The organism is Paenibacillus sp. PastF-3 (assembly GCF_029893135.1).
Taxonomy (GTDB): Bacteria; Bacillota; Bacilli; order Paenibacillales; family Paenibacillaceae; genus Paenibacillus_AQ; species Paenibacillus_AQ nitricinens.
In genome coordinates this window covers 115,344-219,995 of sequence record NZ_JARXWM010000010.1, presented here as the reverse complement: position 1 = coordinate 219,995, position 104,652 = coordinate 115,344, and the positions used below count along the sequence as shown (strand labels likewise).

Here is a 104,652-nt window from a genome sequence, read left to right as displayed (position 1 = left end):
GCGCCAAGCACGCTAGTAATGGTGCCGTTAAGAATGTTTGTGACTGTACCTGCTGAGGACAAAGTACCCGCAGTGATTGTAGCGCCAAGCACGCTAGTAATGGTGCCGTTAAGAATGTTGGTGACTGTACCTGCTGAGGACAAAGTACCCGCAGTGATCGTAGCGCCAAGCACGCTGGTAATAGTGCCGTTAAGAATGTTGGTGACTGTACCTGCTGAGGACAAAGTACCCGCAGTGATCGTAGCGCCAAGCACGCTGGAAATCGTACCATCTAGGATAATCGTCGTTAGATTTCCGCTGGGATCTGTAGTGAGCGGATGATCAACCAGGGTAGCATCCCGGCCAAATATAAGTGTTCGTAGATTATCAGGATTCGCTTGAAAAGAGCTATAGTTAGGCAAAGTTCCTCGTCCCTTCCTTATAAAATGATCAAGTGATACTTAAATACTGGGCTTGGACGTATACACAATCTTGCCTACACCCGTTGAATGTAGCGTGGAGGCGGTGGTTCGAGTCCACTAGCATTCTCATTTCTTTTAAAGCAACAATCTCTTCTGAATCTATAAAACAATCAAATCGATTCTGGCTGATCTTCAAGCGGAGACTAACAGAGTGAGCTCCCTCATTCTTAACTGAATAAGAGAGAATCGTTTTAGTTCCGCTTTTTTATGTTTTCTCTTGCTGCGCTTTTTAAGCTCCAGGCCAATACGGATTTCATTCACTTCCTACGGAATTTCTGGTGCTCAATCCATGAAAAGGCCCAAACCGTCGTTTGAGCCCTGAGCCTAAATAAACCGCAGTCCAATAAGCCGCAAACCGATAGGGACAATCCTTAGCCATTCGAATGGTGTGATATTAATATATGGTGGGAAAAAGGGGGTGACTGGGCAGGAAAAGCAAAATTACGCACATTCCCACAACCTGTTACTGAGATCGGCATAAAATGAGAAGAAGCATAAGTACGGGGAGGATATCTCATGCCTAACGACTCAGTATTCAATCAGAGCAGCCAGCCACTTTTTACAGAGCAAGTTAACACGTATGTTGCACCTGGTATAGATTCAGCTCCTGAGGGGGGAGCAGCCAAGGCGGGGCTATTGTTTGGAATCCCCTTTACTTCTACGGTAACGACGACTGCCCCCTTAGTAATTCAGATTAGTAATCCGGCAGGAAGCGGACGTACCTTGTATGTATCCCGTGTGACTGCCAGCTCAGCGACGGCGGCTGTTACTTTATCATTACTTCGGAACGCTACGGTCGCCGGGACTACCGTCACACCGATTAATTATAATTTTGGAAGTGCGTTAACTAGTGTTATGACGGCTAGAACCTCAACTGCAGCCCCTACTGGAAGTCCAGCCACGCTAGTATCTCTATTGTTGGCGGTCGGTCCGATCATTGTTGATTTTACAGGGCAAATTGTAGTTCCCCCCGGAAATTCCATTACTACCTCCATTACGATTGCATCGGGGTCCTCGGCGGCAACAACGTCTATCAGCTGGTGGGAATATTAGAAGCAGGAGGGATAAATATGCCTAATCAATTTGTATTTAATGACAACGATCAGCCTCTTTATGTGGATATGGTGAATACCTTCCAAGCGCCAGATATTAGCGCACCGCCTGAAATAAGCGCTTCGCAGGCTGCAGTCTTATATTCAACTAACACATCTGCGTCTAGTTTGGTCGTACTTAGTCTAATCTCCGCAATCGCTTCTATTCGGATTAGTAATGCTTCAGGCAGTGGAAAAACTGTGTATATCTCACGTATAAGCGGCAGTATTGGCGGTTCTTCCCTACTATCAGCAATGTCGGGTAGCTTTACAATTGTAAAAGGAGGGACGGTAACTTCACCTACAACATTAACCCCAACGAATAATAATTTGGGCAGCTCGGCGACGAGTGCGATGACCGTTCAGTCTTCCACAGCAGCCATTAGCGGGGGAACGACGCTTTTCAATTATCAATTGGCACCGGGGGCATTCTCACAGAACTTTACGGGCAGCATCATTGTCCCGCCGGGGACTGCTATTTGTGCTAACGTAACCTCATCCAGCTCCGCCGTAGGTTTAACGATTACCTCAGCGTTGGGTCTTCTTTGGTGGGAGCAATAGCGTTCTTGCTGCGAACCATTCACAGAGCTGAACCTTAACATCACTTGGGTTGAGGTTTTACATAAAAGTATGGAATGTATAGAAAATAAAGGGGATTGGCATTATACAATAAAGTTGTATATCAGATTGGTATGTGAAAAGAGGGACAATTATGGAAAGTTGTTTATTTATTCATGGCTTTACCGGAGGTGAGCATGAGATCTCTCCCTTGTCCCAGTTTATGGAGCAGCATAATTACCGTTCCAGAACGTTTACCCTGAAAGGGCATGGGGGGAGCAGGAATGATTTATTGCATTCGGATCGACATGATTGGCAACAGAGTGCTGAAGATGAATTGACAGAGCTGTTAAAGACGGATGAAGGTGTTCATCTGATTGGCTTTTCTACCGGTGCCCTTATTGCTTCACATCTTTCTGTACGGTATAAACCCTGGATCAAATCCCTTACTTTATTGTCCACTCCCGTATTTCCGCTGAATCCTGTGGAGATTCTTAAGACTCTTGGGAGCTTTTCCATGCTAAAAACGTATATTAATAAATTCACTTCAACGCCCCCAAGGGCGACGAGAGAGTTTCAACGATTGGTCCGGGAGAGTTTTTCAATCTATCCTCATATTGAGACTCCAACCTTGATCGTGCAGGGGAAGCGAGATCATCTGGTGAAGACTCGAAGCGCTGACTTCCTGCAACATACGATTCCTACAGCCCAAAAACAAGTGATAATGGTGGATAACAGTGGTCATATGGTTTGTCATTGTGAAGATAAGGACCGGATAATGAATGAAGTATTGCATTTTATTCAGAGTGTAGGAAGCTAAGCATATAAGGTGAATAATGAACTCCAAAGAGCCCCTAATAAGGAGGCTCTTTTTCTTGGGGATTTTATTTTTTATAGCTTGACAACGTATTCATAATCATGGTAATTTTTAGTAGGGAAACCGGTTTCCCTAAAATTATTTGTTTTTTGTGTTAAAGATATTAAAAACATTAGAGACATCACTGGGCGGGCTTGGTTTTTAATCAAAGAAGTAGGTTTTAGAATGTTTTGAATACGCTTTAATAAGAGAGGGAGATGCACGCAATGAAACGTAGGTTATGGTATGTACCCGTTCTAATTACATCTATTCTTCTTTCTACCATGATTAATTTGTTTGTCTTAACACCGCAAAAAGCTGAAGCGGCAAGCATCGGCACGATTAATGAGAACGACACTATTTATCAGATTATGGTTGACCGATTTAATGATGGAGATACTTCCAACAATGCTACGGGTGCGGCAATTCGCTATGGAGAAAACTCTGAGGAAGATTTCCGTTATATGAAAGGCGGAGACTGGCAGGGGATTATCGATAAGCTATCATATATTAAAAATATGGGCTATACCGCGATTTGGATTTCCCCAGTGGCTGAGCCACAAATGACTAACCGGGAAAACAACGGTTCCGGAAAAAATACAGCCTATCACGGATACAACGTTAAGAACCCTAACGCTGCCAATCCATACTTCGGAACGAAGGAGAAGCTGAAGGAGCTTGTGGACTCCGCACATGCACTTGGCATCAAAGTAGTGATTGACGTTGTGCCAAACCACGTCGGTGATTATATGCTAGGTTCCCAAGCCTATTATGATATCCCATCATTGCAGCCAGTGGCTCCGTTCAATAATCCAGCATGGTATCACCATAATGGAGATATTAACTGGTCTCTGGCGGATGGAAGATATGATCAGTGGGCGCAGGATTACTTAGAGAATCATGATTTGGGCGGGCTAGATGACATTGATTTCGATGTTCCTGCGGCTAAGCAGGCGATATTCGATTCCATCAAAGGCTGGTTTGATTATACAGGCGCTGACGGTGCGCGTGTGGATGCTGCCAAGCTGATGAAGCCAACAGATATCGGTGAACTACAAAATTATCTGGGCGTTAATACATTTGGCGAGAATTTCGACGGAAATGTTGAATTTGTCTCACGTTGGGTCGGAAACAACAAGGAATGGGGCATGCTCGATTTCCCAATGTTCTTCTCCGTACTTAACAGCTTTGCTTATGGGCAGTCTTTTGAGTCCAATATCAAAAGCACCTTGGCACAGGATTCCTACTACAATGGGAATGCCAATCACATGGTTACCTTTATCGACAATCATGACCGCAACCGTTTTCTAACGGAAGCCGGGGGAAGCGTTGATAAGCTGCAGAATGCTTTAACCTTTATTTTTACAGTTCGTGGAACACCAGTGGTCTTCCAAGGAACAGAGCAGAACAAAGGCAACGGCAACAGTCAGATCATGACAGGCGGTATTGCTGATACTTGGAACCGTTGGTCTATGGTGAAACGGGATGCAAGCGGAAACGTAATTGAGAACTATTTTAATGAAAATGCCAGCACCTACAAGCACGTAGCCAAACTTAATGAGATTCGTAAAAATAACCCAGCACTACGTACAGGTACTCAACGTGAAATGTGGGCTGCGCAGAACTTATATGCCTTCTCACGTCGTATCGACACTGGAACTAATCAAGGTCAAGAAGCTATTTCTGTATTTAGTAATCAATCTAGTGGTTCGCAAACGGTAACCATCCCGCTGCGCGCCGAGAGTAGTTTGACCGCAGGGACAGTTTTATATAATCAGCTGAATACTGCAGATACAGTGACTGTACAATCAGGCGGAGTAACTGGAAAGCAAATTACTGTAACTGTAGGTGCAAATTCAGCCAAAATCTATGCAAAACAACAACAACCTTCAGAAACAGTTCCTCCAACTACTCCGACCAATGTAACGGCAACTGTTCAGAATGCATCTAGCGCTTTGATCAGCTGGACGGCATCTACCGACAACGTAGGTGTAACTGGTTATGAAGTTTATCGTAATGGTGTTAAGGTAGGCACAACGGCGACTACTTCCTATACGGACAATGGTTTATCCGCTAGTACTACCTATAACTACACGGTAAAAGCATTTGATGCCGCAGGCAATCTATCTCTTCTTAGTGCGATTGCGTCTATTACAACACCAGCAGGGAACAGTGTCACGATTTACTATAAGCAAGGTTATACCTCGCCTTATATTCATTATCGCCCAGTAGGAGGTACATGGACGACATCTCCGGGTGTGGCTATACCTGTATCTGATGTAGCCGGATACAACAAAATAACGATTAATATCGGCTCCGCCAGCCAGCTTGAAGCATGCTTTAACAACGGCAGTGGCACATGGGACAGTAACGGGGGGAGCAACTATCTATTCGGTACTGGAACCTGGACTTATACGCCAACAGGAAGTATTACATCGGGTGGGCCAGTGACACCAACACCAACACCAACACCAACAGTAACACCGACACCAACGCCAACAGTAACACCAATACCAACAGTAACACCAACACCAACACCAACACCAACACCAACACCAACACCAACACCAACACCAACACCAACACCAACGCCAACGCCAACGCCAACGCCAACAGTAACACCGACAACGATACCGACACCAACAGTAACCCCAACACCGACGACTACACCGACTGGCAACACTGCAACGATCTATTATAAGAATACGGCTTACAGTAGCTCTTATATTCATTACAAGCTGGATGGGGCGACAGTCTGGACGACGGCTCCTGGTGAACAGCTTCAAGCTTCTTCTTTCCCAGGATATAAGTCGATTACAATTCAGCTGGGCACTGCTGCCGGACTGACCGCAGCCTTTAATAATGGCAGTGGTACATGGGATAACAACGGCAGCAGTAATTACCATTTTGATGCTGGAACCTGGAGTCTGGTGAACGGAAGTATTAGAGCAGGGGAACCTCAAGCAGACAGTGTGACGTTTCGTGTAAATGTTCCAGCGTCTACTCCGGCGAGCGGACCTCTGTATCTCACCGGTACCTTCAACAGCTGGAATGCAGCGGATCCAGTCTATCAACTGACTAAAGGTAGTGATGGGGTATATTCCATCACACTGAGCTTACCAGCAGGAACAGCGGTGCAATATAAAGTTACGCGGGGCGCTTGGACTAATGTGGAGGTAAACTCGAACGGATCGGATATTTCCAATCGAACGCTTACACCAGCAGGCGGCGCACAAACAGTGAATCTGACCGTTCAGCGTTGGAAAGATCTATGAGTTGCTACTCAAGTGGATCATAATACCTTTCACATGACAAGGAGCGGCCCCCGTGTGGGGCCGCTCCTTGGTAAGTAGTATGAAGCATTTTCATTGCAGAAGATACAGAGTAGTCCAATTACGAAGTTACTCCAGAGAATTTAGTTCTCATCGTAGATTCACGAGGAATTAGTTCTGGCTCTAGTAGCAAATGTTTGTGGGGCGCATCATTGCCACGAATGCGTTCCATCAGTAGCTGCCCTGAAGATACACCCAGCTTGAACGTATCGATATTAAGCGAAGTTAAAGGAGGTGTTGTGTAACGAGACAACGGATATTCATCAAAAGCGGCGATGCCGAGTTCTGATGGAACATCAATTCCGAGTGCTTTTGCGGCTTGAAGTACCCCAAAGGCTACATAACTGTTCATACACACTACAGAGTCTGGACGTTCTTCACGCTGCAGAAGCTCAAGTGCTGCATGATAGCTATCATGTTCATCAGCCTTGCAGTTAATGATCCATTGCTGAGGAACGATAAGGTCAGCCTGCTGTAATGCGCTTAAGTATCCACTTAGGCGATGTGTATAAATTTTTTCCTGCTGCTGCCCGCCTATGAAGGCTATCTTTGAATAACCTTGTTCGATGAGATGCTCGGTTAGCATGCTGCCGCCTGCTTCATTATCGAAATCAACCCAACTTCCGGGGGCCATAATCTCTCCAATGGAGATGTAAGGAAACTCCAGTTGATTTAGTTCTTCAGAAAGTTCTTCAGTCAGCACGGAGTTGTTGGCAATAATACCGTCGACACGTTTGCTAAACACAAGCCTATTTAGAAAATGGCCTTCTGGACTGCTATGTTGCACATTGGAAATGGTCAGCTCGTATTTTAAAGGTGCAATTACGCTCTCGATTCCACCAATAATGTTGTAAAAGAATTGGTTCAGAAACTCACTTTCTTTAGACATATCGACCAGTAAGCCAATATTGCAGCTGCTTTGTCTAGCTAACCCAGTAGCGATACTGCTTGGCGTGTAATTCATTTGCTTCATAATCTCTCGAACCTTTTGTTTCGTTTCCTGTGATATTTTTGGGGAATCATTTAGTACTTTAGATACAGTGGATTTAGCCACATTGGCTGCTTTAGCAATATCAGAAATTGTTACTTTCATCTTCGTCCCTCATAACTTGAAAACGGTATTTGTAACCATAATAACACAAATTTAGCAGTCTCTCTAATGATGTATGAACAGATAGATAGAACGATAAAAGTATAGAAGGAGTCCATAAGTTATGCCTCAATCATGGTTTGTCTATCATACAAGTGAAGATCCATTTGCCTATCCTGTAGGTACAGGGACCCTGAAGCTAAGATTATTTACACAAGCTGGACAGCAATTATCCTGTACCGTAATCCACTCGGATCGTTATGATTCTCCGGGGCAAGAAGTTCCTTTGCAGATGGAGCGGATCGGGTCGGCCGGTATTTATGAGATTCACGAAGCAATTATTCAGACCAGCACTAGAAGGAGCAGGTATCTATTCCATGTAGCGAATGCTGCGGGGCAATATGTCTGGTATGGAGAGAGGGGCGCGTCGGAGAATCGGGAACGTGCAGGTTCTTTTCAATATGCATACATTCACCATTCTGAGGCTATGAAGTTACCTTTATGGAGCCAGGATGCGGTGACCTATCAAATTTATCCTAGCAGCTACAATGGTGGAACTCTAAAAGGCATTACGGACAAAATACCTTATCTACAGCAGCTTGGTGTGAACACTATTTACATGACGCCTGTATTTGAGTCTCCTTCTGAGCATAAATATAACACCTCCGATTATTATAAGATCGATCCTGCGTTTGGCGATGTAGATGGGTTGAAGACGCTAGTCAGTGAGGCACATCGTCATGGAATTAAGGTCATTTTGGATGCCGTGTTTAATCATTCGGGAGATCAATTCTTTGCGTTTAAAGATGTAATGGAAAAGGGCGAACAGTCTCCATATAAAGATTGGTTTTTTATTCGTTCTTTTCCCATTACACAGACGCCTGCCCCGAATTATGAAACATTCGCTAAAGCTGAAGCGCATATGCCTAAGCTGAATATGGATCATCCTGACACGGCTAAATATATGATAGAGGTTGCGAAGTATTGGATTCGTGAAACTGCGATCGATGGCTGGCGTCTTGATGTAGCGAATGAGGTCAACCCGGATTTTTGGTCCCGGTTTCGGCAAGAGCTCAAGTCTGAATTTCCTGAAATTCTACTTATTGGAGAGATAATGCACGCTTCTGGGCCTTGGCTTAGAGGGGATCAATTCGATGGTGGCATGAATTATGTGCTTCGGGATGCTGTGCTGGAATTCTTTGCAGAGCAGTCAACAGGGCCAGATCGCTTTATGGAGCAAGTACTCCATCAGGAGGCGTTGTATAATGACCAGGCCAATTCGGCGATGTTTCAATTGATTGGCAGTCATGATACGCTGCGTTTTCTTACAGCATGTAAGGAAGGGGGACGTGGCTGGGACCGTGAGAGTACGGCAATACTGCGCATGAGGTTGGCCGTTTTTTTTCAGATGACTTATATCGGTATTCCGATGATCTATTATGGGGATGAGGTTGGGATGGAAGGAGCTACGGACCCTCACTGTAGAAAAGCTATGGTATGGCAAGAGCAAGCTCAAAATACTGCGCTGCTGAAGTGGTATCAAGAGCTGATTTTCCTGAGAAAAAGCTGTGATATTCTACGAAAAGGTAAGTTACGTCCTTGGTTCACGGATGAAGTCCGTAATGTCTTCGGTTATATACGGGGGACGGGTCAAGAGAAAATAGGTTTAATTATCAATAATTCTCCGAACGCGTACGAGCTTGAGCTTAATGCATATCGTTCAGATAAGAATTTGCTAACCGATTTAATGTCAGGAGCTACTTTTAAAAATAATAACAAGCTTATATTGAGCATTGAACCGTTTGGTTGCTTGATGTTGTACTAAAAGGGTATAAGGCCTCTCTCTGAAGAAAGGGGCCTTATTGTTGTTCTTAATTCGTAGCACTTTTTTTATTTTTGTTCTTTCTGTCTCTATACTCCTGATTCTCCCATTGTTTTAGTAGTGGGAAGGGGTCAAAAGCCCATTCCGTAATCCCTCGGTCACGATAGATGCCAAAATGTAGATGTGGCGGGAATTTCCCTTGTGTTCCTGGATTACCGTAACCGGAGCTGCCGACCCAGCCAATGATCTCACCTGGTGAGACGATATCTCCACGTGAAATGGATTTGTTATACCCGGATAAGTGGGCGTAATAATGGTAACGGTTCTCGATATCGCGAATTCCAATTCTCCAGCCCCCATAGCGGTTCCAGCCTTTAGTTTCCACTAAGCCAATGCAGGTACTGCGTACCGGCATACCTTGCGGTGCAAAGAGGTCAGTTCCTTCGTGGATACGTGCCCCACCCCAGCTTCTGCCGGTTCCCCAGGTGCTACGATAAGAATAAGAATTACTTAAGGGAAGTGGAAAAGCATTACCTGATAGGTCAAGCCGCCCAAAATGTTCATATAGCTTGGCGAACTGAGCTATGCGCTGAGAGGCACGACCATTGTGATAATACTCCCAAATGCCAATGCTAAAATCATTAGCTGAATCACCATATTTCTGCAAGTGTCTAGCCATACTATATAGAACATCAGCATCATTCTCTGGATCGGCGATTCCATCTCCTGAGCCATCACGGCCGAAGCCGTTAAAGAAGGTGATGGATTCAGGAGAAGTATCCTTTTGATCCGGGTTGAGTGGACCGGACCATACGGGTGCTGGAATCATGATTCCAGTAAGACGGTTAGTGGCTGGTTTGTCTGAGGCCCCTTTTTTGGCGATGGTGCGTTCATATTGATCAATGGCTGCGAATCTAAACCAAGGGATTCCAGTGGCTGCGCTCAGTTGATCATAAATTCCCCTACGGGCAGACCATAAGGATTCTTTGCTAGCATTAACAGGATTGCCGCTGCTTTCCACCGGTTGGACTGTAGCCTGTACTGCAGCTGCTGGAACGGGAAGGCCTAAACCACCCCAAAGGATAGCGGCCGCGGACAGACATAACATAGTTCTCCGGTGATTAGTATTCTTAAATAGGGCCAGCAAGATAACAGCCTCCTTTTGTCCGGGCGTAGAATTGAATGTAGGCACTTCGGATGAAGCTTTTATTATAGATTGAAGCAAAAGGCTACTTTTTATCCGTTCTTGTCTAAAGGTACCAGTAAATTCTTCGCCGGAATCGAAGATGGCAGACCCTGCATATTTCACAAAAACAGGCAATTGTAAAGCGCACATGTTATAATATGAGGCAGCATCTTTCATCTGCAGCATCACATTCAGGAGGAAGCGGGGTTTATTATTTTGACGAATAAAACAGCAAAGCAGCCTAAGCCGGATTGGATTAGAATCAAGCTAACTACCGGTGATAACTATCAGGAAATCAAGAGCATGATGCGTTCTAAAACTTTACATACCGTATGTGAAGAAGCTAGGTGTCCGAATATTTATGAATGCTGGGCCAATCGAACGGCTACCTTTATGATTCTTGGAGATATATGTACTCGCGCATGCCGTTTCTGCGCTGTAAATACAGGACTGCCAACAGAGCTGGACCTGCAGGAGCCTGAACGTGTAGCAGAAGCTGCAGAGGGAATGAACCTTCGCCATTGCGTGGTGACCAGTGTGGCCCGTGATGATCTTGCGGATGGTGGCGCCCAGATTTTTGCTGAGACGGTAGCGGCAATTCGTAAACGCCTTCCGTTATGTAGTGTTGAAGTATTGATTCCAGATTTCCTGGGAGAACGGAATAGTCTGGAGATTGTCATGAACAGTAATCCGGACATTCTTAACCATAATATCGAGACGGTGGAACGTATGTCAGACCGTGTACGGGCTAAAGCGAAGTATCGCCGTTCAATGGAACTTCTGCGTAGAGCCAAGGAAATGAAACCGGATATTCCTACCAAATCAAGCATTATGCTTGGGGTCGGTGAAGAGTGGGATGAGATTTTACAAGCAATGGATGATTTACGAGCCGTAAATTGTGATATATTGACTTTAGGACAATACTTGCAGCCTTCTCCAAAGCATTTAAATGTGGAGAAATATTATCCACCAGAGGAATTTGCGCTGCTTAAGGAAGAGGGATTGAAGCGCGGCTTTAGCCATGTGGAATCAGCCCCGCTTGTTCGCAGCTCTTATCGTGCGCATGAGCAGGTGAAATCCGCCGCTCAAGCTCGTGAGGAGCGCGTGGTTTCTTCTAGTTAATTTTTTTATTTTTCAAGGTAGCAGGGGGCTGAAGGAGCGAAGCGATCTGAGTCTCCCACCCCTAGGTTACACATAAAAAATCGTTGATTTGAGTCATTGGAGAGAAATGTTGGAGCTGTAGGAGCGGTAGCGTTCGCCTGAAAGCTTTCCGAAGGAAAGCTAGCATAGTAAGCATACACTGTTGATTGATTTCAACCGCTGATGCGGTTCAAATAAAAGAAATTAATCAACAACAGCGACCGAAAGCCCAATATTTCTCGGAAATGACGGTATAATCAACGCACCCTCCCCACAGAAAGGCAGGCGACAAAAGGTTTGATCGTTATAGGCGGAAAAGGCTACGAACTAATGTTAGATCATAAGGATGGTTGGAATCCGGAGGCGTTTCGCGGAAGATATAGCGAGGTGCTGGAAAGATACGACTACATTATTGGTGACTGGGGTTACAGTCAGCTGCGTTTGAAAGGCTTTTATCGGGACAACCACCCAAAGGTGAATCGGGATACAGCGATTTCTGGTATGGTCGATTATATTAATGAATATTGCAATTTTGGCTGCGCATATTTTGTGTTGCATAAGTTAAAAGAGGTACCACAAGAAGGTTTGTTCAAGGATATTCTGATCAAAGAAATACCAGAGCCGAGTGAGGAAGAAGATTCGGAGCTAGAAGCTGAAGATAATGATGGAGCGGCTATAGATAAGGAGCTTTCCTCTAAAGAACCATCATCTAAGCAAGGCTCGAATTCATCTGCTGCATTTAAAGAAATGACTTCTGCTAAGGAACGACCTTTGAGAGAACATCAAAGCCGAAATCACCGGGGGAAAGATTCGCAAGGGAAGAAATCCAAAAAGGAATTTCAAAGCAGACCACCCCAAGGTCAATCCCAAAAGCCCCAACATACACAAAAGCCTCAAAATAATCAAAACACACAGAACACAGAAAACACACAAAACACACAAAACACACAAAACATAGAAAATCCACAATCTTAATGATTAAAGCTGACCATAAGTAGAGTCCTTCTACGAATGAGACAGCTTTTTTCTTTTGAATAGACAGGTACAAAAAAGGCAGCAAACCTCCATCTCCGGAGAATTGTTGCCTTTTCTTATGGATTATTTTATAGATAATTTCAATTGCTTCTGTGTAGCATTGTAACTCCATACGAGGGCCGGAAACTTCTTCTTAAAGGCATTTAATTCAATGTAGGTCTCACCATTCTGAGATAGCGCCTCTTTGGAGGAAAGCGTAAAGCCGGTGGACGCGCCTGTTCCGCTCTTTACGATGACCTTCTTGTTCTTGGCATCCCAGGTGATTTCGCCCTCGACAAGTGCAGCCAGCACAAGCGATGAAGCATAAGTTTTATCACCCTGTTTCACAAGACCAACATTACCAGCAAAAGGAACGCCATTGATATTTAAGATATGATGATCTCCGGTGACTTCTAAAGTCTTCATTCCAGCAATCTGCAGGGCGGTAATCAGCTGTGCAGTTTTTCCCTTTACCTCAATATCCGGTGCGAGACCGATGTGATTAAAGTCTTCTTTTTTAGGTGTTAGATATTTCTGCGTGGTCAATTTCAGCATGTCGCCATTAGACACTGGAAGTAGGCTTTGAATACGCGCTTTGCCGTAAGAACGAGTGCCTACAACAGTAGCCAGCTTGTTGTCGCGCAGGGCCCCCGTAAGAGCTTCCGACGCACTTGCAGTGTATTCGTTGGTTATAATTACGACGGGCACACCAATTTTGCTGCCACTAGTAATCGTAACAGGAGTTAACGCGCCACTTTGATCAGAGGTATACATCATGATGCCTTTATCCATAAAACTAGAGGCAATGTTGTATGCCGAATCCATGTAGCCACCCAAGTTATCACGTAAATCAAGCACCATGGATTTCATTCCCGCTGCACGCATCTTCTTCAGCATAGCGGCGAATTCTTCATCAGAATTCTGTGTGAAACCACTTAGTGAAATATAGGCAATCTTCGGACCAATGAGGGTTCCAAAAACGGAAGTCGAGTTCAATTCATTTCGGGTGACAATATAAGATTTTGTGACCCCATTTCTGAGGATCAGCAGGGTGACCTTAGTGCCCGCGGCTCCACTCAGTTCCGAATCATCCGTTTCGTCAACAGGTATTCCGTTGATTTTGAGAATCGTATCGCCGCGTTTCAAGCCTGCCTTTTCAGCAGGAGAACCTGGAGAGATTTCTTCGATGTAGAGCTCTATCGGCGTATATTGAAGTTTAACACCGATTCCAACGTATTCGAGATCAACCGCATGCTCAAATTGCGCCGCTTCCTCGGAATTGAAGTATTGGCTGTATGGATCATCCAATGTGTTCACCATGCCGTCAATTGCTCCGCGAATCAAAATATCTTTATCTACATCTGAAAGGTTATAGTTCTCCAATAGCTTCATTACTTCATTAATAAGATCACTGTTGTCTGTGGAAGCTTTAGCGGCATCTGCGGCGGAAGCCAGTGGAGCAAATGTAATAGATAAAGCTAGACAGCTCGTTAACAGTGCACTTATTATTTTTTTTGATTTCATGGAATCAAACACCCTTTTTATTAGGATTTCACAAGTTTATTGTAGACGTTATATGTGTCATCGATTGTCCATATACCGGCATCCGACTTGGATAGAATATAGATAAGGCCTTGCTCATAAGTCTCTTCTTCACTAGCTTCCTTGTCTTTGCTTTCTACATATATAGCAGCTTCTTTGGCACTGTAATAATAAATATTTGAAATGCCTGGAGTATAGGTAATATCATACGAAGCAAAGAAATCATCCAAATCTGCCTTAAGAGAGGAATCATATTCTTCTCCATAGGAAGTCATCGTGGAAAGAACTGCTGTAGGATTCTGTTCGTTCATTGCTTGATAATACTTGTTAACAGTACCTTTGATGGCATCCGCATCGTTTTGAGGGATGTTGGCTGCTGGTTTTATACCTTGTTCATGCGTAAGGAGAATGGTCGAACTTTGGGATTCCACGGATGAGATCTTCCAGCTTCCGTTCTTGCGGACCAGGGTATATACGTATTCATTCTCTGTATCAGGAGTATAAGCCCCACCTATTCTGCGAGAACTTTCAAGTGTATACACAGTGGCTTCGTCAGCCTTTATGTCGAGGATTTCCAAGCTATCAATCGTATTCTTTATGTCGAAAGCTTTAAAAGATTCCTTGAGCTCGGCCACTGATGCTGCGTCAGAGGATTCCTCCATAAGGGAATAGAAGCTAGTCGCATTTTCTTCATTGAAATATTTATTAGCCAAACGAACTAATGCTGTAATGGCTGCTTCGTCCTTATCTTTGGAGACAGGAGTAGTAATCTGTACACTTCTATTGGTGGAATTCCAGACGGCCGTACCCCCGGTTGCCTCAGCAATAAAACGCAAAGGGATGTATGTAGTGCCAGCAGAGGAAACTGGTGCAGTGGTTAGTTTTTTAACGGTTCCATTAACAGTAGCACGATTACTGCCAATTTTGAGGGTAATCGCAAGATTTGAGCCTTTACCTGTTACTGTTCCAGTCTTAGCATCCCAGAGCACTTGAAGTCCAAGCTTCTCAAAGACAACCCGGAAAGGTACAAGTACAGAATTGTTCGCTAAGTATGGGGATCCAGCGGTGAAGGAAACCTTACTTCCGTTAATATAAACATCAATGGGTTTCGAAGCTGCAAAAGCCGGGACTGCAAGTATAAGGGCCAGTAGACTTATGCTAATGAGGGATAAAAATTTTTTCAACAGTACTCTCTCCTTTTATGTAACTCTTTGTAAAATAGCCTCATTATACCATTTGGCTTCTCTCTCAGTCTATCAGTTGGTGTTAGTTTTGTCACACAAAAAAGCCGGAGAAATGGATATCTCCAGCCACTGAAAATCGTTGGATCGAAGGTTAATCTTAAACCAAAAAAGCTTCACGTACACGGTTCCAGAACGGAAAAGGACGGTACCGGGCGAAACTGACCTTCTTGTCCGATACTTGGCAGCGTACTGAAATCAGATCATCTACCGGGATATTATTATGATCTATCGTGAGTAGTAAGCGCTGATCCTTACATGAAAGAATATCGCAATGGTGATGCTTCGGCAGTAGTAATGGCGACCCCATTGTTCGAAATACACGGTTGTTAATGGAGGCGATTTCGGCAATCTGCAGCGCTTCTATAGATGGGTGAACCATGGCTCCCCCAAGGCTTTTGTTATAGGCCGTGCTACCAGAAGGAGTAGAAATACAAAGTCCATCACCCCGGAACATTTCGAAGGTAACATCATTGATGTCAACTTGAATCATTATAGTTCCATCTACCCCTTTAAGGGTGAATTCATTTAGGGCAATGTGGGACGAAGAACCGGATTTCTTGTGAATTTCCAGCTCAAGTAACGGATATTTCACGATACGAGGTTTCTGAGGCTCAGAATCTTCGGTTCCGCACATGTAGTCGATTAACGTGGGAAGCTCTTCGGCTTGCCAGTCCGCATAGAAGCCTAAGTGTCCTGTGTGCACACCTACGAAGGCTAGATTGGGAATTTGATCGATAAAGGTATGAAAAGCGTGCAGCATTGTGCCGTCTCCGCCAATAGAGATGACGATTTCGGGAGACTCGGCATCCAGTTGCAGGTCCCGCTCCGCCGCCAGCTTGTGAAACTGCTCGGCAAGTTTGATTGATAGTTCATCACCGCGGTCCAGAACATAATATCTCAAGATGTACAGGCTCCTTTTGTATAATTCAGTCATACACCGATCATAATCAATCTTGACCCGGAACACAATATGTTAATCAACTTCGCCGTATCCATCGAATCATTGTAATGAATACAGGGATAAGCAGTGAGACTAGAATTGCAGCTGTTAATAATAGGCTCACCAGGGCGAGGCTTGCCGTGATCCCTGAGGCAGAAGGAGTAAAGGCCGTAGAGGCTGGTAATGATATCCATGCGGTAGACAGTCCTGAGTTCATCACAGGCTTCCAGAGCAGCAAGACCAATCCTGATGCGAGTATGGCGTGAATTAGCCGTGCAGTCAAAAATGGCAGATACCGAAGTCCCGTACCGTTCAGAATACTTGCCACCTGGGCATGTACAGATAATCCGCCCCAGGAGAGGATGAAGGCAGCAGCAGCTACCTTAAACTGAAGCGGGATGGAAGCTGCGGCTTCACCTGCTGAACGGGCACCGATCGTCACCTCAAAGAATCCGCTAATGAGAGCCTGAGCTAGTTCTGGAGGACCACCTACAAGGGACACAAGATGTCCTGTCATGTTAAAGAGGGAGGATAGGATACCGGCACGGGCCAGCAGTTCCATTAGCACATTGAAGAATACAACCAAACCGCCTACGACAATAATAAGCTTTAGCGAGGACTGGATTGCTCCCTTTAAGAGCTCCCCAAAGCTCCGTCCATCTTTACGCCGAGCCTCCTCCATGGCAAGAAGTGCTGCATGGATTCTTCCAAAACCTTTTTTGGCTGGAACAGAGGGGGCAGTAGAACTAGTTATGGATGGGTCTTGGGAGGGGGATCTCTGTTCTTTGCGTCCATGGAACGACATTAGCAAGCCAACAATCAAACCGCTCCCATAGTGAGCAAGGGCTAGGATGAGCCCCAACGATGCGTCTCGAAAAAAGCCTACAGACACTGCGCCTAACAGAAAGATTGGATCAGAGGAGGTTGTGAAAGCGACTAATCGTTCTCCCTCTACTCTGCTAATCAGATTCTGTTCCCGCAGCTTAGCGGTTAATTTAGCGCCAACAGGATATCCTGATACATATCCCATCGCAGCGACAAACCCGCCGCTTCCCGGTATACCAAAAAGAGGGCGCATCAATGGATCTAGCAGTGCACCAAAGAGATGAACGATCCCTAGGCCTAGCATGATTTCGGATATGACGAAGAATGGAAATAGGGAGGGGAATAACACATCCCACCAGATGGCCAGGCCTCGTAAGGCTGCGCCAAGGGATGCCTCCGGATGAAGCAACATCAGCAGCATACAGCCCGCCAATATTAATCCCAGCAGTGGGCCGCCAATCTTTTTAAAAGTCATAATTAACGCCTCCTGATCTATGGTTAGATGTATGCGAAAAGAAGGACAAACAGCACAAAAAAAATAAAGGAAGCGGTTACATAAATCGGTGCTTTTTCGCTCGGAATATGATATTATGTAAATAAGAAATGCACCCTCTGTTACAAGAATAAATGGGATGGAGTGATGGCGATGAGCGTGGTAGCCGGAGTTCTCGTTTGTGCTTTTGTATATGTGATCCGGGTCTCTCTCGTCCCTGCAGGTGATGAAGAATTTCGGACCTACTGACAATAACCTCCAGGCGCTAAACTATAGTTTAGCGTCTTTTTTCTGCCGTTTAGGGGCACTTTCGACGGATATCCGAGCCGTGCTTTTTTTTGGTATAATAAAATAAGAAACGTTTCATTAATATGGAAGAGAGCTGGTTACCTCAATGAATCCAAATGAGAGTATATATGAGAACTTAGGAGGAGCTGAAGCGCTACATCGATTGGTGGAAGTGTTCTATGCCAAAGTGCAGCTTCATCCGCAGCTGGGTCCGTTATTTCCTGAAGACATTTCTCCTGTTCTGGAGAAGCAGTATCAATTCCTGACACAGTTTTTTGGCGGTGGCCCATTGTATTCAGAACTGCATGGACATCCCATGATGAGAGCAAGGCATATTCATATTCCCATTACTCCAGAACGTGCTGAAGAATGGTTGCAGTGTATGAAAGAGGCGCTTGTGGAGACCGGCGTAGAAGAGCCGCTGCGTTCCTTCGTGCTTAGCCGCCTTGCAGGTCCCGCACATCATTTTGTTAACATGCCCCAGGAATAATAAGGGACAGGTTGATCCTGAAAGGAATGAGAGTACTTGCCAGACTTAATACCCCTATATTCTATTAAGGTCAAATGTTGCAATTGTGAACATGAATTTTCAACCTCTCGCGTACGCCCTAGTCTAAAAAAGGCTATTCGCCGCGATGCTGATTTTTGTGCATATTACAAAAACGAGAATCCGGATTATTATGTTGTACGTGTCTGCCCAAGTTGTGGGTTTGCCTCTACAGAAAATTCAGCGGACAAGCTGACGGATCTGCAGCGAAAAGCATTTAATGAACAGGTAGGAAAACGATGGAAGAGCCGTGACTTTGGGGATAAACGAAGCTGGGAAACTGCACTCGAGACCTATAAACTGGCGCTTTTATGTGCTCAAAGTATTAACGATAAGGATCGAATTATTGCAAGTCTGCTTCATCACATTGCCTGGTTGTACCGGTATCAAGGGAATACGGAACAGGAACAACGCTTTTTGCGCTATTCATTAGCTGAATATGTGAAGGTATACGAAAAAGACGGAATAGCTGGCAATGATGCCCGGCTCATGTATCTTATCGGCGAACTTAACCGGCGCATTGGAGAGTTCTCTGTGGCTGTAATGTGGTTCTCCCGCCTGATTAATGATCAGAAGATTATGGATGCTGCGATGATTCGAGCTGCCAGGGAGCAGTGGGTTGTGCTAAGAGAGCAAATGCGCGGCGAAGCTGTAGATATGGATGCCGATGGATTGCCTTCAGGTTCTTAAAGCTTTACAAACAACAAAAAGCGCAGAAGAGAGTAATGCTCTCGTCTGCGCTTTATAAAAATGGTAAGATTGGGATTTAGATGAACTTCTCTTTATCGAACTGCCCGATCGAATAGGAGGTAATCTCCGTCGTTATCTACAACTGTAGGGCTGGCGCTGCAACATGGGAAGACAAGTAGTTTTTTCTTGCCGTCACGAACGATTTGCAATTCTTTTGGCTTCATAGGGAGAAGAACATTCTCCGAGTTGCAGAAAGGGCAATACTGCACATACATATCGCCTAAAATAATGTCATAAGGCCAGGTATGACTAAAAGGAATCATTGTGAATCCTTTCCAGAAGGAGACTCTTCATTTCCATCCTCAGCTTGCGGTGAATTCTGCTTTTTGGATAGCTCAGCTATTTTTTGCAGTAAAATATGTTGGGGCATATGCATCAAGTGTTCCAGTGGAACGCCTAGTTGCTTGGATAACGTTATGGCTGTTTCCGGTGAAATTTGTAGTGGCTTCATATGGATGCCCTCCTAAAGTTTATCGGCTATGAATGTTCCGGTATCGTTATTCACTTTACCATGGTGTTAAGTCAATTACAAAGAAAACCAAATGAGAGCAAAGGAATGGTGAGAAGACATGAAACAACCATTATCACTGACTTGGGAACTTGATTCCATATTTGCTGGAGGATCGTCCTCTACTGAGTTAGAAAGCTTTTTAAAGAATCTTGAACAAGATATTGCAGCCTTACAGGGTCTGGTGAAGAATGCCGTAGCTCCAACGGATGTTGAGTCTACAAAGGCGCTGGACAAGGTTATAGAACTGCTTCAGAGCTGTTCAGGAAGACTTGTGGAGGTCTCTTCCTTCGCAGACTGTCTGGGCGCTCAGAATCAAATGGACAAAGGTGCGGTAAGACTGGCGGCTCGAGTGACAAGTATGCGTGCCGGATTCGAAGGCATTAACTCACAATTCAGTAACGTGCTTCGTCAGACTACGGACAAGGTATGGGCAGAGTGGATGTCACGTCCTGAGATTGCTCCATTAACGTTCGTGCTGAGCGAGAGCCGTGACTTGGCCCGTGAGAAGATGAGTCCAGAGTTAGAAAGCTTAGCGCTTGAACTAGCCGTTGACGGATATCATGGATGGAGCGGGCACTATGATACGATTGTAAGCTCGATTAAGATCCCATTTGAGGATGAAGAAGGAACAAAGCTGCTCTCCGCAGGTCAAGCTTTTAACAAGCTGGATGATCCAGATCCGAAAGTACGTCAATCCATGTTCCATAAATGGGAAGAAGCATGGACCGAAGCAGCAGATAACTGTGCGGATACCTTGAATCACTTAGCCGGCTTCCGTCTGAAGCTCTATAAAGGAAGAGGTTGGGAAGATATTCTGAAAGATCCGCTGAGCATCAATCGTATGTCACAAGATACTTTGAACGCGATGTGGGACGTGATTACGAATAGCAAGCCTGCACTCGTGACCTATCTTCAACGTAAAGCTAAGCTGCTTGGACTGGATGCTCTTTCCTGGGTAGATGTCGAAGCGCCAGTGGGTAAATCTTCAGGTAAAATCCCATATGATCAGGCTGCTAAAGATATCGTTACCCAGTTCCGCAAATTTAGTCCAAAGATGGCAGAGTTTGCAGAGCGTGCTTTTGATCATAACTGGATTGAGGTGGAGGATCGTCCGGGGAAACGTCCTGGAGGATTCTGTACTTCCTTCCCTGAGAGTAAGGAATCGCGGATTTTCATGACTTATAGCGGTACAACTTCCAATGTTTCAACCTTGGCGCATGAGCTGGGACATGCTTATCATTCTTATTTACTGGATGATCAACCTGTATTTAATCAGAACTACGCTATGAATGTTGCAGAGACTGCTTCAACCTTCGCAGAGGTCATTGTGTCTGACGCTCAGGTTAAAGCGGCTAGCAACGCTGAAGAGAAACTGGCGCTGCTTGAAACGAAAATTCAAAACAGCGTAGCCTTCTTTATGAACATTCACGCCCGATTCTTATTCGAGACTCGTTTTTATGAAAAACGTAAGGAAGGCCTTGTAAATGCTGAAGAGCTGTCTGAATTGATGGTGGAAGCACAGAAGGAAGCCTTCTGTGGGGTGCTTTCGGAATACCATCCCCATTTCTGGGCTTCTAAACTGCATTTTTATATCACCGATGTGCCGTTCTATAACTTCCCTTACACCGTTGGCTACATGTTCAGCACAGGCTTGTATCGACTGGCTCTGCAAGAAGGAGCGTCCTTTGCAGACAAATACGATAGCTTGTTGCAAGATACTGGTGTGATGACTTTAGAGGATTTGGTACTTAAGCATCTGGGTGTGGATCTTACGAAGCCGGACTTCTGGCAAGGTGCTACAGATCTGATTGTAGCTGACATTAATGAGTTCTTGGAGATGACGGAGCAATTAGTTTGAAAAAGTCTAAACTAAGACAAATTTAACGGTAGAAAAAACAATAATTTTTCAGCATGAACACGCAAAAGCCCCTGAAACAGGGGCTTTTTTTAATGATAAAATGTCGAAAAATCACGATTTATAAAAAGAAATATGCGATTAATCTATGGATTTTGCGCATACATAGGGATAATAACCCAATTTTGCCGAATAATGTTGTTTGCCATTTGTCAGTAACCTATAATGAGTCTTAAGACTTATATAAGGCGCGCTAGAATACCACTTGGCTAAGCTCACAAAACTAAGCAAGCGCTTACGAAGTCAGTTCTGCGAAGTGAATTTGAATGAAGCTATGCTCACAAAACGAAGTAAATGCTTTCGAAGCAAGTTTTGTACGAAGTGAATTCGAATGAAGCTATGCTCACAAAACTTTTAGGAGGAAAAGTAATGCTTAAGACGGAACAACTATCATTAGCGAGACAGATGGACATGGTGTTTAAGGAGCTACAGGAAGAATTATCGGGATTAACTTCTGGTACGGTTTTTGTGCAAATACGAAATAACATGATCGGAAAATTCGGGATACGACATAATCCTCTTTCTGGGCGAAGTGGGGGATTCACTGATGCAAAAGAAGGGATGACAGATGGACAGCAGTCTTCTTTTCGACTAATGGCGCTGGAAAGCCTGAAATACAAGCGGCGTTGGACGCATGGCGAGATATCTTATGAATTCGCCATTAGACAGGGAATGGTGATTGTAGATGCTACATTGGAGTCCAATTATAATATGGCAAATCTAATGATTCGATCGCCTCGTAATGCCTATGCTGAAAGCTCTGAACAATTTTTCGGTTAAGCGTTGTTTACATAAAATTTCAATATATTGTGAAAATCAAAAACCCTCCCACAGCTTCAGAAAGAAGTGTGAGAGGGCTCAAAAGCTACTCGGCTTTAGGCTTTATACCTAGCCGGATAAAACACTTAAGATAACGTTGTTACTGACGACCAGACAGTTGTTGTTCTGCCAGTTGTACTAGACGTTTAGTGATGTAACCGCCCAGAGAACCAGTTTCGCGAGAAGTGTAGTTCCCGTAATAACCGTCAGCTGGGATCGTTACTCCAAGCTCCTGTGCTGCTTCATATTTCAACTGTTGCAATGCTGCAGTTGCTTGAGGAACGACCAGGTTATTGGAACGGCTGCTACGACCTTGACCTGCTTGACCCATGTGTGTCACCTCCTTCGCCCGTTGTGAAGATAGTATGAGCGCTAAGAGGTTAATTCATGCATCACTTCGAAAGGTTTTAAGGATGGTAATTATTAGTGAAATAAAAGTGAGGATAGGAATCCTTTATTGCTAGGGATTATACAAAAAAATCGGTCTTCCCTTACGTAATCGCAAGGCAAGACCGATATAGTGTATATGTGCTTTAAATCTCAGGATAGATCATTTCCAGCACGGTGGATAGATTCTGACTCTGACCAGGTTCTATCGTTAAAAGACCTGTGAAGGAAGCATCCTCGGATACATTCGGTGCATTCGCGAGCCAAGTATAGGGCTCAATGCACAGAAATTGTTCGGCGGGTCCTTTGGTATATAGCACCCAGTGACGGAATAGATTCTCGTCAGCAGTATAACGAAGGCCATAACCATCATCGCGTAATAATAAGGCTTCTACAGGTTGTTTTTCTCCAATACGTAGAGCAGTATCAAAATTAGTTCCCTGCATGTTCATTCCGGTGTTCAAGGCTTCCAGATCACCAAGTGGAATTAGATTGCCGCTAGGGAGCAATTCATCATTCAGTTCATAAATACTATTTACCGGGAGCTTAAGATTCCAGCGCTCAGGTTCTCCATCAATCATAAACCAGGTGTGATAACCGATTCCAAAAGGAATTCGGTGATCTCCAAGATTTGTAACCTTTAAAGTTTGGGTAAATCGGGCTTCCTGAAGCCTAAACGTCATTTCGAATTTAAGCGGGATAGGGAATTGCTCCATCCAGTGGGGATCATCTTCTGTTAGAAATTCAGTAGTGACCGCGCAACCATCCTCATCTTCTTCAATATCGCTGACACACCAGGCCTGAGTTCGGTGTAGACCATGAATATGATTGTCATTAGCGGTGTTCTGGTCAAATTGATAACTTGTACCCTCGAACTGAAATTGGCCCTTACGAATTCTTCCGGGTGGAATTAATAGCGGCATGCCAAAATGGTAAGGTTTTTGCATAAAGAAAGCTTGATCGCTTTCATCAGGGCGCCGTAGAATTTCCCGTTGTTTCTTTACATCAAACAATGAAATCACGTTATTTCCTAGTCGCGGCAAAAGCGTGACTTCCAGTTCACGGCTGTGCAAAATATAAGTATCATAACCGCCCCACTGCCCTTTGGTCACCTGTTTCATGAGATATGCTCCTTTATCGTAACTGTAATCGAATAGAACATGGATAACCTTATCATAACAGATTTATACGGTAGTGGTTAAGTGATTTGACAACTTCTCTTTATGGTTCTATGATGAAGGCATTAATTCATGATGATAATGTGATGACGGGGACAAGTAGGCAGGCATTGCACCTTCAGAAAGCCGGTGGTTGATGCGAACCGGTAGGACAAACCTGATGAATGGACCCCTGAGCGCCGAGTTTGAACGGGAGCTAGATGCCCTAGTAGACCGGCCGGATCTTCCCCGTTAACGGAAGACTAAGGCTGTTTTTTTCTTGTCCAAACAAGATTAAGCAGCGAATAAGGGTGGCACCACGGTCTCACGTCCCTTGCGGATGAGGCTTTTTTTGCGTTCTCGGAAACTTAGAAACGAAATCAAACGGAGGTCTATATTATGAAAAAAGTAATGTCAGGTATTCAGCCGAGCGGTTCACTTACACTGGGAAACTACATTGGAGCACTGAAAAATTTTGTGAAGCTGCAAGAGGATCATCAATGTTTCTTTATGGTAGTCGATATGCATGCAATCACTGTAGCACAAGATCCTGCGGCACTGCGTGAACAGTCAGAGTCCGTAGCGGCCCTCTTTATTGCAGCAGGAATTGATCCTGCACGTTCTAATGTCTATATGCAGTCTCATGTGCCACAACACGCTGAACTGGGCTGGATCATGACGACACTTACAGCAATGGGCGAGCTGGAGCGTATGACCCAGTTTAAAGATAAATCATCAGGTAAAGATTCTGTTGGCGCTGGTTTATTCGTCTATCCTTCCTTGATGGCAGCAGATATTCTTGTTTATAATGCGGATCTTGTACCAGTTGGAGAAGATCAGAAACAACATTTGGAACTGACTCGTGATTTAGCTGGCCGCTTTAATAATCGTTTTGGCGAATTCTTTACCATTCCGGAGCCGTACATTCCAGAGGTGGGTGCACGTATAATGTCTCTGGATGATGGCACCAAAAAAATGAGCAAGAGCAGTCCTAACGCAGGCAGCTACATTGCTCTGTTAGATTCACCGGACATAATCCGTAAAAAAATCAGCCGTGCAACGACTGATTCAGGACGTGAAGTGATTTTTGATCCGGCTAATAAACCAGAGATCAGTAATTTGATGAGTATTTATTCCGAATGCTCTGGAATGACACTGGGGCAAATCGCCGATCGTTATGAAGGGCAAATGTATGGCGGCTTAAAGAAGGATCTTGCTGAAGTGGTTGTAGCTACGCTTGAGCCTATACAACAACGATATAATGAAATTCGTAGCTCGGGTGCGATCACAGATATTCTTGCAGAAGGTGCTGGTCGTGCGCGCATTGTTGCTACAGAGACGCTGAATGGAGTTAAAGAACGGATGGGATTTCTGCCAGCCCGTTAATCTAATCAGCGCTTAGGCTTTCCTGCTTGCGTCTGATCTTGGCCTTAAGAATAAATCCCCAGCCGATATTCATGACACAGAGAAATCCGAGCAGAAGTGCCAACCAAAAGCTATAACTGATCGCGATTGAAGCGGCAGTAAGAATAAGAATAGAAGAACAAGCGAACCAAAGTGAAAGTCCTTTACCCATTAAGAGAGCCTTCCTTTCTATGTCTGCTAAAATGAATCCCGGAGTATGATAATAATACTCCGGGATTTTTTGTGATTATAGAATAGATCTCTGCGTAAGTCTACAGTTTCATCGTAAAGATCCAGGGTCAATGGAAAATCGTTTGTCGAGCTTCTCGCTGCTAAGCCAACCTACATAAGTATTTAAAGGTCGATATTGATTGTCCATCACTAATACAGCCACAAATGGGTATTGTTTACGATGTAAATAACGTACGTCCCCCCAGCGCACCATATATCCTGAAGGAAGTTCTTCGACTTCGGCTACTGCATAAGAGGTGAAGTATAGAAAGGACTGAATATCAGGGTGCGACTTGGATATTTCCACAGCGGGATGATTCGAGCATACAGCATGTTTGAACCATTCCAATCGATGATTGACTAACTGCCCAACATCATAGCTACCATCTTTTTTCACTTTTACTACGTTCCAGCGCTTTAGAGAAATTGTAGGGATTACAATATAACGTTCGCCGGCATTATGATGTAAGTCCTTGAGTTTGATATTACGCGTAAGGCGTGCGTGAACGACGGTTCTCCAAATATAATAAAGAATTGTACAGGCATACAGCGTAATAAATAAAGGTTGCGGCGGAACGATACCGGTGATCCAGAGAAGGATGGCTGCGATATGGCTACCAAATATAAACGGGTCAAAAATGTGGATGATGTTCCAGGCAATCCATTTCTCTGTGAATGGACGTGCAGCCTGAGTGCCATAGGTATTAAATAGATCAGAAAATACGTGAACACCTACGCCAATGAAGCTCCAGAGTGCGATGTGGCTTAGGGCTTGTAAATCAGTAAAGCCAAATAAAGGCCCCAACACGAAGGAAATCAGGGCGGGCCACAGAATTAGAAAGGGTAGGGAATGTGTGATTCCTCGGTGATTACGAATATACAACGCATTATCCTTCAGTCGTAGCGCAGTATCGGCATCAGGAGCCTGAGAGGCGAGCACTGTTGCCAGCATAACAGCCCCGGCCAGTTTCGGATCAGAAGCAACGATGGGATCAACGAAGGAAAGCCCGGCTAAGCCTAGGCCCATAACTAAATGTGTAGCAGTATCCATTGGTCAGTTCTCCTTTGTTGTTAGGAAGTTCTCTCTTAATAATTACCCAAATACAGCTCTGGTTATTAGGGGGATTGAAAGATAAATTAAATAAATATTGTCACGTAATTGTCGAATTCATGAACTTACTGCCCCATGACTGTCAAAGTCTTCACGGGTTTGTTATGATAAAGTTAACAGCGAAGTAGTGAATACTTCGGTTAGAACGTTAGATTTTCGTTTAGAAGGAGGATCATTAGGTGTGGACAATCATATAACATTTCAAGCTTCTTCCGATTCTGCAGCCATGTCTGCAAAATCTCCACCGGAAGGTGCTAGCTGGCGTGATTTCATTGCTGTAACAAAACCCGGTATTATCCGATCTAACCTTATTGCGGCGTTTGCGGGATATTGGTTGGCCTCGGGTTGGGATGTTCATTACGGCAGATTAGTTCTGACTCTGCTCGGTACAATGCTGGTTATGGCTTCGGCCTGTGTTTTTAATAACTATTTCGACCGGGATCTGGACATGAAGATGGAAAGAACCCGTGAACGGGGGCTTCCTACAGGACGACTGAAACCAAACACTGTATTATTATACGCCATTGGGCTTGGTATTGCAGGTTTGATCGTGCTGTTTGCTTTTTCAGGTATGCTTGCTGGTTTGTTTGGAATTGTTGGCATGTTCGTTTACGTAGTAGTATACACGCTTTGGTTGAAGCGGACATCCACATGGAGCACCTCTGTAGGTGCGATTTCTGGAGCAATGCCCCCGGTAATTGGTTATGTTGCGGTTTCAGGAACGGTTGATCTAGGCGCTTGGCTGATCTTTGCCATGTTGTTTCTATGGCAACCCCCTCACTTCTGGGCGTTGGGCATTAGACGTAAAGAAGAATATAGAGCGGCAGGATTTCCATTACTACCTGTAGTTAAAGGAACACGACGTACGAAATTTCAGATGATTCCTTATGTAGCCCTTTTGCTGCCTATTCCAGTGTTAATGTACGCCTACGATTACGCAGGCATATTTTTTCTAATCATTTCATCAGCGTTGTCCTTGGCTTGGTTAATATTGACCTTGATGGGTTTTAAGGCAAAGGATGATGAAGTTTGGGCGAAGAAGAACTTCCTCTTCTCCATTAACTACCTGACGGTTAGTTTGATCGTACTTGTATTAAATACGATTCACGGTTAAGAAGAGGGAGGGTATACGTGTCCGTGCAGACCTTTAAGCGTTATAAATGGACTTGGCTTCTGCTAATACTTGCTTTGATTATGGCTGGTTATCTGGCAATTAACGCTTTAAATTTAGGAAAAGAAAAATTGCCAGTAATCGGAGAAGTACAGGACTTTTCTCTTGAAAATGTGAATGGAGACCAGGTTACTCTGGCTGATACACAAGGTAAAGCACGGCTGGTATACTTCTTTTTTACACAGTGTCCGGATGTATGTCCCATAACTACGTTTTTGTTATCTCAGACACAGAAGATTCTGGTCGAGGATGGCAGTTTTGGTAAAGATACGGAGTTTGTTTCTATCTCTTTTGACCCGAAGAATGATACTCGGGAAGCTATTAAGACTTTTGCAGACCGTTTTCAGGCGAATTATGATGGATGGTATTTCTTGCGGGGGGATCAGGAAGAAGTTCGTAAGTTAGCAACGAATTCTTTTAAAGTATTAATCGCAGGGAATTCCAAAGAAAATTTCGTACATGCCAACCGTATAGCGCTAGTTGACCGAGATAATCGACTTCGTGCATTGTATGACGCAGGAGATACGGAGAATGTAACGCCTGAATTTCTTGCCGACCAGCTGAAGGAATTGGCTCGGGAATAGAACATCAAATCTTAAAAACGCCTTTTTCGAATCCCTTTTTATTGGGGGATAACGAAAAAGGCGTTTTTTTATATACGATAGTATAAGTTTCCTGCTATACATTATCCTTATACTTGCTTCAGCTAAAATGGAAGTGGTTCAGGGTAGATGATAAAATCTTCCAAACCGGCTTTTTCGAGCTGAGTGATGTTGTATTCATCAGGCGTACCTTCCACACCTGCATATCCGCGGCGAGTATAAATATGATCGGCATCTGGGAAGGCATCCCGGAGCACACTGCGTATTTTTTTGCCAGAGCTGTCGTTATCCAAATAAAGGTATACCTCTCCATCTCCTACTTGTTGCCGGAGGGATTCTAATTTTAGTGTATTTAATGTACCAAAGGTACATAGGATTTCTACTTCCGGTACCAGCACGCGTCGTAATCTGCTGCGGTCGTTCTTACCTTCGACAATAATCGTTATGGACATTAGCTGACAATCACCTCCGGAAATGGGTCCAAGCATCAGGCTCATTATAGTTTACCGAAGGATCGTCATTTTTAACAACTGTTTCGGCAGGAAAGTCTTCATTCCCCGGGAAATGTCGTAAAAGCAAAGAATCATGCGGCTCGCCCTTTCCATTTGGAAGTAAGGTTCGATAGTTTCCCTGTGTTTTTAGGTGGAAGAAGAAGCAATGCTACCATTAGAACTAGAAAGGCTATGAAGTAAGGAGAAACAAAGGACCTTAACTGTCCGGCAGCCACGGGACCAGCGAATGCACCAAGTGACATGGCTATCGATTGCATGGAGAAAGTCCGACCCATTCGCCCAGGGCCACCTAGACTAATGAAGAGTGAGGCCATTGCAGGAAATAGCACTCCTTTGGCTGCACCGAGCACAAAAAGAATCGCAGCAGTCGGGATACTGTGGAATGAGGCGAGTCCAAAGAAGCAGATAGCCATTCCCAGTAATGCCGCTGCTATTCTTCCTCCTGGTGATAGACGGTTCAGGAAGAGCATGCTAAGCGTTACCAAAGCACCTAAACTGAGGAGTGACAGGAGTATACCTGTGGAAAGGATACTATTACTCCCTGTTTGAGATAGTGGGAGCTCGAAAAAGAGAACGCCTTGTGAACAGGAAACGAAAAAAGGTAAAAGGTAATACCGTTTGGATACCTGATCATCATCTTTCGCTGGAATAGAAGGTTTATCTGGAACTTTTAATGAGGATTGCGCTGAGCTTAGCGGCTTTAAGATATGTCTCGAAGGTGCAGGTACACTAAAAAAAGCCATGATTCCTGTTGCGATAAGGAGCCATCCAAGTGTGGTGAAGGTACCAGAGTAGCCGGCTTTTGCTACGATAAAAGCTCCCGCGGCAGGCGATACAACGGAAGCTAACGTATGAACGATACCATGTCCTGACATATATTTACCCTGCTCTGTGGCATCCGATGATAAAGAAGCTAGTAACGTCATACAGGCTGGAGAGAGAAAAGCGAGCACGAATCCACTTGCTGCTCTTAGCATTAGCAGATGCCATGGAAGCTGTACATGAGCTTGCAGCAGTAGGATAGCTCCCGCTGCGACAAGGCTGAAGACGATGTAGCGGCGGGAGCCATTACGATCGACGAGTACGCCTGCAAGCAGATTGCCGGGAAGGTGGGTCAACGAGTACATGCCCATCATCCAGCCAATAAAGGTGGGTCCCGCGCCAAGAGAGATGGCAAAGGGCGTAAGGACGGGATACTGAGCATGTAAATCGAAGAACGCCAAAAAGAGAAATAAGTATAGCCACAGCGCAGTTTTCACAGGGAAACACCTCCGAGAGCCACCTACAGCACAAGTGAATGCAGGACGGCGTAATAATGAAGAACCAATTCTTAAGCACTACTTGTACTTTACGTGGGACAGAGAGGGCTTATACCGCTTTTTTAATTCCACTCGTAGGTATACCTTTTACGGAGGGTGGAACCATGAATTATGATGGGTATTCATGTATAATAATTAATATTGGCGTTATGTCTATGGGAAGAGAGAATCCTTGGGACGAAACTAGGCGATAGGGGTGTTGTGAGATTGATGGATCCAGAGGTATGGTCACAGTTTATAAGGGAAAATTGGTTAGTTATTGTAATTGCGCTTGTCCTGCTGTTTGCGGTTGTTAATTTGGTTAAAACCGTTCTGAAATGGGCGATTGTCATTGTGATCGTTGTAGGTTTGTTCATCTATAGTGGTGTTACAATGGACCAAATTGGTAACGCTGTGAATAAGGTGGCAGATGGAACGGTAAGCACGCTAAAGAAGGAAGCGCAAGAGGTTATGCTTAAAGAAGCGCAGGATGCGAAGTACACTTCAAATGGAGACGGGACCTTTACGATTACAACGCCGAATATTGAAGTGAAGGGCGCAGCGGGTGAAGATAAAGTAGAGGTTACATTCCGTGGTGTTAGTCTTGGGAAGTGGAGTGTTACTGATACGACAAAAACATTTATCGAGGAAGCCCGCAAACATCAATAACAGGCTTGGGCTCAAAAATATAACAAGCGAGCAAGCGCGCGACTGAAAGGAGAGAGCGAATATGATAAACGGATGGATGACTAGTGTAAGTGATGCTAATATCATCTCGATCGCCCTCCTGCTGGTTGTAGTCTTCTCTCTATTGCAAGGCTGGAGCAGAGGTTTCTCAAGTGCTACCGGAAGATTATTTGGGCTGCTGGGAACAGGATTATTTACTATAGCATCTTTGGTATTAGCTATCCCAGCTGCAGCCTACCTCAATCCCTATGTAGAGACTTGGGCGTCGGGGATTAGTCTTCCTGACACGAAGCTTACACAATGGCAGCAAATTTATTATACGGCGGTGTCTGTGTTATCAGAATCACCGCTAGTTAGATTTCTGTTATTACTCCTGATTTCTTATCTGTTAATTCGTATGCTCTTAGGGTTGTTATCCATGTTGCTTCCTTTTCCACAATTGCGGCGTACTAAGAAGTTTAAAGACAGAAAGATTACGCAGGTTAGCCGTATGGGAGGAGCAATCGTTGGATTAATTATCGGTTTAATGCGTAGTCTGGTAATTGTTCTCGCTCTTTTCATCTGTGTTGGATTAAATCCGGAGAGTGGATTTAGTCGTTATGTGGAGTCCTCTCCAATCTATAGTCAGAGCGCTGCAGCTGTATTTGAACCTATTGTTGGTGAGACTGTGCAGAAGAAACTCCCTATTCTGACGAAGACCGTTGCAGCAGAGATGAATGATATCCTTCGCAGGAAATATGAGGTTATCGATCATGAAATTCCTCAGGATATTATAGGAGCAGCAGAAGACATTGTTGGACAAGCGCAAGATGAAGAGAAAAAAGCGAGACTTCTCTATGATTGGGTAGGTACACGCGTGACTTATGATTATGCTAAAGCTGATAATTATTTGCAAAACAGGGTCTGGCATGAACAAACACCACAGGATACATTCGACACTCGGCAAGGGGTATGTATAGACTATGCCCGACTGTACGCTGTGATGGCTCGTTCACAGGGCTTGCAGGTTCGGGTTGTAACAGGTCAGGGTTATGATGGGCGTGGCGGGTATGGTGCACATGCTTGGAATGAAGTATATATAAGTGATCGGCAAGCTTGGATCCCGCTGGATCCGACTTGGGCTAGCAGCGGAGATTGGTTCAATCCGAAGGATTTTGATGAAACGCATATTAGGGAGAACGCCCTCTGAGTGAGGGCGCTGAACTCCTGGGGTGTGGTACAATAAACTCAAGTAACGTCAGTTCTAACTTAAATGCGAGGGCATGCTTACAATAAGCAGCTTAGAGATCACCTTCATCATAAGAGCAATGTCGCAGGCAAAGGGATGTCAGACATTCTATTTTGTAGAAGGGGAGAAAGCTGGTGAGTTTGTTTGGTAAGCAGCCCCCGCCTAAGGACGGGATATCTTCAAGAAATTCTGTAGGTCTGAGACTGAATGTTTTTTTCTTTGGCACTTTTTTTATTTTTTGTATTATTATCGTACGTCTTGCAGGTTTACAGTTTACTGAGGGAGCTCTGTTGAGTGAAGAAGAAACGAGCCGGGAAACGAAAATTGTTCCGCTCGCAGCGATGCGTGGGATTATTTTTGCTGCCGAAGGAGAGCAGATTGCCTATTCAACACCTACGGAGTCGCTTTACCTTACATTAACTAAAGATTACACAGCTAGAACGACAGATAAAGTAACAGGTGAGACCTCACTTACGGAGAAGGCGAAGTACAACTCCGATATGCTTGCAGTAAGGCTTGCAGCTGATTTTGCTAAATATGGAGATCCGAATGCACCGAAGCTGACGCAGCAAGATATCTTGGATTCATTAGATTTAGATTTCAAAAAGTATTTAGGTTATGTGCCGCGACGGATCAAGACTGGATTAATTCCAAAGGAAATAGCCTATTTCATGGAGCATAAAGACAATTATCCGGGGCTAACGATCGTGGAGGAGAGCGTTCGTCACTACGATAAAGATACGGTAGCGGTGCAGACAGTCGGCTTTGGAAAGCCATTTAAATCGACTGAAGATATAGCGATGTATAAGAATGTCCGTAGTGAAATGAAAAAAGATTCTCCCCCTGGACTTATGTATAAAGCAGAAGAATATGTGGGGTTTGATGGTCTGGAAATGCAGTATCAACGAGAGCTACGAGGAGAAAATGGTTATCAGGTCATTTCGGTGACTCCTCAGAATATGGCTGAGAAGGTTGAACAGAACGTTGCTCCTGTAAAGGGTAATAATATTTGGATGACCCTTAATAAGAAGATTCAGATGAAGACAGAACAGGCCATATTGGATCAGATTAAATGGCTGCATACCAATGCTGTTCAAGGTGAGACGCATCCAGATGCTTTAACCGGATATGCCGTAGCCATGGAAGTGGAGACTGGAAATATTGTCGCCATGGCAAGCATGCCGGATTACGATTCAAATGTATGGACCAAAGACTCCTTACCGACAACTGTCTGGAATAAAATTATGAATAATCATCTAAATGGTACGATTACTTCAAATTCATCTGGTAGATCAGGTCATGATTTTAGTTCACTTGTGTTTATGGGATCTACGATCAAACCATTAAGTGTGTTAATTGGTTTAAATGAAGGTTTTTTTAATACCTCAACAACCTATTCAGATGTGGGCATTACTTATTTCGGTAAGGATAATAAATCATCCGTACGAAATTCATCGGGTCACGTATATGGTCCACTAGATCCAGCTAAAGCTATTAGAGACTCTTCTAACGTATTTATGATTGATATGGTGGGTAAGCAGCTTTACAAGAAATATCCGGGGGATAAAGGCATAGAGGTCTGGGACAGATATATGAAAGAATTCGGGCTGGGTGTATCAACGAAAAGTGGTCTCCCAGGCGAATCACCGGGCCAGATTAACTATACTGATCTTAAGGCCGCAGGCAGCTCGCAGGCCGCACTTATCTATGCTTCTTTTGGCCAACAGGGCAGTTATACTACATTGCAGCTTGCCCAGTATGCTTCTACGCTTGCTAATGAAGGGGTGCGTATTAAGCCTCAACTTGTTAGTAAGATCACGGATGCACAAGGGAAGTTGGTTAAGGAATTTAAACGAGAAGTGCTTAATACAGTAACATTTGACAAATCCTACTGGAAAGAGATCAAACAGGGGATGAGCAGTAAAGTTAGTGCTTTTGATGATTTCCCTTATGATTTTGCACGTAAGACAGGTACCTCTGAAAAAACAGATAGAAAAAATATTAACCGCGATAATGGGGTATTTATTGCTTTTGCTCCGCGAGATAATCCGAAGCTGGCCGTAGCGGTTGTTATACCAGAAGGGGGCTTTGGGTCCAACAGCGCTGCTCCGGTGGCTCGTAAAATTTTTGACGCCTATGATTGGGAGTACGGGCTCGATGGTGTGCCGAAAAAGAATGTTGCTCCTGCGTCAGGCCCCGTTCAAGAATAATTAGAGAAAAAAGGAGAGAAATAAACTGTGAGTTTTTTCCGTAAGCAGGCCTCGCCTCCAGATGAGACCAACAGTAAAAGTTCCATAGGCCTGCGACTCAACGTGTTTTTCTTTAGCACGTTTGTTATATTTTGCGTAATTATTATACGCCTGGCTGTGTTGCAATTCGTGGAAGGACCCACTTTAACTGAAGTGGAGACAAGCAGAGATACCAAAAATGTACCGCTAGCTTCCATGAGAGGTGTAATTTATGCTGCTGAAGGTGAGAAGTTAGCGTACTCTACGCCGGTTCAATCGCTGTATATTACGCTTAATAAGGAGTTTACCGCCAAGCAAACAGATAAAATTTCCGGTAAAACTACTCTGACCCCTGAAGCGAAAGCTAAATCAGATGCATTGGCGGCTAAGCTGGTAGCTGATTTCAATAAATACGGTGATCCAAAAGCTGAGAAAATGACAGAAAAAGATGTTATTGAGGCACTGGATTTATATTTCCGGAAATCACTAGGCTTTATGGCACGGCGAATTAAGGCTGATCTAACGACTCAGGAAGTAGCCTATTTCATGGAACATAAGGATGAATACCCAGGCCTTGAGATTGTCGAGGAAAGCATTCGTCATTACGACAAAGATACGGTTGCCGTACAGACGGTAGGTTATATCAAGCCTTTTAAATCAGCAAACAGCCTTAATATTTATAAGAATATCTTAAATGCAATGAAGAACAATCCGGAGCCAGGACTAACTTATAAAGACGACGAATTTGTCGGATTTGACGGCCTGGAGCTGCAGTATCAGAGAGAGCTTCGGGGACAAAACGGCTATCAGGAAATCTCCGTCAATCCACAGAACATGGCAGAAAAAGTCGAACGTGTAGTTCCTCCTGTAAAAGGTAATGACGTCTGGACAACCATTAATAAGAGCATTCAGATGAAGACAGAGCAGGCAATTATGGATCAGATTAAGTGGCTGCATTCCAATCCTGTACAGGGAAAAACGCATCCTAATGCTTTAACTGGTTATGCTGTAGCGATGGAAGTCGATACGGGGAATATCGTCAGTATGGCAAGTATGCCGGACTACGATACGAATATTTGGACATCAGGCTCTTTATCAACAGATGTCTGGAACAGTATTATGAATAACTACCAGAACGGAACCATTAATCCGATTTCTTCAGGAACTTCAGGGAATGGGCTTAGGTCTGTATTGCTATTAGGTTCAACGATTAAACCTTTAAGCGTACTTGTCGGTCTGAATGAAGGCCTCTTTACACCTTCAACTTACTATTCAGATAGAGGTTTCGCGACTTTTGGTAAAGCTGGTCATGAAACCAAGGTAAGAAACTCTGGAGGACATGTGTACGGTTCTATGGACCCTGCAAGAGCGATTGAGAAATCGTCGAATGCGTTCATGGTTGATATGATCGGTAAACGATTGTATGACAAATACAAAAGCAAAGGCGTAGATATCTGGGATAGGTATATGAAAGAGTTTGGTCTTGGTGTATCCACGGGAAGTGGTCTGCCCAATGAATTCTTAGGACAGATTAACTATACCAATATAGAGGCGGCAGGTAGTGCCCAAGCGGCACTTGTATATGCTTCTTTCGGGCAACAAGGTAGTTATACAGTGTTGCAGCTTGCGCAATACGTAGCTACACTTGCTAATGAAGGACAGCGGATCAAACCTCAGCTAGTTAGCAAGATTACAGATGCTGACGGAAAAGTAATTAAGGAGTTCGGTCGTGAAGTGCTAGATGAGGTAACCGCCTTCGATAAATCCTACTGGAAAGAAATCCAACAGGGTATGCGAAGTGAAGTGAGTGCTTTTTCTAATTTCCCTTATGATTTTGCTCGTAAGACGGGAACATCGCAACAAGTGGCAAAGGGTCAAATTCGCGATAACGGTGTATTTATTGCCTATGCCCCACGAAATAATCCTAAGCTGGCCGTAGCCGTAGTTATTCCAGAAGGGGGCTTTGGTTCCCAGAGTGCTGCGCCGGTCGCACGCAAAATTTTTGATGCTTATGATTGGGAATATGGACTTGATGGCGTTCCGAAGAAGAGTCTACAGTCCGGTAATAATACGAATGATCCTGCGAATGAAGGAACGACTACAGGTACTCAGTAACTTCGACTCTAAGGTGAATAATGATTAAAAAATAAACAGCTGCTCTATTGAGAGCATAAAAGAATGGAGGGGTGGCAATGACTGCCAAATACCGCCTGCTTGCTTTGGATATGGATGGAACCCTACTGAATGATGAACAGATTATTACACCTACAACGGTGAAATGGCTTCAAAAGGCGGTCGACGCAGGCGTTCATGTCTGTCTATCGACAGGCCGGGCTTTTACAAGTGCATTTCCATATGCTGAGCAGCTTGGACTAGAAACACCTATGATTACTGTGAACGGTAGTGAGGTATGGCGAGCACCGCACGAAATTTATCGGCGATCCTTGATGGACCCTATGCTGGTACAACAAATGTATGAACTTGCTAAAGAAGATGACATCTGGTTCTGGGCCTATTCTACGGAAAAGGTCCACAAACAGGATAACTGGGATGGGGATGTAACGGGCAGAGAATGGCTTAAATTCGGTTATCACACCGAAGATGATGAGCTTCGTCATAAGCTGCTGCTTCGTCTTCAAGATATGGGTGGGCTGGAGATTACGAACTCCTCTCCGCATAACCTGGAGATTAACCCTCTTGGAGTGAATAAAGCAGCCGGAATCATGGAAGTCTGTAAGCTCCTAGGACTAGACATGTCCCAAGTTATAGCGGTTGGTGATAGTCTCAACGACCTTGCAGCGATTCAGCAGTCAGGGCTTGGGGTTGCCATGGGCAACGCTCAGGAGACGGTTAAAGAAGAGGCTGACGCTGTGGTGGCTTCTAATAATAATGATGGAATTGCAGAAGTCATTCAAAAATATATTTTTAATGAAGCTATTGCGAAGTGAATCCATAGAGCATATTTGCTATTAGGAGGTTAAGTATTGACGATCCTGGGTTGGATTCTTATTATTGCTTTATTTGCCGTAGGGCTAGCCGGGGCAGTGTATCCTATACTGCCGGGTGCACTTGCGATTTATCTTGCTTTTTTCGTATATGGCTGGTTCTTTTCTTTCGAGCCTTTTGGTGTTTGGTTCTGGATCATTCAAACGCTGATCGTTGTAGTTCTATTTATTGCTGATTACGTTGTAGGGGCGTGGGGCGTTAAGAAATTTGGCGGCTCACGTTCATCGATTATCGGGAGTACGATTGGGCTAATCATTGGTCCTTTTGTAATCCCAGCCTTTGGACTTATTATTGGTCCGTTTCTGGGTGCCTTTATAGGAGAATTGATCGTGGGTTCTTCACCAGCTAAAGCTGCCAAAGTAAGTGTAGGATCCATACTTGGGTTGTTTAGTAGTACTGTTGTCAAAATTGTGCTACAAATTATTATGGTCGTCCTCTTTTTTATATGGGTCGTCCGGTTTTAATTTTAACAGTGAAGAAGGGGAAATGGTTTGTCCAAGAAAGAGTCTTTCGTAAAAGGCACGCTTATCCTTGCTGCTGCAGCTTTGGTGGCAAGGGTACTCGGGCTTGTTCAGCGGGTGCCGCTGGATCATATTTTTGATGATGTGGGGAGAGCATCATTTGGGGTATCGAACAATATCTATTTAATGCTGCTCACCGTGGCTACAGCAGGTATTCCAAGTACGCTCAGTAAAATGGTCTCCGAGCGGTACGCTCTGAATCGTCCTGAAGAAGCGAGACAAGTATATCATGCAGCATTGATATTTTCAGTAGCAGCAGGGGTAATCATGACTGCCTTGCTGTACTTCGGCGCTCCGTTCTATGCGACACATATTGCTGACGTACCTGAGTCAGCGATGGCAGTTAGGGCTATTGCACCTGCACTTTTACTTTTTCCGGCAATTGCCATGCTGCGCGGTTATTTTCAAGGGCGCAACAATATGATGGCCGGTGGTATTTCACAGATTGTAGAGCAGTTTGCTCGCGTACTAGTCGCTATTTTATTAGCTTATATTCTATTACAGCAGGGATATAACAATACAACTATAGCAGCAGGAGCATCCTTCGGTAGCGTAATTGGTAGTATAGCAGCATTTGGTGTCATGATTTATTTTGCAATCAAGCTGCGCCGAGAGGATAAACAGCAAGGATTAAATTACAATACCACTCAAAAATTGCCGATTTGGGGAATTTACAAGGATATTTTCACACTATCAATTCCGATCGTGCTCTCTTCACTTACGATTCCCGTAGTGAATGTGATTGATACTTCTTTGGCTGTTCCACTGCTTATCGATCAGATGGGGAGAGAGAGTGCAACAGCAGCTTTGGGTATACTAACCACGCGTGCACAAAGTGTGGCCGGAATTCCACCGGTACTAGCCATTGCGCTAGGTACCTCGCTGATTCCGATCATATCAGCTGCCTATGCCCGTCGTGATGAGGGACACTTGAAGAAGCAAATTACACTTGCTTTGCGGATTTCTATCCTGACAGGGATGCCAATTGTATTGGCGCTTGTGGCAGCGGCCTATTCTGTGAATGGGTTACTGTTCAGCAGCTTGGACGGAAGCGGAATTGTGGCGATGCTTACGATTGGAACGATCTTTCAGATCACCATGATGACAACGAACTCCATCTTGCTCGGTATGGGCAAATCACGTATTTCAATGTATTATGTGCTAGTGGGTATTATTGTTAAATTAGCCGCGAGCTTCTTACTAAGTAAGGTATTTGGGATCTACGGGATTATCGGCGCAACAGCACTTTGTTTCGTAGTCATTACTATTCTTAACTTACGGATGCTGAAATCCATTGTACCTTTCGAAATTATGGGTAAACGGTGGGGCGGCTTCGCAATTGCAGTTCTGGTGTCCGGTGGTATTGGTTTTGGTTTGAACCAAGCTGGAATTCTGTTAACAGATCTAATGCCTGCACGTCTGGCGTTTCTGATCACTTGTCTTGTTGTAGGGGCAGCAGTTGTTATTATTTATCTGGTCATGCTAATTGTACTGGGTGTGCTTACTAAACAGGAAATCTCCAGTTATCCGCGTGCATTGCAAAAATTGTTGAATCCGCTGATGAAATTACAGCCTGCGCGTGTTCGTATGCGAGAATAAGTTTGACTTCTGCATGACATTTTGCTTCACTTAAAGAATAGAAATTTGACAGATATGGAAGAAAGGACTGAATTAACAATGGACAAAATTAGTTCTCCTGGTGAATTTCAAGTAGCCATTCAATCTCCTCGATTAACTGTAGCCATCTTCAAGGCGGACTGGTGCTCGGATTGTAAATTTATCGATCCCTTTATTCCTGAGGTAGAGCAAGCCTATGCAGATCGTCTAACGCTGGTTGAGGTTGACGTTGATGCTGTAGGTGACGTTAGTCAGGAACAAAATATTATGGGTATTCCAAGCTTTGTAGCGTATTCCGATGGACGTGAATTGGTTAGATTCGTTAATAAATTACGTAAATCCCGCGAGGAAATTGAGAATTTCCTGGATAAAGCGGTTCTAGTGCATCAAAGCCTTCAACAGTAATTCCGGAAAACCACCGCTTTCGCCTGTTTGAGCAAAAGCGGTGGTTTTTTAAGATGCTTCTTCATTCCTAAAAACTGCGGGTGATATTTTTTGACGACAAATCAGTTGAAATGGCTTAGTTATCTTACTTGCCTTATCATGTTCCTCGCTGTACTAGGGGGAGCGGTAGTAACGAAGACTGGATCGGGATTGGAATGCGGAAATGAATGGCCGCTCTGTCATGGGAAATTAATTCCGGCTTATACTGTAGGTTCGATGATTGAATACACCCATCGCTTGTTTAGCGGCTTGGCTGGGTTATTGTCACTTGCCTCGATGTTTGCTTTTTGGCGTTATGCCCGAAATCGGAAGGACTTGTTAGCATATGCATTCATGACTTTACTGTTTGTAATTGTTCAAGGTGGTATGGGAGCGCTTGCAGTAATTAAATCCCAATCAGCTGCTGTGATGGCACTGCATATGGGCTTCTCCTTAATCGCTTTTTCAAGTTCTCTGATGCTGGCTCTCGGAGCTAAAAGGAGACATGAAGCAGGTGAGTACGATCCTAAGGTGGAGCTACAGAAGAAACCCGTCAGCAAGGCTTTCCGCAATTTAACCTGCTTAACGGCCTTATATTCCTATGTTGTTGTTTATATTGGAGCCTTTGTTAGTCATACGGATTCGCGCGGTGGATGTTCTGGCTGGCCGCTCTGTAACGGTGAATGGGTTCCCGAGCTTTCCGGGGGAGTAGGTATTGTTTTTACACACCGGATTGCGGCTTTGATCTTATTTATACTTACTGCGGTGCTTGGTCATTTAGCCTTTTGGAAGCATAAGGATTACCCAGAGCTAAGAGCTCTTGGCGTAGCTGCTGTTCTGCTATGCTTGATGCAGGTGTTTAGTGGAGCTGCTGTTGTTTACACGCTTGATAATGAAAGATTGTACATATTTGCCGCCTTGGCTCATATTTTGTTGATTGCCTGTTTGTTTGGTGTTCTATGTTATATGAGTGTAAGAGTCTGGCAGCTGAATCGCGCGAGAAATGTTGTTGTTGAAAAAAATAGAGCAAATCCAATGACACCGTTGTAACGCCCTTAGTAGAAAGTTCCCACCGTGGATAGAGTCGCTTTACCTGCGGAATAATAAAGTGGAAATCGGTATATCGTGGTGCTGGATAAAACTTTAGGAGGACTGGGATATGCTGCGGGTTATACTTGGAGAGCCGCCTCGAAAGAACAGCGGTGTATTGGCTGACGCGATGGAGAACATGGCCACATTTGCAGCCTTACTGCGCAAGGAAATGAACGCTCATGAGGATAATGACCATGAATACCGCAAGCTGGAGATTTGGACACGTGGACTGATCTCGTCACTGGATGAATTGGAGCAAAGCTGGTTCGCGGCCGCTTTTTACCGGAAATCGGTAATCGCTGGTTATATGGACGATATGTCACCAGTGGAACAAGGCGATTATGCGCGTTATGTTTATTTTTATAAAGATGGATTTATTCGTGTATTCTCTCTTCTGGACAAGCTTGGAACGGTGCTGAATCATTTTTATGACCTCAAAACCTCCAAATTAAAAACGCATTTTTCTTATTTTACAGTGCTGCGTCAACTTCAGTTATTGAATGTGCATCCTGCGTTAGCGGATCAACTGGAACAGATCAAGAACTCTTATCGTGATCCACTGGAGAATCTACGCAAGCGCAGAAATGCTGAAATTCATTATATGAATTCCGAAATGCAGGATGATTTATGGCAGCGACATCAAGGCTTGCATGACAAAATTCAGCTTGAGGATTTAGATAGCCATCTTGAGGATTTAAAGCAGTCCCTTGAAATGAACTGTAAAACATTAATCGCGGCATTCAGCTACAGCAATGAACAGCTGCGTAAGGAAATCAGCAAGGCAAAGAGCATACAATCCTAAGCGTTCAAGATATTTCCTTTTGACAAAAAACAAGAAACTTACTATACTTATGCTTGCATTAAAGTCTGTACGAATTCAAACATAAAAATTTCATACTCTATATCTTATCGAGAGTGGCGGAGGGATAGGCCCGATGAAGCCCGGCAACCGATTTGTATACAGCGCGATTAGCGTTATATACAAATGTCATGGTGCTAATTCCTACAATGACGCAAGGTTTGTGGTCGTTGGCAGATGAGAAGGCATTGTCTAAATAAACACACAGAGCCTCTTGCGATCTGCATCGATCGTCGGAGGTTTTTTTGTATGGAATAAGTGAAATATAAAGGGGGCGACGAGCGTTGATTAATCTAAAAGGAATAACAAAGGTATTTGGAAAAGGCAGCCATGCGGCTACAGCACTTTCCGGATTGAATCTGTCTATCGAAAAAGGTGAAATATTCGGAGTCATTGGCCATTCTGGCGCGGGGAAAAGTACATTGATCCGATGCATTAATCTGTTGGAACGTCCGACAGAAGGAGAAGTTTGGGTTGATGGTGTAGAGCTAACCAGTCTTAGCCAAGCTCAGCTGCAGGAACAGCGGCGCAAAATTGGGATGATTTTTCAACATTTCAATCTGCTATCTTCAGCGACGGTGTACGATAATATTGCTTTTCCTCTGCGACTCACAGGCGTTTCGAGAACAGGTATTGATGCAAAAGTAAAAGACTTGCTTGCCCTAGTGGGGCTTGAAGATCACAAGGATAAGTATCCCTCTCAATTATCAGGAGGGCAAAAGCAACGGGTCGGCATCGCACGGGCACTTGCCAGCGACCCTGATGTGCTGCTGTGTGACGAGGCAACCTCTGCGCTTGACCCACAAACGACAGACTCTATTCTTAAGCTATTGCTCGATATTAATAAACGATTCCATCTGACCATTGTGCTGATCACTCACGAAATGCACGTGATTCAGAGCATCTGCGACCGTGTTGCGGTCATTCATGGTGGTGGTATCGTTGAGCAGGGTAAAGTGACGGATGTATTCCTGAAGCCGCAGCATGAGGTCACTCGCGATTTCATTCGCAGTGAATCACAGAATGAGGGCCCCCTTCGTACGGCGCTTGACGCTGCTGCTGGGGACAACTCTCAGGCCGTCAAAATTACCTTTTTCGGAGAGAAGACCTACGGCTCTGCCCTTTCCAATGTAGTACGTGAGACAGGTGTTAGCTTTGCCATTCTGCATGGTACCATCTCAACGATTAAAGACGTACCTTATGGGCAAATGATTGTTCGGTTCGAAGGACCCGCTGAAGCGATTGCTGTGACGATAGCTGAACTAACCGCTCAAGGGCTTGAAGTGGAGGTGATTTCGTAATGAATTTCGCAGATTTAAACTGGCAAGAAATGATGGATGCTACCGTTGCTACTTTGGAAATGTTACTATTTTCCGGAATATTCACAATTATTCTTGGTTTACCACTCGGAATTCTATTGTATTTATGGGGAAGATCGAATAGTATAGTAATCAGAGTAACTTACTCGGTCTTATCGTTCATTGTAAACATTCTACGATCCGTACCATTTATCATTTTGATGGTGGCATTGATTCCTTTTAGTAAAGCCGTTGTTGGTACCGCCATTGGTGTACTGGGCACGATTCCACCGCTTGTGATTGGTGCTGCTCCGTTTTTTGCCCGTCTGGTAGAGACGGCACTAAGAGAGGTAGACCGCGGAGTGATCGAAGCGGCACAAGGTATGGGGGCATCGACGAATCAAATCGTTATGCGTGTTCTTTTGCCAGAGGCTCGTCCAGGTCTGCTCGCCGGGGTTACGATCACACTGGTTACACTGGTCTCTTATACGGCCATGTCCGGGATGGTAGGCGGCGGCGGTCTAGGTGATCTAGCGATCCGTTATGGATATTACCGTTATGAGAAGGAAGTTATGATTATCGCTGTAGTCTTGATGGTCATACTGGTGCAACTGCTACAGATGGCCGGTGATCGACTAGTAAGACATTTTACACGGAAATAAGGTACGTCTATATATAGCCTTATTCATACAAATACCAAGGATAAGAGGGGGATTTAAAATGAAAAAATTACTACTTACTTTTTTTAGTCTGACATTGGTTGTGGTGCTAGCTGCTTGCGGCAATAACAATAATGCTTCTAACTCGGCTGCCACTAATGCACCTGAAAACGGTGCTGCAACTACAGAACCAGTGAAATTGGTGGTTGGTGCTTCACCTGTTCCACACGCTGAGATCTTAAAAGCTATTAAGCCATTGCTTGAAGCGCAAGGAATTACATTGGAAATCAAAGAATTCACTGACTATGTTCAACCAAACGTTCAGCTTTCAGAGAAGAATCTGGATGCTAACTTCTTCCAACATCAGCCTTACCTGGATGACCAGAATCAAAAGAACGGTTCGGATCTAGTTTCGGTTACAGCTGTTCATGTTGAACCTTTTGGTGCATATTCCAAGAAAATCAAATCCATCGACGAGCTGGCTGATGGTGCGAAAGTAGCCATCCCTAATGATGCTACAAACGGTGGTCGTGCACTGATCCTGCTTGCCAAAAATGGACTGATTAAATTAAAAGATGATACCAACATCACAGCTACTCAAGCGGATATTACTGAAAATAAGAAAAACCTTAAAATTATCGAGCTAGATGCAGCAATGTTAGGCCGTCAATTAGATGAAGTGGATCTTGCCTTGATTAACACTAACTATGCGCTGGAAGCTGACCTAGTGCCAACTAAAGATGCTTTGTTCATCGAAGGTACGGATTCCCCCTATGCTAACATCCTGGTAGCTCGTCCTGACAATAAAGATTCTGATGCAATCAAAAAGCTGGTCGCTGCTCTGAATTCTCCAGAAGCGAAGGCATTCATTGAAGAGCAGTATAAAGGCTCGATCATTCCAGCATTTTAAGACAGAAAGATAACTTATTCTCTAAACAGCATAAAACCCGCTGCCTAATGGCATGCGGGTTTTATGCTGTATGTTGTAGGGAAAGTGTAAATCCTCTATAATAAGAAAATCCCGATCTCCTGAAGAGGAGGATCGGGAATGATATTGAATGGGATTAGAATACTTGCATAACTTCTTGTACGCCTTCTACTTCTTCAAGAAGGGCGCGTTCAATCCCGGCTTTCAAGGTGATCGTGGAGCTTGGGCAGCTGCCGCAGGCACCCATAAGTTTCAACTTCACAATGCCGTCTTCTACATCGACTAGTTCAACGTCACCGCCATCGCGTTGTAGGAACGGACGAAGTTTATCAAGCACTTCCAATACTTCATCATACATTTCGGTGCTTTGTGCATTCTCACTCATTTCTCAATCACTCCTTTCGTAAGTTCATTATAGTACAAAAAGTTAAAAAATAAAATGGTTAGGCGGAATAGGGAGATCATCATGAGACCAATTATTGAATTTTGTGCCAGTAACATGGGTCACGGAACAGACAAGCTAATGCAAAAGCTGGAAGGAAATCCAGATTACGATGTGATCGAATACGGATGCCTGAACAATTGTGGGGAATGTTATTTAACTCCATTTGCAATGGTTGAAGGAGACATCGTTGCAGCAGATACGGTTGCTGAGCTCGAAGAGAAAATTGATGCTAAAATCAAAGAGCTAGAGGCTTGGTTCAATATGGACCTTGATTAAATGCTTTTTGTGGAAAATAAAGGGCTGCTCTTTTTCGTATTTATAACGGAAAAGAGCAGCCCTTAGGTTTATCCTAAAGTACGTTTTGACATCCAGAGCACCCCGCTCTTAAGGATACGGGGAACCCGTCCTTTGACGGAGCGTTGGCCCATCAGACCAAATCCAGCTTTCTTGCCTAGTGAACCTAAAGTACCCTTTAGACGAATAGGATGAAGCTTAGGGGTCTCGCCGCGCCACATGGCTTGAATAACCTGAGCAACCTGTTCACCTTGCGCTCCTGCTGCTTGTGCGCTTGGAGCGAATGGCAGGCTGGCACAGTCGCCAATTACATACACTTCTGGATAATCAGGTACACGATAATATTCATCCAAAATGATCCGTCCTCCGCGATCCTTCGGGACTGTTAATTCCTGAACAACCTTCACCGGTTGAATCCCTGCGGTCCATACCGTAACATCTGAAAGAATTTCCTCTGTACCGTTATAAAGCGCATCTTTCTCTACATGGGATACTGAGACACGTCCAAGTGTCTGTACTTGGTGGTGGTGAAACCATTCCTCCACGTACTGTGACAGCTTCGCAGGGAAGGCAGATAAGACACGTTCACCACGATCCAGAATAGCAATATTAAGATCTGGCCGGCTCTCCCGAAGCTCTGCCGCCAATTCCACTCCACTTAGTCCACCGCCTACAATGTTAATTGTTCCATAAGGCTTCACATCGTTTAAACGTTGGTAAGTTTCGCGTGTTCCTGCAAAGGTCTGGATACTGCAAGTATATTGATCAGCTCCAGGGATGTTATGGTAATTGTCGGTACAACCTAGTGCAATGGCAAGTATGTCATAAGACACAGTCTCATCAGGCTCCATAGTAATGATTCTACTCTCCAAATCAATGGAACTCACCTCACCGTAACGGATAGTGAGACGGGGATGAACCGGAAACTGGATCCGCAAGTGATAGTCAGTTACTGTACCCGCGGCAAGCGCATAATATTCCGTTTTGATTCCTTGATAAGGCATTCGGTCAATTAAGATAATTTCAATATCCTGAGGAAGGTGATTATTGAGCAATTCTTGAATTAGGGCCAAGCCGCCATAGCCGCCGCCCAGAACGAGTAGTGTTCTCATGCTGACCGAACTTCCTTTCCAATATAGGGTAACGGATCTAGGTAGTCTTTTATTCGTATACCTTTATCGCATTGTAGAACGTGTCACGTTCTACTGGAATTCGTCCAGCACCTTTTACTAACCAGATCAATTCATCGCGAGTGAGGCCTTCAGGTGTTAAGGCACCAGCCGCATGGCTAATGCGTTCTTTAAGAATAGTACCATGTACGTCAGAAGCACCGAAGTTCAGTGCAACTTGAGTAAGCTGAGGACCGATATTAATAAAGTACGCTTTGATGTGATCGAAATTATCCAGCATTAATCTGCTGATCGCAATCGTCTTCAGATCCTCATAAGCGGAGTTGCGGCGCATAATCCCTGCATTCTTGTTCTTAGGCTGCATAGATAATGGAATGAATACCATAAAGCCATTGGTTTCATCCTGTAGATCGCGGATCTGCATCATGTGCCGGATACGATCTTCATGAGATTCAATCGAGCCGTAGAGCATAGTTGTATGTGTCTTCATGCCAAGCTGATGTGCTGTCCGGTGAACTTCCAGATATTCTTCCACATTAGCCTTATCTACACGCATTTTTTTACGGTATTGATCAGATAATATTTCTGCGCCACCACCAGTAAGCGTCTTAAGTCCTGCTGCACGCAGCTGCTCCAGTACTTCACGAATACTCAATCCGCTAATTCGGGTGAAAAAATCGATTTCGGCTGCAGTGTATGCTTTTAAGGTTACCTCAGGGAAACGTTCATTCAGGGCTTTTAAAGAATCCACGTAATACTGGAAAGGAACCTTGTCATTATGACCGCCTACGATATGGAATTCGCGCACACCAGGATGAATATGCTGTTCGACATATTGCACCATTTCCTGACCAGAAAGGGTATATGCACCCTCTTCTCCATCATCTTTGCGGAAATTGCAGAATGCACAGTGAGATTCGCAAACATTGGTGAAATATAGACTCATGTTTTCGATAAAATATACCCTGTTGTTGTTCTTTGCGACATTGACTTCATTTGCTAACTGGCCAATCGTTAGCAGGTCGTTACTTTGATATAAATAAACGCCATCTTCTAAATTCAATCTTTCGCCGCCGCGAACTTTTTCAATAATGTTCATCATTCGGGCGTCTGTTTGGGGGGTGAAGAGAGTAGACATATAATAAATTCCTCCTGAAAGTTTTACGGGGTCCATTGCCCGCAGATAATTCCCAGACTTACCCAGACGGTAGCTGTTCATTCATGAAAATAAATCAGAGGTTTAGCCTCCGTGACAAATTTCCGAATTTTTACTTATGTTTGCCTTCCTTATTATAAACCTCTCTTATAAGGGGATCAACAGCTGGATATGGATGGCTTAATTTGGTGTGACAGGTCAAGCATAAGGCAGTTGTGACTTGAGGGGAATGGAATAGTCGGTTATACTGAGTTTATTAAGTATATATTTTTAAGAAAGTAACTTTTGGCCGGATGGCCTCTTAAACATAAGTTTTTTTCTTGTGAAGTCAGTCTAATCTATAGGAGGATATGATCATGATTAATATTAGCGAAAAGGCAGCAGAACAATTAAAGGCGATGCTTGCTGAACAAGAAATGCCGAACATGTTCCTCCGTATTGGAGTAACGCCCGGCGGTTGCAGTGGATTCTCTTACGCTATGGGCTTTGATGATAATGAAACCGATCAGGACGTATATATGGACATCCAAGAGATGAAGGTTGTCGTGGAGAAAGAGAATCTTCGTTACCTGGATGGTCTCGAAATCGATTTTGAAGAATCCGGCATGACGGGCGGCTTCACCATCAACAACCCTAACGCTACTGCAACCTGTGGCTGCGGTTCAAGCTTCCGTACAGCTATGGATGCGGGGAAACCGAACGAAGAGCCTTGCTAATCGCGACGTTACGCCTTCAAGCCCCATGTTGATTTCTACAACACGGGCTTGGAGGCTTTTTTTATTCTCAATGACAAAAGTCATCACAAGGAGCTCAAAGCATGCTAATTAGGAAATTAAACGCAGAAGAACAACCTCCCTTACATTTGTTGTTATTAGCCGATCCTTCCCTAAGTCTTGTTGAAGCGTATTTAAAAAGAGGGCAATGTTTTGTAGCTGAAGTGGAGAATTGCATTATAGGTGTCTATGTTTTGCTACAAACGAGGCCAGAGACAGTGGAGCTAGTGAATATAGCCGTTGATGAGAATCAGCAAAGTAAAGGGATAGGTAAGCAGTTGGTCTATCATGCGATTCAGAATGCGAGATTACTTGGTGCGAAGACAATAGAAGTGGGTACGGGGAATTCTAGTGTAGGACAACTGGCTCTTTATCAGAAATGTGGATTTAGAATTACCGGAATCGATAGAGACTTTTTTATCAGACACTACAGTGAAGAGATTGTTGAAAATGGGATCAAGGTAGTGGATATGATTCGTCTTTCTTTAGATATATGAGTGACATACAAGCAAAAGCCCTCCGATGGAATTCCTCGAGAGGGCTTTTGCTTGTTCAAATATAAGAAAGTATAGGTTTCATGTTATACATTATCCTTATATTTCTCGCAAAACGCATACCGTCCTTAAGGGACGTTGAAGGCGTTTTTGCTTCCTGCGTACAATTAGGCTGGAATAATAAACTTGTAATTAATCATAAACACGATGAGCGCTGCGGCTCCAAGGGAAAAGGCAATACAGCCAGCACCCAGTGCTCTGCGTCTGTCTTTAATGAATTTTAAGCCGATAGCGCAGATCAGTATAGTCGTTCCAGCCAATACGATGGACATCCCAAGCATGGCCACCCAATATAATACCTCAAAAAACTGAGCCATTCCGAGCCCTCCCCGCGCTGTTTTTTAGCAAGCCTTTAATTCATTATTATAATAGTAGGAATTGAAAATGTAACCGCTATTAATAATACAACGATTTTGAAGATTATTCTAGTTATAGTGAACTCATCCATTGTGATTTAGATGTCGAATGTTCAGAAATAAGGTTCTACAAAATCTGCAATGATACCCTGCAGGGTTGAGAATGTTGTCGATACAAGCTCTATGCCCTTTTTGCTAAGAGCTTCTTCCTACACGGACAATCATACAAGAGGGCGGGGCCTTTTCTGAGTAATGTATAGGGTAGGCTGGAATGTGAAAGGAGGGAAAGGACGATGTCGGGAAGACAACTGGCTAGCAAATGGTTGAAGACAGAAGCATTGCTCAGTGACGCGAGGGTTTCTCATTATATACCAATGACGAGGGTGTATTCGGCTGACTCACTGTTAGCCATGCTCCGGAGATACGGAAATGTTGTTATTAAACCAATAGTTGGCGGTGGAGGCTACGGTGTAATTAAAGTGTTTCGGGATAGCCGGGGTTATGGATTTACTTATATGGACAGAACTCGAATTTACAAGGACTTTAGATCCATGAGACGAGCGCTTCATTTCGTCAAGGTTAGACGTAAATATTTGATTCAACAGGGGATTTCTCTCGCCAGAATTGGTGGGCGTCCTATTGATTATCGGGTCAAAGTAGTGAAAAATGGTGGTGTTTGGGAGTTTCGCTCTATGGTGGGAAGATTGGCCCGGCCTGGCCTGTTCGTAACTAATTTATGTAAAGGAGGCACGATGCTTTCTTGTCGAGAAGGGCTTCGCAGATCGTTGCCTCGAATTAAAGCCTCAGCGAAGAAAGCAGAAATGCGCAGGCTTACGCTAGTATGTATCGAACTGATGGAGCGGCATTTCCCGGGAATAGGCGAACTGGGTTTTGATTACGCCGTGGATTATTCAGGTAAAATATGGATTCTGGAGGTTAATACAAGACCTCAGTAAATTAACAAAAATTTTAGAATTGACGATAATAGAGTAGTAAGATAAAATTGCGTTTAGTTGCGTTCTTTTGGGGTAAATTATATTGTAATTTATTTACAATAAAAATATATTTTTAGCTGTATGCAAGTGGTTCAGTCCTGTGTATAACTATTATCCCCATATTCCACTGTGCAGTTATCACCTTTATAACGCTTACGCACATATTATACACAGGATTTCCACATGTACTTGTGGATAACGCGAACGCTTGTTCGAAAAATGATAGTTTGATATGATAGATTCAGATCCAAATACAGGAAAGGTAGATGAACGTTATGGTTGAATTGTCCGATGAGATGCTTCTAGACTCTTACCATAGAGCGATAGAACTGCAACTAGAGCATGATTTCATCGCTCTTCTACTCGTTGAGATTCGCAAACGAAACTTACACTCTCCAGTTCATGCGGTTCTTCATTAAAACAGCGCAAAGTATACCTTTGTAGCAGGCTACATATAAATAAACCGCGAGTCACAAACATAAAAGGGTATCCTGATAGGCTGGTATTGATAGGCCTGTCAGAATACCCTTTTTTATTGTAGTAGATAGAATTAGAGTTTCATATTACTACTGTGTCCTGGTGAAAGCTTGGCTTCCGGATCGATGTAGACTTTTGCGTTATTCACAGCCGTTGGGGCTTCGCCGAATCCAACAGCAATTAGCTTCAGCTTACCTGGATATGTGGTGATATCGCCGGCTGCAAAGATTCCCGGAATACTCGTTTCCATACGTGAGTCAACGACAATGGAGTTTCCTTCAATATCGATACCCCACTCTGCAATGGGTCCCAGAGAGGAAACAAATCCGAAATTGACGATTACACTGTCGACTTCGATTTCTTGTGTTTCCTTGGTCTTGATATGGGATAAGGTAACCTTAGTAATAAACTCGTCACCATGCAGTTCTGTAATTTCAGTAGGTGTAATTACGTTAACTTTGGAAGCCATCAGATTCTCTACACTGTGCTCATGCGCACGGAATTTATCCCGGCGGTGAATTAGGGTTACTTGCTCCGCGATCGGTTCCAGCATTAGTGCCCAGTCTACTGCGGAATCCCCGCCACCGCTAATCAGAACTTTTTTATCTTTAAAGGCATTTAAATCATTTACAAAATAATGAAGGTTGGCTTTTTCAAACCGTCCTGCGTCTGGCAGTTCTAAACGACGAGGTTCAAAAGCACCTACGCCAGCTGTAATGATAATAGCTTTACTGTGATATTCTGCTACATCGGTTGTAACTACAAAATGGCGTTCGTCCCGTTTCTGAACAGAAATTACTTTTTCCTCCAGCCGGATATTCGATTGAAACATATCCATTTGCCGTGTCAGGTTGTCAACCAGTTCTTGTGCAGTTACTTTTGGGAAACCTGCTACATCATAAATGTATTTTTCAGGATAAAGTGCAGCAAGTTGTCCTCCCAATTGGGGCATACTTTCTATAAGTGTTACGGATGCCTGACGCATCCCGCCGTAAAATGCGGCAAACATGCCAGCTGGACCGCCACCTATGATTAAAAGGTCGCTCATAGGAACGCCGGATTGCTCTTGTGTCACGGGATATTACACCTCCGAGTTGATATATTCATTTTGCCATACTTGTATTCTTTCTTATTATAAACATTGTGACACATACCTGCAAAGAAAGACTTTAGAACACAATAAGAATGTGACGTTTTTTAGTATTTTAATGTTTGATTAATAGTACACTAAGGTTTACAATGGATATGGTCAATTTAGAAATCCTTTAAGTTTGATTGGAATTTCTTCTAAATATAAGTGTATAAATTCACAAAAAGGACCATACATTGTTTCAATAAAAAATACAAAGACAGATTTACCTCTTGGAAGGAGCCGGAACATGAGTAGTATTCCCAAAATCGTAATCTTAGGCGCGGGCTATGGGGGTATTTTGACCGCACAGCGCTTACAGAAGGCTTTGAACTATAATGAAGCGGATGTCACGCTCGTAAACCGTCACGAGTACCACTATTTTACTACCCATCTACATATGCCTGCCGCGGGTACAGATAGTATTGAACACACTCGGGTGTCTATTTCTAAACTAATCGATGAATTCAAGATCGATCTCGTTAAGTCATCTGTTCAGGAAATTCGTACCCAGCAGAAAAAGATTATTTTGGAGGATGGTACTCTTTCGTATGACTATCTCGTCATTGCTTTGGGCGGAGAGCCTGAAACCTTCGGTATTCCAGGACTTGATAAATACGCACTGACGATCCGGAGCATCAACTCCGTTCGTTTGATTCGTGAACATATTGAGTACCAATTTGCCAAATATAAGAACGAGAACAATGCACAGGAGCATATCAATTTCGTAGTCGGTGGTGCCGGCTTTAGCGGAATTGAATTTGTGGCCGAATTAGCTGACCGCATCCCTGGGTTGTGCAAAGAATTTGACGTTGATCCAAGCATGGTAAATATATATAACATAGAAGCTGCTCCAACAGCTCTGCCAGGATTTGCTCCTGAACTTGTTGAGTATGCGATGAACTTGCTCACTAAGAAGGGTGTTACCTTCAAGATGGGTGTTGCGATCAAGGAATGTCTACCAAACGGCGTAATTCTGGCATCAGGCGAAGAGATAAAAGCTTCTACAATTGTCTGGACCGGCGGAATTCGCGGAAACCGTCTGATTGAAGCTGCAGGATTTGAAGCTATGCGCGGACGTGTGAAAGTAGATGAATATTTACGTGCACCAGGCCAAGACAATATCTTTATTATTGGAGACGGCTCCTTAATGATTAACCCGGAAGGCCGTCCTTACCCGCCAACAGCACAAATTGCTATGCAACAGGGAGAATGCTGTGCTCATAATTTGGTGGCTGCGATCCGTAATCAACAACCAAAGAAATTCGCATTCAGCAATAAAGGAACAGTAGCTTCTCTAGGTAAAGGTCAAGGGATTGCTGTAGTTGGCAGCAAAACTTACAAGGGCTGGACCGTAGCTCAATTGAAAAAAGTTGTGGATATGCGCTATTTGTTCATTATTGGTGGGATTCCGCTGGTTCTGAAAAAAGGAAGATTCTTATAAGATGCGTCACTGCAGCGTGCAGGTGCGTGGACTGCTGACCCGAGAAGAATTGGATCGTTATAACGGACTGATTGAGGTTGGATCTTATCTGGAGGATCAGAATCAGTACGATCTAGCGTATGTTGTTCAAAAAGAAATTGATCTGCTCATTCTCCCTGGCATTGAACGCTTAAAGGAAAAAGGGCGAGCACGTGACCGGGCTACGGCTGAATATTTGGAAAGTCTGCGTGATGATGAAGATGGCAGCGAAGAGGATGAGGAAGCGGGAACTTCGTTATAGCATTTTAAAAAGGTGAGTCTCCATAAAGATCTGGAGACTCACCTTTTTTTGTTACAATTTAAGCATTTCCTCAAAAGAATCCTCAGTCAGCAGGTTGCCGACATAGAAAGGTCCGAATTCGCCGTAGCGGGCACTGACTTCGTCAAAGCGCATTTCGTAGACTAATTTCTTGAATTGCAGCGGATCTTCAGCGAATAGGGTTACGCCCCATTCCCAATCATCCAAACCTACGGAGCCGCTGATAATCTGTTTCACTTTACCAGCATAACCTCGTCCGATTAATCCGTGAGAAGCCATCAGCTCCCGACGTTTATCCATATCAAGCATATACCAGTTATCGGCGAGCTCGCGTTTCTTGTTCATTGGATAGAAGCAAATATGCTTCGCTTGTGGCAAAACAGGTTTTAGACGTGCGATAACATGCGGATTCTGCATAGGATCACTACCATCGCTGCCCCCCGCAAGGTAATTGCTTAATTCAACAATACTTACGTAGGAATAGGCTTTAGTTGTATATTGAGCAAAAGCGATTTTGTTAAAGGCCGTCTCAAGCTTGTTCAGATCTTCCAAGCTTTCGCGCAAGAACATCATTACGAAATCGGCCTTCTGGCCAACGATGGAATATACCGCGGAGCTGCCTTGTTTAGCTTCTTCGACAGGACTCCATTCTTGCATAAAAGCATGTAATTCTTCCAGAGCAACAGCACGTTCTTCGTCATCTGCTGCCGTCCATGCGGTCCAGTTCAGTGAGCGGAAGTCATGCAATGCATACCAGCCTTCCAGTGTCATAGCGGCTTCGTTCATGATCTCACTCCTTAAAAGTTTTACGAAGCATAAGCTTCGTTTGAAATAACGTCGCGTAAAACTAGCTACGAAGCTCCTGCATCATAGACTATGTATGATTTATTAATCTATATGCATTGTATCGCAATCAAGTTGCTTAGAGCAAATGATGACATTCGGTTGTAAGAGTATTAAACCTAATTTTGAATAAAGTTCATTGCTTCGTGACATTTTTTCTAGTAAACTTACTACTAGCTCGTATAAGATGTGCGCTTCTTTATAGAAAGGGGTAGTGACGGTAAGATGGGGTTTATTCCAGTGTTTATCCTAACCGTTTTATTCTTTGTGATGATGTTTGGTATTGGATTTATTCTTAACATGTTAATGAAGACAACCTGGTTTCCCGCTTATCTATTCGTACTTATTATTCTACCCGTCGTAGTCTATTCCATTTGGGATAGAAGCGCGATGTCGCTCTGGGAGCATCTTTCCAGTTTCCACTTTGTTGATTACTTAACTGGTGTCGCTGGTCTTGCAGGTGCTATATTGAGTGGATGGACCATTCAAAAACTGCGCTTTGGCGGTTACAAGATGTTTTAAAGATTTAATTGGATGACCTGCGGCTCTGATGTAAGAGTCGTTTTTTTGAACATATAAGCTTTTAGTTCTACGCTAAGAATCAATTTTGAAATTCAGCGAGAAACGGAACCTTCCTCTTCCAGAGGACAGCGAAGCCGTTTCTTCTTGTTTAATAGAGGCAGATATTCGTAAGAAAAAGCTGATTATATAGCGAAAAGAGTCGGAATTGGTAGTTTATTTACATTTCCGGCGACGTTTTTTATGATAGAATAGAATCCTGTATGAATTCGTGAAAACAAGGGGGTATCCGTAGATGCGCATGAGTAACTTACATCATTTCACCGAACATCATCGGTACTGCGTTTCCCGCGAATTTGGTCTTAGTGTTATAGATGGACGTATGCTTAGCTCTGTGTATCAGCCTATGGTAGGAGCTTTTGCAATCAGTTTCTATCGCTTGCTGGTTGAACATGTGCCAGCAGATAGCATTGGCTATTCTGGAGTGGAGCAGCAGCGCAGATTATTTATGACGCTAGGCGTTGAACCGAATGAGAAAGGCCGCAAATATTTAATAGATCAGGCTTCCCGGTTAGAAGCGGTAGGTCTGCTACAGACCTGTCGAATCTATGTACCGGAAACTGATGATTACTTATATGAATATGAGCTTATGCCGCCGCTATCGCCAGCTGACTTTTTTGCCACTCAGCATTTGACGTTGCTGTTACGCGATAAAATCGGCAAATTTGCTGTGCTGTCCTTACGGGAACAATTCTGGAACCGAGAGCCAGAAGAGTGGAGTCGCAGATCCATAGGCAAAGAGAATATCTCCGTGCCTTTTTATGATATTTTTCAACTTAATACACATGTCATTGATTATGAGCTGGAGCAGGCACTTGCAGAAGTAGCCACTGTGCGTCAGCCTGGCATGCGTGAATCTGGAGAACAAGCGATTGGATATAGTGATATTATTTTGCGTTTTCCGCGGGAGTCTGTAAACCGGGCTCATGTAGAAAAATTGCGTTTTGACCATACTCAAATGGGTGTTATTAACTATGTAGCTCATAAGTATGAACTCAGTCCGCAGGATTTATGTCGTCTGCTGGATGAAGATGGCGTGTTCTCACCGGAAGGTGAGGTTATACTGGATGCACTGCAATATAAAGCGAGCCAGCATTTCAGGCAGGATATGAAACGACAAGAAAAGCGTGAAATTGCTGCTGCTAAGGTTGTTTCCATCCGTTCCAGTGCCTCCGAAGAGAATGATGATTCTATAGCGCCTCCGGAGCAGTCTGTAGAGATGGAGTATTATGTAGAAGTACCACCACAATTTTTGTCCAAATGTGACATTCACCAATATAATATGATGCTGCGGAACGAACCATATACGCGGCTGCTTCAAACTTTTTTCCCAGGTGCAGTGCCCAGTCATTTGATGGATATGTTCGAGAAAATAGATTTGAATTATAAGCTAAGCGGTGAAGTAATTAATGTACTTATTCATTATTTAATGACTATGGTAGCCTCAGGTGGAGAACAGCGAATGAATCGTAATTTTGTGGAGGCTATCGCTTCCAATATGCTGGTTAAACAGGTGAACACCTACGAAAAGGCTGTAAAATATATCAGGGATCAGTCCAAAGTGAAAGGCAAGGGAGCTACAACTAACACGGCGGCAGGATCTCGATCACGTTCATATGCCAAAAATACAGGCCGATCTGCTAAACCGGAAATTCCGATTGTGCTGGACGATGGAAGTGCCGGAACGGTATCGGAAGAAGAATTCGCGGCGATGATGAAGAAAGCGGCAGAAATTAAAGCCAGTAAGAAAAAAGGCGTTTCCCAAGCGCCGTAATGAAAGAGAGGTGGAACTATGGAGTCTATGGGCGATGTGCTTCGTTCGATCAACAATCCAACTCTACGGCAGCGTCAACGCGATCTTGAACAGGAGTTATTCAATCATCCACTTGTGAAGGCATTACAGTCTGAACATCCTGAACTGGACGATTCACGACTACGGCTTCATATGAGCCGCCTGTATCAATATGTAGAGGAGAGCCGCCACTGTGCGAACTGTCCGGGTCTAGAGAAATGTCCGAATGATTTCCCTGGCCACTTTAGCAAACTTACGGTAGAGAGTGTGAATGGTTCGGCGGACTTATATGAACGCAAGACGGCATGCCGACTTAAAGTCGCACAGGATAATCAGGATAGCATCCGCAAACGTATCCGTAGCTTTTATGTGGATGAACGTGTGCTTAATGGCGGTTATGACGAGATAGATATTATGGGCAAGGATCCACGCCGTGTCTCGGCGGTTAATAAAATATTTGATTATATTACGAGCGTGAAAGAGGAAGGTCTGACTTCACGCGGGATTTATGTACATGGAACCTTCGGAACGGGTAAAACGTTTCTGATGTGTTACTTGCTTCATGAGCTTGCTGTTGCCGGCTATACTGGAGTTATCGTATATATGCCGGATTTTATCGAGGATTTAAAATCGATTATGATGGACGGCCAGAAGATGAAGGAAACCGTTGATACGCTGAAAAACTGCGATTTACTTATTTTTGATGACATCGGTGCGGAGAATTTGAATCCATGGGCGCGCGATCATGTGCTTGGTGCGATTCTGAATTATCGGATGAACCGTAAACCAACCTTCTATACCTCGAATTATCCGCTCGACGGTTTGGAGAAACATCTTAGCTTCACAAGTAAGGATGGCGAGGAAATTTATAAAGGTCAACGTCTGATGGATCGTATTGCTCCTTTTGTGGATGTTATTCCACTGCATGGAGAGAATCAGCGGGGGACGATTAGATAAACTTTAAATATTCATAACCGTAACTTTCAAAAGAAAAGCGATTCTCCTTTTATTGGAGGATCGCTTTTCTGCTTGCAGCCTCTGGCTAGCATGGCATACTGACTCTGATGAATAATAAGGAAATCTTCCCTAAAATGCAGAGATTTTTGCTCATCAGAATACTGATAAGGGAATATCTCCCTAAAATTCAACTGATTCATCAACGAAAACGGATATTCTCCCGATTATTAGGGACAAATTCCCTGATTCCATTCAATTATAGTAATTATCGGCTATTATCAGGGAGATTTTCCCTAATCACCCTTAAAAACAGAAGCCGCCCGATAAGTAGCATTTACTACTTTTGAGACGGCCTCTGTTTATATTGTGATGATTCCCTTACTCCGAAATGAACTTAATGATAACCATGCCGAAAAAGACAACGGTCATAAATGCAGTCATTCCGAAAAATCCGTTCATTAAATCGCCTAGATCATTGCGGGGTTCTTCGTTGATATGTTCTCGTGGGTCCCGTACTTGCGCGTTGACATCCATAGCTTCTGCCTCCTTACAGGGACAATGCCTGTATTGTTAAGATGCAAATTGAGTTGACCATTATGAAATAAGTCATTGACATTTAATGCGCTTTCTTAGAGTATACCGAAAGGCTGGGGAGATTGTAAAGAAAAGAGTAACGTAAATAAAATTAGTTTGAGGGCAATATAATTGTATGTGATATATAACATATCCCTTAAAGATATGTTATACTGGAATTGTGTCGGTAAGTGGTAATTTGGTTATCATATTACATGAACAACTTATTAACTTATATTTTCGGAGTAACTTCCATAAACTAAGCTTTGGTTTAGAATGGAGTAAAGCTTCGTAAAACTTAGAGGAGGAACAATATCATGGCTATCGTGAATGTGTCTGACCAAACCTTCAGTAACGAAGTGGAAGGTCAAGGTACTGTAGTAGTAGACTTCTGGGCTCCTTGGTGTGGTCCTTGTAAGATGATTGCTCCAATCTTGGACGAATTGTCCGCAGAACTGGGAGACAGCGTGAAGATTGCTAAATTGAATGTGGATGAGAATCCGGAAACGGCTTCCCGTTTTGGCGTGATGAGTATCCCAACCCTGATCTTCTTCAAAGACGGTCAACCGGTAGATAAAGTTGTGGGATTGAACTCCAAAGAATCCCTGAAAAATATCGTAGCTAAACATCAATAATTGTTAAATGCTACTGTTCGGGCCTCGGCCCTGCCGCTCAGCGCCTTCGGTTCATTCCGGAGGCGTTTTGTGTGCTGAATGCCAACTAATCATGGGTCCAATTTAGCTGGAGGGGATCATTTTGGACAACATCCGCAATAAACTGGCTCTATTACCCGATCTGCCCGGGTGCTATCTGATGAAGAATGAAGAAGGCACCATTATTTATGTGGGGAAGGCGAAGGTACTTAAGAACCGGGTTCGTTCTTATTTTACAGGCAGTCATAATGGTAAAACGCAGCGGCTTGTCGCTAACATTGCTGATTTCGAATATATTGTTACGTCCAGCAACATGGAAGCGCTCATTCTCGAGTGCAATCTGATTAAGAAGCATATGCCGCGTTATAACGTGCTTCTGAAGGACGATAAGACATTTCCTTATATTAAAATAACGAATGAAACTCACCCTCGGCTTGAAGTCACACGCCGGGTGATTAAAGATAAAGCGAAATATTTCGGCCCTTATCCTAACGGTTATGCTGCACAGCAAACGAAAAAGCTCCTCGATCGTATGTATCCGCTCCGTAAATGTGGCGTAATGCCAAAGGAAGTCTGTCTTTACTATCACATGGGCCAATGCTTGGCGCCGTGCGAGAAGGAAGTGCAGAAATCCGAGTATGAGCAGATTACGCAAGATATCGCTGCTTTTCTGAGCGGAGGTCATGATGCAGTTAAGAAGGATCTACAGCAGAAGATGCAGGAAGCTGCTGAGGAATTATATTTTGAACGGGCAAAGGAACTGCGGGATCAAATTATCCATATTGATGCATTGATGGAGAAACAGAAGATTAACACCACAGATACTAAGGATCGGGACGTATTTGGTTATGCGGTAGACAAGGGATGGATGTGTGTACAGATTCTGTACATGAGACAAGGGAAGATGATTCAGCGCCACTCCTCTGTCTTTCCATTCTATGGGGAAGCCTATAGTGACTTTATGTCTTATGTGACGCAGTATTACAGTGATAATCCTGCTCTGCCGCAGGAGATTCTTCTGCCGGATGTGCTTGATGAGGAAGCAGTGGTTGATAAAGAAGCTAAACCGGCGATTGTCATTGCCGCTCCAGCCGAAGAAGATCTGCAAAAGGGGGAAGATACCCCTGAATCGCCTGAAGAAGTTGAGGCCCGTGAAATGGCCGCTGCTGAAGCATCAGCAGCAGGTGTTGTTGATGCTGCAGGTGGCGCCTCTATTCTCCAGGAGTGGCTCGGCACCAAAGTACTAGTCCCGCAGCGTGGCCTCAAGAAGCAGATGGTCGGTATGGCCTGCCAAAATGCAACAGTCGCAATCGACGAGAAGTTCCGGCTTATTGAACGAGATGAAGTACGTACCTCTGGTGCTGCAATGAGCTTGGGCGAGAGCTTGGGGCTCGAACGCTTAAGCCGGATCGAGGCGTTCGATAACTCGAATATTCAAGGGACTAATCCGGTCTCTGCGATGGTTGTCTTCATTGATGGCAAGCCCGCACGAAAAGAGTATCGTAAATATAAGGTTCGTACGGTAGTGGGTGCGGATGATTATGGAACGATGCGCGAGGTCATCAGGCGTCGGTACGAACGGGTGCTGAAAGAGAACCTGCCGATACCGGATCTTATTGTAGTCGATGGTGGTAAAGGGCAGATATCTTCAGCGATTGATATTCTGGAGAACGAGCTGGGATTATTCATTCCGGTCTGTGGTCTCGTTAAGGATGATAAGCATAAGACGGCTCAGCTTTTGGTTGGAGATCCGCCGGAACCCGTCGCTTTGGCTCGTGATAGTCAGGAATTTTATCTGTTGCAACGGATTCAGGATGAGGTCCATAGATTCGCCATCACCTTCCACCGTGAACAACGTGGGAAGTCCATGGTTACTTCTAAACTGGATTCCATACCAGGTATAGGCGAGAAGCGGCGCAAGGCGCTGCTTAAGCATTTCGGATCGCTAAAGAAAATTAAAGAAGCCTCCATAGAGGATTTCAAATCACTTTCTATTGGCGAAAAGCTGGCTAGTCAAATTCTTGAGGCACTCAAGGATGAAGAGCCCTCATCATAGGCATCAGAAACGCAGGAAAGATGTATACGTAAATATAAAAAGATGTCATAGCAGATTTTCTGCTATGACATCTTTTTTCATGATCGGGTGTCTCACCGTTACTTCTTTAACCTACAGATGTAGGTTCAACCGGCTTAGGTTCTGATTTTTGCGGCGGGTTAAACCGATAGACGATGTAGGCCACTATGAACGGCATGATAATCGCGAAGATACCAGCCCCTACATTCACGCTTTCCTTCATAAAGATCAGCGTAGCGCCCATCAGAATGCTGTCAAACACGACGTGACTGAACATGACGGCAATAAAGCCGTAACGAAGGAAAATATAGCTAAAGAGCAAACCGATCACGGTCAGCTCAATGGGACGGGAACTGATGGGATAGATCGGATACAACGTATGACCAAACGCCCAAACCAGCGTGGTGATCAGGCTAGCAATGAACGTGCTACGGAATACTTTTTTCAACATAGGGATTCCAAAAAAACGATAAATAGCTTCCTCGGATAAACCTGCGAGCCATGCAACGATGGGCAGCAGCCAAGCATATCTCATGTTGTAAGGAGATTGAGTGGCGTCAGTAGTGGACCAGTTCTGCAAGGTAAATGATAATACGATGAACATAAGGGTCTGCACCCCTAGCAGCACGAATGCCCAGACGTATCCAGCCCGGATACTATCCAGCACATATTTTCCATAGCCAGGCTCTTTAGCGCGAGGCCATGGGTTCATCCCCTCTTCTTTTTTCCATAGGCCGTCCCCTCCAACTAAAGAAAAATATAGCAAGGAGGACATTAGGAGGCTATATAAGGCATAAATGATGAACATAATGACGGAAGTTATCTGAGCCTCGAGTCCTTCGCCGGAGGATTCAGGAAGCATATTATAGGTGCTGATCATCATGATTACAAAATAAGCTGAGCTTAGGAATATTCCGCGCTTAAAGGAAGTATGTTCTCTTCTAAGTATGCTGTAGATGAGTGCCAGAATTCCTAAAGCTAAAGTAGGCAGACCGTAGCCGAATAAAGTAAGCTTTTCTGCGAGAGAGGTCTGATCCTTTACATAGGAGGTATGCCAGGCTGGAGCGGTGAATCCTGCTTTAAAGCTGGATACCTGTTCGCCAGTGAAATCGAAATAATAGTGTAGTAAGGATTCGCCAACCTGAACGGAACGATCTGTATACACAAGCCCATAGTTTCCCGTATTTGATTCAATTTGCAATTTGGCGGGATTCACCCCCCGTTCCTGAAGCCAAGGTCGGGCAAGATTTTCTTTTTGGGCTAGAGACAAGTCAGTTCCCTTGTCCTCTTCTTTTGCACTAGTGGATACATTGCTTGGTGACCCTGCAGATGATCCTTCTACTCCTTGTTTGAAGGCGACAATCACGCCAGTATACATATTGAGGTCAACGGTGATTAGCGGCTCTTGTTCCGCTGAAGGACTAAGTGTTACACGGAAAATGTCAAAAGGATATCGTTGATCCAGCTTCTTCTTTGTATAGTCCTCCAAAAGCTTCTCGCGGGACATATAACCATAAAAGGAAGAATCCGTATCATAGAGTACATTCCACTGATCATTTGGTGCTTTGGTGTAGTTTAGCTTTTGTTCTGCAAATGATATCGCTTTGTCGCGGGCTTCCGCCTTGCTGATGACAGTAGTATCTTCCCCCACGGGGCTATTTAGCACTGAGGGAGCAATCTGAAACATAATAAATAGAATAAGACCGATAATGCCCGAGATGATGAGCCTCTTGGAGAGGGCACGTTGCTGTAAGGGCTGGCCGACGGGATTCATGTAACGCCTCCTTGTAAATTGACAATGTTATGTTCCATTATAGTATTAGTGCCATGATAGTTACAAAAATCATCGTACATTCTTTTTATGGGTAATAGAGATATTATAGAATAGGTATCTGAATATATACCATGAATTTAAAGTGATCATTTCTTCATTTTTCATGAAAATCGATGCAATTGCAGGGAAAACACGGAAAAGTGATGAGAAAAGGTACTCCTACTGGTACATCCTCTCCAAACCGCATTTTTCATATGAATCACCATTAATAGTGTCTTTGTGATTTATCGAAATAACATATATAATTTGTATGCAATTGTATATAGCCGAATTTCAGGTGAAAACGGGGGAACCACAGGAAGTAATGAAAAGATGAGTATACACCATAGGCGGTGTCTTTATTCATCAGGGGTGAATTTCGTTCTAGGAACGAATAGGGCAGCCTGCACAGTCCGAATCCGTCAGCTAACCTCGTAGGCTAATTTACTGCAGGAACCAAGGGTAGCATTGGTTTTCCAGTGCTTTTTTTGTTGGAATTCTTTAAATTTAGATAAGAGGGTGACGTAGTGGCTTCACAGTTTCGCAGGGTTTCTGAATCAAAGTTTCTGAAGCTTTCTCCGCCTCAGATTATGGTGCTTGGTTTTGCATCGATCATTCTGATTGGAGCCTTGCTGCTTATGCTTCCCATTTCGAGTACCAGCGGGAATGCTGTGAGTTTTATTGATGCGTTGTTTACTGCAACATCGGCCACCTGTGTGACAGGACTTGTGGTGCTGGACACCGGGACGACATTCACCATTTTTGGGAAAACCGTAATTATGGTGCTTATCCAGGTTGGTGGCTTAGGGTTTATGACAATGGCGACCTTATTTGCCATGATGATGAAACGCAAAATTTCCTTGCGGGACAGACTGATCCTTCAGGAAGCCATGAACCAAGGCTCTATGGAGGGGATTGTTCGACTGATCCGTAGAGTACTTATTTATTCTTTGGTCATCGAAGGCTGTGCAGCGGTGCTTCTGTCCTTACGCTGGGCGTTTGATATGCCACTGGGAAAGGCCATTTATTTTGGAATATTTCATGCGGTGTCTATGTTTAATAATGCTGGATTTGATATTTTCGGGGATTTCCGGAGTTTAACCGATTATGTATATGACCCGCTTGTGAACATCGTGGTGATGTTTCTGATTGTCTCTGGCGGGATTGGTTTTATTGTCATGTCGGATCTGGTGGAGTTTCGTGTCAAACGTAAATTATCTTTGCATAGCAAAGTTGTACTCTCCACCACGGCAGGGCTTATTCTTATCGGCGCTTTGGTTATTTTTATATTCGAATTTACAAATCAGCGCACTCTGGGTAATCTGAATTTTGGCGGCAAAATATTATCGGCATTCTTTCAGTCTGTATCGCCCCGAACCGCTGGCGCCAACACGGTGGATATTGCCGGACTGCGGCAAGCCTCACAGTTCTTTATGGTTATCCTTATGTTTATTGGTGCATCACCGGGCTCAACGGGTGGCGGGGTCAAGACTACGACCTTTACCATTATGATTGGTGCAGTAATCGCGATGCTGCGCGGGCGTGAAGATGTTGTGCTGTTCCGTTACCGATTGGCGCAGGAGCGTATCTATAAAGCGTTGACGTTAACTTTACTGGCTTTACTATTGGTCCTTTCTGTATCAATGTTACTGTCCACAACAGAGGATAGTAATTTCTTAGCAATATTATTTGAGACGACCTCAGCCTTTGCTACGGTGGGACTAAGTATGGGGCTTACACCTGAACTGTCTGTTATCGGCAAGATTCTGATTTGTCTGACGATGTTTGCGGGTCGCCTAGGTCCATTAACATTAGTGTATGCGCTAGGACCAAAACAGGGTAAACCATTGTATAAGCACCCAGAAGGTAAAATAATTATTGGATAGGAGTTAATCCGAAATGAAAGCACAGCAATTTGTAGTAATCGGCTTAGGCCGCTTCGGTTCAAGTCTTGCGCTTGAACTGATGGAAATGGGCTACGAGGTGCTCGGCATCGATCACCAAGAGGAGCGCGTGGAGGATATGAGCGATCATCTGACGCATGCGGTAGTGGCTGATGCTACAGATGAAGGAATTATGCGCTCGCTTGGCGTACGGAACTTTGACTGTGGGATTGTTGCGATTGGTGACAATATGGAACGAAGCATTCTGGCGGCGATATTGTTAAAAGAGATCGGAGTCAAGCAAGTAGTAGCCAAGGCGATCTCGATCCTTCATGGTCGTGCGTTGTCTAGGCTGGGTGTGGACAGGGTTATTTTTCCAGAGCGGGATATGGGCATTCGTGTAGCGCATCAGCTCGTGACACCCAATTTGCTGGATTATATTGAACTTTCCAAGGATTATAAAATCGTCGAGCTAACCGTTCCGTCTTGCATGAACGGGAAAAGCTTATCAGATTTAAATACAAGAGCAAAATATGGCTGCAGTATTGTTGCCCTGAACCGGGAAAGTGGAATAATAGTGGCTCCAACGGCACATGATCATCTGAGTGAGGGAGACGTTATGGTACTCATTGGTTCTAATGAAAGTATTGATCGATTTGAGGATGAAGTTGTAAACCAGGATTAAATAGATAATTCCTCCGTCCTTTACATAGGACGGAGGGATTTTTTTAATTAAGATTGCACGCAGAGTATGTACTATACCTCTCGTTCCGTCAGAAACATCTCTTCTGTGACCTGCACGAGGCTGCGGGCCGCTGTGCTCAGGCTTCCATCGTCACGGTAAATCAGACAGGTAGTTCGCTGAGTCTGCTCCAGCTCCTTAATATGCAGAGATACCAGCCCACCGCCGTTTAACAGCTGCGGACGCAGATAAGACTTGGGCAGTAAGGCTGCCACATTGACTGTCGGCAGCAGCCGCACGATGGCTTCGAAGGAGTCAATCTCCATACGTACGTCCGGATCAATCCCGCAGCGCTGGAACAGATCGTCTGTTAGACGGCGGTACCAGGTGCCTTTGGAGAAGAGGATCATCGGCAGTCGGGACAGATCATTCATGGTTAGCTTAGAAGCATAATTCAGAGGATGATGCTCAGAGACAACCAGTCGAAGCTGATCCTCAAACAAAGAAATACAGCGCAGTCCAGGCTCTTGAATAGAGGATGCGATCAGACCTATATCTGACTTTCCTTCACTGACAGAGGAGACAATCTCATGCGTTCGGCCGGTGATTAGCTTTAACTCCGAAGTCGGGTATTTCTCCATATATGCGTTAACTAGTGGAGGCAGAGTGGTCTGCAGTGAGGTAAGTGAAGCCCCTAAGGTGACCAGCTTAGGCTCGCCTTCTTTGTATTTAGACAAAGCCTCCAGAAATTTAGAGCGCTGCTGCCGTTGTTCAAGTGCGTAGGAATAAGTAAGACGCCCAACCTCGGTTAACTCCAGGCGCTTGCCGTAACGATTAAATAGCGCGACACCCAGCCGTTCTTCCAGCTTGGAGATTTTACGAGATAAGGCAGGTTGGGACAGATTGAGCTGGCGGGAGGCCCGATTCAAGCTGGAGTGCTCCACAACCGCTGCAAAAACATCTAAATCGTCAAACATATTTAGGTTCCTCTCGTAGTGCAATCTATAAACAGTAGTGACGAAATTCATAGCCATGAAGATAATACTTCTTGCTCCATAAGGAAATAAAAGATTTGTCGGAAAATGTTGTCTTTCTAAATGAGAATTATTATCATATAAAATCTATTCTTATGCGTTTATTGTATAACGTTTAATAATTAGATTGCAATTCCCTTATAAGGGAAAAAGGAGTAACATGAAAAGTGACACAAGATATTCACATTTTGTGAAAAAGAAAACAAAGTCCGGGAACCCAAGGATAGCGGTAAAATATAGACGTTCTGTCATTACATAGTCTACGTTATCCTGTGTCAAATGTAGTTCCGGCGGTGAATACACAATAATGAAAACGCTGTTTTAATCGGAAAGGGGTTACTTTGTATGAAAGGATTTTATTCCAGAAAGATTCATTCCTTGCTAGGCGTTATCCCGCTTGGAGCTTTCTTCATTGAGCACATGATGACGAATTTTGCGGCTGTAGAGGGTGGCGCTTCCGGTTTCACTGACAGCGTGATATGGCTGAATAGCCTGCCGCTTGTCTTCTTCCTGGAATTGTTCGGTATATGGCTTCCTCTGCTGTACCATGGCGTATACGGACTGTATATTGCGTATCAATCCAAGCCGAACTTGAACCGTTTCAACATTGAAAGAAACTGGCGTTATACGCTGCAACGCATTACAGGAATTATTACCTTTATCTTTATAGTCTGGCATTTGTTCCAAACCCGGGTTCAGGTGGCAGTCGGTAGTGTGGAGCATGAAGAATTAGGGGGTCTGATGCATGATATCGTGACTCAACCACTGATGTTGACACTGTACATTATCGGTATCGTTGCAGCATGCTTTCACTTCTCCAACGGTATATGGTCTTTCTTGATCAGCTGGGGAATCACGGTAGGACCTCGTTCACAGCGGGTATCCTCTTACCTTTGTCTCGGTATATTTGTTCTTGTAACGTTTATGTTCCTCATTTCGCTAGTCACTTTCCGTGATGCTGAATTTCAAAGTGCAGCTTCCATAGCTCAGTCCATAAAGACTTTCATCTAAGTAATTGCCCTCTCAGGACTACATTCCAGAATCCTTTCTGATATTTTCGATAAAGGGAGTGAACTACCATGGCAACAGCAAATATCATTATTGTGGGCGGCGGTCTGGCCGGCCTGATGGCTACCATCAAGGCAGCGGAGTCCGGTGCACATGTTCATTTATTCTCATTAGTTCCTGTAAAAAGATCACACTCCGTTTGTGCGCAAGGCGGCATCAACGGTGCAGTAAATACGAAAGGGGAGGGCGACTCCCCTTGGGAGCATTTCGACGATACCGTTTATGGCGGTGACTTCCTGGCGAATCAGCCACCAGTCAAGGCGATGTGTGAAGCAGCACCGGGTATCATTCACCTTATGGACCGGATGGGTGTAATGTTTAACCGTACACCTGAAGGGTTACTCGACTTCCGTCGTTTCGGCGGAACGAAACGTCACCGCACTGCATTTGCTGGCGCAACGACAGGCCAACAGCTTTTGTATGCACTGGATGAGCAAGTGCGCCGCTGGGAGTCTGAAGGTCTTGTAACGAAACGTGAGAACTGGGAATTTCTCTCGGCCATCATCGACGACGAAGGTGTATGCCGCGGCATAAGTGCCCAGAATCTCAAGACGATGGAGATTGAGACTTTTCCCGCAGACGCAGTTATTTTGGCTAGCGGCGGTCCGGGCATTATTTTTGGTAAAACAACGAACTCCGTAATTAATACGGGCACAGCCGCAAGTGCGGTGTACCAACAGGGCGTACATTATGCCAACGGAGAATTTATACAGATTCACCCAACGGCTATTCCAGGAGATGACAAGCTCCGCTTAATGTCGGAATCAGCACGTGGTGAAGGCGGCCGTATCTGGACTTATAAAGATGGAAAACCGTGGTATTTTCTTGAAGAGAAATATCCGGCCTATGGTAACTTGGTGCCGCGCGATATTGCTACACGTGAGATTTTTAATGTGTGTGTGGATCAAGGGCTGGGTATTAATGGTGAGAATATGGTGTATTTGGACCTCTCTCACAAGGACCCGAAAGAACTGGACGTAAAGCTTGGCGGGATTATTGAAATTTACGAAAAATTCATGGGAGATGATCCCCGTAAAATACCGATGAAAATCTTCCCGGCTGTGCACTATTCTATGGGCGGTATGTGGGTTGATTACAACCAAATGACAAACATTCCTGGTCTGTTTGCGGCAGGCGAATGTGAATATCAATATCATGGAGCGAATCGCTTAGGCGCTAACTCTCTGGTATCTGCTATTTACGGTGGTATGGTTGCTGGACCAAAGGCTGTTGAATACATTAAAGGTTTGAAGAAATCATCACAAGATATCTCTTCTTCCGTATATGACAGCTTCCACAAAAAGCAGACGGACAAATATGAATCTCTGTTAGCGATGTCAGGTACAGAGAACGCTTATGTGATTCATAAGGAACTGGGCGAATGGATGACCGCCAATATGACGGTTGTACGGCACAATCCGAAGCTGGAAGCGACCATTGGCAAAATCAAAGAGCTTAAAGCACGCTATCGCAATATCAATATGAACGATACGTCACGCTGGAATAACCAAGGAGTGGCATTCACCCGTCAGCTGTGGAACATGCTGGAGCTGTCCGAAGCGATGACACTGGGAGCGCTTATGCGCAATGAGAGCCGCGGCGCTCATTACAAGCCGGAATTCCCGGATCGTAATGATGAGGAATTCTTGAAGACCACGAAAGCTGCCTGGACTGCAGACGGTCCGCAAATCTCTTACGACGAAGTCGATGTCTCACTGATCCCTCCGCGGGTCCGTGATTATTCGAAGGATTAATTTTTCCCAGCAGTGAAACAGCTTGCGAGGCAAGCTTAATGAAATAAAATTAGGCAATTTGAGGAGGGAACCATTATGGCGGAAACTGCTACAGCTCCTAAAAACGTAAAGTTTATCATCACCCGCCAGGACGATCCACAAAGCTCATCTTATGTTGAGGAATTTGAGCTTCCTTATCGTCCGGGTATGAATGTAATCAGTGCTTTGATGGAAATTCAGCGTAATCCTGTGAATGCCAAAGGTGACAGCACCGTTCCGGTATGCTGGGATTCCAACTGTCTAGAAGAAGTATGCGGAGCTTGCTCGATGGTGATCAACGGCAAACCCCGCCAAGCCTGCGCAGCGCTAATAGACAATCTGGAGCAACCTGTACGCATTGAGCCAATGAAGACATTTCCGGTGGTGCGTGACTTAGTGATTGACCGGACTCGGATGTTTAATGCACTGAAACGAGTAAAGGCCTGGATTCCAATCGATGGTACGTATGACCTTGGGCCGGGACCACGGATGCCGGAGAAGAAACGGCAGTGGGCTTATGAATTATCTAAGTGTATGACTTGCGGCGTATGCTTGGAGGCTTGTCCGAATGTCAACGAGAAGACGGATTTCATCGGACCCGCAGCCATCTCTCAAGTACGCCTGTTCAATGCTCATCCTACGGGCGAAATGAATGCTGATGAAAGATTGGACGCATTGATGGAAGATGGCGGTATTGACGGCTGTGGTAACTCACAGAACTGTGTACGCGCTTGTCCAAAAGGGATTCCTCTGACTACCTCCATTGCAGAAATTAATAAGCAGACGACAAAACATATGTTCAAACGCTGGTTAGGTGTGTAATAAGTAGTACCGCCAGATCTTTAATATCGAGCTATCCTCAATGGTGGATTTTTATTCGCTGAGGATAGCTTTTTTGTTTATAATTGGTAGGGAATAGGAAATTGTCTGGATCAGAAGAATGAATAGCATATGCTATAATATCCATTGTTAACGTACGTTAGGTGTGGAACAACAGGGAGGAATAATCGTGATTTGTCGGGAGCATGATGGAGCAATTGTAATGGTTAAACAGCATGATCACGGGAAGTTAGCTGGAGAGCTTGCCATTTGGTTCAAGGAAGAGCATGTGCCAGAAGAAGGACGCCGGGATGAGGTGCTTTGGGCGGTAGCTGAACATGACCGGGGCTGGATTGATCTGGATGAGACGCCCTTTTGGAACGATGCGGAGAGCGCGCCTTACACCTTTATTGATTTTCCTGTGGTACCGAAGCTGACCTTTTATAAGCGAGGACTTGATGAGATCGAAGAGCGAACACCCTATGGAGCGCTTCTGTGCAGCTTGCATTTTGAACGACTCATTAAGATTTCGGGACTGGATAATCCAGAACTGAAATTGTATCAAGCGCATGAAGAGGAACGTAGATCCCGTATTCACCGAGCGCTGGAAGTATCCAAACCGATTGGTGAGGATGAACTGTATTATGATGCTCGTCTTTTAGAATTCTGCGATGATTTATCTTTATATTTGGCTTTAAATGAGCCGGGTAGCCCGAAATCTGAGGAGCATCCATGGTGGCGTGAAGGGTTTTCTGGCAGTGAAGATTTCAGTTTTACGTCAGGTCGTACGATAACCGTGGAGTGGAAAGATAAGTCAACGTTAATTCTGGATCCTTTTCCCTTTAAGAAGACGGTGGAAGTAGCCTTTATGATGAAACGAGTCCCAAAAACAGAAATTGCTAAGAGAGGCATCGCATCCGCATACAGTGATACGCCAGAGGAAGAATGTAGAATTGTACTAACGGCTCTAAACGAAAGCTGAAGGGAAGGAGAAACTCCGTATGAAGATACAATCGTCTGGGGCTTCTCCCAATAAGAAAAATAAAGACACTCACTCTAGCACCTCTGAACGTCGATCTAAGGGCAAGACAACGATGACCCGCCGGCAATTCCTTGTTCGAGGTGCGGCTACTGTAATCGGCGCAGGCTTGCTCACAAGTGGTTACGCTTGGCAAGGGGAGCCCAACTGGATTCAGGTTACTAAGCTGAAATTGTCCTTCAAAGATATTCCCTCTGCTTTTTCAGGCATGAAGGTTGTCCATTTCAGTGATACTCACCTTGGGTTTAATAAGGATGCCCGTGATCTGGCTCGACTTGCAGAGCGTATAGCTAAGGAGGAACCCGATCTTATATGTTTTACAGGTGACATCGTGGACAGCAACCCTGAGGATCTTGTAGATGCCATACCTGTATTGGCAGAGCTGAGTGCTTCTCTAGGAAAATATGCGGTGCTAGGCAACCATGATTTCAAGAATACGAAGCGGATTATCGAGTTGTTTACATCAGCTGGATTCCGGGTGCTAAGGAATGATTCTTATCTTCTAAAAAGAGGCGGAGCAGTTATGGCTGTGACCGGGCTGGATGATCTGCTGCATGGTGAGCCTGACCCTGTGAAGGCACTCAGGGGTGTGCCTGCAGGAACCTTTACCGTTCTGATGATGCATGAACCGGATTATGCTGATATAGCACAGGCTCATTCATTTCACCTGCAGCTATCCGGGCACAGCCATGGGGGACAGATTCGCCTGCCGTTTGTAGGTGCTCCATTCACCCCTTATGGGTCTCAAAAGTACATAAATGGATTGTATTATACAGATACCAAGCGCATGCCAGTGTATGTGAATAGAGGTTTCGGTGAAACAGTCATGCCTTTTCGGTTTCTATGTAGGCCTGAATTAACGGTGCTGACATTGCATCATTCAACGGATGAATAGGCTGATATTTTAGCTGCATGGAGGAGGAGAGAGTATGAGTACTTATGAGGCAGTATCTTTCCAGACGCAACAAGGTATGGCGGTTGATCTTAGGAGGATTCCGCCCGAGGATGCTTGTCATTTACAGCAACTGCTCTCCCATCCAGAAGTGCAGGCTCATATTCAAATACGCACCGGAGCTGGATCAGAACTTGCTCAGGTGGAGAAGCTGGTGAATCGGATGTTATTCGCATTCGATCCTTGCGCGTTACATGCGGGTATCTATTTGAAGGAGCAGCAGAAGTTGATCGGTATTGTTGCTTTGCAGCATTGGAACCGCCGTGAGGGAAAGGCCACTTTAGGATATATGCTAGACCCGGTTTACTGGGGAGGGGGATTGGCAACAGAGGCGGTTGGCTTATTTTTAAATTACAGTGTTCATACGCTTGGGATAACACGGATCGAAGGGCGCTGCCGAGGAGATAATATTAGATCCGAACGTGTGATGCTTAAGAACGGCATGATGCTGGAACGGGTGATGCCCAGAGTAGGCTCCTTGGACGATGTAATGAAAGTATTCACATTGTTACACAAATGAAATAATGCCGTTATGAAACTCTAACAGTGTCCGGTTAAACTAAGTACATGACCCCCTTTTAAAAATATACTGCTTTGGGACCCGATGATTCGGGTCCATTTTTTTTGTCAGGACCTAATCCGATCGTTTATGATTAACAAACAGTCGAATGAATTTAGAAGGAGGCGTAACATCTTGAATGATGTAATACAGACGTTAATGAGTCACCGTTCTTTCCGGCAGTATTCTGATCTACAAGTGGAGCCGGATAAGCTAAAGATAATGATCGAATCCGCCCAAGCAGCGCCCTCATGGGTTCATGGACAGCAGGTCTCCATTATAGCTATCAAAGATCCTGCGCGTAAGCAGCAGCTTTCGGTCTTGTGCGGCAATCAGAAGCATGTAGCAGCAGCCCCTGTCTTTCTGGTGTTCTGCATGGACTTCTATAGAGCGAAATTAGCAAGTAAAGTGGAAGGCAAGTCTTTTGAAGCCGTAAAAGATGTAGATGCTCTGCTCGTTGGAGCTACAGATGTCGGTATCTCAGTGGCTAACGCGATTGCAGCGGCAGAATCCATGGGACTCGGGATCATCCCTATTGGGGGTGTCCGGCGCAATACAGCAGGTGTTATTGATCTGTTGAAGCTGCCGGAGTACGTATTCCCTATCGTCGGGCTCTGTGTCGGATATCCGGACGAAGAGGTCGCACAGAAGCCGCGGCTGCCGCTGGATGCGGTGTTTCATGAGGAACAATACAATCCGGATGTGGAAGGTCTCCTGGAGGCGTATAATCAAACCCACCGTGAATATATGCAGCAGCAGGGATTAACGGTGAGGGATTGGACGAGCACAATTGCTCATTTTTACGATATCAACCCGGAATATGGGGATGCGAAGCGTACTCTGAAGCAGCAAGGGTTTACCTGCGATAACCTATAAATAAACGACAATGCACCAAGCGGAGATTGGTTTAACAGAGGGTAACCCCACCCCTAAACCAATAACGCTTGGTGCATTTGTTCAAATACAAGAAATCTTTACAGTGAAACTTTAATTTTCTCGCGCTGCTTGTAATAAACCCAATGCGTAAAACCTATCGCTTTAAGCTGCTCGGCTACCGCATCTCGGTCTTCTGCGACTCGGGATGGCTTATGCGCATCCGATCCGAAAGTAACCTCAACGCCAAAATGATGTGCGCGCTCCAGTATATCTTCTGATGGATACCAACCGCCAACCAGCTTGGTTCCGCCTGAGGTATTAATTTCGATCGCCACGCCACATTCACTAATGACTTGCAGACAGTCATCAATTGGCTTTGGAGCAGGAATTTCTGAAAAAGCAGGATAATTTCCCTTCATCGCATCAATGTGTCCGAGAATTTGGAACATGCCACTGCGGGCGGAATCAGCAATCAATCGGTAATAATCAGACTTCACACGAATCTGTTCATTCTTGCTAAGCCCTTTCCAGCGACCCTTGTTAAAGATACTGACGCCACCAACACTATGTACCGATCCAATCACATAATCAAAAGGGTAGGCGGATAATGTTTTGCGGTAAAGCTCGGCATGCTCAGGGAAGTAGTCTGATTCAATACCCAGCAGAACGTCGATTACACCTTCGTATTCTTTTTTTAGGGAGAGCACTTCCTGAACATAATTTGAGAATTCGGACTTACCCATAGCAATTAGAGGAAAAGCTTGCTCGGAAGGGCTTCCAAAATAAGGGGTGTGGTCAGAAATGCCTATTACCCCTAACCCTGCTGAAATTCCGGCTTCGATATAATCTCTAATCGTTCCATCGGCATGGCCACAGCGAAAATGATGTGTATGCAGGTCAAATTTCATCAAGATCAACTCCTTTAAACAAGGTTATACAATTAGCTCAGAAGTATCGATTCCACTTTTGGGTGTTTTTTATTCAGACCCAATAAATTGTGTCTCCGGCATACCTTTGAGATCACTAAGAAACTGTCTCATAGCTGAGTTCACGTATTTTCCAGACTTCGTTATGACACCTACAGGATGCGTGACCTCCAATTCAATAATAGGCACAATTTTGAGGGAACCGGCTCGCACCTCAGCGGTTACTGACTGCTTGGAAATAATGGCTGCACCTAAATCGAGCTCTACCATCCGTTTCACTTCCTCGCTGCTGGTCAGTTCCATTATTACCTGTGGCTCTATGCCATGCTTGGAGAATACTTCATCGGCAAATTTACGGCCCACTGTATCCGGTGAGAGCAGAATTAGCGGGGTTTTGCTTAGGGCTTCAATACCTGCAGTCTTAACTTGAGCCAGGGGGTGTCTGGGTGAGACCACCAACTCGAATGTATCATAATAAAGAATGGAAGTAGTCATACTCGGACTACGTCCGATCAAATAGCCAATGCCGACATCGACAATGCCATTCTCGACATGTTGATAAATTTGAGACGAGGACATAGAGGAAATAGATGTTTTGATATGAGGGAACTGGTCTTTAAAATAGGATAAAATACGCGGTAAAATTTGAATGGCGATAGAGGTAGTAGTGCCGAGAATAATATGTCCTTGGGGATTATCTTCAAGATCCGCAAGTCTCTGTTTAAGCTCCTCGACAATCGACACAATTTGTTCCGCATGCTCCAGAAATACAGTCCCTCGATCGGTTAACGTAACAGGCTGGTTCCGGTCAACCAGCTGTGTTTTGAACTCTTCTTCAAGGCTCTTGATTTGTGCTGAAACCGCCGGTTGGGTCAAGTTAAGCAGTTCTCCGGCCTTGCGAAAGCTCATCGTTTTGGAGATCGTTATTAATGTCTCCAGCTGGCTGATGTTCATGGAATACCTCCTTTGGACAAGCGAATATGAAAGTGATAGGGTGAAATATTACGTTCCATGTTGGCATTTGATTTAAATTATAGGAGATAATACCCGACAGAGCAATGTTGCAACATAAACAAACTTGGGTTCGAATTCGACATGTACATTAATTTTTGCTGAATTGTGCCGATATATAAAGTATAATAAATCCATATTACTTGGGACTTTTGGTATATGACTAAAGCACGATAGAGGAGGAGACTGGACTTTCATGAAAGCAGAAGTAATTAATCCTTTTTTAGAATCTGCACGGACTGTTATAGAACAAGTGATTCAGGTCTCGCCTTCCACTGGGAATTTAGGCATCAAAGAAATTGAACTGATCGATAATCATATATGGATTCAAGTGGGAATGACAGGCCAGCTGAGCGGAAATATTATATTTGGTATCGCAGAGCAGGTAGCCTTGCGAATGGTATCGATTATGATGGGCGGCTATGTGATTACGGAGATGGATGAGATGGGTCAGAGTGCAATTTCAGAGCTAGGCAATATGATCAGTGGAAATGCCAGTACGATTTTATATAATCAGGGGGTTTCAGTGGATATAAGTCCTCCCCAAATTATGAAGCTTGAGAGTATGTCTTTTTTGCCTCGCAAAGCACTTAGTATTCCATTGTTGATGGATGGGGTTGGAGAGATGGATATTCAGGTGATGATCTCTTAGGCAAGAGTTAGGAGCTGAAATACCTTTTATGGTACTTAAAGATAAGGTTGTTGTGATTACAGGAGCATCCAGCGGTATTGGTGCATTAACCGCACAAATGCTTAGTAAGCAAGGTGCGATTCCGATCCTTTTGGCACGTTCTGAAGCGAAGTTGAAAGAAACGGCGGCCGGTATTCCGGGCGTTTTTGGACTGTATACATGCGATGTAACAGATGCCGATGGTGTACAAGAGACCTTTGCTCAAATTTTGGCGACTTACGGCAGAATTGATATTTTGCTAAATAATGCAGGGTACGGTAAATTCGCCGCTTTTACAGAGATGGAGCCTCATGAGTTTGATGATATGATGGATGTTAACTATATGGGGATTGTTCGTTGTACAAAGGCTGTTGTTCCACATATGTTAGAGCGGGGAAGTGGCCAGATCGTAAATGTTGCTTCTATGGCAGGGAAGATCGGTACAGCCAAATCGGTAGCCTATACAGCCACCAAGCATGCTGTTCTCGGATTCACGAATGCACTCCGTCAGGAGCTGCGGAAGAGCGGCATTATCGTTTCGGCTGTCAACCCGGGCCCCATTGCCACTGATTTCTTCAAAACGGCTGACCCTTCCGGCAATTATGAAAAGAGTGTAGCTCGGATGATGATGACACCAGAACATGTCTCTTCCAAGATCGTAAAGGTCATGGAAACTGGCAAAGAAGAGATTGATCTACCGGGTTTAGCAGGGTTTGGTATTCGGCTTTACGGTCTGTTTCCTCGTCTGGCGGACAAGCTTACTTATAATGCGATGAACAGAAAATAGAGCCTGCCGTCAGCATTATGGGCCTTCCATTTGGTGGAGAGGCCTTTTTGGCATATAATGAAGATATTATCTCAAGCGAAAAGGATGAATTACACTTATGAATAAAGCTTCTTTTGCGGCTATCGGCATTCAGGAAGACCTAGTTGCCCGATTGTCGGAATTCGGTATTAACGCCCCATCCCCGGTACAAGAGCAGACGATTCCACTTCTGCTGGAGGGAAGAGATGTTATTGCTGCTTCCCAGACTGGAACGGGTAAGACCTTGGCCTATCTGTTGCCTCTGCTTCAAACGATCAACCCGGAGCAGAAGGTGGTCCAAAAGCTGGTGCTCGCCCCTACACAGGAGCTGGCGATGCAAATCTTACGTGAGGCGGAACGGTATGGCGAACACCGTGGGATTCGAGTAATGGGTCTTATTGGCGGAGCAGCCATCAAACGGCAGATTGACAAACTGCGTGAGCATCCACAGCTTGTTGTGGGAACCCCTGGCCGGATTCGCGAATTGATTGGTCTTCGCAAGTTAAAGATGCATGAAGTCAGCACGATTGTTCTAGATGAAGCGGACCAAATGTTCCAGCTAAGCGGGGCCGGAGAGGTAACGAAAATTGTTAGCAGCGCACTGCGTTCACGCCAGCTCGTTATGCTGTCTGCAACCATTGGGCCGGAGACGAAAGCCTTGGCAAATCGTGAAATGAAGAACCCGGCAGAGGTTGGAATTGCTCCAGGTGTAATGACGGCAGAGAGTTTAGAGCATCATTATGTTGTCACTGAAGAACGCAATAAAATAGACATGCTACGCCGGGTCATCCGTCATTACAATCCAGATAAAGCGATTGTGTTCGTGAATGCTACAGATGATATTGCAGAGGTAGAGGCTAAGCTGAACCATCTTGGACTAACTGCGGCGGCACTTTACGGTGATGCTGATAAAGTAACGCGCAGTAATGTATTGTCACGTTTCCGTGAGGGAAAATTCCGTGTGCTTGTTGCCAGTGATGTAGCTGCCAGAGGACTGGATATTGAGAATTTGTCACTGGTAGTTAGCTTCGATCCTGCCTTTGATTCCGAGCATTATGTACACCGTGCGGGTCGTACGGGCCGGATGGGAAAACGCGGATTATCCGTAACGATTGTGACAGAGCAGCAGACCTTTATTATGCGTAAATTTGCGCGTGAACTGGATATTTCCCTTGAAGAGCGGGAAATGGTCGGTGGCAAGGTGCTAGCAGCAGATGAAGCGCGCAATGCTTTGAATAGTGGACGGGGACGAAATGAGAACAGCGGACAACGCCGCGATGCTTCTTCTCCGCATATCAGTAAGCCACAGGCGCGAACATCTGGGAATGCAGGAACCCAGCCGTCTACAACCAGCACAGAGCGGCAACCTGTTAAAAGACTGGCTACGATCCAGACAAGTGAGGCAAGCGTAGAACCGCAGCGCGATTCTCAGCGCAGTGTGAATCCTTCTACAGGCGCGCGTGGAGGTGCGACTCCTGCACGAAGCAAACGCAGCAGCAATGCGGAACGTGAGAAGAACCGTAAGAATAAAGGAGCACCAAAGTGGTTGAAAGACAAAACTCCGAGAGGTGACGGTCAATGAATAATTCTCCCGTATTGCAAATTACGGGCCTCAGTGGTGGGTACAGCCTGAATAAGCCGGTGCTGCATGATATTGCACTTCAGGTGCAGCCTGGCGAGATGGTTGGTTTAATTGGTTTAAATGGAGCAGGAAAAAGTACGACCATGAAGCATATTCTAGGATTGATGTCGCCCCATAAGGGCGATATCACAGTAAAGGGTAAGACCCGTGCAGAAGATCCCATCGGATATCACAATGCTTTAACTTTTGTGCCTGAATCGCCTCTTTTATATGATGAATTGACGGTACGTGAGCATGTTGAATTTACAGCAAGAGCGTACGGGATTGAACAAAGTGATTACGAAACCCGCACCTCACATCTAGCGAAGCTGTTCCATATGGAAGATAAGATGGACACGTTGTCGACCCATCTATCTAAAGGCATGAAGCAGAAGGTCATGATCATGTGTGCTTTCGTTGCGCGGCCGGCGTTATATGTAATCGATGAGCCTTTTTTAGGGCTAGATCCTTTAGGTATTCGCTCGTTGCTTGATTTCATGATGGACCTGAAAAAATCAGGATCCTCTATTCTGCTCAGCTCTCATATTCTTTCTACCATTGAGAATTATTGCGACCGCTTTATTGTGCTGCATAAAGGTAAGGTGATTGCTCAGGGAACGCTGGAAGAAATTGCGGCAACCACTGGACTACAGGGGCTGACTTTGGAGCAGCTGTTCTATGAGCTGGTTCAGGGAGGGAAATAATATGGATTTGAAAGAGCTGCGGCGCACGCGGCGAGGTCGATTCATGGGAAGCATGCTTCCTTATGTAGGATATATCATTCAAAGCGGCGTAGCTATGGTCTTCCTCTTTGTGTTAATTGTCTTCTCAGCTTGGTATACATCGCTGTTACAGAATGTGCCTGAAGGCATTCCCATTCGTTGGATTATGCTTGCAATACTGCTGCCTGCGGCAGTGCATAGCAGCTTCCGTACTTATTTGCAGACCCCAGATACGATCTTTCTACTGCCTCAAGGCTATCGGATGAAGGAATATTTTGCACCTTCGTGGGTTAGTGGGAACGTATGGAAGATTGTTCGATTGTTATTTGTGCTCATTACTCTTTGGCCGTTGTACATACGTACAGATGACAATCCTAAGCGACTTTTATTTACCATATTGATTTTGATAGCTGTGAAGTTAATTGCGAGTTACGGTTTATGGAAAGAGATAGCTATGCTGTCGCGTCCGATGGCAGGTCTATTTACTTTCTTACGCTGGGCAGTCGGCGGATTAATCATTGCCGCTTGGTTGTGGCAGCCAGTCGGCTCAAGTCTAATCTTTATCGTGTTATTAGCAGCAGCCTATCTTGTCGCACTGTCTGTCCCTGCACGTCACGCTGTACCATGGGAAAGACTAATCGCCATGGAAAAGAATCAAGGTGGACGCGCGCTGATGGTTCTGGGCTGGTTCGTGGATGTACCGGGTCGTGAGCAACGGGTATATGCTCGTCGTTATCTTTCCAAATGGGGCGCAAAGCTCCCTTGGCGTAAGGATACAGCTTACCGCTATCTGCTGACCAAGAGCTTCGCCCGGGGAGACATCTTCGGAATCATTATGCGGATTTCGGTACTGGCTTTGCTGCTGAATGGGTTGAACCATGACAGTTACTTCGGCACCGCCATCTATTTGTTCTTCCTGTTCATTATTGGTGTACAGTTGTCGGCACTCCGCAAATTGCATAGTGAGTCTTTTTGGCTGACAGTGTATCCCTTTCCTGAAGGCAGTAAGGCGGATAACACAACACAATTTGTATTCCGCGCACATCTGGTAGTGGCACTGATTCTTGGTTTACCTTTCTTAGCCTCTATAGGCGACCGTCTACTACCAGTGATTGGTACATTTGTAGCAGGGATTCTGGTATCCTTTCTGTTTAAGGGATACTTGTCCCGCAAAGCGGCACGGATGGTTGACGAGGATTTGTAAGAGATGATTTCAAAATAAAAAAGGCTTTCTCAAAAGTAGAGGATTCTACGGATGAGGAAGCCTTTTTTTTGTGTGGGGAATGAGGTGTAGCATTGGAAAAGGGAAAGAGCTCAAGGCTCTCTCCCGTAACTGTCATCTCTAGTTAGACAAAGAGTGAACGGCTGATGATAACCAGCAGGATAAAGAGAACCAGAATGGCGCCAGTACTTGTGAATCCGCCGCCTCCACAACAACCGTTAAATCCGCCTCTTACTTCTTCGCTCATGTTCATTCCCCTTTCGGTGTGTGTTGTACTTGAGTACATCGTATTGTATGTGCGGAGAGAGAAGCATGTATAGGCCAATGCCGGAGGAGTCCAGAAAAAAAATCAGCCCCGTAGAAACGGAGCTGATTGTAAGGAGTATGAAAGATTTGTTACGCTTTTTCCAGATCACGAACGCCTGCGTATACAAGATCAAACAGATCTTCGAGCTGAGCCTCTTCGATACAAGAGAAAGCAATCCGCAGATCTGTTTCACCGAGAGCGATAGTGCCCAGTCCATAATTATGAATCAGGTGAAGCCGCAGAGCTTCAGCCGAAACAGTATGCAGCTTCAGACACATGAAGTAGCCGGAGTTAAAAGGATAATACGTCCATACATCATCGCCGTATTTGCCGCTATCGAGCAGCGCTTTTACTTTATTCGCACGGCCCTTCATGATTTGGAACTTCTCTTCCTTCTGTTCTTCGAATTGTGGAGATTTCAGTGCATCCAGTACGAAGGTCTGTGATGGGTGTGCACCACTGGAAATAGTGGCGCGAATAATGCCTAATGTTTTTTGCTCCAATGCGGCCAGCAAATCCTTGTCTTCCGAGGCATAAGTGATGAAGCCAACACGGAAGCCCCAGACGAATTCTTCTTTAGTAGCACCGTCAATTTTGATTGGAAGCACACGTGGGTGCAGCTGAGCAAGCTTACCGAATAATGATTCCTTTAGTGAGTCTTCAAAGAACAGTCCGAAGTAGGCATCATCACTTACGACAACCACGTTAATGCCTTCCTCAGCCGCACGAAGGATAGCTGCGACGATTTCATCGCCTTCCTTAATCCCCGGAGTATAACCTGTAGGATTGTTTGGGAAGTTCAAAAGCACAATGGCTTTGCCGCGTTCTTTTTGAGCCAGCAAGGCTTCTTCCAGACCCGCACTATTGAAAGTCATTTCTTCTGTGAACAGCGGATAGTTAACGGTTTCCCCATGGCGGCGGATTCCGAAGGTTAATTCATAGTTCTCCCAGTTCTTGTCTGGGTAGATAATAGCGTCACCTGGCTCAGCGAAGAGGTCAGCGACAATGCTAAGCCCATGAGTCAGGGCGTTGGTTACAACAGGATTGCTGATGGTTTTACCTTCTAGCGATGGATTTTCGCGCAGCATCTTTTCACGCCATACAGTACGCAGCTCTGGTTTACCTGCTGGAGGAGCGTAACTATACAGATCCTTAGGGCTGTAAGCGGATAGTTTATCCTGGATGACGCCGAGGTGCATAGGCACGCCACCTTCAGTAGCAATACCGATGGTTGCGTTATATTTCTTGGCGTGAGCTCCTGCTTCAGCGGATTGGCTCAGGATACCCTCTTTAGGGAAATAAATTTCTTTGCCAAGCGTAGAGAGCATATCGTACACATGTTCATTTCCTGCTTTGATACTTTCGTTTAATTGTCCAGCTAGTGGATTCATCAGTTTCATCCTTCCAGGGTTCTTTGGGGATAACATACTGTTAACATTGCCTAACATTATATCACCGCCACTTGCAACCGTCACTTGGAAAGATACGTTTTTTTAAAATTTAAGGAAGTTTAAGTTTTACACTATACGTAGTGCTTATTTTGTACGAGAAACTGGTTTATCCGTAACTATTATTCGGAGTGGTAGGGGCAGTATTTTTTCATCATTTCTATGGTTTCTTCATCCCGTGGATGATTTCTTTCAGCTAGGCCGGAAATGACCCCGGAACGTCCTTCTTCTTTTAGATTCTGCCCAAACTTAAACTTTGCCGTGATCTCATCCGGGGTAATGCGCACTACCGCGACTCCCTTTAGACGGGGACGGTACCTAGGGTCTTCAGCATCAATAGGCTCATAACCACCCTCGGGCTGGAGTTTTTTCATAAACAAGGAGAGTACGATGGCTTTTTCGCTAATGTCATCTACAGGTTCGGCTATGCCGTAGGCGGTGACACTTTTAAAATATGCGGTGGCTGGGCAGGCCATCTCAGGATCACTAAAATAAGACGGAATCAGCGCATACTCATCTGCTACGGTAAAGCAGACCTTCTGCTGATTGCGGATCGCCTCCATTTTGCCGCCAGCATGACTGCCGTGGAAATAGAAACACCCATCTGTATATACAAAATTCAGCGGCGTCACCCGCGGTAGCCCTTGTTCATCGCTTGTCCCGAGAAAACCATAGCTCATTCCGTCTAGAAAAGAGGCCAATTCTTCCTCCTGATCTACTTGAAATTCTTTTCTACGCATAGGGATCACTTCCTTTTTCTTATTAGTGTAGAGCGTTTGCTCCAATGTAGATGTTCTTTCAAGAATAGAAGAGTCATTGACAATTAAAAAGGACCAATTAAGATAGTTTTTAATGGACCACTTGCTGGCCAAGGAGGGAAACAATGAATATCACGCTGGCATACGATCAATATCTGGCAATACACCGCTACAAATATCTAGCGCTATATCATGCGCTCCGCGCTGCAATATTGGAGGGGATTCTCCAAGGTGGCACGCAGCTGCCATCTACACGAAGTTTGGCTATGCACTATGACATGTCGCGCGGTTCAGTCTCGCAGGTGTACGAAATGCTGCTTGCTGATGGTTATGTAAGGACGGTGACAGGGCGGGGGACATTCGTATCAGAAGATAGCTTCTCTTCAGCTTCTGGAGATATTAAGCGTGAAAATGCAGCTTGGGGTGAAGTGGCAGATGTTGCTGGGGGAGGCCTTGCATCAGAGAGAATGATCCCACTCTCGGCATGGGGAAGGCGACTACTTGCGCGTCCGACACCTTTGTATGAGCAGCGTAGCAACAATGTTATAAGCTTTCTTAGCAGTGGTATGAGGATGGAGCATTTTCCTTACTCCGAATGGCGTAGTGCGCTGTCCTATGCCGGAGGGAAGGAAGGCGGATTGCTTCAAAGTACTTGTCCACCTCAAGGAGATGAAGGGCTTCGGAAAGCTATTGCTGCACATCTGCGGATTACCCGCGGAATTCGTGCGGATGCAGAGCATATCGTATTGTTTAGCGGTTCGATGCAAGGCATCGTTATTTTGACACAGTTACTGCTGGATGCAGGAGGCGCAGCGGTTGTCGAGGACCCCGGCTTTCATGGGATTCGCCGAGCGGTAGAGATTAACGGGGGACGATTGCTGTCAGGAAAGCTGGATGACAGCGGTCTTATCCCGGAGGATTGGGATGCGCGTCTGTTGTTTGTTACAACGAGTCGTCAATTTCCTACAGGTGTGGTGCTGCCTTTGGAACGGAGGCGAATCTTGCTGGAATGGGCGCAGCGGCATGATGCGGTGATCATTGAAGATGATTATGACAGTGAGTTTCGGTGGTCAGGACGTCCAATTGAGCCTTTAAAAGCGCTAGATCGCGGAGAACAGGTCGTGTATATTGGCTCCTTCTCAAACACGATGTTCTCTGGCCTTCGGCTTGGCTTCGCAGTGCTCCCACCCTCGCTGGTGAAGCCGACGATCGCCGCCAAGGCGTTATATGAGCCCTTGCCAGTAGGACTGCTGGAACAGCGTGCGTTGACGCGGTTCATGAATACCGGCGGCTATAGTCGTCATCTGCGCCGGATGACCCGCATTTACGGCGAACGTGGCCGTATTCTTAGGACTCTGCTGTCGGAACAGTTGAATGAGCTGTTTGAACTGTTGCCTGGCGATGCGGGGCTACAAGTATATGCGCGGTGGCTGCGCAGTAGAGAAGAGTTCGTGGCATTCCGGGCGGCGGCGCACAGGCGCGGCACAGATTTCAGAGATGCGGCGTTATATCAAGTTTCGGCTGGGGAGCCAGCCGCATGTTTTGCTTTTGCCCATCTGAATGCTGTGGAGCTGGAGGAAGGAATAAAGCGCCTCCTTTTGTCGTGGCAAGATGTACAAAATGCAACATGACAAGGTATGATGGTGGGGATGGACAGCAAAATGAAGTGAATGCTTATGATGCAAGTTTTGCGAAGTAACTCAGAGTAGATTATGCTAACGATGTAAGTTTTGGCAAGTAACTCAAGCAGTTTATGCTAACAAAACGAAACGAATGCTTACGAAGCAAGTTTTGCGAAGAAACTCAAAGTAGTTTATGCTAACAAAACTTTTGGGAGGGAACGTTATGCTGCACGCATCGCCGTCCTCTTTTGTTATATTACCTGCCTTGGCGAAGATTGTGTGCGAACCAAGCTGGAAATGGCAAAAAAGAGAGAAGTCGCTGCAAAATTATGATTTATTCTATGTATGGAGCGGGGAAGGGACGGTTATACGTAACGGGGAACCCTTCCAAGTGGGCAAGGGAAGCTGCTTCCTGTTCCGTCCGGGTGACCATACTAGCGCTACTCATAATCCGCAAAGACCGCTTGTCCTTACATATATTCATTTTGATGTCACCGGAGAGGTGACGGAAATTCCTCTGCCCTATCGCGTACTCGCAGAAACCGTTGAATTTGAGCATCTGCTTGCTCGTTACGTCCGGCTGTTCCTAGTGGATACGTACGCAGCTGAGGAAGAAGGGCAGCTTGTTCTAAAGCAACTAATGATTCATCTGCTTAGGGAGGACCGAGTGAAGCCTGTAGAACGTTATGCTAGCAACCATTTAACAGAGATTATTCATGAAATAGCGAACTATGTGAGCCAACATCCCGGGATTTCGCATCGCGTAGAGGATCTTGCTGCACGTGCAGGGCTGTCGCCGCGGTATTTCTCAATTAAGTTCAAGGAGCTTACTGGCTCTTCCGTTCAATCTTATGTCATTCGAGCCCGGATTGAGCGTGCTCAGCATTTGTTGCTTTACGCAGGAATGAATGTTACTGAAGTAGCAGATGCGCTTGGATACCGTGACATATTCTTTTTCAGCCGCCAGTTCAAGCAGTATACCGGAAAAAGTCCATCTGAGATCCGCTGATTTGCATTCGTTGTTTCAGTTATTTCATCCAAGGGTAAATACTTTGCAGTTTAGTTTACAGAGAATTTACATACTTCTTGGAAGGGGAGACGCATGGGATGATGATCAGACGCCGAATCTGCAACACCGATTGTAAAAGTGGAGGCGCAGGGCTTTTTAGAAACCGTTTAAGAAGATTAAAACAATCGAGTGCTTTTGCCATAGACAGCTGGTTCTAAACTGAGTAAATAGGTATATAATCGCTGGACATGACCAAAGACTTTAAATAACCGGGGCCAACAGGCTTCCGGTTTTTTTGAAATATAAGAGATCAACGCTTACCGTCCTTATAAGGATGCCGCTAGGCATTTATGCTTGGCAAACTGAAGGATTTATCGTTCCTCTTGTTGTATTTGATACAATAGAATAAATCTCCTATGAGGGTAATTTTGCATTCTGTTGCATATCTTACATTCAATTGGCGAAAAAACGCCCATACTAGAGATTATCACGCTGATCTATTGCATGAAGTAACAGAGTTCCAGAGCATACAGGTGGGAGGAGAGATAAAATGTACGAAATCGTACTAATACGTCATGGTGAAAGCCAGTACAATGTGCAAAATTTGTTTACGGGTTGGAGTGATCCGGATTTAACCGAAAAGGGTATTCTAGAGGCTAAGGCTGCTGGCAAGCTTTTGAAGGATGAAGGGTATACGTTTGATCTAGCTTTTGCATCGGTACTTAAACGATCGATCAAAACACTCAACTATGTTCTCGATGAAATGGATCTGCTGTGGATTCCTGTGCAAAAGTCCTGGAAGCTGAATGAACGGCATTATGGTGCACTTCAGGGACTTAGTAAAAGTGAAACGGCGATAAAATACGGTGAAGAACAATTGCATCTCTGGCGACGGAGTTTATCGGTTCGGCCTCCACTGCTGGAGCTTAATGATCCTCGGTATGCCAGAAACGACATTCGTTATAGCAGTATTCGTCCGGAGGATATTCCGCGAGGCGAGAGTCTGGAAGATACTGTTCATCGTGTGGGTGATTTCTGGAGAAATCGCATCGTCCCCCTTGTGCGTAAAAAGGAACGGGTGCTCATTTCAGCCCATGGTAATACACTGAGAGCGTTGATCAAATTTATGGAGGATATTGATGAGGCAGCACTGCTGGAGCTCAATATTCCTACAGGGGTACCACTCGTGTACAAACTGGATGAGGACATTAATCCAATCAGCCGCTTTTATTTAGGAGATCCGGAACAGGTTGCCGCCAAGGCGCTTGATGTTGCTAAGCAAGGACATGTGTAATAGCGTAACAGGTGTAAAGAGCAGATAATGGCTTGAAAAGAGGAAGGACAGCCGTGGGGCTGTCCTTTTGTTTGTAGTGTGTAGTAGGTATCCAAAAGGTAAATGCAGTAGATGTTAACGTATTCTCCATTGCCAAGGATAGAATAATACTATATAGTTGTATTGATAATGATTATCAGTATCACTATATAATATGTCGATTGGAGTGAATTTATTTTGTTTAAATCTCCAAAAACTTACCTATTGCTTGTGTTTACTTTGGTTATAACGTTACTGCTATCAGCTTGCGGACAAGCAGTTGAGCACACCACCTCAGTAGAAGGGACAGAAAGTGCTGCATCTTCATCAAACAGCAATGACTCATCCAGCGAAGTGGACATGGTTACATATCAGGCAAGTAACGGAGATATTCAAGTACCCAGGAATCCGAAGCGGATTGTCGATTTAACCTCCTTCGACACTGGATACTTCTTGGCGTTAGGTATCAAACCTGTTGGTGTTATGAATGGTGTCTTAAACAGTCCCTACTTTGAAGGAATGCTGGAAGGCGTTCAAGGCCTTGGGGATGAACCGTCTCTTGAACACATTTTAGAGCTGAATCCTGATCTTATTGTTGTATTCTCCGGAATGGAAGGACTCGAAAAGCTGGCCGAAATAGCGCCAGTAGTAGCCATTCAATACGGAGCAAAAACTATCAGAGATCAAATGCTTGATTTCGGTACATTAACGGGGAAAGAAGTCGAAGCTAAAGCTTGGGTGGAACAATGGAACAAAAAAATCAGTGAATTGAAGCCTAAGGTGGTGGCAGCTGTAGGTGATAGAACCGTTTCTATCCTAAATCCGTATTCCGGTGGACTATTCGTATTCGGTCACAGCTACGGGCGCGGTGGAGAAATTATTTATAATGAATTTGGCCTGAAAGCACCTCCTGAAGCGCAGAAAGAAGCTATAGACAGCGGCACTGGTTGGGCAACAATCTCCCTTGAGAAGCTGCCTCAATTTGCTGGAGATATTGTATTCACATGCCCATGGGCTGGCGATACGAGCGATCCGAAAATCGTCTATGACAACCCCTTATGGAAGCATCTCCCTGCCGTAAAAGCAGGCAACGTATTCCAACTGGACCCAACCGCTGATACATATAGTGATCCCGTTACGCTTGAAGCGCAGTTAAATTACATTACTGAGAGTCTTTTATCTGCAAAATAATTCTAATTCAACGAAAGTCCACGAACTTGCTTTTGGTTTTTATAGCAGGAAGAATCGGCATTGAGCGATGCTGATTCTCCCTGCTATTTTTAATTTAGTTCTGTGATATATGAGTATATTCAATAAATCTATGAGGATTTTCTATGTTAGGATGATATTTCTGATGATAGTATTCAATGTAAGTTTAAAAAGTAAAGGAGGAATTAATGAACATTTTCGCACGTTTTAATTTGTAAGTATGTGTTAGGAGAATTATGCAAAAAATCTAAACCGGTTTAGATTTAATCAGTAACACACTTGATGCTTGAATAAGCCTTACTCCACAGCGGCTAGCGCTCTAGAGAATAACTCCTTCCTGAAAGTAAATTCATCCTATCGGTTTATGAAGTGAACGTTTATGCATTAGAAATTTAATTGAAATCTCGCTCTTTACGATGACCCATAATCCTAAGCTATACCTTAATCGAAAGGAATGGTGATAAGTATGAGGAAAAATTGTAATCGCTTACTTAAAATATTATTCTGCTGCATTCTGATAACCTCAATCATAACGCCTAGTACCAGTTCTCCCGTTATGGCCAAGGTTCTCCCGGGTTTAGCGGATGTGTCCAGAGAAGTGGCCGCTGAAGGAATTGTGCTGCTGCAAAATCCGGCGTATAAACTAGCAGGATCACAAGTAAATGAGAATGAACAAGTGCTCCCTATCAAGAAGAGTGAAAATGTATCGGTATTTGGCCGCATACAAGCGCATTATTACAAGTCTGGCACAGGATCTGGCGGTGCGGTAAGGGTAGATTATGTGAATGGGATTCTGGAAGGTCTCCGGAACAATCCCAGTCTCAAGTTAAATGAAGATCTGGCGAAGGTATATGCTGACTGGATCAAAAAGAATCCTTTCAACAATGGCGGTGGTGGCTGGGCAGCAGAGCCGTGGTCCCAGGCGGAAATGCCCTTGACCGACGAAATAGTGGATGCAGCAAAAGCAAAAACGGATACAGCTGTGGTCATCATCGGTAGAACAGCCGGTGAAGATAAGGATAATACGGACGTCAAGGGTGCCTATAAACTGACAGACCTTGAAGTAGACATGCTTAACCGGGTCTATGCCAAATTCGACCGAGTGGCCATCGTATTGAACGTAGCTAACGTTATCGATATGTCATGGGCTAAAAACTATCCCAAAGCTGCTATTTTGTACACATGGCAAGGGGGGATGGAAGGCGGTAGCGCAGTAGCCGACGTGCTGACCGGAGACGTTACGCCAAGCGGTAAATTGAGCGATACGATTGCAGCTACACTTGCTGACTACCCTTCTACTGCACATTTTGGCAGCAAAACTGAGAATTCTTATAGTGAGGATATTTATGTAGGCTACCGCTATTTTGAGACCTTTGCTCCGGATAAGGTGCTCTATCCATTTGGGTACGGACTGTCCTATACCAATTTCAAGATCACGACTGATAATGTCAACGCTGGTGAGAATGAGGTTGCAGTGACTGTAACTGTTCAGAATACAGGTAAGGTGGAAGGCAAAGAAGTTGTACAGATTTATTACGGTGCACCACAGGGTAAACTTGGCAAGCCGGCCAAGGAGCTTGCTGCTTTTGCTAAGACCCGGCTGTTACAGCCAGGGGAATCACAGTCGATCACCATCACGTATGACACCAAAGATATGGCCTCCTATGATGATAGTGGAATTACAGGTCATGATTCATCTTATGTTCTAGAAGCTGGTGACTATAATATTTACGTAGGTAACAGTGTAAGTGGCAGCGAAAAGCAAGGAGTATACAGCCTTAATGCTTTGAAGGTTGTAGAAACCTTGCAGGAAGCGCTCGCGCCAACTAAGGAATTTGACCGTATCAAACCAGGTCAACCGAATGAAAATGGTACTTTTACCACTGTCACTGAAAAGGTACCGACACGGACTACCGACTTGGATGAGAGAATCAAGCAAAATCTCCCTGCGTCCATTCCACAAACGGGAGACAAGGGTTATACCTTATTGGATGTATACAATCAGAAAGTGACTATGGATCAGTTCATTGCACAATTGTCCAACAACGATCTGGGGGCCATTATTTTAGGGGAAGGGATGTCCAGCCCCAAAGTTACTGCCGGTACCGCTGCGGCTTTTGGTGGTGTTACTAAAAATCTGCTGAAATTAGGGCTCCCTATCGATAGTGCTGCGGACGGCCCTTCAGGAATCCGGATGGAGACCAATGCAGAGAAGGCAACCAGTATCCCGAACGGGACGATGCTTGCCTGTACGTGGAACACCGAGCTGAATGAAAGATTATTTGATCTTCTTGGCAAAGAAATGCTGATTAACAATATCGATACGCTGCTAGGACCGGGAATCAATATCCACAGAAGTCCCCTGAACGGGAGAAACTTCGAGTATTTTTCGGAGGATCCGTTACTGACAGGCATCATGGCTGCTGCACAGACAAGAGGTCTTCAGAAGAACGGTACGGCGCCTACTATTAAGCATTTCGCTGCGAACAATCAGGAAACGGATAGACATCTTGTGAATGCACTTGTCTCTGAAAGAGCGCTTCGCGAGATTTATTTGAAAGGTTATGAAATGGCAGTGAAGAGTGGAAAGGCGCGTTCAGTGATGACGTCCTATGGTCCGGTAAACGGAACATGGGCTTCCAGTAACTATGATCTGAATACCACGATCCTCCGCGGAGAGTGGGGCTTTGACGGAATTGTCATGACAGACTGGTGGGCGAAGATGAGTGAGGATCAGGGCTTCTATGCCACTACCAATCGTTATGATGAAACCAACGGCAAAGCCATGGTCCGTGCCCAAAATGACCTTTACATGGTCATTCCGAACGATTATGCAGAAACGCATAAGAATCGGAATAACAGTACCTTTAATACAATGACATCGCTTGCTAACGGCAGTCTGACCCTGGGAGAATTGCAGCGTTCTGCCAAGAATATCACGAGCTTTTTGATGCAATCTCCAGCCTTTGCAAGAACGGCAAAGATTGATTACGTGGTCAATTATACGCCGGGAAGAGATTGGTTCCGGGTGAATACGGACAAATCAGGAGATCCACAGCTCTCTGATATTACGGTTGGCGGCAAAAAGATCAAAATATTTAATCCATTGAAACTCGACTATAAAGCCTTTGGTGAGCCGACTGAAACTAGCAGCTACCCCGAAGTCAAAGCTACGGCGATAGCTGGTGTAGACGTAAGTATACGACAAGCCGATAAAGATAGACCGGCTGCTGTAATTACTGCTTCGGCCGGAGGAGAGAAACGGATCTACAAGGTTATCTTCACGTCGGAGGAAGGCCTGGAACCGATTTTTGAGAATCCGACCTATGCTTATTTAAAGGATATCTCTATTGATGGTAAGCCGCTTGAGGGCTTTTCACAGACTAGGTTCAGTTATGATGTAGGTCTCAGTAATGGGGCTACTTTACCTGAAGTTACATTCGAAATGAATGATGGTGTAAAAGCAACGGCCAACGTAGACCTCATCAATAAAAGAGTGACGATCAAATGTATCAGCTCCGATCAGGCCAACTCCTATGTGATACAGTTTGGTACGACCCCACAAAGCGATGAGTTCGACACTGAGAATTTAAGCAACTTCTGGGTGATCAATAAAGAGACGGCTACAAATACAGAAAATAACAAAAATTGGTCTTTGAGCACTGTTCCCGGATATTTGAGAATCATCGCTGAAAGAGGCGACTTCTGGAGTGATCATGCAGATTTGAAGAACTATTTCCAGCAGGAAGCCTTTGGAAACTGGGAAGCAACAGTGAAAATTAATATGAGCAAAGCGCCAAATCAAAATTATAACGGTGTCGGCATCACGGCTTCACAGGATAACAATAACTATATCTGGGTGAAGTATGAATACAGTAGCGGCAAGATCATCGGTATGACCAAAGAGACCGGAGGTACGGAGCCAGTTACGATTGGGCAACTGTCTGCCGCTCAGCTCACGAGTATTTTTGGTGAAAAGAAAGAGTTGTATTTACGCCTGAAAAAAATAGGCAACAGCTATTCCGGTTATGTCAGTGCTGATGGCAAAGAGTATATTTCACTTGGCAGTACAACTGCCAACTATGCCAATCCGAAGTTCGGGTTACTTGCGTCCAACGGAAGTCAGAATCTCACAGATCCATTTATTGCCGATTTTGATTATGTCAGAATCAACAGTGATGTAGCTTTGGCAGTCAAGAAGATTGGGAAAAATACTAAATTGAAGGTAGCTGAGACGGAATTTGCCTCCATTACTCCGATAATCACGCCAGTAAGCAGTAATGATGTAGACGGCGGATTATGCTACACCAATACAAGCAAGGGTGAAGCCATCTCCTATAAGGTAAATGTGGAGAAAGAAGGCATGTACAAAGTCACATCACGAATTCGCTCTAGCCAATCGGATGTCGCCCAAATGTCCTTTGGTATCTATGATGGCGACAAGCTACTGGGGACCTTCGACCTTACCACAACTAAAGGGGTATGGAAAACCTTCAGAATTCCTGATGTTCAGCTGTCGGCAGGCGAGCATACCCTTAGAATTGTATTTGAGAGTGCTGGCATTGACCTGAACTGGTTAACCTTCCAGTTGAAGCAGGACAATGTTGACACTTCAGCGTTAGGTGCGGAAATTGAGGCTGCTCAAAACATCGATATGAATGCATATACTGCTTATAAAAAGCTCAAATTTAACGCTGTATTGGAAGAGGTTAAGGCAGTACTTGCCGAGCCGGTCAATGACGAGGTTGTAGCAGAAGCCATAGCTTCCTTGAAAGCGGCTATAACAGATTTGAGCATATCATCTATGCCAATCCATATTGCTCCGATAGAAACGCTGAAAGTAGAGAACGGTATTAGAATCTATCCTTATAATGCACCATGGATTTATGCAACGAATACCCAGTTCAGATTCGAAAGTGGTACGGACGCCATGAGTTATGTCAATTCTAATGACCTTGTTTATTTCGGTCAGGTTGACTTGACTAATCTTGTGGAAGTAAGAGTGCAGTATGCCCGTGAAGGCGGATCGTCTCCATCTTTTAAATTCTATACAGAGGCTGACAATACGGGTAAACCAGTTAAAAGAGCTACTACACAAGGAAGAGCATACGCTGATGCCTACAGCGGCGGAGGTTCTTTTGAACTTGGTAATGAATTTGCAAGCATTAGTTTTGCTCAGAAAGCAGGCGCTGCTTGGGGAAATTATGGAATAGCAAGCAGCAAACAAACGCCTGGAAATTCTTACATTGATCATTATTTGACAGCGGAGACCTTCCTAGACAGAACCAAAGTGACTGGAAAACAAAATGTGTATATGATTTTTAACGGACTAAATGCGAATTTACAATATGTTGAACTCATTTATGCTGATCCGATTGAAGTCACCTTCGATCAGAATTATCTGGACTCACCGGCTCCTGCCAAAGTAACCGCATTTAAAGGTGAAGCATTAAGCACCTTACCTCGGGTACCGGAACGTGAAGGCTACATTTTTACTGGCTGGTTTGATAATAAAGAAGGGACCGGTAATGCATTAACCGTAGAAACGGTAATGAACATAAGCGCGGTGTATTATGCCAAATGGACAGAAGATACCCATGCTAAAGAAATTATATCGATTGCTCAGCCGCAACTGCTGAGTGTGCTGTTCGGAACTGCTGCAGGAGAATTAAACCTACCAGCTACAGTGGAAGCTACATTGGGCAACAAAAGGGTAATTCACTTGCCTGTACAATGGGATAGTAAAGATTTCAACGGTGGAAAAGCGGGGAGTTATACGCTGGCAGGTAGCTTTGAGCTTCCTGAGGGTGTGTTGAATAGTACCCATCAAACTGTTTCTATTACAGTGGTTGTACTGCCAGAAGGCGCTAAACCTATCCAGATTACTAAAGTTGAGAAGCTGGAGGGCAAGAATGTTGAATTTGGCACCGCTTTTGATAAGTTGGAATTGCCGTCTTCAGTTACAGTAACGCTTGATACGTATGAGCAGGAGGAACTTGTTGTTAAATGGAGCCCTGCTGGTTATAACGGCAATGTGGAAGGATCATACGTACTGAACGGTACTATGATATTAGAAGAAGGAATGATCAACCCTAATGATCTGAAAGCTTCCATCACCATTCAGGTAATGCCGGAAGTGATTCGTGTCGCTGAGATTGTCACAGTGCAGGATTTGGAAAGTAAGAGCGTTCCATTCGGCACTCCATTTAATGGATTGAAGCTGCCATCATCGGTCATAGCTACCTTGAACAACGGTGAGACAAAGGCGATATCCATCGATTGGAATAGTGAAGGTTATAATGGCGATAAGCAAGGAGCTTATATCCTGAAAGGAGCGCTAGTACCTGTGGAAGGTATCAGCAATCCAAAGGACCTGAAGGTATCGATTACGATCGAAGTACTGCCGGAGGTCATTACGATACCGGAAATCACGGCAGTGCAAGCACTAGCAAGTAAAAGTGTTGCTTATGGTACCAGCTTTGACGTGCTGGAGCTTCCAGCTTCAGTATCAGTAACCCTGAATACCGGGATGACTAAGGTCGTTTCTGTTCAGTGGAACAAGGAAGGCTATAACGGTAATACGGAAGGAATGTACACCATCAAGGGGGATCTGATCTTGCCGGAGGGTATAACTAATCCACTTGGCCTGAAGGTACAGTTCTCTGTGATCGTTAAGCCTTACAGCGGTGGAGGTGATGGTCAACCAAGTACACCAACACCGGCTACCCCAGCTGTACCTTCAGTACCATCGATTCCTGGAGAAGTCGTAAAACCTGGAGAACAGCCTCAGCCTCCAACAACAGATGGAAAAACGAAGACACCGGAGCTAATCAGACAAGAGCTTAAGAATAAGTTTAAAGATGCTACTCTAATTCCTAGCTGGGCAGAATCTGCGATTGCAGCGCTGGTGGAGAGAAATATTATCAGCGGACGAACAGACGGAAGCTTTGATCCAAGTGGGAAGGTAAACCGTGCAGAGTTTGTTGCCATGGTAGTAAAAAGCTTCAACTTCAGCATGGGCGAGAATCAAAAGCAGTTTACTGACGTTCTGAAAGATGCTTGGTATAAAAACTATGTTGAGATTGGGACTTCTAATCAACTGATCAATGGTATCGGTAATGGCATGTTTGCTCCTAACAGCAGCATTAGCCGTCAGGACCTGTGTGTAATTCTATTCAATGCACTGAAGAAACTGAATGTTGAATTGCCGCAAGTGACTAACCATGACTTCCCAGATGATGCTTCTATTGCGGGTTATGCTAAAGAAGCGGTGTATGCCTTCAAAGATCTTGCTATTGTAAATGGAGGCAGCAGTGGAGAAATGGATCCGACAGCTTCGGCCACAAGAGCTGAAGCAGCTGTGATCATTAACAATGTACTGGATTACTATGCTAGCGTAACAAGCTCTAAAGTGAAATAAACAAAACAAGGGTATCCCGGCGCCGATTTTCAATCGGTTAGGGATACCCTTATTTTGTTATATCGCAGCTTTACTAAAGCGGCCGATGCAGCGTCCCCAGCAATTCCCCCATCTTTACCTTCGTGTTGACCTCAAGCTTGGGTCTTGGGGTAAAAGTACCGCTCTCCATAAGCAGTACTACAGTGGAGCCGAACTCGAAATAGGCTAGATCATCGCCGATTTGCCACTCGGTAGCGTTAGCATCCGTATACCCGATGCTGCTGACGTTCATCGCGCCTACCTTTACTACTGCGGTTTCTCCGTAGTCTCCGGCGATATACGTAATAAGACGTTCATTGCGATTCAGTACGCCCTTCATATGTCGCATGCCGAAATCGTTGACAGGATAGGCTCGTCCACGAATATGATCACTCTCAACCTTATGTCCAGTAAGGGGAGAGTGAATCCGGTGATAATCCGTAGGACTTAGATAAAGGACGAAGAAAAAACCTCTCTTGTATAGCTCCAGATGCGGAGAATGATTAAGTAGATCCTCGATCTTATAATCCTGCCCTTTTACATTCATAATCGTACCAGAGGAAATGTCACCCATAGCAGTAATCATTGCATCTACGGGACTCACTAAAGCGTCAGCATCGGTTGCAATAGGCCGCGTGCCAGGCTTCAGCCGGCGGCTGAAAAACTCATTAAGAGTGTGATATTCTCCAGGATTCTTCTCCGCTTGAGCGGAGGGGATTTGATAAGTCTTAATAAATACCGGGATTAGAAAACGGCTGAGTCTACTATGAGAAAAAGACCCCATTAACCGTGAAAGCCATCGGTGCGAGGATAGCTCGGTCATTAGCCGCAGCAATTGTTTTACCATGCCCATCTCCCTTCCATAATACAGCAGTACGGTCGTATGTGGCCGCCATCTGCTCTGCATTATATTGACATAGAATAGGAGACAAATCAATAACTGTTATATATGAGGCTGTTCTTTTCTAGTAAAAAACGTGCGTATCCCATAGGTCTTCGGTAACTCTCCTTCCAAATCTCCGTAAGGCCGGCTTTATGAAATCCATAGCGTTGATCGCGGCCATTGCACTCTATGAAGAAGATGCGACCATCCTTAGTTATGCCAATATCCAGTCCGATATCGGCCAGACCTGGAAGGTCTTGTTCGAGACAACGGGCTATAACAAGGCTAAGTGTTTCGACAGCCATACGGATATGGGCCGCTATTGCTCTAGAGAAGGCTTTTTCCAGCGCAAAGGAAGAGCTTAACGCTTCTCCTCCACGGGCTATATTAGAGACAAACCCCCCAGGGGGTGCAAGTTTAGCAAAGAGACCCGTGACCTGCCAATCGCCTCCCCAGCCACGTTGAACGGTGACACGTAAATCAAAGGGACGTCCTCCAATCTCAGCAAGGGGAATACGCTCCTGCACGAGATAAGGGACAGAGGCAAGGCGTGCTCGGAGCATTTTTGGCAGTGCCCCCTGATATACGGGAGTGCTTATCCAGCGACGCATTGAGGGTGATAGATAATTTAAGCTCCAGCGCTGAGACCCTTTACGAACCAGTCGCATGACACCATTCCCAATGCTTCCACGGCAAGGTTTAAGAATAAGATCGGGGTAACGATTCATCATTTGTTTGAGTCCAGATCCTCCAGTTGTTGCTGGTAAAACCTCGCGCAGCTCTTCATGCTGCTCAAGCAGTTCATGGATCTCATCCTTGCCGTATCGATTGCAAGTATTGTACACCAAAGGATGGTGCCGCAGCAGACGTTGCATTCCTGGGCTATTCTGACTGTATATGGCCCGGTTATGGATGACAGTGGGCGTAGGGACTACTACGCTTTTATATCCATGAGATCCCTTTATATAGGCGGCACTGAAGCCTGAGTCTGTATCGATGTCCGCGAGCTTCAGGAAGCAGGGGACCAAGCCGTATGCAGCGGCCGCCTCTTCATAGTTGGATAGAGACTCCTGTCCTGTTTTTAGCCGGGGAACGCCCCGGTGCATATCGGCATTTAGTAGTATTCCAACGAGCTTATGCCCCATGTTTGTTCCTCCTGTTTCTACGGTCACGTGATTCCCGCTTTTACTACTCTTGTCATTGTATGTTTGTACCCGCGTGTCAGGGTGGACGAATGCGCGGCGGCAGAAGCCTTTTTTTAATATAAGAAAATATAATTTTCATCAGAATCTTATTATGGGCTTATCGCAAAAGGGTGTCATCAGCCCATACCGCTGCATATGATGCCTAGGAGAAACAACAGATGGAAGGAGGAGACTGCTTGTGAGGGGTTCCAAAAAAAAGCAGCCGCGCAGTCCACAAAAACGACTCTACTATGTAGATAATCCCAATATAAAGGAACTGAACATGCTGGAAGGCAAAAGCAGTTCTAAGGATTCGGGGAGCAGCAATGACGGAGTCAGTAAAGCAGAGCTCGCTGATGTTCAGGTAAGTGGAGGGGCAATAGCTGAATTCATTCAAGAGGAATCAATTTCCGTACCAGTTCTGCAACCAGAGCCTGAGCCTATAGTGGAAGAGCAGCTTCAGAAACAGGCGGATAATCTTCCTGAGACGATTTGGTTCGCTCCTGAAAAAGAGCGGTTCCAGCCCGTTTATACAGATGATCTATCGGATGCAGCAGTGACTGGGGCGAAAATCGCTCCACGCACTATTGATGGTTCAAAGCTGAAGTTTGGCATTATCGGTACACCATGGCTGCAAGATTACGCTGTGCAAAGTATCAATATCGCGGACAAGGCAGTTACTTCTTCGAAAATTGCGCCTGAATCCATTGTGGGTGAGCATTTAGCTGAAGGAAGCGTAAGTGGCGGTAAACTGCTGGATCATTCCATCAGTGGAGAGAAGCTGAAGAACGGAAGTATTAGTCCAGAGAAGCTGGCTGATCGGATTATCGGCGGCGGTCAAATTGCAGATAAATCCATTGAGAGCCGTCATTTAAGCGATCTGATTATTACGGCGGATCTACTGGAAGATGGCGCGGTTACTGGTGAAAAAATAGGAAGTAGCAGTATCACAGGCCGCCATGTGGCAAACGGGAGTGTTGACCGTTCTAAGCTGGCTGATGCAGCGGTATCTGGCGATAAAATAGCTGATGGCGAAATCAGCAGCTCCAAGCTGGCTGATGCTGTTATTGAGGGCCGCCATCTTAGCGATGCATTGATAACCGCCAGACATTTAGCTCCCGGAGCGATCGGACCAGAGCAGCTTGCCAACAAGCTTATTGGCAAGGAACAGCTCCAGTCGGGTGTTATCGAAGGTGCGCATGTAGCGGATGGTGCAATTGGTTCCAAGCAGCTAGGTACAGAAGTGGTGAGAAGCATCCACTTAAGTGCAGAAAGTGTACACGGCTCCCATATCGGGGATGGAGAAATATCGAGTCGCCATTTGGCTGACCGAAGCATTTCTTTCTTGAAACTGTCGGAGGGTGCGGTAGGTACTGCACAGCTGATTGAGCAAGCGGTCACCGCATCGAAGATTGCTGATCAAAGCATACTCGCACATAAGCTAGCAGATGAAGCTGTAACCACCAGACATATTGCCAAATCCGCTATACGCGGACCGCAAATTGCTATGCAAGCTGTTTCCTCTAATCATCTGGAACGTGAGGCTGTGAATCACTCCCATATAGCTTCGGAGGCGATAGGCTCGGAGCAGCTTATGGATGAAGCTATTCATACGGATCATTTATCCTCCGGTGCTGTTACTGGAGAGAAGCTAGCTTCAGAGTCTGTGGGTGCGGAGCATCTTCGTCCACAGAGCGTTACTTCTGCCAAGTTAGCGGATGGAGGAGTGAGCTCGGCTAAACTGGCAGCAGGATCGGTCATCGGCAGCACGATTGCTCGTGAAGTGGTGAGTGGGGAGCATATTGCTTTTTGTGCAGTGGAGGAGAAACATCTAGCAGATGCCAGCGTGAGCGGTCGTGCCTTGCAGGATGCTGTGGTGGATAAAGATCATCTTGCCACTGGAGCTGTGGAACGCAGACATCTCGGCGAAAATAGTGTGACTGCTGCTGCGATTCAGTCCGGTTCGGTTTCAGGAGATAAGCTGGCTTCTGCTGCGGTAAGAGAGGTTCATTTGGCAGCTGGAGCAGTGCAGCCACATCATCTGGCAGATCATGTGGTAACGTCGTTAAAGCTGTCTCCCGAAAGTGTATCGACGGATAAGATTAGTGATTTATCGGTCACATCGGCTAAGCTTGCCGATGGAAGTGTGGATTCCAGTAAATTAGCAGTCGCGGCAGTGCAGGCAGAGCATTTATCTGTGAATGCAGTTCATTCAAAATCCATCAGTGATAGTGCGGTTCAGAGCAGACATATGAATCCGGGAAGCATCGGCGGAGCACATATCCGGCCGTTGTCCATCGGAAATGGTCATATCATTCCTAATTCCATCTCTTCGATTCAAATGCAGGAGGGCAGCATTAGTGGCTCCAAGCTGGCCAAAGGGGCTGTGGATTCCCAGCATCTTTCACCGGGGAGTGTAGACGGCAGCCATCTATGCATGGATACGATTGAAGGACGTCATATCGGGCATGGTGAGATCAGGCTGGCTCATCTAGCCGAAGATGCACGCAGCTCTGACTTGTTGCCAGAGGGCAGTATTACCGGGGAGAAGCTGGCAGAAGAATCCGTAGATTCTATTCATCTTGTACGAGGAAGTGTAGACGGAAGTCATCTGAGTCAGGGTGCAGTAGAAGGTCGTCACATCCAGCATGGTGAGATCACACTGGCTCATTTGGCAGAAGAAACTTTTAGCTCTGAGCTACTGCCTGACGGTAGTATTACCGGCAAGAAGCTCGCTGAGGAATCCGTAGGTTCTATTCATCTCGTGGCTGGAAGCGTAAAGGGCAGTCATCTGAGCTCGGATATAGTGAAAGGACGTCATATTGGGCACAGTGAAATCACCTTAGCTCATCTAGCCAAAGATGCACGTAGTGCAGACTTGCTCCCAGATGGCAGTATTACTAGAGAAAAGCTGGCGGACGAATCTGTGAATTCAAGTCATTTAATACCTGGAAGTGTGAATGGCAGTCATCTGGGTCCAGATACAATAGAAGGACGTCATATCGGGTACAGTGAGATTACGCTGGCTCATCTAGCCAAAGATGCGCGTAGCGCAGACTTGCTTCCAGACGGTAGCATTACCAGAGAAAAACTGGCGGACGAATCTGTGAATTCAAATCACCTAATACCTGGAAGTGTGGATGGCAGTCATCTGAGTCCGGACGCAGTGGAAGGCCGTCATATCCGAAATGGTGAAATCACCTTAGCTCATTTGGCAAAAGAAACACGCAGCTCTGAATTATTACCAGACGGCAGTATCACCAGTGAGAAGCTGGCCGTAGAATCCGTAGATTCAAATCATCTAGTACCAAGAAGTGTAGATGGCAGTCATTTGAGTCCGGGTGCAGTAGAAGGCCGCCATATCCGAATTGGTGAGATTACGCTGGCTCATTTGGCAGAAGAAACGCGCAGCTCTGAATTTCTGCCGGACGGTAGCATTACCGGTGAGAAGCTGGCAGAAGGATCGGTAAGTTCTATTCATCTAGCACCAGAAAGTGTAGGGAGTAGTCATCTGAGTCCAGATTCAGTGGAAGGCCGCCATATCGGTTACGCTGAAATCACCTTAGCTCATTTGGCAGCAGAAACTCGAAGCGCGGACTTGTTACCAGAAGGCAGTATTACCGGTGAAAAGCTGGCTGAAGAATCTGTAGATTCTATTCATCTGGCACCAGAAAGTGTAGAGAGTAGTCATCTAAGTCCGGGAGCAGTAGAAGGTCATCATATTGGAAATGGTGAAATCACACTAGCTCATCTGTCGGATGAGGTTCGTGTTTCAGATCTGTTGCCAGATGGTAGCCTTACTGGTGAGAAGCTGGCAATTCATTCTGTAGATTCTATTCATCTGGTACCTGGAAGTGTAGGAAGTGGCCAACTGAGTCCGGGAGCAGTAGAAGGTCATCATATTGGAAACGGTGAAATCACTCTAGCTCATTTAGCGTTAGAGACGCGTAGCTCCGAGCTGCTGCCAGACGGCAGCATTACCGGGAAGAAGCTGGAGGGCGGAACGATCAATGCCTTTCATTTGGCTCCAGGCAGTGTGTATGGCGGGCATTTGGCGGGCGATACGATTGATAGCCGCCATATCCGCTCAGGAAGCATTACCCTGAATCATCTGGCAGAAGAAGTGTGTAGTGCGGATCTGTTACCGGATGGCAGTATTACAGGAGAGAAACTGGAAGGTGGATCTATCCATTCTTTCCATCTTGCCCCAGGTAGTGTCTATGGTGGTCATTTGGTTGGGGATTCGGTGGATAGTCGTCACATTCGATCTGACAGTATCACCCTGAAACATCTGACAGAAGAGGTGCGTAGCGCCGATCTGTTGCCGGAAGGTAGTATTACTGAAGAGAAACTGGCCGAAGGTTCTGTGAATTCTTTACATTTACAACCGTGGAGTGTGTACGGAGAGCATCTTGCTGACCAGATTGTGGCAGATCGACATTTGCAGCCGGGTATCATCAAATTAGAGCATCTTGCGGATGAAACACGCAGTGCAGCGCTGCTTCCTGATGCGAGCATCAACGGAGCTAAGCTGATGGCAGGCAGCATTGATTCCACTCATCTGGCTGATGGTGCGGTAGGGTCGGCAGAGCTTCAGGATGAAGCGGTTGTGGCTTCCAAAATCTCTTCTTTTGCCATTCAAGCTCGTCATCTGGAGGAAGAAAGCGTTCAAGATTATCATATTGCTCCCGGTGCAGTAAATGGTGCCCATTTGGCAGTGAATTCTGTAAATGCTGAACATCTATCCTTCAGCCCGATTCAGACTGCAGGGAAGCGGGAGGCGCTTCAGCAGTTTGGGATGACAGCCTTTATGTTCAATGGGGATGCGGAGACAGTGGAGGTGACCGTATCGTTCGATGAGAACTTTGGTCATACGGGTTATGTGCTTGTCGCTATGACCAATCAACCTTACTTCTATGCTTCTTTAAAGAGCAGAGCCAATGGAGATGCAGTTATTCAAGTGGTGCGCTTGCGCGAAACTCCGCATTTCTACGGGGTCATCTCTTGGATTGCTATCGGCGCTCCGTTAGCCAAACCGGCAGTGGATGATCGTGTGTTTGATTGAAATTCAAATACCTCTCTTAAAAAACAGAGCAGCAATTCTCCTTATTGGAGATCGCTGCTCTGTTTTTAGGTCGTTAGCTACATGTACGGACAAGTCCTAGTATCCGCTACGCGGCGTTTAGAGTTAATTGTGTCCGATAGCATATTTTGTATAAGCAAATGTGTCTCAGCTGAAGTTTGGCGGTGAGTACATTTGTCCTGTTTTCCACACGACAGGAGACAAAGGCCGTTACTCTGTTCGGCAAAGTACATAAACTGTGATGTAACCCTCAGCCTGACGAATAGGCTCTGTAAGGAAGGTGGATGAGCATGAAGCCCAAACGTACTTCTGCCCGCCGCACGGGACGGCGGGTCTCTCGGATCAAGCGGCGGACTTCTCGCCCAGTGCGGCAAGTCGCTGCAGTCCCTACTGTTAACCATCCAAATCCCTATGTTTCGGTTATTATTCCGGCCATGAATGAAGCGAAGACCATCGCGGGAGCGATAGCCGGAGCTAGAGGAGTCCATCCGCGCTGCGAGGTTATTGTAGTCGTCAACGGATCAGCCGATCAAACGGCAGAAATTGCCCTTTCGCTTGGTGCGCATGTTATTTCCTATGAGTTACCGCTTGGACACGACGCTGGCCGCAGTGTCGGAGCAGAGGCAGCTAAGGGAGAGGTTCTCTTGTTTACAGATGGGGATTTAGTGATTCCTGCCTCGGGGCTACGTCCTTTCGTCACGGCTGTTAGCGGTGGCGCAGACATAGCGCTTAATGATTATTCCGGACCGGTACGGAGCCTTTCGCCCCATCCGGTGGTGCTATCCAAACATGCACTTAATATTTTGCTTGGCCGTCCGGATCTAAAAGGATGTTCGATGACGGCGGTTCCGCATGCAATCAGCCGAAGAGCGCTTGAAATCTTAGGGAGTCAGTTATTATCTCGTCCCCCTCTGGCACATGCTCAGGCAGTTCTGAGTGGTTTACGTGTGGTGGCTGCTCACAAAGTACATGTAGGCAAACTGAATGCGGTCAGACGTAAGGAGGATGGCACAGATCCTTTGCAGCAGTTGATTACAGCAGATCATATGGAGGCTGTATCCCTCTTGCTTGAACACCGGGGAAACAGGGCGGGGTTTAGCGACGGAACCCGGCGCAGAGAGATGGTGAGATGATGGTTGCTCTGTTACAAGTATCTGGTAGCTCTGCCGTTCGACGAGGAACAGCAACTCGTACGGTAAAGAAACGTTCAGCATCTAGTCAGGCCAAAACAAAACTGGCACCCCGCCAAAGGGGAGCGAATCGTTCGGTAAAAAGAGGCACCCCTACCGCTCGGCCACCGATTCTGTCCCGGCAATCAAAGGTAGGTCGCGAGGTATTGAATTTACCGTGCTTACGTGGGACCTTGTCAGTTATTATCTCCGCGCGTAACGAGGAGCAGACCTTGGGACATCTGCTGCAACAGGTAACGCGGCTGGGACCTACTGAAATTATCGTCGTGCTTAACGGTTGCAGTGATAGCAGCTTTCCCATTTCCAGACAACATCGTCAAGCTATAGTTGTGCATTGCCCGGAGTCCGTTGGACATGATGTAGGGCGGGC

91 protein-coding genes, 1 pseudogene, 2 riboswitches and 1 other annotated feature (1 of these 95 cut by a window edge) are annotated in these 104,652 nt (G+C 45.0%); of the genes and pseudogenes, 61 read left to right on the top strand and 31 right to left on the bottom strand.

Going from position 1 to position 104,652, the window contains the following annotated elements; all coding sequences use genetic code 11:
- Window positions 1-401 (bottom strand): annotated as a pseudogene (locus M2444_RS20560) (DUF6385 domain-containing protein); the annotation flags it as partial.
- A gap of 576 nt (window positions 402-977) precedes the next feature.
- On the opposite strand from M2444_RS20560, the gene M2444_RS20555 reads away from it, so the two are divergent.
- The 4 genes from M2444_RS20555 (at window position 978) to M2444_RS20540 (ending at window position 6,241) form a co-directional block, all read left to right on the top strand.
- Window positions 978-1,514, top strand: a complete 537-nt coding sequence (locus M2444_RS20555; RefSeq protein WP_280787907.1) for a hypothetical protein — start codon at window positions 978-980, stop codon at window positions 1,512-1,514.
- Window positions 1,515-1,531: 17 nt separating this feature from the next.
- On the top strand, window positions 1,532-2,113 hold the full coding sequence (locus tag M2444_RS20550; RefSeq protein ID WP_094874793.1) for a hypothetical protein: 582 nt from the start codon (window positions 1,532-1,534) through the stop codon (window positions 2,111-2,113).
- A gap of 151 nt (window positions 2,114-2,264) precedes the next feature.
- Window positions 2,265-2,930: an alpha/beta hydrolase gene (locus M2444_RS20545; protein ID WP_042191649.1), complete on the top strand. Its 666-nt coding sequence runs from the start codon at window positions 2,265-2,267 to the stop codon at window positions 2,928-2,930.
- Window positions 2,931-3,193: 263 nt separating this feature from the next.
- On the top strand, window positions 3,194-6,241 hold the full coding sequence (locus M2444_RS20540) for an alpha-amylase family glycosyl hydrolase (RefSeq protein ID WP_280787906.1): 3,048 nt from the start codon (window positions 3,194-3,196) through the stop codon (window positions 6,239-6,241).
- 118 nt (window positions 6,242-6,359) lie between these two features.
- Here M2444_RS20540 and M2444_RS20535 read toward each other — a convergent pair whose 3' ends face one another.
- Window positions 6,360-7,391 carry a LacI family DNA-binding transcriptional regulator gene (locus M2444_RS20535; protein WP_094878967.1) on the bottom strand — a complete coding sequence of 344 codons (1,032 nt, stop codon included), beginning with the start codon at window positions 7,389-7,391 and terminating at the stop codon, window positions 6,360-6,362.
- Window positions 7,392-7,512: 121 nt separating this feature from the next.
- Here M2444_RS20535 and M2444_RS20530 point away from each other — a divergent pair, with 121 nt between their 5' ends.
- A complete protein-coding gene (locus tag M2444_RS20530; RefSeq protein ID WP_280787905.1) occupies window positions 7,513-9,213 on the top strand; it encodes an alpha amylase N-terminal ig-like domain-containing protein in 1,701 nt (566 codons plus the stop codon).
- 46 nt (window positions 9,214-9,259) lie between these two features.
- Here the strand turns inward: M2444_RS20530 and M2444_RS20525 are convergent, their stop codons facing one another.
- Window positions 9,260-10,318, bottom strand: a complete 1,059-nt coding sequence (locus M2444_RS20525) for a M23 family metallopeptidase (protein WP_481857512.1) — start codon at window positions 10,316-10,318, stop codon at window positions 9,260-9,262.
- 294 nt (window positions 10,319-10,612) lie between these two features.
- On the opposite strand from M2444_RS20525, the gene lipA reads away from it, so the two are divergent.
- Together lipA and M2444_RS20515 are read left to right on the top strand one after the other, a co-directional pair.
- On the top strand, window positions 10,613-11,518 hold the full coding sequence (gene lipA / locus M2444_RS20520; protein WP_094874781.1) for a lipoyl synthase: 906 nt from the start codon (window positions 10,613-10,615) through the stop codon (window positions 11,516-11,518).
- A 315-nt stretch (window positions 11,519-11,833) separates the two neighbouring features.
- Window positions 11,834-12,511: a YutD family protein gene (locus M2444_RS20515; protein ID WP_280787903.1), complete on the top strand. Its 678-nt coding sequence runs from the start codon at window positions 11,834-11,836 to the stop codon at window positions 12,509-12,511.
- A gap of 123 nt (window positions 12,512-12,634) precedes the next feature.
- Here M2444_RS20515 and M2444_RS20510 read toward each other — a convergent pair whose 3' ends face one another.
- From M2444_RS20510 to ylbJ, 4 genes are all read right to left on the bottom strand, one after another.
- Window positions 12,635-14,074 carry a S41 family peptidase gene (locus M2444_RS20510; RefSeq protein ID WP_094873290.1) on the bottom strand — a complete coding sequence of 480 codons (1,440 nt, stop codon included), beginning with the start codon at window positions 14,072-14,074 and terminating at the stop codon, window positions 12,635-12,637.
- Window positions 14,075-14,094: 20 nt separating this feature from the next.
- Window positions 14,095-15,276 (bottom strand): copper amine oxidase N-terminal domain-containing protein, encoded by a 1,182-nt coding sequence (locus M2444_RS20505; RefSeq protein WP_179283728.1) that lies wholly within the window; start codon window positions 15,274-15,276, stop codon window positions 14,095-14,097.
- A 157-nt stretch (window positions 15,277-15,433) separates the two neighbouring features.
- The gene (locus M2444_RS20500; protein WP_042191633.1) at window positions 15,434-16,237 is read right to left on the bottom strand and encodes an NAD kinase; all 804 of its coding nucleotides are present in this window, start codon (window positions 16,235-16,237) and stop codon (window positions 15,434-15,436) included.
- A gap of 76 nt (window positions 16,238-16,313) precedes the next feature.
- Window positions 16,314-17,576, bottom strand: coding sequence for a sporulation integral membrane protein YlbJ (ylbJ, locus tag M2444_RS20495; protein WP_280787902.1), 1,263 nt, complete (start codon window positions 17,574-17,576; stop codon window positions 16,314-16,316).
- Between the two features lie 412 nt (window positions 17,577-17,988).
- Here ylbJ and M2444_RS20490 point away from each other — a divergent pair, with 412 nt between their 5' ends.
- Window positions 17,989-18,372 (top strand): globin domain-containing protein, encoded by a 384-nt coding sequence (locus M2444_RS20490; RefSeq protein WP_280787901.1) that lies wholly within the window; start codon window positions 17,989-17,991, stop codon window positions 18,370-18,372.
- A 36-nt stretch (window positions 18,373-18,408) separates the two neighbouring features.
- Window positions 18,409-19,119, top strand: a complete 711-nt coding sequence (locus M2444_RS20485; RefSeq protein WP_094873295.1) for a DUF2225 domain-containing protein — start codon at window positions 18,409-18,411, stop codon at window positions 19,117-19,119.
- Window positions 19,120-19,211: 92 nt separating this feature from the next.
- Here the strand turns inward: M2444_RS20485 and M2444_RS20480 are convergent, their stop codons facing one another.
- Complete coding sequence (locus tag M2444_RS20480) at window positions 19,212-19,442, bottom strand: hypothetical protein (RefSeq protein WP_042130921.1); 231 nt, start codon at window positions 19,440-19,442, stop codon at window positions 19,212-19,214.
- Window positions 19,439-19,630, bottom strand: a complete 192-nt coding sequence (locus M2444_RS20475) for a YycC family protein (RefSeq protein ID WP_042130920.1) — start codon at window positions 19,628-19,630, stop codon at window positions 19,439-19,441. The genes M2444_RS20480 and M2444_RS20475 overlap by 4 nt, the downstream gene beginning before the upstream one ends.
- Window positions 19,631-19,748: 118 nt before the next feature.
- Between M2444_RS20475 and M2444_RS20470 the strand changes: the two genes are divergently transcribed.
- Together M2444_RS20470 and M2444_RS20465 are read left to right on the top strand one after the other, a co-directional pair.
- The gene (locus M2444_RS20470; protein WP_280787900.1) at window positions 19,749-21,548 is read left to right on the top strand and encodes a M3 family oligoendopeptidase; all 1,800 of its coding nucleotides are present in this window, start codon (window positions 19,749-19,751) and stop codon (window positions 21,546-21,548) included.
- A gap of 426 nt (window positions 21,549-21,974) precedes the next feature.
- Window positions 21,975-22,385: an O-methyltransferase gene (locus M2444_RS20465; protein WP_094873297.1), complete on the top strand. Its 411-nt coding sequence runs from the start codon at window positions 21,975-21,977 to the stop codon at window positions 22,383-22,385.
- Window positions 22,386-22,524: 139 nt separating this feature from the next.
- Here the strand turns inward: M2444_RS20465 and M2444_RS20460 are convergent, their stop codons facing one another.
- Together M2444_RS20460 and M2444_RS20455 are read right to left on the bottom strand one after the other, a co-directional pair.
- Window positions 22,525-22,755 (bottom strand): alpha/beta-type small acid-soluble spore protein, encoded by a 231-nt coding sequence (locus M2444_RS20460; protein WP_042130917.1) that lies wholly within the window; start codon window positions 22,753-22,755, stop codon window positions 22,525-22,527.
- A 202-nt stretch (window positions 22,756-22,957) separates the two neighbouring features.
- On the bottom strand, window positions 22,958-23,932 hold the full coding sequence (locus tag M2444_RS20455) for an aldose 1-epimerase (protein WP_094873299.1): 975 nt from the start codon (window positions 23,930-23,932) through the stop codon (window positions 22,958-22,960).
- A gap of 134 nt (window positions 23,933-24,066) precedes the next feature.
- Window positions 24,067-24,306: a binding site (T-box leader), on the top strand.
- A 61-nt stretch (window positions 24,307-24,367) separates the two neighbouring features.
- Here M2444_RS20455 and trpS point away from each other — a divergent pair.
- Window positions 24,368-25,354, top strand: coding sequence for a tryptophan--tRNA ligase (trpS, locus tag M2444_RS20450; protein WP_280787899.1), 987 nt, complete (start codon window positions 24,368-24,370; stop codon window positions 25,352-25,354).
- A 1-nt stretch (window position 25,355) separates the two neighbouring features.
- Here the strand turns inward: trpS and M2444_RS20445 are convergent, their stop codons facing one another.
- On the bottom strand, window positions 25,356-25,544 hold the full coding sequence (locus M2444_RS20445) for a hypothetical protein (protein ID WP_042130914.1): 189 nt from the start codon (window positions 25,542-25,544) through the stop codon (window positions 25,356-25,358).
- A 108-nt stretch (window positions 25,545-25,652) separates the two neighbouring features.
- Window positions 25,653-26,654, bottom strand: coding sequence for a metal-dependent hydrolase (locus M2444_RS20440; protein ID WP_094873301.1), 1,002 nt, complete (start codon window positions 26,652-26,654; stop codon window positions 25,653-25,655).
- Between the two features lie 241 nt (window positions 26,655-26,895).
- Between M2444_RS20440 and cyoE the strand changes: the two genes are divergently transcribed.
- Together cyoE and M2444_RS20430 are read left to right on the top strand one after the other, a co-directional pair.
- Entirely contained in the window at window positions 26,896-27,828 is a 933-nt protein-coding gene (gene cyoE, locus M2444_RS20435; RefSeq protein ID WP_094873303.1) for a heme o synthase, read from the top strand.
- A gap of 17 nt (window positions 27,829-27,845) precedes the next feature.
- On the top strand, window positions 27,846-28,469 hold the full coding sequence (locus tag M2444_RS20430) for an SCO family protein (RefSeq protein ID WP_348536927.1): 624 nt from the start codon (window positions 27,846-27,848) through the stop codon (window positions 28,467-28,469).
- 122 nt (window positions 28,470-28,591) lie between these two features.
- On the opposite strand, the gene M2444_RS20425 is transcribed toward M2444_RS20430, so the two are convergent.
- Together M2444_RS20425 and M2444_RS20420 are read right to left on the bottom strand one after the other, a co-directional pair.
- Window positions 28,592-28,939 (bottom strand): DNA primase, encoded by a 348-nt coding sequence (locus M2444_RS20425; protein WP_076285257.1) that lies wholly within the window; start codon window positions 28,937-28,939, stop codon window positions 28,592-28,594.
- Between the two features lie 131 nt (window positions 28,940-29,070).
- The gene (locus tag M2444_RS20420; RefSeq protein ID WP_094873305.1) at window positions 29,071-30,258 is read right to left on the bottom strand and encodes an MFS transporter; all 1,188 of its coding nucleotides are present in this window, start codon (window positions 30,256-30,258) and stop codon (window positions 29,071-29,073) included.
- A 270-nt stretch (window positions 30,259-30,528) separates the two neighbouring features.
- Between M2444_RS20420 and M2444_RS20415 the strand changes: the two genes are divergently transcribed.
- From M2444_RS20415 to M2444_RS20355, 13 genes are all read left to right on the top strand, one after another.
- Window positions 30,529-30,966 (top strand): hypothetical protein, encoded by a 438-nt coding sequence (locus tag M2444_RS20415; RefSeq protein ID WP_042191604.1) that lies wholly within the window; start codon window positions 30,529-30,531, stop codon window positions 30,964-30,966.
- Between the two features lie 61 nt (window positions 30,967-31,027).
- On the top strand, window positions 31,028-32,173 hold the full coding sequence (locus M2444_RS20410) for a transglutaminase domain-containing protein (protein WP_280787898.1): 1,146 nt from the start codon (window positions 31,028-31,030) through the stop codon (window positions 32,171-32,173).
- 173 nt (window positions 32,174-32,346) lie between these two features.
- On the top strand, window positions 32,347-34,422 hold the full coding sequence (locus M2444_RS20405) for a peptidoglycan D,D-transpeptidase FtsI family protein (protein ID WP_094877842.1): 2,076 nt from the start codon (window positions 32,347-32,349) through the stop codon (window positions 34,420-34,422).
- A gap of 27 nt (window positions 34,423-34,449) precedes the next feature.
- A complete protein-coding gene (locus M2444_RS20400; RefSeq protein WP_094873312.1) occupies window positions 34,450-36,555 on the top strand; it encodes a peptidoglycan D,D-transpeptidase FtsI family protein in 2,106 nt (701 codons plus the stop codon).
- A 77-nt stretch (window positions 36,556-36,632) separates the two neighbouring features.
- On the top strand, window positions 36,633-37,388 hold the full coding sequence (locus tag M2444_RS20395; protein WP_094873314.1) for a Cof-type HAD-IIB family hydrolase: 756 nt from the start codon (window positions 36,633-36,635) through the stop codon (window positions 37,386-37,388).
- A 36-nt stretch (window positions 37,389-37,424) separates the two neighbouring features.
- Window positions 37,425-37,910 (top strand): DUF456 domain-containing protein, encoded by a 486-nt coding sequence (locus M2444_RS20390; protein ID WP_076285251.1) that lies wholly within the window; start codon window positions 37,425-37,427, stop codon window positions 37,908-37,910.
- A 27-nt stretch (window positions 37,911-37,937) separates the two neighbouring features.
- Window positions 37,938-39,566, top strand: coding sequence for a putative polysaccharide biosynthesis protein (locus M2444_RS20385; RefSeq protein WP_280787897.1), 1,629 nt, complete (start codon window positions 37,938-37,940; stop codon window positions 39,564-39,566).
- Between the two features lie 78 nt (window positions 39,567-39,644).
- Window positions 39,645-39,989 (top strand): thioredoxin family protein, encoded by a 345-nt coding sequence (locus M2444_RS20380; protein WP_280787896.1) that lies wholly within the window; start codon window positions 39,645-39,647, stop codon window positions 39,987-39,989.
- 90 nt (window positions 39,990-40,079) lie between these two features.
- Window positions 40,080-41,057, top strand: coding sequence for a COX15/CtaA family protein (locus M2444_RS20375; RefSeq protein WP_280787895.1), 978 nt, complete (start codon window positions 40,080-40,082; stop codon window positions 41,055-41,057).
- Window positions 41,058-41,166: 109 nt separating this feature from the next.
- Window positions 41,167-41,901, top strand: coding sequence for a Cthe_2314 family HEPN domain-containing protein (locus tag M2444_RS20370; protein WP_094873320.1), 735 nt, complete (start codon window positions 41,167-41,169; stop codon window positions 41,899-41,901).
- 101 nt (window positions 41,902-42,002) lie between these two features.
- A riboswitch (SAM riboswitch) is annotated at window positions 42,003-42,142 on the top strand.
- Between the two features lie 100 nt (window positions 42,143-42,242).
- Window positions 42,243-43,259 (top strand): methionine ABC transporter ATP-binding protein, encoded by a 1,017-nt coding sequence (locus tag M2444_RS20365; protein ID WP_280787894.1) that lies wholly within the window; start codon window positions 42,243-42,245, stop codon window positions 43,257-43,259.
- Window positions 43,259-43,918, top strand: coding sequence for a methionine ABC transporter permease (locus M2444_RS20360; RefSeq protein WP_094873324.1), 660 nt, complete (start codon window positions 43,259-43,261; stop codon window positions 43,916-43,918). Before M2444_RS20365 ends, M2444_RS20360 begins: the two co-directional genes overlap by 1 nt.
- A 58-nt stretch (window positions 43,919-43,976) precedes the next feature.
- A complete protein-coding gene (locus tag M2444_RS20355; RefSeq protein ID WP_094873326.1) occupies window positions 43,977-44,825 on the top strand; it encodes a MetQ/NlpA family ABC transporter substrate-binding protein in 849 nt (282 codons plus the stop codon).
- A gap of 154 nt (window positions 44,826-44,979) precedes the next feature.
- Here the strand turns inward: M2444_RS20355 and M2444_RS20350 are convergent, their stop codons facing one another.
- Window positions 44,980-45,228 (bottom strand): NifU family protein, encoded by a 249-nt coding sequence (locus M2444_RS20350; protein ID WP_042130899.1) that lies wholly within the window; start codon window positions 45,226-45,228, stop codon window positions 44,980-44,982.
- Between the two features lie 81 nt (window positions 45,229-45,309).
- On the opposite strand from M2444_RS20350, the gene M2444_RS20345 reads away from it, so the two are divergent.
- The gene (locus tag M2444_RS20345; protein ID WP_094873330.1) at window positions 45,310-45,564 is read left to right on the top strand and encodes a YuzB family protein; all 255 of its coding nucleotides are present in this window, start codon (window positions 45,310-45,312) and stop codon (window positions 45,562-45,564) included.
- A gap of 68 nt (window positions 45,565-45,632) precedes the next feature.
- Here M2444_RS20345 and M2444_RS20340 read toward each other — a convergent pair whose 3' ends face one another.
- A complete protein-coding gene (locus M2444_RS20340; RefSeq protein ID WP_280787893.1) occupies window positions 45,633-46,694 on the bottom strand; it encodes an NAD(P)/FAD-dependent oxidoreductase in 1,062 nt (353 codons plus the stop codon).
- Window positions 46,695-46,743: 49 nt separating this feature from the next.
- The gene (gene mqnE, locus M2444_RS20335; RefSeq protein ID WP_094873334.1) at window positions 46,744-47,850 is read right to left on the bottom strand and encodes an aminofutalosine synthase MqnE; all 1,107 of its coding nucleotides are present in this window, start codon (window positions 47,848-47,850) and stop codon (window positions 46,744-46,746) included.
- Between the two features lie 374 nt (window positions 47,851-48,224).
- Between mqnE and M2444_RS20330 the strand changes: the two genes are divergently transcribed.
- On the top strand, window positions 48,225-48,584 hold the full coding sequence (locus M2444_RS20330; protein ID WP_094877837.1) for a HesB/IscA family protein: 360 nt from the start codon (window positions 48,225-48,227) through the stop codon (window positions 48,582-48,584).
- A gap of 101 nt (window positions 48,585-48,685) precedes the next feature.
- Window positions 48,686-49,138: a GNAT family N-acetyltransferase gene (locus M2444_RS20325; protein ID WP_234539744.1), complete on the top strand. Its 453-nt coding sequence runs from the start codon at window positions 48,686-48,688 to the stop codon at window positions 49,136-49,138.
- A gap of 164 nt (window positions 49,139-49,302) precedes the next feature.
- Here the strand turns inward: M2444_RS20325 and M2444_RS20320 are convergent, their stop codons facing one another.
- The gene (locus tag M2444_RS20320) at window positions 49,303-49,512 is read right to left on the bottom strand and encodes a hypothetical protein (protein WP_094873338.1); all 210 of its coding nucleotides are present in this window, start codon (window positions 49,510-49,512) and stop codon (window positions 49,303-49,305) included.
- A 332-nt stretch (window positions 49,513-49,844) separates the two neighbouring features.
- On the opposite strand from M2444_RS20320, the gene M2444_RS20315 reads away from it, so the two are divergent.
- Window positions 49,845-50,507, top strand: a complete 663-nt coding sequence (locus M2444_RS20315; protein WP_280787892.1) for a YheC/YheD family protein — start codon at window positions 49,845-49,847, stop codon at window positions 50,505-50,507.
- A gap of 314 nt (window positions 50,508-50,821) precedes the next feature.
- Window positions 50,822-50,965, top strand: coding sequence for a sporulation histidine kinase inhibitor Sda (sda, locus tag M2444_RS20310; RefSeq protein WP_036685584.1), 144 nt, complete (start codon window positions 50,822-50,824; stop codon window positions 50,963-50,965).
- A 131-nt stretch (window positions 50,966-51,096) separates the two neighbouring features.
- Here the strand turns inward: sda and M2444_RS20305 are convergent, their stop codons facing one another.
- Entirely contained in the window at window positions 51,097-52,071 is a 975-nt protein-coding gene (locus M2444_RS20305) for an NAD(P)/FAD-dependent oxidoreductase (protein ID WP_094877850.1), read from the bottom strand.
- Window positions 52,072-52,402: 331 nt separating this feature from the next.
- Between M2444_RS20305 and M2444_RS20300 the strand changes: the two genes are divergently transcribed.
- Together M2444_RS20300 and M2444_RS20295 are read left to right on the top strand one after the other, a co-directional pair.
- On the top strand, window positions 52,403-53,596 hold the full coding sequence (locus M2444_RS20300) for an NAD(P)/FAD-dependent oxidoreductase (protein ID WP_280787891.1): 1,194 nt from the start codon (window positions 52,403-52,405) through the stop codon (window positions 53,594-53,596).
- Between the two features lies 1 nt (window position 53,597).
- A complete protein-coding gene (locus tag M2444_RS20295; RefSeq protein ID WP_094873340.1) occupies window positions 53,598-53,876 on the top strand; it encodes a hypothetical protein in 279 nt (92 codons plus the stop codon).
- 51 nt (window positions 53,877-53,927) lie between these two features.
- Here the strand turns inward: M2444_RS20295 and hemQ are convergent, their stop codons facing one another.
- Window positions 53,928-54,680 carry a hydrogen peroxide-dependent heme synthase gene (hemQ, locus tag M2444_RS20290; RefSeq protein WP_094873342.1) on the bottom strand — a complete coding sequence of 251 codons (753 nt, stop codon included), beginning with the start codon at window positions 54,678-54,680 and terminating at the stop codon, window positions 53,928-53,930.
- 282 nt (window positions 54,681-54,962) lie between these two features.
- Here hemQ and M2444_RS20285 point away from each other — a divergent pair, with 282 nt between their 5' ends.
- The 3 genes from M2444_RS20285 (at window position 54,963) to dnaI (ending at window position 58,065) form a co-directional block, all read left to right on the top strand.
- Entirely contained in the window at window positions 54,963-55,259 is a 297-nt protein-coding gene (locus M2444_RS20285) for a YuiB family protein (RefSeq protein WP_042130887.1), read from the top strand.
- A 292-nt stretch (window positions 55,260-55,551) separates the two neighbouring features.
- Entirely contained in the window at window positions 55,552-57,090 is a 1,539-nt protein-coding gene (locus M2444_RS20280) for a replication initiation and membrane attachment family protein (RefSeq protein ID WP_280787890.1), read from the top strand.
- Window positions 57,091-57,108: 18 nt separating this feature from the next.
- Window positions 57,109-58,065 (top strand): primosomal protein DnaI, encoded by a 957-nt coding sequence (gene dnaI / locus M2444_RS20275; protein ID WP_094871647.1) that lies wholly within the window; start codon window positions 57,109-57,111, stop codon window positions 58,063-58,065.
- 378 nt (window positions 58,066-58,443) lie between these two features.
- On the opposite strand, the gene M2444_RS20270 is transcribed toward dnaI, so the two are convergent.
- The gene (locus M2444_RS20270) at window positions 58,444-58,599 is read right to left on the bottom strand and encodes a YqzM family protein (RefSeq protein WP_094871648.1); all 156 of its coding nucleotides are present in this window, start codon (window positions 58,597-58,599) and stop codon (window positions 58,444-58,446) included.
- Between the two features lie 356 nt (window positions 58,600-58,955).
- Here M2444_RS20270 and trxA point away from each other — a divergent pair, with 356 nt between their 5' ends.
- Together trxA and uvrC are read left to right on the top strand one after the other, a co-directional pair.
- Window positions 58,956-59,273 (top strand): thioredoxin, encoded by a 318-nt coding sequence (trxA, locus tag M2444_RS20265; protein ID WP_042130884.1) that lies wholly within the window; start codon window positions 58,956-58,958, stop codon window positions 59,271-59,273.
- Window positions 59,274-59,394: 121 nt separating this feature from the next.
- On the top strand, window positions 59,395-61,347 hold the full coding sequence (uvrC, locus tag M2444_RS20260) for an excinuclease ABC subunit UvrC (RefSeq protein WP_280787889.1): 1,953 nt from the start codon (window positions 59,395-59,397) through the stop codon (window positions 61,345-61,347).
- Between the two features lie 106 nt (window positions 61,348-61,453).
- On the opposite strand, the gene M2444_RS20255 is transcribed toward uvrC, so the two are convergent.
- The gene (locus M2444_RS20255; RefSeq protein ID WP_280787888.1) at window positions 61,454-63,139 is read right to left on the bottom strand and encodes a CPBP family intramembrane glutamic endopeptidase; all 1,686 of its coding nucleotides are present in this window, start codon (window positions 63,137-63,139) and stop codon (window positions 61,454-61,456) included.
- Between the two features lie 314 nt (window positions 63,140-63,453).
- Window positions 63,454-63,635, top strand: a riboswitch (cyclic di-AMP (ydaO/yuaA leader).
- Window positions 63,636-63,768: 133 nt separating this feature from the next.
- Between M2444_RS20255 and M2444_RS20250 the strand changes: the two genes are divergently transcribed.
- Complete coding sequence (locus tag M2444_RS20250) at window positions 63,769-65,064, top strand: TrkH family potassium uptake protein (protein ID WP_094871711.1); 1,296 nt, start codon at window positions 63,769-63,771, stop codon at window positions 65,062-65,064.
- 13 nt (window positions 65,065-65,077) lie between these two features.
- A complete protein-coding gene (locus tag M2444_RS20245; protein ID WP_094871653.1) occupies window positions 65,078-65,746 on the top strand; it encodes a potassium channel family protein in 669 nt (222 codons plus the stop codon).
- 71 nt (window positions 65,747-65,817) lie between these two features.
- Here the strand turns inward: M2444_RS20245 and M2444_RS20240 are convergent, their stop codons facing one another.
- On the bottom strand, window positions 65,818-66,720 hold the full coding sequence (locus M2444_RS20240; RefSeq protein ID WP_094871655.1) for a LysR family transcriptional regulator: 903 nt from the start codon (window positions 66,718-66,720) through the stop codon (window positions 65,818-65,820).
- A 402-nt stretch (window positions 66,721-67,122) separates the two neighbouring features.
- Between M2444_RS20240 and M2444_RS20235 the strand changes: the two genes are divergently transcribed.
- The 7 genes from M2444_RS20235 to M2444_RS20205 all read left to right on the top strand — a co-directional run bounded on the left by M2444_RS20235 (window position 67,123) and on the right by M2444_RS20205 (window position 73,862).
- Entirely contained in the window at window positions 67,123-67,788 is a 666-nt protein-coding gene (locus M2444_RS20235) for a succinate dehydrogenase cytochrome b558 subunit (protein ID WP_094871656.1), read from the top strand.
- A 68-nt stretch (window positions 67,789-67,856) separates the two neighbouring features.
- Complete coding sequence (gene sdhA / locus M2444_RS20230) at window positions 67,857-69,599, top strand: succinate dehydrogenase flavoprotein subunit (protein WP_094871658.1); 1,743 nt, start codon at window positions 67,857-67,859, stop codon at window positions 69,597-69,599.
- 75 nt (window positions 69,600-69,674) lie between these two features.
- Complete coding sequence (gene sdhB, locus M2444_RS20225; RefSeq protein ID WP_042130877.1) at window positions 69,675-70,439, top strand: succinate dehydrogenase iron-sulfur subunit; 765 nt, start codon at window positions 69,675-69,677, stop codon at window positions 70,437-70,439.
- Window positions 70,440-70,626: 187 nt separating this feature from the next.
- Window positions 70,627-71,418, top strand: a complete 792-nt coding sequence (locus M2444_RS20220; protein ID WP_094871660.1) for a DUF3891 family protein — start codon at window positions 70,627-70,629, stop codon at window positions 71,416-71,418.
- Between the two features lie 19 nt (window positions 71,419-71,437).
- Window positions 71,438-72,370 (top strand): metallophosphoesterase, encoded by a 933-nt coding sequence (locus M2444_RS20215; RefSeq protein WP_094876873.1) that lies wholly within the window; start codon window positions 71,438-71,440, stop codon window positions 72,368-72,370.
- A gap of 34 nt (window positions 72,371-72,404) precedes the next feature.
- The gene (locus M2444_RS20210) at window positions 72,405-72,947 is read left to right on the top strand and encodes a GNAT family N-acetyltransferase (RefSeq protein WP_280787887.1); all 543 of its coding nucleotides are present in this window, start codon (window positions 72,405-72,407) and stop codon (window positions 72,945-72,947) included.
- Window positions 72,948-73,121: 174 nt separating this feature from the next.
- Window positions 73,122-73,862 (top strand): NADPH-dependent oxidoreductase, encoded by a 741-nt coding sequence (locus M2444_RS20205; protein ID WP_280787886.1) that lies wholly within the window; start codon window positions 73,122-73,124, stop codon window positions 73,860-73,862.
- A gap of 98 nt (window positions 73,863-73,960) precedes the next feature.
- Here the strand turns inward: M2444_RS20205 and M2444_RS20200 are convergent, their stop codons facing one another.
- Both M2444_RS20200 and M2444_RS20195 read right to left on the bottom strand, forming a co-directional pair.
- Entirely contained in the window at window positions 73,961-74,770 is an 810-nt protein-coding gene (locus M2444_RS20200; RefSeq protein WP_094871666.1) for a histidinol-phosphatase, read from the bottom strand.
- Window positions 74,771-74,839: 69 nt separating this feature from the next.
- Entirely contained in the window at window positions 74,840-75,742 is a 903-nt protein-coding gene (locus tag M2444_RS20195) for a LysR family transcriptional regulator (protein WP_094871667.1), read from the bottom strand.
- 253 nt (window positions 75,743-75,995) lie between these two features.
- Between M2444_RS20195 and M2444_RS20190 the strand changes: the two genes are divergently transcribed.
- The 5 genes from M2444_RS20190 to M2444_RS20170 all read left to right on the top strand — a co-directional run bounded on the left by M2444_RS20190 (window position 75,996) and on the right by M2444_RS20170 (window position 80,821).
- Window positions 75,996-76,451 (top strand): chemotaxis protein CheX, encoded by a 456-nt coding sequence (locus tag M2444_RS20190; protein WP_094876875.1) that lies wholly within the window; start codon window positions 75,996-75,998, stop codon window positions 76,449-76,451.
- Window positions 76,452-76,479: 28 nt separating this feature from the next.
- Complete coding sequence (locus M2444_RS20185; protein ID WP_076300333.1) at window positions 76,480-77,256, top strand: SDR family NAD(P)-dependent oxidoreductase; 777 nt, start codon at window positions 76,480-76,482, stop codon at window positions 77,254-77,256.
- Between the two features lie 97 nt (window positions 77,257-77,353).
- Window positions 77,354-78,856, top strand: coding sequence for a DEAD/DEAH box helicase (locus M2444_RS20180; RefSeq protein WP_094871669.1), 1,503 nt, complete (start codon window positions 77,354-77,356; stop codon window positions 78,854-78,856).
- Entirely contained in the window at window positions 78,853-79,599 is a 747-nt protein-coding gene (locus M2444_RS20175) for an ABC transporter ATP-binding protein (RefSeq protein WP_094871670.1), read from the top strand. The genes M2444_RS20180 and M2444_RS20175 overlap by 4 nt, the downstream gene beginning before the upstream one ends.
- 1 nt (window position 79,600) lies before the next feature.
- A complete protein-coding gene (locus M2444_RS20170) occupies window positions 79,601-80,821 on the top strand; it encodes an ABC transporter permease (RefSeq protein ID WP_280787885.1) in 1,221 nt (406 codons plus the stop codon).
- 142 nt (window positions 80,822-80,963) lie between these two features.
- Here the strand turns inward: M2444_RS20170 and M2444_RS20165 are convergent, their stop codons facing one another.
- From M2444_RS20165 to M2444_RS20155, 3 genes are all read right to left on the bottom strand, one after another.
- A complete protein-coding gene (locus M2444_RS20165) occupies window positions 80,964-81,086 on the bottom strand; it encodes a YjcZ family sporulation protein (RefSeq protein WP_218641867.1) in 123 nt (40 codons plus the stop codon).
- A 149-nt stretch (window positions 81,087-81,235) separates the two neighbouring features.
- Window positions 81,236-82,537 (bottom strand): aminotransferase class I/II-fold pyridoxal phosphate-dependent enzyme, encoded by a 1,302-nt coding sequence (locus tag M2444_RS20160; protein ID WP_280787884.1) that lies wholly within the window; start codon window positions 82,535-82,537, stop codon window positions 81,236-81,238.
- Between the two features lie 179 nt (window positions 82,538-82,716).
- Window positions 82,717-83,334, bottom strand: coding sequence for a pyridoxamine 5'-phosphate oxidase family protein (locus M2444_RS20155; protein WP_280787883.1), 618 nt, complete (start codon window positions 83,332-83,334; stop codon window positions 82,717-82,719).
- Window positions 83,335-83,477: 143 nt separating this feature from the next.
- On the opposite strand from M2444_RS20155, the gene pdxR reads away from it, so the two are divergent.
- The 5 genes from pdxR (at window position 83,478) to M2444_RS20130 (ending at window position 95,924) form a co-directional block, all read left to right on the top strand.
- Window positions 83,478-84,983: a MocR-like pyridoxine biosynthesis transcription factor PdxR gene (gene pdxR / locus M2444_RS20150; protein ID WP_094871675.1), complete on the top strand. Its 1,506-nt coding sequence runs from the start codon at window positions 83,478-83,480 to the stop codon at window positions 84,981-84,983.
- A 214-nt stretch (window positions 84,984-85,197) separates the two neighbouring features.
- Window positions 85,198-85,983 (top strand): helix-turn-helix domain-containing protein, encoded by a 786-nt coding sequence (locus tag M2444_RS20145; RefSeq protein WP_094871677.1) that lies wholly within the window; start codon window positions 85,198-85,200, stop codon window positions 85,981-85,983.
- Window positions 85,984-86,533: 550 nt separating this feature from the next.
- On the top strand, window positions 86,534-87,277 hold the full coding sequence (gene gpmA, locus M2444_RS20140) for a 2,3-diphosphoglycerate-dependent phosphoglycerate mutase (protein WP_094876879.1): 744 nt from the start codon (window positions 86,534-86,536) through the stop codon (window positions 87,275-87,277).
- A 216-nt stretch (window positions 87,278-87,493) separates the two neighbouring features.
- Window positions 87,494-88,486 (top strand): ABC transporter substrate-binding protein, encoded by a 993-nt coding sequence (locus M2444_RS20135; RefSeq protein WP_280787882.1) that lies wholly within the window; start codon window positions 87,494-87,496, stop codon window positions 88,484-88,486.
- 574 nt (window positions 88,487-89,060) lie between these two features.
- Window positions 89,061-95,924: a glycoside hydrolase family 3 N-terminal domain-containing protein gene (locus M2444_RS20130; RefSeq protein WP_280787881.1), complete on the top strand. Its 6,864-nt coding sequence runs from the start codon at window positions 89,061-89,063 to the stop codon at window positions 95,922-95,924.
- 73 nt (window positions 95,925-95,997) lie between these two features.
- Here the strand turns inward: M2444_RS20130 and asd are convergent, their stop codons facing one another.
- Both asd and M2444_RS20120 read right to left on the bottom strand, forming a co-directional pair.
- Window positions 95,998-96,789, bottom strand: coding sequence for an archaetidylserine decarboxylase (gene asd / locus M2444_RS20125; RefSeq protein WP_280787880.1), 792 nt, complete (start codon window positions 96,787-96,789; stop codon window positions 95,998-96,000).
- 86 nt (window positions 96,790-96,875) lie between these two features.
- A complete protein-coding gene (locus tag M2444_RS20120; RefSeq protein ID WP_094876882.1) occupies window positions 96,876-97,970 on the bottom strand; it encodes a YheC/YheD family endospore coat-associated protein in 1,095 nt (364 codons plus the stop codon).
- Between the two features lie 238 nt (window positions 97,971-98,208).
- Here M2444_RS20120 and M2444_RS20115 point away from each other — a divergent pair, with 238 nt between their 5' ends.
- The 3 genes from M2444_RS20115 to M2444_RS20105 all read left to right on the top strand — a co-directional run.
- Window positions 98,209-103,074 (top strand): WIAG-tail domain, encoded by a 4,866-nt coding sequence (locus M2444_RS20115; RefSeq protein ID WP_280787879.1) that lies wholly within the window; start codon window positions 98,209-98,211, stop codon window positions 103,072-103,074.
- 308 nt (window positions 103,075-103,382) lie between these two features.
- On the top strand, window positions 103,383-104,225 hold the full coding sequence (locus tag M2444_RS20110; RefSeq protein ID WP_306440404.1) for a glycosyltransferase family 2 protein: 843 nt from the start codon (window positions 103,383-103,385) through the stop codon (window positions 104,223-104,225).
- A protein-coding gene (locus M2444_RS20105) for a glycosyltransferase family 2 protein (RefSeq protein WP_280787878.1) crosses the window boundary here: on the top strand, window positions 104,222-104,652 show its 5' end (the start). The gene runs 553 nt beyond the window's last position; 431 of the gene's 984 nt are visible here — the first part of the coding sequence; the start codon lies at window positions 104,222-104,224; its stop codon lies beyond the right edge, outside the window. Before M2444_RS20110 ends, M2444_RS20105 begins: the two co-directional genes overlap by 4 nt.

Excerpts from the sequence above, each read along its gene's own strand:
- M2444_RS20380 (WP_280787896.1), top strand. The coding sequence starts at position 39,645 with ATGGACAAAATTAGTTCTCCTGGTGAATTTCAAGTAGCCATTCAATCT.
- pdxR (WP_094871675.1), top strand. The coding sequence starts at position 83,478 with ATGAATATCACGCTGGCATACGATCAATATCTGGCAATACACCGCTAC.
- mqnE (WP_094873334.1), bottom strand. The coding sequence starts at position 47,850 with ATGTCTACTCTCTTCACCCCCCAAACAGACGCCCGAATGATGAACATT.
- M2444_RS20210 (WP_280787887.1), top strand. The coding sequence starts at position 72,405 with ATGAGTACTTATGAGGCAGTATCTTTCCAGACGCAACAAGGTATGGCG.
- sda (WP_036685584.1), top strand. The coding sequence starts at position 50,822 with ATGGTTGAATTGTCCGATGAGATGCTTCTAGACTCTTACCATAGAGCG.
- M2444_RS20530 (WP_280787905.1), top strand. The coding sequence starts at position 7,513 with ATGCCTCAATCATGGTTTGTCTATCATACAAGTGAAGATCCATTTGCC.
- ylbJ (WP_280787902.1), bottom strand. The coding sequence starts at position 17,576 with ATGACTTTTAAAAAGATTGGCGGCCCACTGCTGGGATTAATATTGGCG.
- sdhA (WP_094871658.1), top strand. The coding sequence starts at position 67,857 with ATGGCAACAGCAAATATCATTATTGTGGGCGGCGGTCTGGCCGGCCTG.
- M2444_RS20340 (WP_280787893.1), bottom strand. The coding sequence starts at position 46,694 with ATGAGAACACTACTCGTTCTGGGCGGCGGCTATGGCGGCTTGGCCCTA.
- dnaI (WP_094871647.1), top strand. The coding sequence starts at position 57,109 with ATGGAGTCTATGGGCGATGTGCTTCGTTCGATCAACAATCCAACTCTA.
- M2444_RS20280 (WP_280787890.1), top strand. The coding sequence starts at position 55,552 with ATGCGCATGAGTAACTTACATCATTTCACCGAACATCATCGGTACTGC.
- M2444_RS20130 (WP_280787881.1), top strand. The coding sequence starts at position 89,061 with ATGGCCAAGGTTCTCCCGGGTTTAGCGGATGTGTCCAGAGAAGTGGCC.
- M2444_RS20465 (WP_094873297.1), top strand. The coding sequence starts at position 21,975 with ATGCTTAAGACGGAACAACTATCATTAGCGAGACAGATGGACATGGTG.
- sdhB (WP_042130877.1), top strand. The coding sequence starts at position 69,675 with ATGGCGGAAACTGCTACAGCTCCTAAAAACGTAAAGTTTATCATCACC.
- M2444_RS20295 (WP_094873340.1), top strand. The coding sequence starts at position 53,598 with ATGCGTCACTGCAGCGTGCAGGTGCGTGGACTGCTGACCCGAGAAGAA.
- M2444_RS20315 (WP_280787892.1), top strand. The coding sequence starts at position 49,845 with ATGTCGGGAAGACAACTGGCTAGCAAATGGTTGAAGACAGAAGCATTG.
- M2444_RS20475 (WP_042130920.1), bottom strand. The coding sequence starts at position 19,630 with ATGAAGCCACTACAAATTTCACCGGAAACAGCCATAACGTTATCCAAG.
- M2444_RS20350 (WP_042130899.1), bottom strand. The coding sequence starts at position 45,228 with ATGAGTGAGAATGCACAAAGCACCGAAATGTATGATGAAGTATTGGAA.
- M2444_RS20145 (WP_094871677.1), top strand. The coding sequence starts at position 85,198 with ATGCTGCACGCATCGCCGTCCTCTTTTGTTATATTACCTGCCTTGGCG.
- M2444_RS20320 (WP_094873338.1), bottom strand. The coding sequence starts at position 49,512 with ATGGCTCAGTTTTTTGAGGTATTATATTGGGTGGCCATGCTTGGGATG.
- M2444_RS20370 (WP_094873320.1), top strand. The coding sequence starts at position 41,167 with ATGCTGCGGGTTATACTTGGAGAGCCGCCTCGAAAGAACAGCGGTGTA.
- M2444_RS20425 (WP_076285257.1), bottom strand. The coding sequence starts at position 28,939 with ATGTCCATAACGATTATTGTCGAAGGTAAGAACGACCGCAGCAGATTA.
- M2444_RS20410 (WP_280787898.1), top strand. The coding sequence starts at position 31,028 with ATGATAAACGGATGGATGACTAGTGTAAGTGATGCTAATATCATCTCG.
- gpmA (WP_094876879.1), top strand. The coding sequence starts at position 86,534 with ATGTACGAAATCGTACTAATACGTCATGGTGAAAGCCAGTACAATGTG.
- M2444_RS20235 (WP_094871656.1), top strand. The coding sequence starts at position 67,123 with ATGAAAGGATTTTATTCCAGAAAGATTCATTCCTTGCTAGGCGTTATC.
- M2444_RS20240 (WP_094871655.1), bottom strand. The coding sequence starts at position 66,720 with ATGTTTGACGATTTAGATGTTTTTGCAGCGGTTGTGGAGCACTCCAGC.
- M2444_RS20490 (WP_280787901.1), top strand. The coding sequence starts at position 17,989 with ATGAATCCAAATGAGAGTATATATGAGAACTTAGGAGGAGCTGAAGCG.
- M2444_RS20540 (WP_280787906.1), top strand. The coding sequence starts at position 3,194 with ATGAAACGTAGGTTATGGTATGTACCCGTTCTAATTACATCTATTCTT.
- M2444_RS20555 (WP_280787907.1), top strand. The coding sequence starts at position 978 with ATGCCTAACGACTCAGTATTCAATCAGAGCAGCCAGCCACTTTTTACA.
- trxA (WP_042130884.1), top strand. The coding sequence starts at position 58,956 with ATGGCTATCGTGAATGTGTCTGACCAAACCTTCAGTAACGAAGTGGAA.
- M2444_RS20155 (WP_280787883.1), bottom strand. The coding sequence starts at position 83,334 with ATGCGTAGAAAAGAATTTCAAGTAGATCAGGAGGAAGAATTGGCCTCT.
- M2444_RS20440 (WP_094873301.1), bottom strand. The coding sequence starts at position 26,654 with ATGGATACTGCTACACATTTAGTTATGGGCCTAGGCTTAGCCGGGCTT.
- M2444_RS20180 (WP_094871669.1), top strand. The coding sequence starts at position 77,354 with ATGAATAAAGCTTCTTTTGCGGCTATCGGCATTCAGGAAGACCTAGTT.
- M2444_RS20330 (WP_094877837.1), top strand. The coding sequence starts at position 48,225 with ATGATTAATATTAGCGAAAAGGCAGCAGAACAATTAAAGGCGATGCTT.
- M2444_RS20345 (WP_094873330.1), top strand. The coding sequence starts at position 45,310 with ATGAGACCAATTATTGAATTTTGTGCCAGTAACATGGGTCACGGAACA.
- M2444_RS20535 (WP_094878967.1), bottom strand. The coding sequence starts at position 7,391 with ATGAAAGTAACAATTTCTGATATTGCTAAAGCAGCCAATGTGGCTAAA.
- M2444_RS20120 (WP_094876882.1), bottom strand. The coding sequence starts at position 97,970 with ATGGGGCATAAGCTCGTTGGAATACTACTAAATGCCGATATGCACCGG.
- M2444_RS20285 (WP_042130887.1), top strand. The coding sequence starts at position 54,963 with ATGGGGTTTATTCCAGTGTTTATCCTAACCGTTTTATTCTTTGTGATG.
- M2444_RS20215 (WP_094876873.1), top strand. The coding sequence starts at position 71,438 with ATGAAGATACAATCGTCTGGGGCTTCTCCCAATAAGAAAAATAAAGAC.
- M2444_RS20170 (WP_280787885.1), top strand. The coding sequence starts at position 79,601 with ATGGATTTGAAAGAGCTGCGGCGCACGCGGCGAGGTCGATTCATGGGA.
- M2444_RS20550 (WP_094874793.1), top strand. The coding sequence starts at position 1,532 with ATGCCTAATCAATTTGTATTTAATGACAACGATCAGCCTCTTTATGTG.
- M2444_RS20455 (WP_094873299.1), bottom strand. The coding sequence starts at position 23,932 with ATGAAACAGGTGACCAAAGGGCAGTGGGGCGGTTATGATACTTATATT.
- M2444_RS20415 (WP_042191604.1), top strand. The coding sequence starts at position 30,529 with ATGGATCCAGAGGTATGGTCACAGTTTATAAGGGAAAATTGGTTAGTT.
- M2444_RS20190 (WP_094876875.1), top strand. The coding sequence starts at position 75,996 with ATGAAAGCAGAAGTAATTAATCCTTTTTTAGAATCTGCACGGACTGTT.
- M2444_RS20195 (WP_094871667.1), bottom strand. The coding sequence starts at position 75,742 with ATGAACATCAGCCAGCTGGAGACATTAATAACGATCTCCAAAACGATG.
- M2444_RS20325 (WP_234539744.1), top strand. The coding sequence starts at position 48,686 with ATGCTAATTAGGAAATTAAACGCAGAAGAACAACCTCCCTTACATTTG.
- M2444_RS20480 (WP_042130921.1), bottom strand. The coding sequence starts at position 19,442 with ATGATTCCTTTTAGTCATACCTGGCCTTATGACATTATTTTAGGCGAT.
- M2444_RS20200 (WP_094871666.1), bottom strand. The coding sequence starts at position 74,770 with ATGAAATTTGACCTGCATACACATCATTTTCGCTGTGGCCATGCCGAT.
- M2444_RS20165 (WP_218641867.1), bottom strand. The coding sequence starts at position 81,086 with ATGAGCGAAGAAGTAAGAGGCGGATTTAACGGTTGTTGTGGAGGCGGC.
- M2444_RS20255 (WP_280787888.1), bottom strand. The coding sequence starts at position 63,139 with ATGAATCCCGTCGGCCAGCCCTTACAGCAACGTGCCCTCTCCAAGAGG.
- M2444_RS20470 (WP_280787900.1), top strand. The coding sequence starts at position 19,749 with ATGAAACAACCATTATCACTGACTTGGGAACTTGATTCCATATTTGCT.
- M2444_RS20110 (WP_306440404.1), top strand. The coding sequence starts at position 103,383 with ATGAAGCCCAAACGTACTTCTGCCCGCCGCACGGGACGGCGGGTCTCT.
- M2444_RS20300 (WP_280787891.1), top strand. The coding sequence starts at position 52,403 with ATGAGTAGTATTCCCAAAATCGTAATCTTAGGCGCGGGCTATGGGGGT.
- M2444_RS20160 (WP_280787884.1), bottom strand. The coding sequence starts at position 82,537 with ATGAATCCACTAGCTGGACAATTAAACGAAAGTATCAAAGCAGGAAAT.
- M2444_RS20305 (WP_094877850.1), bottom strand. The coding sequence starts at position 52,071 with ATGAGCGACCTTTTAATCATAGGTGGCGGTCCAGCTGGCATGTTTGCC.
- M2444_RS20355 (WP_094873326.1), top strand. The coding sequence starts at position 43,977 with ATGAAAAAATTACTACTTACTTTTTTTAGTCTGACATTGGTTGTGGTG.
- M2444_RS20395 (WP_094873314.1), top strand. The coding sequence starts at position 36,633 with ATGACTGCCAAATACCGCCTGCTTGCTTTGGATATGGATGGAACCCTA.
- M2444_RS20545 (WP_042191649.1), top strand. The coding sequence starts at position 2,265 with ATGGAAAGTTGTTTATTTATTCATGGCTTTACCGGAGGTGAGCATGAG.
- M2444_RS20445 (WP_042130914.1), bottom strand. The coding sequence starts at position 25,544 with ATGGGTAAAGGACTTTCACTTTGGTTCGCTTGTTCTTCTATTCTTATT.
- asd (WP_280787880.1), bottom strand. The coding sequence starts at position 96,789 with ATGGTAAAACAATTGCTGCGGCTAATGACCGAGCTATCCTCGCACCGA.
- M2444_RS20270 (WP_094871648.1), bottom strand. The coding sequence starts at position 58,599 with ATGGATGTCAACGCGCAAGTACGGGACCCACGAGAACATATCAACGAA.
- hemQ (WP_094873342.1), bottom strand. The coding sequence starts at position 54,680 with ATGAACGAAGCCGCTATGACACTGGAAGGCTGGTATGCATTGCATGAC.
- M2444_RS20175 (WP_094871670.1), top strand. The coding sequence starts at position 78,853 with ATGAATAATTCTCCCGTATTGCAAATTACGGGCCTCAGTGGTGGGTAC.
- M2444_RS20510 (WP_094873290.1), bottom strand. The coding sequence starts at position 14,074 with ATGAAATCAAAAAAAATAATAAGTGCACTGTTAACGAGCTGTCTAGCT.
- trpS (WP_280787899.1), top strand. The coding sequence starts at position 24,368 with ATGAAAAAAGTAATGTCAGGTATTCAGCCGAGCGGTTCACTTACACTG.
- M2444_RS20245 (WP_094871653.1), top strand. The coding sequence starts at position 65,078 with ATGAAAGCACAGCAATTTGTAGTAATCGGCTTAGGCCGCTTCGGTTCA.
- M2444_RS20525 (WP_481857512.1), bottom strand. The coding sequence starts at position 10,318 with ATGTTATGTCTGTCCGCGGCCGCTATCCTTTGGGGTGGTTTAGGCCTT.
- M2444_RS20460 (WP_042130917.1), bottom strand. The coding sequence starts at position 22,755 with ATGGGTCAAGCAGGTCAAGGTCGTAGCAGCCGTTCCAATAACCTGGTC.
- M2444_RS20185 (WP_076300333.1), top strand. The coding sequence starts at position 76,480 with ATGGTACTTAAAGATAAGGTTGTTGTGATTACAGGAGCATCCAGCGGT.
- M2444_RS20360 (WP_094873324.1), top strand. The coding sequence starts at position 43,259 with ATGAATTTCGCAGATTTAAACTGGCAAGAAATGATGGATGCTACCGTT.
- M2444_RS20250 (WP_094871711.1), top strand. The coding sequence starts at position 63,769 with ATGGTGCTTGGTTTTGCATCGATCATTCTGATTGGAGCCTTGCTGCTT.